We start from the raw sequence: 115,343 nt of genomic DNA, 5'->3' as shown, positions 1-115,343 counted from the left end.
GGCGGCACCCGAAGATCATCGCGACCGGTGTGTACGCGGTGCCCGATCCGCGCTCGGGCGACCAGGTGATGGCCGCGATCGAGGTCGCCGAGGACTCCGACTTCGATCCGGACGAGTTCGCGGAGTTCCTGGCCGGTCAGGACGATCTCGGTACCAAGTCGGCGCCCCGGTTCGTGCGGGTGTCGTCGAGATTGCCGGTGACCGGATCGAACAAGGTGCTCAAGCGGGAATTGCAGGCGCAGTTGTGGCGTGGAGACGAACCGGTGTTCCACCGGGTGGGTCGTGGGACGCCGAAGTACGTACCGCTGACCGAAACGGACGAGCAGGCGCTCGAGCGTGAATTCCACACCCACGGCCGCGCGAGATTCCTGCCGGAGCCGGGAGTCGCCCGTCCATGATGCGGTTCCCGGGAAGTCCGGGGCGCGGCGCGCGCGCCGGTGTAGGCGAAGGAGGCAGGGTATGAAGCTCGGTGTGGTGATCCCGGTCGAACTGGGGTCGAGTGGCGAACCGGAGCAGATTCTGCGCTTCGCCCGGGCGGCGGAGTCACTCGGGTTCGACGAGATCTCCGCCGTGGAACATTCGGTGGTCGTCGCGAATACCGCCAGTGTGTACCCCTACTCGCCGACCGGCCGATCACCTCTGCCCGACGACTGCGATATCCCGGACCCCGTGGAACTGCTGTCGTTCGTCGCCGGTGCGACCACGACGCTGGGTGTGTCCACCGGTGTCCTGGTACTGCCCAACCACAATCCGGTGGTGCTGGCCAAACGGCTGGCGACGCTGGACCGGCTCTCCGGCGGGCGGCTGCGTGTCTGCCTCGGTCTCGGGTGGATGCGTGAGGAGGTCGAGGCCTGCGGTGGACGGTTCGATCGTCGCGGCGAGATCGCCGACGAGGCCATTGCGGTGATGCGCGCGCTGTGGGCCGGAGGTGACAGTGTGGACTTCGCCGGCGAGTATTTCTCGTTCACCGGTGCGTACAGCCGGCCCACACCACTCCGGGAATCCGGTGTCCCGCTGTACATCGGGGGCCACAGTGCCGCGGCTGCCCGGCGGGCCGGCCGGCTGGGCGACGGGTTCCAGCCGTTGGGTCTGGCCGGCGAGGAACTGGATACGGCGATCGGCGTGATGCGTGCCGCGGCTGCTCGGGCCGAGCGGGACCCCGCGGAGATCTCCCTCGTGCTCGGAGCCACGTTGCGGCGCGTGGACGAGGCGGAGCTCGACCGGGCCCGCGGACTGGGCGCCGATCGGATGATGCTGTCGGCGTCGCGTCGCGCCACCTCCATGGATCTCGTGATCGAGGAGATGGCGGAGTGTTCGAAGCGGTTGGGTCGCTGAATATTTCGAGGTCGCGGCCGCAGCAGCGGTAGCGGGTGCGCCGGCCGCGGCGGGTGCGGCCCGGTGGCACCGTCCGTGTGGTGCGGATAGCTTCGTTTCATGATGGACCACCTCGACGACCTCCGCTTCGCCCATGTGCTCGTGGACACCGCCGACGCGGCGAGTATGGACCACTTCAAGGCCCTGGACCTCGATATCGAGACCAGGCCGGATATGGCCCGATGGAGCGATACTCAGGCCGCGGTGGAAAAGCTGGTCCGTGGACAGCTGCAGCGCGCCCGCCCCCGGGACGCGGTTCTCGGTGCGGGGCAGGGCCTGGACGGCACCGGCCCCCGCTGCTGGGTGGTCGACGCCATCGACGGCCTCGAGAACTATGCGCGCGGCGTTCCGGTGTGGGCGACGCAGATCTCCCTGCTGGAGGTGTCGGGCGGCGATTACCGGCCCGTCGTCGGCGTCGTCTCGGCGCCGGCGCTGGGCCGCCGCTGGTGGGCCGTGCAGGGTCACGGTGCCTTCACCGGCCGTAGTCTTTCCTCGGCATCCCGCCTGTGTGTGTCCCGGGTGTCGAAACTGCCGGACGCGTCCTTCGCGTACTCCACCCTCACGGGCTGGGAGGAGCACGGCCGGCTGAACGGTTTGCTGCAGCTGTCCCGCGCGGTCTGGCGCACGCGCGCCTACGGCGACTTCTGGCCCTACATGATGGTCGCGGAGGGGGTGGTCGACGTCTGCGCCGACCCGGCGCTCTCCCCGGGCGATATGGCCGCCGGCGCCGTCATAGTCACCGAGGCGGGTGGGAGCTTCACCGGTCTCGACGGCCATCCGAGCCCCCTCGGTGGCAGCGCGGCCGCGTCGAACGGCTTACTCCACGGGGAGCTGCTGGAGTATCTGAACGTGCGCTGAAGCCTGCACCCGGATCGCGGTCACCGTTGCCGGTCCGAACGGTGACCGTCTCAGTAGGTGGTGGTGCCCTCCAACCGGCACAGCGACCACGGAAGCGCGTCGATCGGCACGCCGGTACCGGTCCAGCCGACACGGCCGGTCCTGGACCCAGGGGGGAGGCCCGGATCGGTGGCGAGGAGGACGCGGCCCTCGTCGTTGACGAGTACGAGAGCGGGGCCCGAGGCCCGGAACCGGGGAAGCAGGATCTCCTGCATCGCGCCGACCGGCACATCGGCCCCGGCTATTCCGAGGAACTGTCCCGGCGCGGTGGTGACCGGCACCGCGAACGTGCACACGTACTGGTCGGTGCACGCGAAATCGATATAGGGTCCGTGCACCCAGCGGCGCCGCTCGTCACGCGGGATCACATACCAGTCCATCTGGGTGTAGTCGTAGAAGTATTCGCTGAGCGGGTTCAGCTCGGGGTTCAGCCGCTGGGGTCCGTGGGCCGAATGCACCTGCCACCACTCCAGGAACCGCGGCCGGTCGGCGAGTGCACCGTCGGCGATGACCACGCCCGCCCCGTCGAACAGGTCGCCCACCTGCTCGAGCTCATGGGCGATGGGTTCGCGCAGCCGCGCCAGATCGGTCGAACGGGGAGTGGATCGGCGATTCGCGGTGGCTTCGTCCCATACACGCGTCAGCGCGGTTCCTATCGTGGTCAGCGACAGAAAGATCTGCTCGGCCAGCTCCGCCACGACGGAGGCGAGCGACTCGATGGTCGGAGGTCTTGGATTGTCCGTCATCGATCACTGAGCTCCATACGTAGGGCGACGAGTCGACGGATGCGGGATTCACTATGCGATTCTGCCAGTTTCCGGGCCTCGACATCATCCTCCCGTTCGATGGCGCGTACCAGGTCGCTGTGGACGGACGCCTCGGCGGCCGGATCGAGCGCCAGTCGCGGCAGCCAGATCAGTGCGGAGAGTTCGGCCTGGAGGTCGACCTGGGCGCGGGTCAGCCTGGTGGACTGCGCGCACACGGCCATCTCGATATGGAAACGGCTGTCGGCCCGCCGGGCCGCGATCGGCTCGGTGCTGGTCCGTAACCGGTCGGTCAGGGCGTGGAGCCGGGCGATATCGGCCCGCCCGCCGCGGCGGGCGGCGAATACCGCGGCCGCGCCGGCGATGGCGAACTGCGCATCCCCGAGGTCACGTAATTCCGCGAGACTCATCTGCTGCAACCGTGCCGACGCGGTGTGCTCCAGGGCCTCCGCGGAGGAACAGATGAAGCTGCCGCCCCCGCGTCCTCGTTTGGTGCGGACGATGCCCTGCTCCCGGAGGACGGCCAGTGCTTCCCGCAGCGTCATCGTCGATACACCCAACTGGTCGGCGAGGGTCAACTCGCTCGGCAACTGCTGGCCGTCGACCATCACCCCGAGGCTGATCGCCGCGGACAACCGCTGGACCACGGCCTCCGTCTTCGGACCACTGCCCTCCAGTGGTGACAGAACAGCACTGAGCGCGGTCAGGCCCGCGCGTTCCTGCTGGGGCAACGCGACTCCTCTGGTGCGCGGTATATGCATCGATCCTAGGCCGTGCAACTTGAAATATGAACTATGGAGTCAATAGAGACGCGGCGCCGCCCCGGGGCGTCCGACGATGAATCGACGCTCCAATTCGACTAAGCCATTGAACTATGACTTCAGAGGTATTAGATTAACTCAATGGCGTCACCCCGGGCGTCACGGGTCAGGAAAGGGACCGACATGCACGAACATCCGTATCGCGGCGTCGAGGGCCCTCACCGGGGAGCTCGTCACGGCGCAGAATCACCCACCGGCCTGGCACTCACCCCCCAGCCGTCCGGAAGCTTCGACGGCCCGGCGCCAAAAATGTGCCGGACGGAGGTCGACGGGCTTCGCGCCACCTGGCGGATGCTGCGGGATCACGCTATCGCCATCGTCGTGGTCGAGAAGCTCGCCGACGCCTCCCCGGTGGTCTGCTTTCCCTCCGGCAGTTATCCGGATCTCGCGCGAGCGCGCGAACTCTATCCGGAACTGGCCGGACTCTGGGATGCGATCCGGCACGAATTCTGGGGGCGGCTCATGTCGCCGCTGTCGCCGAGCCCGGGGGCTCACGCCTGGGCATGAGGCCCCCGCGCCCGTAGCGGCTCCGTATCGGCGGGACCGGCCGACGGCACCGGTGCTTCCCGCCGGTCAGCGCCGGAACTCCTGCGCCTTGGTCTTGGCGCCCTGCACCATCAGATGCCAGGCGTCCGGGTCGCCGCGCAGTACCGAGGCGGCCATCTCCTTCAGCTGCTCATAGCTGGCGTGCGGTGGAATCGGCGGCACCTCCGGGTCGCATCGGACGTCGAGCAGTACCGGACCGTCCGCGGCGAGCGCGTAATCCCAGGCGGCGCCGATCGCGTCCGGCTTCTCGACCGCGACCGCCTCGATGCCCATCGCCCGCGCGATCTCGGCATAGGAGACATCGGGAAGGCTCTGCGATTCCTCGAACTTCGGTGCGCCGCCCATGGCGCGCAACTCCCAGGTGACCTGGTTGAGATCGTTGTTGTGGAAGACGCAGACGATCAGCCGGCGATCCTGCCACAGATGTTGATAGCGCGCGACGGTCATGAGCTCGGCCAGCCCGTTCATCTGCATGGCGCCGTCGCCGACCAGGGCGATCGCGGGGCGGTCGGGATGGGCGAACTTCGCGCCGATGGCATAGGGGACCCCGGGGCCCATCGTGGCGAGGGTGCCCGACAGTGACCCGCGCATTTGATCGCGGAAGCGCAGGCAGCGGGCATACCAGTTGGTGGAGGATCCGGAATCCGCGGTCACGATGGCGTTGCCGGGGATCCGTTCGGACAGTTCCCACACCACCCGCATCGGATTGATCGGGTGGGCGTCGAGCATGCTCTGCCGCTTGATGGTGGTCCACCAGCGGTCCACATTCTGCTCGATCTCCTCGCGCCAGGAGCGATCCTCCTTGCGGTTCAGCAGCGGGATCAGGTGGCGCAGGGTGGTCCGCGCGTCGCCGACCAGGTTGGCCTCGGTGGGGTAGCGCATGCCGATCATCGCGCCGTCGAGGTCGATCTGTACCGCCCGCGCCTGATCGAGATCGGGCAGGAACTGGGTGTAGGGGAAATTCGAACCCACGATCAGCAGGGTGTCGCAGTCACGCATCAACTCGTAGCTGGGCCGGGTGCCCAGCAATCCGATCGATCCGGTGACGAACGGGAGGTCATCGGGGAGGACGTCCTTGCCCAGGAGGGCCTTGGCGATCCCCGCGCCGGTGCGGTCGGCGACCTCGAGTACTTCCGCCGCAGCCGCCCGGGCGCCCTGGCCGATCAGGATGGCGACCTTCGACCCGGCATTGAGCACGTCGGCGGCGTGCCGGATCTCGTCGTCGGCCGGATCGGAACTCGTCACCAGGGCCGCGGGCGGGCTGGACGGCACCTGCTTGAACTCGTGCTGCGGCGGCTCGTAGGGCTCTTCCTGGAGATCCGCCGGGATGATGACCGCGGTGGGGGAGCGGCGGGTGATCGCGGTGCGGAAGGCCCGGTCGAGGGCATTCGGCAGCTGGCTGGAGACGTTCACCTCGACCAGATAGTCGGCGGCGACGTCCTTGTACAGCGACTGCAGGTCGACCTCCTGCTGGTAGCTGCCGCCCATCGCGCTACGCGCGGTCTGGCCCACCACCGCCACGACCGGGACGTGATCGAGCTTGGCGTCGTAGAGCCCGTTGAGCAGGTGGATCGCGCCGGGGCCCGAGGTCGCGGTGCAGACGCCCACCTTGCCGCTGAACTTGGCATATCCGGTCGCCTGGAACGCCGCCATCTCCTCGTGCCGGGCCTGGACGAACCGCGGTGAATTGTCGGCGCGGCCGAACGCGGCCACCAGCCCGTTGATGCCGTCGCCGGGGTAACCGAATACCTGCTCGACCCCCCATTCGCGGAGGCGGCGCAGGACATAGTCGGAGACTTGCTGGGCCATGGTTTCTCCTCGCTGAGTCGCGGAGCGGATGTCGGCCGTCGTGCTACCCGCTGTGGTCGAAGCCAATCCTCGATACGCCGGATCGACGATTCCGGCGACCCGGTGCGGCAGTCGCCCGGGTGAGTTCTCCGTCCGAGTGCCGGATGGCCGGCGCGAGCGGCCGAGCAGCCCGCCGATCTGTGGTGAGGTGGGGGAGTGTGCGCCCGTCACGCTCGGACCCGGCGCCGAATCCCTACGGCACGGTCCTCGCCTGCCCGGCCCCGGCGTCGTAGTGGTCGATGTCGACCGCCGGTAGGTACAGGGGTCCCTTGCTGCGGAAACGGCGGTGGCGTCCGGCCCGTGGGCGGTCGCGGACTCCTGGCTGCGGGCGCCGAGGGTGTGCGGTGCGGGCCGATGCGGCCCCGGGATTCATTGCGCGAGGGTGGATCCCGTTCCTGCTCCGGCGTGGAGCCCGTACGCTGGTCCGGCAAACATGGGTCAGTGTGGGAGGAATGCGTTGGGTCGCAGAGAGTCGCGGGAAGAACGAGATGTTTCGCCGGAGAACCGCGAAGCCGTCCGCAACAACATCAAGGAGGAACTCGGCATCCCGCGCACCTTCGAGGGCGTCACACCGGACGAAGTCGCGGCGTGGCTGTCCCGGGTCGAGAACATGATGGAGACCGTCCCCCGGCAGGATCGGCAACCGTTCGAGATCACCGACAGCAACGGCGTGACCGATGTGGTCGGCGAGGGATACATGCTGCGCCGGCTCGCCGATATCCGCAAAGAACTCCAGGCGGGGCTGCGGAATACCACGGCGCGACGTGAGCTCGACCAGATCCGGCATGTCGCCGAATCCGCGATCCACGACCCGGTGGCGAGGCAGATGGTCGCGGCCCAGATCCAGCGGGCCCAGGACGTGGTGGCGAAATCCTCGGTGACCGAGGACGCGCGGGACGCTGCATTGGAGACCGAATTGCAGAATGTGGTCCGAGACCTGAACGAGCGCCGCTCACGGATGCGGTGGTCGCTGTTCCAGCGTGAGCCCATCGCCGTGCTCATCGGCGCAGTCCTGCTGGTCGGGTTCAGTCTCGTGTTGGTGGTCGCGATGTTCACCGATACGCAGGTCCCGGAGATCGTGATGAACATGATCCTGCTGATCCTCGGCTTCTTCTTCGGGCAGTCGGCCGCGAGCGGGCGGAGCGGTCGCGGGGAGAGCTGATCCGGGCCCGGACGGGCAGTACCTGTTCGTCGCATGAGCGACCACTTGCCGAGTGGCGCCTACCGGACGCCGGTCTTCCGGACGGAACGCCGCCAGGCCTCCACCCGGCGGCGTTCCGGCGTTGCTGTCGGCGCGGCATCACCTTCCGCGTGGACCATGCGTGAGGTCGATGCCCGGCTATCCCGTGCCCGGCGCCGGAAACAGCCCGCCGACGGCGGTTCAGGAGTTGTAGTCGGGGATGGGATCGCCGGTGCCGGTGGTGATCAGCCGCGGCAGGCTTTCGGTGATGTAGAAGGTCCAGCCGCGCGAGCACGCCTCGAAGCATTCGGATCCGGCGGCGGTCAGGCCCTCGTGCGTGAAGTGCAGGGTCGTGCCTTCCGTGGTCGCGGTGAGGTCGAAGACGACCGTGGTACCGGTCCACTCGGCCCGGTCGTCGACGAAGGTGAGGTCGGAATCCACGACCTGCCAGACCACCCGCGCGCCCGGCGTCACCTCGGTGAGCCGGAACCGGGCGAAGCGGATGCCCGGCTTCCCCGCGGCCGTTTCGCCCGCGTATCTGCTGTCGTCGGTGAAGACGAATTCGTCGTGCACGGTGGTGGTGGCGCCGATGATGTTCTCGCTCCACCATCCGCGGACATCGGTGACGGCCGCGAAGACCTCGTCGGGGGTCCGGTCCACGGACATGGTGGCGGTCAGGTACTCGGTGTTCGACATTGTTCTACCTCTCATTCATCGGGTGGTTCGTCCCACCGACGAAGCAGGTACCGCGAAATCGACAACCGGCGCGAAAAAATTACCCGAATTTCTTCGAGGAGCGTGAGCGCCGGTCAGAGGGCGCGGAGGCGCCCGGACAGGTAGCGGCGCTCGGCATCCGTCGGCGCCAGTTCCAGCGCCGCCGCGTAGGCCTCGGCGGCCTCGGCGGCTCGGCCGTCCCGGCGCAGCAGATCGGCTCGGGTGGCGGGCAGCAGATAGTAGCCCGCCAGGCGGCCGGACCCGGCGAGCTCATCGACGAGCGCGAGACCGGCCGGGATGCCGTCGGCCAGCGCGACCGCCACCGCGTAGTTGAGATCGACCACGGGCGAGGGAGCCAGCCGCGCGAGCTCCCGGTAGAGCGCCGCGATCTGGGGCCAGTCCGTGGCCGCCGAGTCGGGCGCGGTGGCGTGGCAGGCCGCGATCGCGGCCTGCACCTGATACGGCCCGGGACGCCGCGCGGCCAGCGCCTCGTCCAGTGTCCGGACCCCCTCGGTGATCAGCGCGCGGTCCCACCGGGAGCGGTCCTGGTCCTCCAAGGAGACCAGCACACCGTCCTCGGTGCGGTGCTCGCGGCGGGCCTCGAGCAGCAGCATCAGTGCCAGCAGTCCCCGCGCCTCGGGCTCGGCGGGCAGCAACCGGACCAGCACCCGAGCGAGGTGGATACCCTCGGCCGTCAGCCCGCGCCGCCCGTCCGCGTCGCCGTACCCCTCGTTGAAGATCAGGTAGAGCACCGCCGCGACCGCGGACAACCGGTCCGCCAGCAGCTCCGCCGGAGGGACCCGATACGGGATGCCGGCCTCGACGATCTTGCGTTTGGCGCGCACCAGGCGTTGCGCCATCGTGGACTCGGCGGTCAGGAATGCCTTGGCGATCTCGGCGGTGCTCAGACCCGCCAGGGTACGTAAGGTGAGCGCGACCCGGGCGGGGAACGGCAGTGCCGGATGGCAGCACGTGAAGATCAGCCGCAACCGCTCATCGGGAATCCCCTCCGGCGCAGGCTCGACAGGGTTTCGGTCCAGGAGCGCGAGCTGCCGCATCTTCGCGCCGGCGGCCGTCTCGCGGCGCAGCCGGTCGGTCGCGCGATTGCGCGCCGTAGTGGTGAGCCAGGCCCCCGGCCGGTCGGGCACACCATCGCGGGCCCAGGTGGACAGCGCCGCGGCGAACGCCTCCTGCGCGCAGTCCTCGGCCAGATCCCAATCCCCGGTGTCCCCGATCAAGGTCGCGACCAGCTGACCCCATTCGTTGCGATAGGCCCGGTCCACCGCGGCCCGCACCGCAAATGGCGCGGTCATTCCCACACGGGGCGGACCTCGATCGATCCGTGCAGGGCGTAGGGATGACGCGCCGCGAGTTCGATCGCCTCGTCCAGGTCCGCGCATTCGATGATATCGATGCCGCCGATGAAATCCTTGGTCTCCGCGTACGGGCCGTCGGACACCAGCGTTTCCCCGCCCCGCACCCGCACCGTCGTCGCGTCCGCCACCGGACGCAACCGCGCCCCGCCGCGCCGGGCACCCCGGCGATCCAATTCCGCCGCATACGCCCGATGTGCCGGATCCGCGGCTATTTCCGCCGGGCTCGGCGACGCCGTCTCGTCGTCACAGATCAGCAAGACGTACTTCATGCCCTCAATATGCACGACCACCTGGGCCTGTGCCACCGGGAAGCGGCACCCGTACGCGGACGCAGGTGGCTCACACGGTCGCCCTTGGCGATCGCATCTCCCGGGTGCGGCCGATCGGGAGATGGGTAGTCCCGACCACCACGTCGGCGAAGCCCGGGTGGGCGGCACCCTCCACACCGGGTGGCCCGGGATCCGGTGTCGGCGGTCGGGTCAGTCGGAGGCAGCGCCACCGGTGGTGGGGGCGGGGGGTTGGGACAGTTCCGCGCCGGCGCCGTGACTGCTGCGGCCGATATGGGATTCTTTGCGGATGCGTTCGGACATGTGCGGGTAGTGCAGTTCGAAGGCGGGGCGTTCGCTGCGGATTTTGGGCAGTTCGTAGAAGTTGTGCCGCGGCGGCGGGCAGCTGGTGGCCCATTCCAGGGAGTTGCCGTACCCCCACGGATCGTCCACGGTGACCACCTCGCCGTAACGGTAGCTCTTGAAGACATTCCACACGAACGTGATCATCGAGATGCCGAGCACGAACGAGCCGATGGTGGACACGGTGTGCAGAGCGGTGAAGCCGTCGTCGGCCTGGTAGTCGGCGTAACGCCGGGGCATGCCCTCGGCGCCGAGCCAGTGCTGGACCAGGAAGGTGGTGTGGAAGCCGAGGAAGGTGGTCCAGAAGTGGAGGCGGCCGAGACGTTCGTCCATGAGCCGGCCGGTCATCTTGGGGAACCAGAAGTAGATACCGGCGAAGGTCGCGAACACGATGGTGCCGAAGAGTACGTAGTGGAAATGCGCCACCACGAAATAGCTGTCGTGCACGTGCCAGTCCAGGGGCGGACTGGCCAGGATGACACCGGAGAGCCCACCGAACAGGAACGTGACGAGGAATCCCACCGAGAACAGCATCGGTGTTTCGAATGTGAGCTGTCCCTTCCACATGGTGCCGATCCAGTTGAAGAATTTCACGCCGGTCGGCACGGCGATGAGGAACGTCATGAACGAGAAGAAGGGGAGCAGTACCGCGCCGGTGGCGTACATGTGGTGGGCCCACACCGCCATCGACAGGCCACCGATGCCGATGGTCGCGAAGACCAGCGCGGTGTAGCCGAAAATGGGTTTGCGGCTGAAGACCGGAAAGATCTCGGAGACGATGCCGAAGAACGGCAACGCGATGATGTAGACCTCCGGATGGCCGAAGAACCAGAACAGGTGCTGCCACAGCAGGACGCCGCCGACACCGGGATCATAGATATGACCGCCCAGGCGCCGGTCGTAGGCCAGCGCCATGAGCGCCGCCGTGAGGATCGGAAACGCCAGCAGCACCAGGATGCTGGTCACCACGATATTCCAGGTGAAGATCGGCATCCGGAACATCGTCATGCCCGGCGCGCGCAGGCACACCACCGTGGTGAGCATGTTGACGGCACCGAGAATGGTGCCCAGGCCGGAGACGGCCAGACCCATGATCCACAGATCGCTGCCGACACCCGGTGAGTGCAGGAAATCGGTGAGCGGCGAATATGCCGTCCAGCCGAAATCGGCCGCGCCGCCCGGAGTGACGAATCCGGCGGTCGCCATGGTGGCGCCGAACAGATACAGCCAATAGCTCAGGGAATTGAGGCGGGGAAACGCCACATCCGGCGCCCCGATCTGGAGCGGCAGGACCGCATTGGCGAAACCGAACACCACCGGCGTGGCATAGAACAGCAGCATGATCGTGCCGTGCATGGTGAACAGCTGGTTGTACTGTTCCGGCGACAGGAATTGCAGCCCGGGGCGGGCCAGTTCCCCGCGCAGCAGCAGCGCCATCAACCCGCCGATCAGGAAGAACGCCGTTGCCGAGGCCAGGTACATGATGCCCAGCAATTTCGGGTCGGTCGTGGTCACCAGTTTCCGGATGGCCGAACCCTTCGGACCCACCCGCGCCGGAAACGGGCGGGTGGGGGTGAGCTCTGCGGGTCGAGACGGTGTCACTGCCATGCGCTCTCCTTCATCCGAGCCACCGGTGCCCGCGCCGGTACCCACGCCGCGTCCGGCTAAACCTTGCCCGAACGGCCTGAAGAAATCGGGCAGCGACACCCGGTAAAGAAGTGAGGCGGGTGTGCGCGAGTAAGCGCTGAGCGCATTTTTCCGCATACCGAACCGGGCAGCGGGGGTTTTCTCCGGCCGGGGATATAGTGGAGCGGGCAAGAGGTGAGCCTATGGTTTCTTTCGCTTCGCACAACGCTCCCCGGGCCGAATTCACCGATGAGCGGTGATGACCCACTCCGCACGCAGCGCGAGACGATTTCGTTTCGCGCCGAGTTGGCTGCGGCCGGTTACCTGGATGCTGTAGAAATCGGGCGGGGTGGATTCGGGGTGGTGTACCGCTGCCGGCAGCCGGAACTGGACCGGATCGTGGCGGTGAAGGTTTTCACCGCGGGGTTCGACGAGGACAATCGGGCCCGATTTCTGCGGGAGCAGCGGGCGATGGGCCGCTCGACCGGGCATCCGAATATCGTGACCGTGCTGGAAGTGGGCGCACTCTCCGGCGGCTGCCCCTATCTGGTGATGCCCTTTCACCCCTCGGGGTCTCTCGATATGTGGATTCGCCGGTATGGCCCGCTTTCGTCGGAGAATGCGCTGCGGATCGGATCGAAGATCGCCGGCGCGCTCGAGGCAGCTCACCGGCTCGGGATTGTGCATCGGGATGTGAAACCGGGCAATATTCTGCTCACCGATTTCGGCGAGCCGGCATTGACCGATTTCGGCATCGCGCATATCGGTGGCGGGTTCGAGACGGCCGCCGGCACAGTGACCGGCTCCCCCGCGTTCACCGCACCTGAGGTGCTCGAGGGACAGCCGTCGACGCCGGAAGCCGATGTCTACGGGCTCGGCGCGACCCTGTTCTGCGCGTTGACCGGGCATGCCGCCTTCGAGCGGCGTCGGGGCGAGAACATGGTGACGCAGTTCCTGCGGATCACCACCCATGACCTGCCGGACCTGCGGCAGCGCGGTATCGACGACGAGGTGTCGACGCTGGTGGAAAGGGCGATGAGGCGGGATCGCCGCGAACGCCCCTCCGCCGCGGAGTTCGGCGAAGCCGTCCGGCGAATACAGCGGCGCCGTGGGAGTTCGACGGGCGAATTGGCACTGCTGACCCATCCCGGTCCCGAACGCTCGCTGTCCAGCAGCGCGGCACAAGGTGGCCGGCAGGCGGAGCCGGTCGGCGAGAATTCCGGCGGAAATCTGCCGCTGGAGCTGACCGGTCTCGTCGATCGGCGTGCCGAGTTGGCCGAGGTCAAGAACCATCTGTCGAGGTCGCGTTCGGTCACGCTCGTCGGTACCGGCGGCGTGGGCAAATCGCGGTTGGCGCTGAAGGCCGCGTCCCAGGTACAGCGCGATTTCGCCGACGGAGTGTGGCTGGTCGATCTGGCTCTCGTGTCCGATCCCGGGCTCCTGGTCGACACCGTGGCGGCAACGCTCGGTGTCCGGGACGACTCGACGAGGCCGTTGCTCGAGACTCTGATACACCACCTGTGGTCCCGCGAAACGCTGATCGTCCTGGACAACTGTGAGCAGGTCGTGGAGGCGGTCGCCGAGCTGACCGAGGCGCTGCTGGCCTCGTGCCCGGGGGTGCGGACCATCATCACCAGCCGCGAGCCGTTGAAGATCGCCGGCGAAATCACCCAGCGGGTGATGCCGTTGACAGTCCCGGATCCGGATCATCGACCGTCGCTGAAGGGGCTGCCCCGCTTCGACGGGGTGACGCTGTTCGTCGAGCGTGCCGCGGCGGTGGTACCGGGATTCGAGCTGACCGAGGACAATATGGTCGCGGTGACCAGGATCTGTGCCAGATTGGACGGCGTGCCGCTGGCGATCGAGCTCGCCGCCGCGCGCATCCGCACGTTGTCGCCGGACCAGATCCTGGCCCGGCTGACGGACCGATACGAGCTGCTCACCGGTTCCTTCCGCACCGCGCCGACCCGGCAGCAGTCGATGAAGCTGTGCCTGGATTGGAGCTACGACCTGTGTTCGCAGGCCGAACAGCGGGCGTGGGCCCGCTTATCGGTGTTCGCCGGTAGCTGCGGCCTGGATGCGGTCGAGCAGGTGTGCACTGTCGACTCGGCACCGGCCGAGATCGTCGATGTGCTTTCCGGCCTGGTGGACAAGTCGATACTGATACGGGAAGAGTCGGGTTCCGTCGTGCGGTTCCGGATGCTGGAGACACTGCGGGACTACGGTCGATCCAAGTTGCGGGAATCCGGCGAGTACCAGGAGCTGCGCCGACGGCATCGGGCCTGGTACCGGCGGCTGGCGCTGGACGCGGAGGCCGGATGGATCGGCCGGGCGCAGCCCGGCTGGATCGCTCGGCTCGAGCGCGAGCACCCCAATCTGCGCGAGGCGCTCGAATCCGCATTGGCCGAGGACACCGAGGAAGCAGCGGAAGCAGGCCTGCAAACAGCGTCCGCGCTGTGGGAGTTCTGGGTGTTCCGCGGCTTCCACGGGGAAGGACGGTCCTGGATCGAACGGGTTCTCGCCCACCCCGGCGCTACCTCGATCCCCGACCGGGTGGGCGCACTGCGCGTCGCCATCGATCTGGCGGCGGCGCAGGGCGATTTCCGATCCGCGGCGACACTCCTCCAGGAGGGCCGGGTGCTGGCGGAACGCGACCCGACGCCGATGCTGCAGGCGCAGATGAACCACGCGGCAGCAGACTTGGCCCTGCTCAGTGGCGATCCCGCGCGTGCCGCACCGCTGCTGGAGGCCGCCATCGAGGTCTACCGTTCGGACCTCACCGGCCATCTCCATATTCACGCATTGTCCTTGCGGGGAATGACATACGAACTGCAGGGTGATACGGAGAAAGCGATCGAGCACCAGCAGCGGGTGATCGCTATCACCGAAGGGTGCGGAGGGATACTGTATCGCGCGCTGGCCATGCGGGGCCTGGCCGTCGCCGAATGGCGCCGCGGCAACGTCGACCGCGCGCAGGAGCTGCTCGAGGAAGCTCTGCGCGTCGACCGCCCGCTCAACAGCCACATGGTGGTGACCTTCTGCCTCGAAGCGTTGTCGTGGGTCGCCTGCCACCGCCGGGAGGCGGAGCGGGCCGCGGTGCTCATGGGAGCCGCTCGTCACCTCTGGCCGGCCGGAGGCAGCCGCGGCCGCGTCTTCGATACGCTGTCGCACTTCCACGAGGAGTGCGAGCAGTCGGCGCGAGAAACTCTCGGCGATACCGAGTTCGATGCGGCATTCGAGCGAGGTCGCACGATGAGCGTGTCCGCGGCGCAGGCCTACGCACTGCGCGAACAATCCACCGGCCGGACCGCCGGCCCCGACCGGCCCGCCCGGTTGACCAAACGTGAGCGGCAGGTCGCCGCACTGGTCGCCCGAGGCCTCAGCAACAGGCAGATCGCCACCGAACTCGTTGTCTCACCACGCACTGCCCAAGGGCACGTGGAGAACATCCTCACCAAGCTGGGGTTCACCTCCCGTGCCCAGATCGCCGCGTGGATCGTGGACGAAACCAACCAGGGCTGATCGCCCCCCCTACCCTTTCCGAACCATATCGGTCCGGACCCGGCAGCCGATTTTCCTCGGTGGTGCGAGGTTTCAGTCCGCCTGGATACCGCGCAGCTTCTCCGGATTGACCTGGAAGCGGATGTTCTCGATGCGGCTGTCGCGGATGTCGTAGGTGAGGGCGCCGATGCGGTAGTCGCCGATCGTGCCGATGATGCTCAGCTCGCCGTTGACGACCACGGGTTCGAGGCGGATACCGGCGGAGTCCGGTTTGGCCAGGACACCCAGTAGCCAGCGCGCGACATGATCGGGTCCGTGGAGCGGTCGGCGGGCCGCGGTGACGATACCGCCGCCGTCGTTCCACAGCGTCACTTCCGGTGCGAGCAGTTCCATGAGCGCGGTGAGGTCGCCGCCGTCGCAGGCCGCCAGGAACTTCTCGGTGATCTGTGCGCGTGCCGTATCGTCCGCGTCGAAGCGGGGACGGCGGGCATGCACATGCGAGCGGGCGCGATGCAGGATCTGGCGGACGGTGGCCTCGGGACGGTCGAGGAAGCCGCCGATCTCGGCATAGGAGTAGCCGAAGACCTCACGCAGGACGAATACGGCGCGCTCCACGGGATTGAGGGTTTCGAGGACGACCAGCATCGCCGTCGACACGGTATCGGCCATTTCGCTCTCCTCGGCGGCGGTCGGTGCGGTGATCACCGGTTCGGGGATCCAGGGACCGATATAGGTTTCGCGGGCGGCCCGGGCGGAGGTGAGATGGTTGAGCGCGAGGTTGGTCACCGTGCGCACCAGGTAGGCCTTCGGATGAGCCACCGACGCCTGGTCCACCGCACGCCATTTCAGCCAGGTGTCCTGCAGGATGTCCTCCGCGTCGGCGACACTGCCCAGAAGGTGGTAGGCGGTACCGAAGAGCAGCCGACGGTGTTCGACGAACGGGTCGATCGGCTCGCCGGGCAGCCCGGGCTCCGGGAGCGACTGGTGGGTGTTGCGCTCTGACACGGTGCTGTCCTATCGGTCGGAGGTTCGTATTCCGCGGGGGCCGAGGAGCTGTGCCTTTCCCCGGCCCCACGGACCCCGGCTGGTCATACGGTCTTCCGGGTGGCGCGGCCGCCCTTCGACAGCTGTACCGGGATCTTCACATAGCGGCTCGCCCTGGCGGCCACTGTCGGGCTGCTGCTGACCTGTTCCTTGTAGATCGCCGCGGCCCTGCCCCGGAGATACCACCTGTTCGGGGTGTCGTCCGCGTGGGTGAACTGGACGACCGCGTCCTTCCGGCCCAGGCTCACCGGCTGGTGGAAGTAGCCGAAGCGCAGCGGCTTCACTATTTTTCCGCGCAGGATTCGCGCTATGGCGGCGGCGGTGTAGTCCGCGGTGACCACACCGCTTTGGCAGGTGCCGTGTAGCTGCCCCCATGCCTGCCGCACGCGGGCGGCGTCTCCGACGGCGTGGATCTCCGGGTGCGATACCGAGCGCAGAGTGGCGTCGGTGATGATGAGTCCTTTCGCATCGGTCGCGATTCCGGCCGTGGCGGCGAGCGGCGACACTCGTACGCCGGTGGTCCACAGGGTCAGATCCGAGGCGACGACCTCGCCGGTGTCCAGCCGCACGGCGTCGGGAAGCACCTTGGTGACCTTCACCCCGACCGTGCGGACCACGCCCAGCCGGTCCAGCGCCCGGTTCAGGTAGGCGCGGGCCTTCTCACCCATCATGGTGCCGGGTTCGGCCGCGCTGATCAGGGCGACCGTCAGCCCGGGATGTGCCTCGGCGATCTCGGCGGCCGCCTCGATGCCGGTGAGTCCGCCCCCGCAGACGGTGACGGTGCCGCCCACTGCGTCGATTTCGGGTAGCCGCTGTGCGAAATGATGGGCCAGGGCGGGGTTGTCGAGGGTCCAGGCGTGGTCCGCCGCACCCGGGACAGCGCGCGTATCGGTGGTGCTGCCGAGGGCGTAGACCAGCCGGTCGTAGTGCAGGACCGCGCCGTCGTCGAGGCTGACGGTGCGGCCGGCGGTGTCGATGGCGGTCGCCGCGGCCCGGTGGAATTCCACGCCGGTCCCCGCCAGTAGATCCGGGATCCGGAAGTCGGCCAGTTCTTGGCCCGCGGCGACCTGATGCATGCGCAGCCGCTCGGTGAAGCGGGGAGAAGGGTTCACCACAGTGATGCGGGTGTTCAGTCTGCGGGTGTAGCGGGCCAGGCGGGCGGCGGCGATCAGACCGGTGTAGCCGGCGCCGAGGACAACGATCTCGTGGGCGGTGTGGGTGTTCATCGTTCTCTCCCTGAAGGGGCTCGTCCGTTGGGGTCGGCTATTGGACAGAGCGGGCCAAGGGAACGTGACAGCTAATTTAGTGATCTACATCACACGATGACCCTTGTATTGCACGTGCGCGAACATACCGGCCCGTCGGCGCGGTGGAGCCGGATGTCGCGGCGCCACCGCGCGGCGGCGAGTATGTAGCGCCGACGGCTGCGCAGGGTCGTCGCGTGGTCGACCTCGACGAGTCCGGACAGTTCGTGCCGGCATCCGCTCGGATACGAGTCGGCCGGGTATTCTCCGCTCCCACCGTGGAACGGAGCTCAGTCCCCGGCGGGGACCGGGCTCTTCGGCGCCAATTGGACACCGGCCAGGCCGGACCAGCACAAACCGGCGGTCGTGGCGACGGCTTCGTTCTTGGGCAATCGCTTGCCGGTCACCACCCAGTCGCGCGCGCACGATTGCGCGATCCCGACCATCTCCGCCGCGATCAGCCATCCCCGCTCGGCCCGCGGCGAGGCGGACGGCGCCAGCGCCTGCAACAGGGCATCAGTGCAGATCATGGTGGCTTGCCGTGCCATACGCTGCGCCGACGGCTCCTCGGCGTCGGCCGCACCGGCCAGCAGAGCAGCGCTGCGCGCATGGTTGTCGGCGAAGTCGAACACCGCGGTCACCGTCGCCACCACGACCGATTGCATATCCCGGGCGGAGGCCAATGCCGCGGTGAGCGTGGCGCGCAATACCTGTACTGCCTCGTGCAGAACCGCCAGATAGAGTTCGAGCTTGCTCGAAAACGATTTGTACAGGACCGGTTTGCTGATCCCCGCCCGGCAGGCGATCTCGTCCATACTCGCCGCCCGATAACCGCAGGCGGCGAACAACCCGGATGCCGCGGCCACGATCACGCGCCGTCGTTCCTGCCTCGCCCGGATTATTTCCGTGTTCACCGCACCGAACACCTCCTCGAACACTGACGTTACCGATGGACGAGGCCACCGGCTGCACTGCCCGGACGGTCTCCTTCCGGGCCGTGGGTGAGTTGTCGTCACCTCTCTGCGCAGCAGAGGTGGCACAGGTGTCGAATTCCCGCACCGGCCGCGGGATATGCCCGCAGATCCGTGCCCCGGCTCCGCCGATGAGCCCGGATGCGCGCCGCCGGTCCGGTCGGCAGCCCATAATGGGAGTTTGCCTGCTGCTGGAGGCTATGGGGCACAGCGGCTTTCGATACACAAGGGGTGCTCGTGGGGTCGTTGGTATTGCTCGTGGTGGACGTGCAGAACTCGTATCTGGTGCAGGATGTGCGGGACGCCTACGGGTGGCCACCGCTGTGGCGGCGGGACGAGGTGGTGGCCGAATGCCGGTCGTTGATCCACGAGGCGAGGTCGCAGGGGATACCGGTGATCTATTCGCGCCAGGTGTCCTCTTCGGCGATGACACCGCGGTCGGCCCGGCACCGCGCGAGTCGCGCTGATCGGCTGCCGGTGCTGTCCGAGCAGGAGAAGCTGTGGCGTTCGCAGATCATGGATGCCGTCGCACCGGAACCGGGGGAGCCGGTGCTCGACAAAACCCGGCACAGCTTCTTCGCCGACACCGAACTCGAACCCGTCCTGCGCACGCTCGGCGCCGACCGTCTGATCGTATGCGGATTGCAGACCAACGTCTGCGTGGAGGCGACTGTCCGCGCCGCTCTGGAGCGAAATTTCGACGTCGCCGTCGCCGAGGACGCGGTCACCACCGACGGACCCGATCTGCACACCGGATCGTTGAACTCGATGCGGGTCATGTATGTCGAGGTCGCGCCGTGGCGCGAGCTCATCGCCGCCGGCGCGACATGGGACCGCGCGTATTCGACGCCGCACTACGGTCGCAGCCCACAATATTGGGCCGACCCACTGCATCTGTCGGGCTGAGTTTTCGCCTCTGTCATTGCGTCGGCTGTGATCGCCCGACCGGGGAGTGTAGTCCGCACCCCGGTATTCGGTCGGGCCGGGCCTCGACCGCCAACGATCACCCGGCCTGCTTCCGCAACAACCGGAGTGCTGCTCGTTCGATGATTTCGGTGCGGTCCCGGTCGTCGTCCAGTCGGTTCGCGCGCCGCAGCGCGGCGATCGTCGAGCCGTCCTCGAATGCCTCGACGACACGGGGATCCACATACGATTCCCGCGCCACCGCGGGCGTATTGCCGAGCGCTTCGGCGACCTGCGCGAAGACCTCTTGCCGTGCGAGTTTCCGGCCACGTGTCGAGGCGGGCCGCTCGGTCGCGCCGAAACCGGCGGCGGCGAGCACCGTGGCCTGCCAGGTACGCAGATCCTTGGCGGTGTAATCGGGCGCGGTGACCCCTTTGAACCGGGCGTTGACGTCCTCGGCGCGCAGCTCGCGGTTCCCCGCCCCCTCTCGATAGAGCAGCAGTCGCTCGCTGTCGGCTCGGCAGCGCCGCAGTGCGCGGCAGGCCCGGGTGAGCGGGCGATCGCTGACCTGCACACGGCGCTGTTTGCCACCTTTTGCCACATAGTCGAACTGCATAGTGTCGCCGCTGATGCGTACCTGCTTACGGAGCAGGGTGGCGATGCCGCAGGTGCCGTTCTCCTCCGCGTATTCCTCGCCGCCGCTCCGGGACACCCCGCGATCGACGAAGGCGATCGCCAGCGCTTCGACACGGTGCTTGCCGAGCCCGGAAGTGTCCAGGTCCGCGTGCAGCCGCCGACGCAACTCGGGGAGTCGGGCGGCGAGCTCGAGCACCCGGTCGAACTTCTCCTCGTCCCGGTCCCGGCGCCAGCGTTCGTGGTAGAGGTACTGTCGTCGCCCGGCAGCATCCACGCCGACCACCTGGATATGGCCGTGGGCCGCGGGACAGATCCAGACTTCACCGCCGCGATCCGTACCGGTCTGGACACGCTGGATAAAATTGAGAGGCTATGTTCGGCCTGCGCTTGTACGCAGGTCCAGTGGATGGGCCAGCTCGAAAGCACCTGATGAACCGCTCACCCTCTCCGTGAGAGGACCGTTCGATGGGTTTCGCAGAGATGCTCCGGTTCCGGCGCGATCCGTTGGATTTTCTCGAGAATCTCCGCCGAACCAGCTCGGGGGAGGTGTTCCGGCTGCCATGGGGCGGCTGGTGTGTCGGCGATACGGGTCTGGCGCTGACGGTGTTGCATGACCGTGCGTTCAACGCCGGGATGTCCGAGTTCTTCGGGTCCATGCTGCCTTCACGGTCTGTCCAGGTCGAATTCGGCCGCGCCGCGCGCGGGATCCTGCGGGCGCATACGCCCAGGTACCGGGAGTCACTGGCGGCCGCGGCGATAGAAATGCCCCCCGTCACCCGCTGGCCGGCGGCCGGGGTCGAGCTGATATATCGGTGCACCGCGGACGTGCTGCTGCACCCCGATGGTGCTCCCGAGTTGCGGCGGTTACTGGAAAGAAACGCACGCGTGGGCTCGCTTCGCCCGGCCCGGATGTGGCAGCGGGCGCGGGCGCAGCTGCTGCGCACGAAACTGTCGACCGTGCTGACCGAGCAGGTCCGAGCCCGGCGCAGCGTTACCGGCCACGCTGCGGAGTCCGGACCACGGGATCTGCTCGACGCGGTGATCGGTGCCTGCCCCGACGAGGTCGCCGATACCACGGTGGCGGAGCTGTACGTGCTGATGTTCCGGTCCATTGTGGGACCGCTGGGCTACTCGATCGCCTGGTCGGTGTTGCTGGGCAGCCTCGACTCTCCCGGCTCACCATGGCCGTGGCCCGCCGACCGGGTCGTCCGTGAGGCAGCACGGCACCGGCCGGTCTCCTGGATGGTCAGCCGTCCCGTCCCCCGGCCCACCGAGTTCGGCGGAATCGCCTTCCAGGCCGGTGACCAGCTGTCCGTCAGCCCCTACCTGCTCCATCACGACGAACAACACTGGTCCAGACCGGGCGCGTTCCAGCCCGACCGCTGGGCCCGCCCGAGCGCGAACGGCCCCTACGTACCCTTCAGTTCCGGCCCCTTCACCTGCGCCGGCGCCGCGGTAGCCCACGATCTGGTCACCGAAGCAGTCGCCACCCTCACCGAGAACACCTCGCTGTCCGTCATCGGTGGCGGTGACACCCGCCCGATAGTGACCAATGCGGCGATCCCCAGGCCGTTCACCCTGCGCCGCACCCCATAGACCCTGTTCGCGGACGCCAGAGCCCCAGGAAGGAGGTGACATCATGATCAAGGCATTGCGGTTCATCTTCACCAACAAGCCGACCCGCACCTGGAACCCCGCAGAGTACGGATGATCCGGCGACCGGCTGGATGGCTCGAACACCGCGCACGAAAGGTAAACGAGCCACCCAGCCACCGCCTACCGGCAGCTACCGGCACAGTCATTCTGACAATGTGACCGAATGAATAAGGGGTCGGCTGCGGGTCTGCACCGCTCCTCCCGCCCGGACCGAAGCGACGGCCCACACCCGGAAGTCCTGTGGATGCCTGCGTGGCTATCGACGGATACTGCCCCAGGCATCGAGTCAGGTTGGCGGTGGCGGCCGGTGGGCGCGTCCGGGCGCGAGCATGCCACCGGGCTGCGGCATGCCTGACGCAACGAACAGATTCTCGGCCCGAGTACATCGGCCACCGGGGATCCGGCGACGGCCGCCCCGGCCGGCGGGTGGGCCGGATTATTGCGGCGAGCCGGACTCGCCGAAGGCTACTTTGTGTACCGGCCCAGCAGCTCGGACCGCCGTCCGCTCCAGGTAACCACCACTTGATCACGGGCCCGGCTCGTCGCGACATACAAGAGCGATCGTTCCCGCAAGTCCGCTTCGGAGCGCTCTTCCTCGGGCACACCATTGAAACCGGCCCGTGAGGGAACATGGGCTTCGGCGATACCGGCAAGGATTACCCGGGAGAACTCCATCCCCTTCGATCGGTGCATCGTCATGACCTGGACGTACCCGGAGACGGGCGGGTTTTCATCCAGCGCGCGGGCGTCCACCCCGCGTTCGGCGAGTCCACGCACCATCTGGTTGCGGTCGTTGAGGCTGCGGGTGAGCACAGCGATGGTGTCGCGGTCCGCATCGTTGTCCGCCTGCAGCCACTCCTTGATCTGTTCCGCCACGGCCTGGAGTTCATCGGCGACCGAATCATATTGGTGCAAAGCGGGCTTCGGCCCGTTGCGCGCCGAGCGGTAGTCGGCGGTGGACTCCTCGCCTTCCTCCAGGTCGTGGTAGTCGGCGCCGTCGAGGATGCTCATGGCCAAGTGCAGGTTTTGCGCCGTCGTCCGGTAGTTGAGGGTCAACCGCCGGGATCGACCCACGATCTTGATACCCAGCCGCCCCAGCACAACGGGCTGTCCGTAGATGCGCTGGTGCGAATCCTCGGCGATGAAAAGATCGTTGGTGCCTTCTGCTACCAAAGAGCGCAGCATTCGCCAATGGGTAGCGTGCAGATCCTGCGCCTCGTCCACGATGACATGGTCGGCGAGATGTTCGACTCCCGAGAGCGCGCGCAGGTGTAGGTGTTCCGCGGCGACGGCCAGCACTTCGGGGAAGCTGAAGGTGTCGTCCATCCTGCTCCGGCGCCGGTAGGCCTCGACGAGTTTCCATACCGCGATCCGCTGGGGCCGCGTCAGCCGGACACCCCGGCCGGGCCGGGCGATGCGTGCGTACTGCTCCAGGGTGGTGATTTTGTTGGCGAGGATCACCGAGGTGTACTCGGTTTCGAGAAACCATGGTGTGGAAAGTCGTGGGTCGAGCCCGCCGGCGACGGAGTCCACCACCTCCCGCCACACCCGGTCCTGCTTGGTGCGGGCTGTGGACACCTCGGTGCGGGTGCCGAGTACCGCTTCCACCGCCGGGCCGATATCGTCGGCCGGTTTGACGATATCGCTGGCGAGCTTGTCGATACCCTCGACATAGATGCCGCGCCGGCCGGGCCGGTCGGCGATCTCGATACCGGGATCCAGCGCGCGCAGGTCACTTTCGAGGTTCTTGGCGAGCGTCTTGTTGAAGGTGGTCAAGACGATGCGCGCGTTCGGATTGCGGCGCAGCAGGTTCCGCGCCCGATGGATGGCTACCACGGTCTTGCCGGTGCCTGCGCCGCCGGAGAGGCGGAACGGCCCGTGGTAATCCTTCTCGGCGTAGGTGCGCTGTTCGGGGTGCAGGAAAACCCGCCAGGCCGCGAAATCGCCGCCCTCGATGACCCGGCGCAGCTCCTCGTTGCCGTCGATATAGGTGAACTGGATCTTCGAAGCCGGGCGGTCCAGTGCCTCCATGATCCGGTCGTCTTCGTCCACCGAGGTGTCGACCGGTACATCGGTAAAGCTGTACTTCTCCCGGATTTCGTCGACCGCGTTACCGCAGGCCAGATCCATCAGCGCGTCGGCCTGCCAGCCACCGATATCCGCGGCGATATCGTTGATCACGTAGTCGTCGGAGGCGGCGAGTGCGCGTTCGGCGATCGCCGGATCGAGTCCCAATCGCTCGGTGAGTGCGTCGTAGGTGAAACCCGCGTGGGCGAGGAACCCGCGGTCGGCCGCGGCATTTTCTTCGACCGGCGCGGCGTGGGGGGCGGGCGTAGTTTCCGCTCCGGGTTCGGTGAGAATGCCCTCGAGAATTCCGTTGACCGGGTTGACCCGCAGGGTGGCACGTTCGGCGATCGAATTCGCCTCATCGTGGGGCCAGGTGCCCATATAGACGTAGGTCGTGCCCCCCTCTTTGGGGTCCACGCGGAACAGCACGGCGCGGTGGTTGAGGTCTACCCGGCCGGTCCGCACCCGCCGGTCCGCGGCACCTTTCATCGGCTCGATGTGCAGGCCGGGCGTCGTATCATCGGATTGCAGTTTCTCCAGGAAGCCGAACACTCGCTGGGCGATCGACCCGTCGATGCCGCGAAGCGATTTGTTCTGGTTCGCCATGACAATATTCGCCATCACATCACTCCGTTCGCAGTCAGGGCCGCCACGATCGGCGCGATTTCCGGTCCACAGATGGTCCACCCTTGGTCGGCAATCGTATCGGCGGCTGCCGCCACATCATCGAACAGCACACCGACACGTGGCCCCGGCCAGGCGATATCGACGACTTCACCGTCGTCTGTCTCGAAACCCTGCGAGGGGAGAGGCGTACCGGCCGATGCCAGTTCACGGATGAGAGATCGCTCCTGATCGGAGATGCTGTCCGTGTACAGGGTCTGCCACTGTGGGCTCAGGTCGGAGGTATCGGCCTCGGTGGTTGTCGTCGGCGTGGGCGTCTCATCGGTCAGCAGATTACGGCTGGTGATGAGGTGGGCGTCGTACAACCCGAACCAGTTCGACAGCCGTAGCCATTCCTGCCAGGCGGATCGCCGGTCGACCGCGCGCCCGTCGTCGCGGTCGTCGAGCAGTAGGACGGCGGTACTCGTGCCGTTGTCCGTGCGCAGGGCGGCGGTGACGGTCAACGGTCCGTCGGTATAGGACCAGCAGGCGTACTGGCCTGCCGGGATCTGCGCGTTCGCGTCGTCGAGCAGGTTCAGGGCCCAGTTGGCCAGTTCATCGCTGTCACCCTTGTGGCGGCTGTCGCGCATGAACATCAGCGGCAACCAGCGGCCGACGGCCGCCCATGCTTCGAGTTCGGGGTCGTCCACGAAGCGGAACAACTGGGTGATCGGGTCGGACTTGACGAGGTCGAACACCGCGGGCCGGAGATTGCCCTGCTTCATGGTGAGTTCGGCCAGCTTCTTCATATGCCACGTGGGCGCTACCTGTTTTTTCTGCCCGGTGAATCGTTGCAGGTCCTCGTACCCGAACGACCAGACCAGTACCCCACCCGATCGCAGGATCGCTCGTTTACGGGCATCGTCAGCGATCCGGTTGTTCTCCGCCGTGGCGTGGTAGGCGTGTCCGTCGGCGAATAATGCGATCACCGGGATCTCCGGGTCGGTGGTCTTCAGCTCGAAATCGGGGACACTGTTGCCCATCTGGACCTGCGGGGTGAGCGTCCAGGTGCGGATCTTTTTACCAGGCACGGTGATCGTGGCCTTGTTGGCGTAGGTGCCGGGCGTTTCCTTGATGGTGGCCCCGAGAGTGCGCAATCGGTCCAGGAAAGCGATGTAGAACTCCCGCTCGAGCGGAGACTCCAGGCCGGCTGCCGGTTTCGCCGGTGTCTCTTCGACGATAGATTCCCGCCATGTCTCCCATACCGGGTCCGCCTCCTGCGCTCCCAAGATGAAGTCGAGGATCTTGGCCGCGGTTCTGCGGGAGACCTTGTCGAGCTCGTGCGGTGTGGTGAACGGCAGCAGGCAGTTGTGGCAGGCAAGCCGGGCTTCGTCGGCGCAGGAACAATTGCGCAGGACTTCCCGGGCAGCGCGCAGCGCCGACCACACCTTTTCCGGATCGGCGAATTCGGCGAGGTAACCGGTTCCGCCGGGCACGGTGTCGTGGATGAGCAGGGCCTGCTGGTTGCGGTCGTACAGGGCATCGGTGATGGTGACGACATCCAGATGCTCGGGTGATCCGCCGATCACCTGGCGCAGCCCGAGCAGGATTGCCGCGCTCAGGCTGGGGTAGGCGAACGAGTCGTAACGCAGGAAAGCCGGCACGTGCAGAAGCACGGCCTGGGTTCGTAGCGTGCGCGCCAGGGCGATCTCGCGGACGTGCTCCTCGTTGGCGGCCTTGCGGTACCTACACCAGCTGCGATGTTCGTGCGGATCGTTGCGGCCGGCGACGCGATCGAGCTGGCCGCAGCCCGAGCAGACGCGGAAGAGGCCCGTGGTGATCTCGGATCCGGCGATGGTGCGCCGCCCGCCCTGCGAGGTGCGCCTACCCAGGTTGAGCCAGCGGATATCGATCCGGCGCAGATATTCCGCACCGAAGTCGTATTCGGTGGCGAACCAGCGGCGAGCGATATTGTCCGGGTCGATATCGGCCGCGGTGACCACCGCATACGTTTCGCGTTGGCGCTCGTCGCGAGAATCGGTGATCGCGGCCTCATCTCTACGTACTTCCGCTGACACCTTCGCCATCTCCACGACCTGCAACTGCTGGCTCACATCGGCGATGGCCGCGGTGCCGCAGCGGGGGCACCGGCCCGGCGGCAGCGCGCTTTCCGCAGCCACCTCGGTGCCTGCCCAGCCGCATTGCGGGCACATACGCCAGAGATGGATATTGGCCTCTCCAGCGCCCAGATCCACGGCGTCGATCTTCACTGCCAGGCCCTGCGCGTAGAACGTGGATCCGGGAGCCAATTCGGTCAGCGCAACCCGGGCGCCGCGGCGGTAACTCTCCGTATCACCCTGGTACTCCTTACTCTCCGGATCGAACCAGGTGATGCCCACATCCAAGGTGACCGAATCGTCGAGGAGCGTGTAATTGGGCAGTACCCCGTAGCGTTCGAGGACGCCGACCCAGTGTTCGCGGGTGAGGTCGTGGAGGTGTTTGCCCAGCAGGCGCAGAGTCGCCCGCGCCGAGCGCAGGTCGCGTTTGTCGTCGTCGGTGGCTGCTGGGGAGTTGGCGCGCTGTTCGAACTCGGGTAGGGCGGCGTCGACCGCGGTCCGGCGTTCGGTGAGTTCGGTGACGTCGAGGTTCCACCGGTGCACGGCTTCGCGTAGTTGGCGAACCATCGCGCTGGGCTCGCCCGGCTCTGTCGGTGTCGCCCAGATGCGTAACGCCTCGCGAGGCGCTGCCGGGAGAAGGCTGCCGAACTGGTCCAGGAAGCCCTCGACGAGTTCGTCGGCTTTCAGATCGGCCAGTCCGATCAGTCCGGCCATCCACGTGCCTTCGTCGAAACTGCCGAGGACCGCGCGGGCTTCGATCGGATCCTGGGCTCCGGGCCGCCGCGCCAGCTGGTCGACGATATGCGCGATGTACTGGCGTTGCAGGATTTCCTCGGCGGTGAGAAAGGTCGCGGGTGGGCGGACGTCGCCCGAGATGACCGAGGTCGGATCGTACAGTTTCGGCAGATGCTCGCCGCGCCCGCGGACGAAGGCGAGGATGAGCGAATTGCCGGTGAGACGCCCGGCCCGGCCGACCCGCTGCAGATACGAGGCGACGGTACGTGGCAGCGAGCCGAGCATGACCGTCGACAGATCACCGATATCGATACCCATTTCGAGGGTGGGTGTGGCGACCAGGACGTTCGGTGCGGTGGGGTCGATACTGCGCTGCTTGAATTTGGTCTCATAGTCTTGGCGCACCTTGGGCGGCAGAAGAGAGGTGTGCTCGCGCGCCACCACCCGCTTCATCTCCGAGCGGTCGTAGAGGCCGCGGTAGAAGTTGTCGGATTTCGGGGCGCGGTGCAGGGTGCCGGGGCAGCGGCTGAGCATGCACGGCGCCCCATCGAGTTGATCGACCACCGCGGCAGTACCCGGATTCTGTGTCTGGCAGACACCGCAGACAAGGAGGTGCAGGCCTGCCTCGAGATCGTCGAGGCTCGGCGCGCCGACCCGGATGCCGTCCTCGCTCAGTTGGTACGCGGTGAGCGCCTTCTCGGTGGTCACGGTGGTGAGGATGCGCTCGTCGGCGAGGACGGCGAACAACGAGCGGGCCAGGAATCCGCCGTCGAACGGTGCGACCCCTAGGCACCGCGACGCCCACAGCGCGTACCACGATGAAGGTGCCGTAATCGCGTCGAAGCCCTCGGGGACGGCTCGTGCACCGACCGCCGGGAAGGCCGGGGCGGGGCGGCCCTTGGGGAACGCGGGCATACCTTCACCCAGCGGGCGCCCACCCCAGACCCAGCGGCGGTTGGCGTCGCGCTGGACGTATTTGTCGAGCCAGACATGCCGGATCGCGCCTTGGATCCGCATCCGTTCAACCGTGCCCCGGATCCACCGGGTGATCGCCGCGGCGTCGATATCCCTCAGCGTCAGCTGGTATTCGGTGTTGTCGAGCGCCTGGACACCCAGCCGGGCCACTCGGCCCGGTGAGCCGAGATCGACCTCGGCGACCACACTCCCGGTGAGCTCGAGGGTGCGGCCGAGTCGCGATTGCCGTCCGAATTCCAGGTCGATATCGAACTGAACCCGGCGCCGGACCTTCTTCGTCGCCTCCCGGCGTTTGGCCGCGTTCGCCTCGGCCTGCCAGAACGCCCCGAACTCGTCGCGCTCGACGATATCGGGCGCGAGCAGGTGATATCGCCGGGTCGGGTCGTCGCCCGCACGGTCGATCACCGCGTCGCACAGTTCGGTGAGTGTGAGCATTTCGGCCCCGGTGATTCTCTCGCCCAGTGCGTTCCGCAGTGTGGACCGGAGGCTCAACGTGTGCGAGCGGGCCTGGACGAATCCCGCGCGATGCGCGGCGTCCTGCACGCTGTCGGTGAACATGAGCGCCTTCTTCTCGTCGGCGTTCAGTTCGGCGTCCCCGTACATGGTCGACAGCGCCACCGAGAGCTGAGTGGCGACCGCGCTACCGAGGAACCGGATCCCGTCGGCCGTATTACACGCCGGACACACATCCTTCGTGGAATCGTCGTCGGCCGCGGGCCCGTGCAATGCGAGGACGGGCAACACTCGTCCCTCCAGTACCTCCGTGCTCTCCGGATCCGGCACCTCGTCGCCGACCTCGCGGTCCTCGATGCGCAGCCACCGCAGATCCTGCACCGCCGGGGCCTGTTCTGCTTCGACCGGAGCGGAGATCAAGGCACGAATCCTGGCGTTGCCCGAAAGGTGCTGGGCGCGGACGGATGACTGGTCGGGGTCCAGCGCGTACCCGGTGGGTGCCAGCCGCACACCCCAGCCGGAGCGTCCGCAATGCCGGCAGAACAGCGCCGGCGCATACTCGGCACCACTGCTCTCGGTGTCGCCGTCGTCGGCCCAGCGGAACTGGGTGGTGGACGAAAGCTCCCGGTCGATCCGGGACAGCTCCCGGACCCATAGATGCACATCGACATTCAACGCCGAACGCCCGATCTCGGCTCGCAGATGGGAGAGCGCCGCGAATACATAGTCCAGGTATCGCTGCCGGATCGCCCGGCCGCGCTGGTTATCGCGTTCGGCGGATGACACGGACAAGGTCCTCGCCGCCAACTCGGCCAAGGAGATGGCCTCGGTCGAGCGGTCGAGTAGCCGGGCGAACCAGTGATGCTTCTTCAGCAGATCCAGCTGTTCGGTCTCGTCCAGGCGGCGCAGTTCGGCGGCCAGCTCCGGGAAAGTCGGATGCTCGTCGCCGGTGCGCTCGAACAGAGTCGCGAGGACCGCGGCCGCGAGGTACGCGTTGTTGGGGGAGCGGCTGCTGAAGGCGTCGAGATCGTTGACCGCCTGCTCCGCGGACGGGGCGATCGGGACATAGCGGCGATCGAGGCCGGCATCGCGATCTGCCAGCCAGTCCTGGAGCTCGACCCGGGTTTCCTCGACAAGCGATTCCTTTCCGAACACCTCACCGAAAACGGTGTGCGCGAACTCGAGCATGGCAGTCGGTTCGCCCCCACCGCCGAGGGTCGCGGAGGTGGCCACCGGTGTGATAAGGCCCAGCGGCCGTGCCCGGTCCTCGTCGGCGACCTGTGACGACTCGTTCCAATACGATTTCACCACCAACCCGAGACGGCGTAGCAGCATCGCGACATCGGTGCCCTGAGCGCCGTCGTAGGTGTGGAACTCGTCGAGCACCACATACTGCAGCGATTCCGCAGACTGCCGCCACATCGCGGCACGGTCGGGTCGCAGCAGCAGATGATCGAGCATCTTGTAGTTGGTGAGCAAGATGTCCGGCGGCGAATCGTGCATCAGCCGCCGATCGGTGATCAAGCCCTCCGCCGAGACCAGGGTTCGCCCGCCCGAGCTCTGCTCGCCGGTGTACAGGCCGGCCGTGACACCCGAGAGCTCCGGATGCGCGCTGATCAGCCTCGCCAGCCGCTGCTCCTGATCGTTGGCCAGCGCATTCATCGGATAGATGATCAGCGCCTTCATCCCCGCCACGCCCTGCTTCTTGGCGCGCACGACATGATCGAGGATCGGGATGAGGAACGACTCCGTCTTACCGGAACCGGTCCCCGTGGTCACCAATGTCGGCTGGGGGCGTGTCCGGAACTTGGTCGACAACCGCTCGAACGCCTTGGCCTGATGCCCGTAGGGCACGAAGTCGTCCGGCAGCCAGTCCAGGTGCATACCCCAGTTGCCGCGGGCCGGGGCGAAGGGCAGACGTAACCGGACATAGGGGCCCTTGAACATACCGTCCCTGGCATCGCCGACGAAATCGCTGAGCGCGGCCTGGGTATCCGGGTCGGTGAGCGCGAAGGTGGTCGCCAGGTAATCGGTCAAACCTTCACGCAGCCGGTTGGCCTGCAAGGTCGGTAGGAGAGCCCCCACAAATGCTCCTCGATCGTCGGCCGACTCAGCTGGTCGGGTGCGTACTGAGCCCGCTGACCTGTTGTTCTACAGACGGGCGCTTTCGGATGTTAGCCCGGAAGCCTGCCGGGTGACCGGGGATCAACGCCGAGGCGACCGAGCGGACGAACCGGCCGAACATTCACCGTTCTCGCGTCGATATGGGCCGCACATACGCCACGAAGAGGCAACCTGATGGTCGTTCCCGCGCGAAGAATAGTTACAGGCCTCTGATCACTACGACGAGTTCTCTGCCCCCGGCGGGTGCCTGCCGGTGCGAGTGGTCTTGCCCGGCTCGGTCCTCACAGTCGGCGTCGGCTGCGCTGTCATCGGGCCGAGCGGTAGAGCATCCACGCCGGGATCCGCACTGCGCTCATGGGCTGTTCGGGGTCCGCTCGGATGTCCCTATGGCGGAGCATCAGTCGGAGATGTCGTGCCGGATCCACACCTTCGTGTACGCCGCGATCCAGGATGACAGCTGTCTCGACTCCGCCCGAGTCCTCCACGACCGCATCGGTGAGATGCCCGCGGACTTCGCGCTGCAAGGTGACCCGGCCGCCTGCACCGGCAAGGAAGGCGAAGAGCCGGTCCTGTAATTCGTCGGGTGCCGAGCCGGCTCCGGAATCTTCCTGCACGCCGACGGCCGCGTTCAGAAGTGCAGCACCGATCCGCCGTTCCGACCACAACCCGCGGTTACCCACCACGATCAGGTGGGATCGAGCACGTGTGATCGCCACATTCCACAGATTGAGTTGGCGTTCGACCCATTTGATCGAACCTCGCGGCATATTCGGAGCGGCGACCAGCGAGTAGAGGACGAAGTCACATTCGCCGCCCTGGAACGTGTGTACGGTCCCGATCCGTACATGCTCGAAGCCCTGACCGAGTTGGGAGCGGATCATATCCACCTGTGCCTTGAACGGGGTCACGACACCGACGCTGGGCTGATCGGCTGTCGCCCCACCGGGAGGTAGCAAGAACTTGATGGCCTCGACGACTTTTGCGGCTTCGGCACGATTGAACCAGGATTTGCCCGATCGCGGTTGCTCGGCGTTGCCTTCGATGTGGGTCCAGTGGATGGCGTCACGGTTGGCGATCGTGGGGCGGCCGCGCGTATCGGTCAGCACGGCCAGCTGTCCGTCATAGAAGAGACCGTTGACGAGTCCTGCGATTTTCGGATGACATCGGAAGTGCTCGTCCAGCAGGAGGTGGCCGCCCGCGGCCCGCTCGCAGGCTCGAAAGGCGGAATGCCTCCGGTAGGACATTCGACCGGCCTCCAACCATCCCAACCCGAAACCGGCCTCCTGTGCGGCGTGGATTTCCTGTTCGGGTCCGATCTCGGCGATATGGGGCAACTGCATCGGATCGCCGATGATCACGGCACGGCGAGCACGGAATAGAAGGGGCAGTATTGCCGGGATGGCACACTGGCTGGCCTCGTCGATGACCACAAGGTCGAAAAGCGCCGGCGCGGGTGGAAAGTAGCGCGCCGACAGTGTGCTGACGGCCCAGCCGCGGACATTCGGGAGCGCGGCCCGTACGGCCCGCCACGCGCGCCCGTCCTCGGTGGCCTCGATGAGATCGGTGATCCGGCTCCTGCCTTGTAGGGCGGCCGTGCGCGTACTGGTCCCCAGCGCAACCGCGGACGTGTGCCGAAGCTCGGATTCCGCAGTAAGTAGGCGCCTGGAGAGTTCGTTGTCGTCGGGTAGCGCCTCGAGCCGGGCGCGCGCTGTACGCCAATCCTTCTCGGCCGCCAGGAATTGGGCAAGGGTGGCGCAGCGGCCGGCGAGCACATCGTCGTCCTCGACGGGGATCTCCCAGCGTCGTAGCAGCCGGGCTCGGCGATACCGGGCGAAGAACCGGGCGCGCACCGCACCCTCCGCCGCGCGTAGGGCAATCTCGAGCGGCTTCTGCTCGAGGCGTGACAGCAGGTCGACGATGGAAACTCCGAGCTTCTCGGCCGAATCGTCGCGGGTGCGTCCCGCGATCAGCAGGCGCTGCTCGAGTTCTCCGGTGGTGGCCAGCAGGTCCCGCTGTGCACTGTGCGTGTGCTCGGCCTGCCGCAACGCCGCCATCGCGGTGGCCGGATTTCCGTCGGTGGGCCGTAAGGCCAGCAACCCCCGAAGTGCTTCAGAGGTGCCGCTCCGGTACTCGAGGCTGCCGGTGCGCACAAGACTTCCCGGGGCGACACTCTCGCACCGCTTCCACACCTCGTCCACGGCCCGATTGTTGGTGGAGGCGACGAGCACCGTCGAGTTGTTGGCTACAGCGGTAGCGACCAGATTGGTGACGAGCTGGCTCTTGCCGGTTCCGGGCGGTCCGGTGGCGACGGTCAGTCGGTTCCGCATAGCCGACCGGATGACGGTTTCCTGCGCCTCGTTGCATTGCAGAGGAGTCACCAGCTGGAACGGCGTGGCCTGCGCTGCGGAGTGGTGAGGCGTTTCCGGGTCCAGAGCCGAGAGCGCGGTGTCGCGTATCCGGTGGACCTGTTCGACGAGACTGTCGAGGTCTTCGAGCAGTTTCGACACCGGGCTCGGGCCATTGGGAACCCGGCAGAGCACCGCCGCGTTGCGGGCTCCCGCGTTCGGAGTGTCGACATCGATGCACTCGGCGAGTTGGCCCGGGCGCAGTGGCTCGACGCAGGCGAGGCCGAGGTCGAATTCGAGCAGCTTTCCGATGTCGTTGGCCATGGCGGCAGGTTGGCGAGCATGCCAGGTGGGACGGTAGGCGGCATTGAAATCGGCGGCCGTGTCCTTGCCCAGGAAAATTTCGATCAGCTCGGGATGAGCGATGATCCGCCCGGTCGGTTCCAACCGGGTCCCGCCCGCGGTGTGTACCACTTCGACCTTCCGGAGGAGCAGTGGTGCGAACCGGTGCCGGGCGCCGTTCCTGGAGTTCTGGCTCGATTGCAGGACGACGGCCGGATAACCCGCCCACAGCTCATCGTCGGCGGCAATCACATCCTCGACGAACTCCCGCGCTTCGTCCGGTACCGGGACCCGGTGGTCCTCTTCGACGGTTCCCGACAGGAAGGATTCGCTGCCGCGCACGCAGACGTACGATTCGCCGTGCTCGGCAACCGACAGCACGGAGAACTCGCTTCGACCGGTGGTCAGACAACGCCGGTAATAGTCGAGCAGCCGAGGCCACGACGGCCGGGAGTCCTTGGCCGGGACCACCTCGGGGACAGTGCCGGTGTCTGCGTCTCGCGGAACGGGGGTCAGCGTGGCCGGACCCTGGGGCCGGGAGGCGATCACGATCCGGTCGTCCACCTGCACAGCGGATTTGACCGGCACCTGCTTGGCATCGACTCGCAGCCGCTGGTTCACGTACTCGAACAGATCGTCGACGGTGACCTCGCCGGTCTCCGGTCGGGCCGCGTCGCCGCTGCGCAGCGTCTCCACGACGGCGCCGGTGAAAAGTGAGGGGGTGATAACGGTCGACTCCGGCGATCCGGCGAACGACGCCTCGGTAGCACGAGACGACGACAGAACGAACACCCCGTTGCTGCGCAGGACCGGGGAGGGGGCGGGCGTTGTGACGCCCTTTGCGGTCGCACTGTCGTCCCGGTCCGCCGCTCGAAGTCCGACCGCGAACCCGCCACTCTGGCAGCAGTCGATCATCAGGACCTTCTGCGGTGCCGGGCACGATTCGAGCGCATCGTTCACGAACTGCGCACCCACTGCGGTGGCCGCGACATTGTCGAAGTCGGTATCGGTGGTGACGAAGTGGAACTCGCTGTTCACCTGCACCAAACGGGTGCCGTGGCCCGAGATGTACACGAGTGCCAGCTCGTCCTCGTCGCAGGTGCCGAGAAATTCGACGATCTCGGTGCACATCCGCTCGGCGGTGCAGTTCATGACCGGACGTACTTCGGTGAATGCGCCGATATATCGGTGGAGCAGCACCTGTCCCAGTAGGGAAAGGTCAGCGCGGATCGAAGGGAGAGGTGCGAATCGGGTGTCGGCGTAGTTCTCGACACCGAGCAGCAGTGCGCGTCGCCGTACCGGCCGGTTCACGGTAGTTCGCGATCGGATTCGGTCGCGGGATCGTGCCGCTCTCCTGCGAGCAGACGGACGATTCGCTCGGTCCGTTCGTCGATCCCGCCGGTGATGACGATACTCCCGCCTTCGTCTCTGGCGATCTCCACTTTCCGGTTGCGCTCCCGTGCGCACCATTCGCGGATGGCGGTGACGAGTACTCGGGTGACGGCGGTGGCGACCGGTACCGCGACGGATGCCGACAGCGCGAGATCGGCGACTCCGGCTCCTTTTTCCCCGTCTGCCTGACCGGCACGATCGGTTCCGGCGAAGTCGACCTCCAGGTCTTCGACCGTCGACAACGTGCGGTGGAGGTCCCGGGTCAGCCGTTCGGATCTGAAGGTGTCGCCCGCGATCACCCGGATGCGGATGTCCTCATGGTCATCGGTCATGGTGCCCCCTGCTGTGCTGATCCTGTGAAGATTGCCCCGCCCGCCTTCCGGCTTAACCAGAATACGTAGCCAAAAACGTTATATCAGGCCAACTTTGAAGTTGCGGCGGTCGGGCGCCGACAAAATGGTGCAATGTCCACTGCCCGGTGGCGCTGTCGGCGGCAGCGATCGTACGCGATTCCAGCGGTGTGCAGGGGCCGCGCGTCCACGGCAACCCGCGACTACCATCGGTAGCCCAAAGGCGGCCGCGTCGACGGAGTGGAGTGGGGTAGTGGGTGGGGAGGACGAGCGGTGCGGTGCGATCGTCGAGTTCTGGCAGGCCGTGGAGATGTTCAGTCCGCAGCGGGTGGACCGGGTCGATCGGCAGCAGCGGATCATCCCGGTGGTAGCGGATGAACCGCTGCCATGGGATCCGGCACATGAGCTGTCACAACTCTCCCTGCACCCGAATCAGGCGTGGCGTCATATCGTGTATGCCGGAATCTACCGTCTCGACGAAGTCTTCGAGGTGCTGTTCCGCCATTTCGACCCAGACGTGGACAGCTACGATGACCGGCCGAGTGGTGAAAGTGCAGTTGCCGCCTTCCTTGTCGACGAAAACGGTTGTGTGTTACTGGATTCCGATACTCTATCCAGTTGTGCCTGGGCGACCGGCAGGGTCGGTAATGAGACACCTGGTCCGGAGTGGATCGCGGATTTCCAGGACGCCTGTCTGGATTTCACCGAGCTCTGGCAGAAGGTCGTCGTCGCCGAGCGGGCCGGCGCACCCGTCGGGAATTCATCACAGCCGACCCTGCGTGTGCTGGACCATGCGGCTCTCGGCGACTGTCTGACCGCCGCGATTCAGGGGGCCGGGATCAGCGGTGTGCTCTCCGCGGCGGGTATCCGGATCAAGAGCGAGATCGTGTCGCGGCGGACCGCGAACGAGGTGACGGGCCTCGATTTCCTGAACAGTTTCATCATGGACGATCTGGTCCGAGTGGCCGGTCAGGTGGCCCGAGGGAACCTCGGCGCAGCCCTACGTGAGTATCTGCGCCCAGAGGACCGTATTTCGACGGCCCAGCGAATCGATGTGCGGGAAGAGATCGATACCGTACTGGACCTGACTGCTCCGGGGACAGTGCCGGCGGGCCGGTGGCCGAGCGATCCCGAGCACGCCCTCGCCTTATCTCAGCAACTGGCCGTGAATACGGCGCTGGGGATGACCGATTCCGGCATCGTCGGCGTCAATGGACCGCCCGGAACCGGTAAAACCACCATGTTGCGTGACGTGATTGCCTCGCTCGTGGTGGAACGTGCCGCCCGTCTGGCAGCATTGCCCGACCCGGCCGCGGCGTTCACCGACAACAGGATGCGCTGGAAGACCGGCGACCGCACCAGGGTCGTCAATCCGTTACGGCCGGAACTCACCGGGTTCGAAATCGTGGTGGCCTCTTCGAACAACGGCGCCGTCCAGAACGTGACCGACGAGATCCCCGCGGCGGACGCGATCAGCGATGGGTGGCGGGACGCCGCCGCGGCGGTGGACTACTTCTCCGAAATAGCCACCGCGCTCTTGGCACCCGACGCTGCGGTGCAGCGCGAACCGGAGACGAGCACGGGTGAGCAGGTTGCCGGCTGGGCCCTGCTGGCGGCGCGACTCGGGAACAAAACCAATCGTCGGCGATTCGTGGACACGTTCTGGTATCACAAGCCCGAAGCCGAGGGGCAGGATTGGCAGGGGCTGTTGTCGATTCTCCAGAGCTACGAGGCAGAAAATCCGGAGCAGGCCTGGGAAGAAGCGGTGGCCGCCTTCCGAGCTGCCGAAACGCAGGTCGAATCCATACGCCGGTCAAGGCGCGACGTCCATGCGCAGGTGGTCCGACGTCGGCAGGTGAAGCGGCGGGTCGAGGAGATCGCGCAGGTGCTTGCGGCCGCCGCCGGGAGAGCGGAGACCGCTCGCGGAGAACGTGAGACTGCATGGCGGACCGCACAGGAATGTGTTCGAGAAGCAGAACGACTCGCCCGCGCACAACAGACCGCTGTCGAGCAATCCGCCCGGCAGCGCAGGCAAGTCGCGGAACGGGCGGTTCGTGATCGCCGCGGCGAGGTCGAGCAGATCGCCGGTGGTCGTCGGGTCCGGGCCGAGGAGTCCCTGCGGCGCTGGACCGCAGAGCTCGATCGGCGCGACGAGCACCTGGAAAGCCACCGTGCGCTGCGGCCGGGCTGGTGGCGGCAGCTGTGGTCCCTTGGCGGGGCCGGCCGGGAGTGGTCCCAGCGGCAGTCGTGGCTGGTCGGGCAGGTGCAGCAGGCATCGCAGGCCAGGGCAACGGCGCAGACCGAATTGGATTCGGTGCAGGATGACCTTGGCCTCGCTCGAGAATCACTCGCCACCTCCCAGCGCGAATACGATGCGGCATCCCGCGCCTCGACTGCCGGAATGTCTCAACCGTCCATCACGTACGAGCCGCTGATCAGCGCGAACCGTATTCTGGAGCGCGCCGAGCAGGAAGTTGCCGCGGCAGCGCGAGCACTGTCCGATGCCGAGCGTAGCTTCCGCCAGGCGCGAGACGAACTCGCGGCCTTGAACGTCGATCTCGCCGCCGGCGCCGGATTGGGTGCGTACTTTCCTGACGAGACGTGGTGGGAGGACCGGATACGCCGGGAATCGGCGGCCCTTTGGACCGATCCCGAATGGAACACCGCACGCAGCGAACTACTGCTGGCGGCCCTCGCGCTGCATCGGTCGTTCCTCCGGCAGGCGCCGACCGAAATGCGCCGCAATCTGCAGGCCGCCGTGGATATCGTCAGTGGTGCAGCTCCCCGCGATCTCTCGGCCGAAGCGGCGCAAGCAGCCTGGCAAAGCCTGTTCCTGGTGGTTCCGGTCGTTTCCACCACCTTCGCCTCCTACGGTCGGCTGTTCGGTCATCTGGAGCGGGAATCACTCGGCTGGCTGCTCATCGACGAGGCCGGGCAGGCCACCCCGCAGAACGCGGTCGGTGCGCTGTGGCGGACGCGGCGGGCCGTTGTCGTCGGCGATCCCCTGCAGTTGGAACCTGTGACCACGCTCCCGTTCCGCACCGAGGACGCCATCCGCACTTCCTTCGAGGTGGATCAGCAGTGGAGCACCTGCCGCACCTCGGTGCAGCGTATCGCCGACCGCCTCACTCCGTTGGGGACTTCACTGCCGGACGACGAGGGCTGGACTTGGGTGGGTGTCCCGCTGACCGTGCACCGACGCTGCGATGCTCCCATGTTCGAAATCGTCAACTCGATCGCCTACGACGGGCTGATGATCAACGGCACCGGTACCGCTGCTCGGAAACGTTTCGATACCAGCTATCCGAGCCTTCCCGAATCCAAGTGGATCGATCTGGTCGGTACCACCGCGCACGGACACTGGATTCCGGACGAGGGCCGGCAACTGGATCGGATTCTGCGCTCCCTTGCCGGTCTCGGCATCGATTTGTCGGAAGTCATGGTCATCAGCCCGTTCCGGGATGTGGCCCGCGAGATCAGCCGACGCGGCCGGGCTTATCCCGATCTGACCGCGGGAACAATCCACACCGCGCAGGGAAAACAAGCCGATGTGGTGATACTTGTCCTCGGCGGCGACCCGGCCCGGCCCGGCGCCCGGCGGTGGGCGGCGAGCAAACCCAATCTGCTCAATGTCGCAGTGAGCCGGGCGAAACGGCGGCTCTACGTGATCGGAGATTTCCGGTCATGGTCGCGCGAGCGTTACTTCGGCACCATGGCCCGGCATCTGCCGCGGGCCGACCCGGTGGGCCCGTGAATCCAGTTGGCGCGTCCACCCATGAATGGTGACTACGGGCTCGGTCCCGGCTACGCTGTGCGCCACTCGTCGATCGACGACCATATCGTGTTATGTGGCGCATCGTACTGTTCCAGATCACCCTTCTCCGAGATTCGTTCGATCAGTTGCTCGATGCGAGAAACGAGTCCGGCGGGATCGGATTCTCGTGCATGACAACCCAAGAGTGCCGTCAGAAGGTCACCTGGGTAGAAGTCACCTTCGGCGAGGGGATTGGAGCCGAGGATGTCGAGCGCCACTGGAGTCAGTACGTCGACGCCCTCTCTTTGCGACAGGAGGACGCGAATGTCTTCGACGGTGAGATCTGGCAGAGGGACCTCTCTCAACGCGTGCACGGTCTTCATGAGTCGGGTCGCATTCCCATCCGGGGCGGGCCAGGCCCTGCCTTCGATCTGAGATAGTGACCGTGGGTCGCGATATGTCACTGTGCTCCTCTCCTCATCTGCGCCTCAACCAGTTCATCCACGTGGAACGAACTCTTCGCTGTAGTCGAGTAGTCGGCTCGCCTCGGATAGCTCCCGTTCCAACTCCGCGCGATCGGCGGGGTTGGTTCGCGAGTCTCCGAGCTGGCGTTTTATTTGGTCGATACGTTTGACGAGGCCGTTCTGTGCGTCTCGTACTTCTCGGACATGATCCCACGGGGTCCCGTCGGGCTTTCTCGCCACTACTTCGCCGTTCAGTTCCCGACGCGCAGCGTCGAGGTCACGATCCGTGAGGTGTTCTTTTATCTTGTCTGTCTTGGTCGGCCGGTCGCTGGTGCTTGTGCCATCGGTGCCGACAGGGCCATCGGCCTCGGTGTCGAGGTAGGCCCGAGCGGCGATAATGGCAGCGAGGCTGGTGGTGACCTGCGTGAGGTCAGGAACTTTATCGAAGGCGACGATGGCTGCGGCGGCGGTGGCGAGGCCGAGAAGGGCCCAGAGCCTACTGGCCCGGTAGATGCGGCTGATCGCCAGCGCGGTGTCACCGGCGAGTGCGACGACACCACCGGCGCCGGCTGCCAGACTGCCGCCGACGGTGAGCCAGGAAACCGCGACCGCGGCCGCAATGATGATCCCCGACTCGACCAGGAACGTTGTGGTCTCGCTGCTGATCTGCCGACTGGTTTCCTCGGTGTTCGTGCGGTACTCACCGATAGGTGCGGCCATCACCTGTGCTGCGCCCGCGAGGCTTTCGGCGGCCGTCTTCATGGTCGCGAAGTCGTTGGCAATGCCTTGTCTGGTCTCCGGTTCGTCTATATCGGTGAGGAGGTCGGCGATTCCGGAGATCCGATCGGCAGCGCCGGTGACGACTTCATTGCTCCCGAAGGTCTTCCAGACCGATTCGGCGGCCGTCAGCCTGCCGAGATCGCCATTGGGTAGTTTCCCGAACTCGGCGGTTACCTTGCCGAGAAGACTGTCGAAGAATTCCGGGGCTCCGCCCTCGTGGCCCAGTCCGTTGCCGTTGTCGGCGACCGAACTGGGGATCTGCACGGAGTGCACGGTGACGTCGGCGACCTGAGGTCGGTCGGGGTTGCTCTTGTTGGCGACGCCGTGGTTGTAGCCGGTGGCGTAGAGGAGGTAGCCGAAGTTGGTGAGTGCGTCGGCGAGGTTGGTGCAGGTTTGCAGGACGGTGCGGGCGCGTTCGTCGTAGGTTTCGCCCCATTGTTTGCAGCCAGGGGCATCGCCTGCCATGCCGACGCATTGTCCTTTGATCGCGTCGTGGACAGGTTTGTCGGCGGTGCGGAGTTCAGCGGCGAGGTCGTGGCATTTCTTGGCGGCGTCATAGTAGGTCTGCCAGTTGACGTACACGGTGGTGGGAGTCATCTGTTTCCGAACATGGTGCGGTTCAGCTCGATCGCGCGGGTGTACCGGTCGTGCGCGGCGCGAGCCGCAGCGCTGATGTCGGCAAGGCCGGTGCCGAATTCGCGGGCGCCGGCGGCCCAGAGTTGGTGGGCGTCACGGTAGGCGTTCGCAGCCAGTGTTTCCCAGGCTCCGTCGAGGGTGGCGACCTTGTCGTCGATGAGGTCGAGTTGTTCGATCAGGTGGCCGGCCAGGTTCGACAGGCGGGCGACCAGCTGGTCGAGGCGTTCCAGGTCGACGGTGAATTCGGGATTGTTCACAGGTTCAGGCTCGGGAACTGCTGGGAGGTGTTGTCATCGGTGGTTTCGTAGGTGCCGGCCTGCACTCCGAGTTCGGCGGCCATACCTTCGAGAGCCTGGAGGATCTTGACGCCGCCGTCGCGCAGCTCGGTCCAGCCGCCGCTGAATTCGTCGGAGGCGTCGCCGCGCCAACCATCACTGAGCAGTGCATGGACTTCACCACCGGCCGAATCGAGGCCCGAACGCAGGTTCCGGGCGATATCGGCGATGAACTGTCCCACCGCCCGGACTTCGTCCGGTACCACCGTGATATCGGCGGGCTGGTTCGGATTTCCCCCGGAATCGACCATGTCCGGAAGATTACCAGCGCCGTCCGCCGTACCCCACCAGTTCACGGCTGAGCCACCTGGCGGCTCGAAAGCACGGCCATGCTCAGGCCTTATGTGCGCTTACGGCTTTCGCGCACCACCACGGTCCCCAGCGTGTCGTACTCCACGCGCTCGAACGTGGCGAAGCCCAGCTCGTTCAGTGCCTTCAACGCGGCGTGTGAGTTGTAATTAGTGGTCTCGCCGGACCTTCCCGCGACCCCGGTGGCCAATCCGATGAGTTGGGTCGGCGGCCAGAGAGCGTTGTTGACGAACACGGCATAGGTCTGCGGCGTTCCCGGGGTCTGGTCGCGGGTGGCGAGGAAGATCTGTTCATCACTGATCTGAACCGGATTGCCGTTCATCGTGATCGTCGTGGTCGAGCGAGCCATGTGCCCAGATCCTGCCATAGGATCGGCAGGACCGTATCCGGCATCAGCGATCGGACCGCAGCAAGTCGACCGGGTGGTGCATCGACGGACGGGGATCGACGCCGGACGCGAATCCGCGGCTGTCCGTAAATGACAGGCTGGGAGGCCGGGGTGAGTGGGACGGAATGGGAGATGTTCTGCTCGGAGGTGTTTGCCATTGCCGAGCGTTACGTCATCCAGACGTTTTCGAATCCCGGTACCCTGCTGCTCTCCGGCGGATCCGCGTCAACAGAAACCGAAGTGCGCGGGGCCGATCCACACATCATACTGGTGGATATGGGCGACGCCTCGGTGCGCATCGAAACGGGCTGGTGCTTCCGCGCCATCGCCGACTACGAAATCCAATTCGAGGACAGGCCGTCTCAGGCGGCCGCGGCGGTCGAAGCAATCATCCTCGGGGGCGCCGAAGAGTATGTGATCACCGATGACGACGACCGGTGGGTGGCGTTCGGGTGGTGTATTCGGGGCAAGGGTTCGCTGATGTCGCAACCCCCGCACATCACTTCGGGACGAAGGGCGGTTCGTCGGCTCCTGCCGTGGCGGTCGGCGTGACCGTGCGGCCAGGAGCTCGACCAAGCCGATCCAGCTGCCGTCGGTACAGCCTGCCCGGCCGTGGAGTCAGCCGGGCACGGTGGCTGAGGTTTCACCGCATTGTTGGAGGAACTGATGTTCCCCCGGTCCTCACCGGCACCAGGTGTGGGGGATATGTCCGCGGGGTTTGTCACCGGTGCGTTGTGCGCGGGTATGCCCGGCACGGCGCCACCAGGTATCGGCCTCGGTAGCCTGTCCGCGGTAGCGGAGCCGGATCGCGAGATTGTGCATGGCGTCGCGGTGGTCGGCTTCGGCGGCGTGCCGGTACCACGTGATGGCGTCATCGAAATGGAATGCTCTGTCGAGCATGACGGCCAGGTTGTACATGGCGTCGGTATTCCCGGCCTCGGCGGCGCGCCGATACCAGAGTTCGGCCTCTTCGACGAATTGCGTCTCATTGAGAAGGTTCGCCAGGTTGCCTGTGGCCTCGGCGTTGCCCAGCTCAGCCGCTTTGCGGTACCAGTCCTGTGCGTCACGCAGCTGTTTGCGAGTGACCAGCAGATTGGCGAGGTTGTTCATGGCGCCGGGATGGCCCTGGGCGGCAGCCCGCCGCCACGCGCTCTCCGCCTGCGCGGCATCGCCCTGATCGCTGCAGTGCAGACCGTGTTCGAACAGCGCCCGGCTGTCGGCTGCAGTGCCGGGTTCGGACGCGATGGTTTCGGGTGCCGGTCGGCGGACGGGTGTGCTGAACAGCCGCAATTCGCCGGCAATGTTGACGCTTCGTCGCTGCGGGCGGGGCCGGCCGCTCCGGTGCAGGATGTCGTCGGCGCGCCAGAAGAGCTCGTCCAGGGTGAGTCCGGTATCGGCCGCGGCCCTGAGCAGCGCGCCGGTAAAGGCCGTGTGCCGGTGGCCTTCGGGTGCCTCGGAAGTTTCGTTTCTGGAGGACGAGGTGATGGTATATGTGCCCTGGATATCGATCTGACCGTCGATCACGGCTGCGGAGCTACTCATGGCTTCGAACGCGCGACCCGAATAGCAGCAGTCCAGAATGAGAACTCGCGTGCGAGTGCGACTGTGCGCCAGAGTATCCCGCAGCGTCGCGAACGGAACGGAACTCCATTCGGGGTGGTTGTCATCGGTGTCCGGAAGCGCCAGATACAGGCGTCCGCCTCGGGCGACCACGCCGTGGCCCGTGTAGTAGACCAGCAGCACATCACGGGCATCCCGGGCGGCGGTGGTAAGGGTTCTGCCGATCAGGGTGGGCTGTCGGGGGTCGGTCAGAACCTGGCAGTGTTCCTCGGCAAAAGCACTGCCCGGCGCGGTCAGGGCTCGCGCCAGGTCTTCGACGTTGGTGCGGGCGGCCGGAATATCGTGCAGACGGGAATCGGTGTAACGGCTCACCCCGATGAGCACGGCCTGCCAGCCGGCCCGGTCCTGCTCTGCCATCACTGTTCCTTGTCGAGCGCTTCCATCAGGGTCTTCAACGATGCGGTGACCTCCGGCAGCATGACCCGCTTGGCATCGAGGGTTATCTCGGATCCCGCGCCGCTCTTCACGGTGACCGAGATCTCGGATCGCCGGACGGTGAACCACGAGGTCAACGAGCTGATCAGTGCGGTCGCGACGCCACCGCCACCCAGCGCGACCACCAGCACCTCGGACAGCCCACCCATTTCGCCAGGGCGAATCTGCTGCCTGGGCAACTTCACCAGGCCTCGCAGCTCATCGTGGTCGTTGAGCCATTCGAGAAGTTCGAACAGATCGTCGGCGCTGCCCTCGGTGCTGATGGTCAACTGGCCCTGGTGTTCCGGCATGGTCATATCCTCGGGTCTGGTGGATTCGGTCGGATGGCTGCGAAAGACCGGGCTACCCGGTTGTTCGCGGTTCCGCCGCGCTGTCGGTATTGCGGCTCTGGTGGTATTGGACCGCTTCGGGGTGTTCGGTGAACTCGTAGTAGGTGTCGGTGAGTTCCCGGAGCTGTTCGTTGACCTCGGCGGGTGTGGCGCGGAAGAATTCGCGGCGGCGGTTGACCTTGTTCACCCGTCTGTGCTCGAACCGGCGATGCAGCTCGGCTTCGATTCCGGCCGCATCCGGGTCGAAGAACATCATATGGCGGTCGTATCGGAACGGAACCGATGAGTTGCTGAGATCTTGGATCCGTGACTCCGGATCGAACCGGCGGGTTACGCCGATCTGGACCACGCCCTCTCCGAACGCGCCGATATTGGAGAGGACATAGAGATAGCCGCCACGGGTGTCGTTCGCCCGGTTCCGGATGATGGTGAGGGCCTGTTCCCGTTCCGCCAGACTTGCACGCAGTTGATCCGCAGATTCGGTATCGCCCTTGCCGTCGGCTTCGAGCCCGGACAGCGTGGCGTGTTCCTTCTCCTGTTGCCGTTCGAGTCTCGCCTGCTCCCGCGCATATTCCTGACGGGCACGCTCCGCTTCGCGGCGACGTTCGCGCTCATCACGTTCATAGTCCTTCTGTCGCGCCAGCATCTCGAGATGGTCGGCGGTCAGCTCCAGCTCGCGGCGCCGGAGTTCGTGGTACCCGGGAGATACGCGTAACTGCATGGTTGCGCCGAACCTGTTGAGGGTCTCGGCGAGCCGATCGAGCCGGTCGAGCTCCTTCTGCAGCTTGTACGGCTTGAGACCTCGGACGATGTTCTCGGTTTCGGCGTTGTAGGCACGCAACATCAGCTTCGAGTACTCCCTGACCATCTTGCGGCCATCGGTGACCGACCCCTCCACCACCCACGCCTTCAACGCCTCTATCGCGCCGGCGTCACGGCGCGCCTGCGCTTTGATCTCGCCCTGTAAGCGTTTCAGTGCGTCGCGGTAGGCAATCGAATCCGACAGCGGATGCCGGAATTCGTATATGCCGATCTCTTGCAGGATGTGCTCTTCGCGAAGGTCCACCACCTGCGCCAGCAGTTCGTCGCGTACTGCTTGCTGCTCGGCGACCTCCGCCTCGAGGCGATCGCGCAGCTGCTGCATATCGTCGATCCCGCTCCCGCCGAATTGCTCCACTTGCGCGCGCAGTCTCCGGTTCTCGGCGAGCGCGGCGGCCAGCTCCTCGGTTTGCCGCTTGGCGTAACCCCGGGCACCGAACAACGGGACCTTCGATGCCTCTCCTGGCCGATCTTCCGAAACCGGTGCGACCCGCCGGTCCGGAGTCCAGGATCGGCCGTTCCAGTACCGCAGGAATCCCTCGTTCTCCGGATCCGGATACCAATCCGGTGGCACCGTACGCATGATTCCCCCTATCGCAGTTGATCTTTCGAGCATGCCATATCGAATTCGACTCGGCAGTTGCGACCGCCGTGCTGCGCCCGGAACGATCGATTGGTCTGTCTGTCGTGAGGTCATCACCGTCGAACACACCTCCATCGACGGCAGCCGCACGATCACCGTGTTCAACGCGGCATCGCCCGCCTGGTCGCCTATGAAGGCGACCACCTGCACGGCATGCTTTACACCGGCCGGGGCGCACCCCCAGACCGAACCCATTCCCATCGAGCGATACCGGGCAGCGGCACCGCCGGGAAGAACTGATTCGACACAAGCTGTCGAGCACTTGGCACTTGGCGTCAACGAGGTGGTCGGTGTCGGTCCCGCGGGATGCTTTGGCCGAGCTGGTCCTGGAGAAGCCTGCTCGACTGATGTTCGCCGACCACATCCAGGCCTGATAGAGGTCGGAACCCACAGCCTGTACACCTCGAAGCTCGCACTCATTCAGCGCTGCTGCTCGGAGTTGCAGTCCGGACAGATCCGCACCCTTTCGGGCTAAGTTCGATGGACCTGGACGTTGGTGGCTCCGTTGGAGTGGAACCATTCCTGCAGTTCGGGCCCGTCCAGCACTACCGGCGAGCCCTCGCCTATATCGACGGGGCCTATGATCAGACCTTCGGCTTCCTCGACGTGAGCGCCCTGGATCCGTGCGCGGGAGAGCCTGGTGCGCTCGAAGGTGCAACCACTGAAATTCACTCTGCGGAGATCTGCCCCGGAAAAGGTGACCCGCTGTAGCCGGGCTCCGTGGAAATCCGCCCCCGTCAATTCGGCTTCCGAAAGGTCGGCGCGCTGCAGGTCCGCACCTCGGAAAACTGCATGTTGGGCGTGGCAACCGCGTCCCTGCACTTTGCGGAAATCTGCGCCGGTCAGATCCGCCCGGCTGATGTCGGCGGCTGTCAGCCATGCCGTGTACAGGTCGGTGCCGACCAGCCTCACATCGGTCAGGATCGCTTCGCTCAATTCCGCACCGAGCAGATCCAGGCCGGAAAGATCCGCTCCGGTGAAATCGAGACCATGCCCGCTGAGCAGCATCGATGGGCTGCTTTCGGTCGTGGGGTCGGCAGGCAGGGCCGCAAGATAGTCGGCCAGGGCTTGGTGAGCCCTTGGGTTCACCGGCCAGTTACGAACCTCTGCAACGGTGCGGCCGTAGGTGGTCGCCATTTCTACCAGAGCACCTTTCCTTGCCATTCGGGATGGCTCTCCACAAGTTGTCTCAGATGAGCTATCCGAGCCTCTGTCATGCCGCTTTGGTCGATCATCACACCCTCTCCGTCGGCAAGCGAGTCCTCGATCATTTCCACGAACTGATCGTCGGTTTGTGGATTGGGTATGGGCTTACCCGCGACATCGGCCGGCCGATAATCCGGGATCACATCCGGCGAGCTCTTGACATCCCAGTGAATGCCCGACTCTGTATCGACGAATTCGCCGGTGTCCTCGCCGTTGGGACCTGGTTGTGCTCGCTCGAGCGGTCCGACTCTACCCGCGTTCTCATTGGTCAAGCCGACCTCTGCCTCCCGCCTCGACTGTGGGCTGACCTTCCCGTTCTTGGCTGGATCCTGCGCAAGTTCCTCTACACGCTTCGCGTATTCGGGTGTACCGGGGGTGTTGCCCGGATTCGAGGGACCGGTCGCATCGTCATCGGTGGCTATGTGGACAGCCATGGCGGCGATGGCGGCGAGGGCGTTGTTGATGCCGTTGGTGGTGAGATCGGGGATGGCGGTGAAAGCGCCGGAGGCGGTGCCGCCGGCGAGGACGGTACCGAAGATGGCGAGTAGGCGGCTGATCGACACGGCATTCTTGATGATGCCGGCGGTGGTGGTGACGATTTCGACGGTGACCGCGGCACCACCGCCGGCTGCGGCGGGGGCGGCGAGTCCGGCGCTGAGGGCGGCGGCGACCGCGACGATGCCGACGGTGATTACTACCGCGGCGGCGAGCTCTTTGGTGGCAGTGGCGACTGCGGCCTCGATGTCGTCGCGCATCTCCTGGAGTGCGTCACGATGGTCGCCGACGGGGGTGACCAGTGCTCTGGAAGCCTGGGCCAGCATTTCGGCGGTCTGGGTCAGGGTGGTGAGTTTGGCTTCGATCTCGGCGATGTTGGGGTCGGTGCTGCCGGTGAACGCGGCGTTGATGCCTTTGATCCGGTCGGCGGCTCCAGTGATGGTGGTGTGTTCGGCGAATGCTTTCCAGGCATCTGCGGCTTTGCCGAGTCTGGTGACATCGCCGTTGGGAATTCGGCCGACCTCTTTCAAAAGTCCGGCGACCGCGCCTTCGTCCAGGCCGGGGCCGTTGTCGCCTTTGGCGTTGGCCGGTAGTTCCATGCCGGAGTCGTAAAGGGGCTCGGAGGCGGTGGGGCGTTCGGGTTCGGGGCCGCTGGCTGTGGCGCGGTTGGCGTGCCACCAGTTGTAGCCGTTGGCGGCCAGGACATCACCGAAGCGTTGCAGGGCGTTGGCCAGGGTCGCGGCGAGGGTGACGATATCGGTGGCGTGTTTGTTGTAGGCGGTGCTCCAGGCTTCGGAGTCCTTGTGGTCGCCGGCCATCCCTTCGCATTCGTGCAGCAGTGTGCTGTGCAAGGGGCCCAATGCCAGACAGATGTCTCCGGCCAGTAGTCGGCATTTGTTCGCGGCGGCGTAGTACATGCCGGAGTCGATGACCCAGGTCATGGGTTATGCACCGTCCAGCATCTTCCTGTTGACCTCGGCTGCGGTGGTGTATCGGGTGTGCGCGGTGCGGGCGGCATCGCTGATATCGGCCAGGCCGGTGGCGAATTCGCGGGCGCCGGTGGACCACAGCCGGTGGGCGTCGCGGTAGGCGTTGGCGGCGACGGTCTCCCAGGCGCCATCGAGGGTGGCGACTTTGTCGTCGATGAGGTCGAGTTGTTCGGTGAGGTAACCGGCCAGGCCGGCCAGGCGGGCGACGAGGTTGTCGAGTCGTTCGACATCGACGGTGAATTCGGTGCTCATAGATTCAGGCTCGGGAACTGCTGGGAGTTGGCTTCGTCGGTGGCCTGGTAGCTGCCGGCCTGGACACCGAGCTCGGCGGCCATGCCGTCGAGTGCCTGCAGGATCTTGATGCCGCCGTCACGCAATTCGGCCCAGCCGCCGGCGAATTCGCCGGCGGCGTCGCCGCGCCAACCGTCGGTGAGGAGGGCGTCGACATCCGTGCTCGCCGAATCGAGACCGGAGCTTAGGTTCCGGGCGATGTCCGCGACGAATTGTCCAACAGCCCGAACCTCCTCCGGTACAACAGTAATGCTGCCCGTAGGGTTGGGATTCCCCCCTGAATCGACCATGGTTGCGAGGCTATCAGCGGCAAGTCCGGCCCGGCTACCGCTCACGCCCCGACGGATCGGGCACGTTGGAGACCAGGGTGGTGGCGTGATCCTGCGACCGAGCCGAGTCGCAACCCGGCGCTGGTGGTGGAGGGAACGGATAAGCCTCGTAGGACGCAGTTGCGGACCCACACGATCCGGGACGGCCTCCTCGAGGAGTGGGCGGGCAAGTGGCAGGATCTGGTGGTGCCGCTCCGCCTCGAACTCGATTTCAAGATCGGGGCGCCTGGCTCGATCGCGAACGCAACCAGTTCATCTGGCTGATGCACTACGTGGGCGATGATGGCCGAGGCCAGTGCCGGTTTCAGCGGCCCGAGCGAAGGGCGGCTACGGCTTCTACGATCCCTGCTCGTTCGAGTGCGTCGAGCACATCCTCGGCCGTTTCGGGAGGGTTGCGCCGGGAATCCGCGATCTGCTGGACACACGCCCATACTCGCCGGTCGTCGATGCTGATCTGTTCGAGGAGGAAATCATCGGGGCTCTTGGCTTCGAGCTGCCAAGGTTCGAGGCTTTCCGCCGGAAAGTCGGCCAGATTCCACGTGACGATCATCGTGGCGTGGCATTTGATTGCGGCGGCCAGAACGTGCCGATCATCCGGATCCGGTAGTTTCAACCCTTCGATCAGCGGCTCGTATCCCGTGACGAGGCTGTCCGGCACCGCGGCATTCATCAATGTCCGTAGGCGGTCGAGCTTCGCTCGTTCGATATCCGGGCGGCGCGCAGCCAGGTTCTCGAGTGCTTCGTCCAGGATTCGATCGGACCACTTCGCCTGCACCAATCGGGATCGGGCCACTCGGATCAGCATGTCCCGCAAAGTGTTGCCGTACAGCACATTCGCGTCGTATACGACCACACAGGCCATCTCAGATACCCAATTCCTGTCCCAGTTCGGAGAGCTCGTCGGCGGCGGCGCGACCGGACTCCTCGAGCCGGCGTTGATAGGCGCGGAGATCGTCGAATCTGACGCGTCGGTGCGTTCCCACCAGGCGGAAGGGGATCTCCCCGGCTTCCAGGAGGCCCACCAGATACGGTCGCGACACGTTGAGCATGTCAGCGGCCTGTTGCGTGGTCAGTTCCGCGTCCGAGGGCACTATGGTCACTCCGCGGCCGCTTGCTGCTTCCGCCAGTACGAACGCCAGCAGATCGACGACGGCTCGTGGCACGATCAGGGCGTCATCGCTGCCGACTTCCCGGCCGACGGAGATCTCTTCCTCGTCGGGGTGCTGGGCGAGGTAGTCCCGGATGCGGCGCATCGCTCGCGCCGCGAGTTGGGCATCGACCGCGCCGGGTTCGATCCGTTTGGCCGTGTGGACTCCTGTCATGGGTCACCTCCGGTCCTAGTATACCGATAACCGAAATAAACGAAACGATTCAGCGCTGCGCTGGCCGGCAGAACAGTTTCGTCCCTGCGCTGACCAGGGTGGATAAGACTGTGTAGCGGTGGGCGGATAGTCGATCGGGGTCCTGCGCGCGTGCTGGATGGACGCCGGCCTCACGGTTCGGGCTCGAGCCGGTCGGAGATCTGGCGGAGGCGATCGCGCACGAACATTTCGGCGGCGAGCGTGGTTCATTCAGTCAGGGCCCGCGCGTCGAGTCCGCCGTAGATATGGGCCTCTCGCCGGTGCGGCGCGGCCAGTCCGACAGCTTCGCCGCGGTAGATGGCGATGAGTGAGTCTTTGCCCCGCCACCATGTGTCGGTGAGCCCCTGTGTTTCGGGTACCGGTTCGAATCCGTCGAGGTCCACCTGTTCGACGGCGTCGCCCTTGATCTTCGTGATGGTTTGGGCCCAATAGGCGGCGTGGTAGGCCAGTGCAAGCGCTTCCACCCATCCCTGTGTGCCGGCGTGCAGCAGGGTCCAACGGTCGGCGTCTATTCCGAATTCACCGCCGGGCCCGATCGTGAATCCGTAGGCCATGGATACGCGACCTTCTCCGGCCCCGAAGCACCACCCGTCGGCGTCCCGACTTGCGGGGACGTCGGCTTCCAGAAAGAGCGGGCAGCCCTCGTACGCGGGAGCCGGGGGCAGGGCGAGGCCGCCCCAGGACTCTTGGAAGGCCACGGCCCGGTCGATCTCCGCAGCCGGTATCCCGTGCTCCAGCCATACTTCGCGGTACGGGCGGATGTCGTGGTACGGGACACGGATCCCGTGGGTTTCGACGAAGTTCCGCGCCCGGCGGCTCAGGTCAACCGGAGTGTAAGGGATCAACCGCCTGTCCTCACGAGCAGAAGGTGCAGGCGGAACCGCGCGAACAGGGGACCTCGAGATCACCGACCACGACGCCGAGCGTAGAGCGCGGCTCCTTCGGGCGCCTACGGATTCTCTTGCAGCGTGAGGCCGTAGTAGTCGACGTCGTAATCGCCGACGCGCTGGGCGTGGTCAGTCAGGCTGAGGTCTTTCGGCGAGCCGACGCCCAGGTCACGCAGGGTGTCGACCATCATTTTCGCCAGTGCACGGCCGTCCACTTCACCCACGCCGAAATCCCCGGAGTGGTAGGGCGACTCGAGCCAGTGGTCCAGCGCCGCGGGGCGGGTGGTGTGCGGGATCCAACCGAACGAGCGCGGATCGGTGATGGACTCGCCGAGTTCTTCGGTGTCGTAGACGATCTCCAGTCGTTCCTCGCAGACCAGGTGGAACACGATCGGACCGCGGGTGCCGGGTACCAGAGCATGGAATCCCAGGTCCAGGTTGATATCCAGGGCGTGGGTTTCGGCCGGGAGGGTATGGAGGAAGTCGCCGAGGCTGCGGGTGAAGAGATCCCAGTCGTCGGTGCGCCAGCGGCCCGGAAAACTCAGGCCTGCGTTGGCGGGGTCGCGACGGCTGCCGAAGAAGCCGCCGAGGGCATTGAGCTCGCCGTGCCCCTGCCGCCAGAACCAGTTCTCGACCGGGCCCGTCGGCTGGAGCAGCAATTCGGGGCCGTGCTCGCCGGCGTGCAGTTCCAGCGTGTTCTCCCGCTCCCGCCAGCGCAGGAACGGACTGCCCCACACAGGCGCGGAATCGTAGAACGGTCCGGGGTCGCCGTACACGCCCATGATAGGGGCGGGGCCGAACTCCTCGGTCAGGGATTCAGCGGCTGCCCGGAAGGCCTGTGCTATCCCCATAGCGTCGCTCGCGGGCGCGGCAACCGGCACGTACAGCCCCACGTATTCCTCGCCATGATGCGCATAGTCCTTCTCGAAGCGGCGCGTAGGGCGCAGCCGGGGCGCTCCGCCGGCCGCCTCCGGCTCGGGTCCTCGGAGCAGCAGCGGTCCGGCATCGGTATCCTGCCACTGCCAGCCCAGGGCGTCGATCACCGTCCGCAGCGCCGGTTCGCGCCAACCGCCCGTATCCGCCGCCTTCAGCGCTCGCGCCAGCTCGACCAGATAAGCCCCCGTCATCGCGAACTCCTTCGTTCCGTGCCCCATTCGTGCCACCGCACAATGCCATACGGCAGCGACAGGAACTATTCGTCGCAGTGGGCGCAAGAACTGGAGGCGAGGTCGGGTGGTGCGTATCGGTGGTCGCGCCGAACGCGGTCACCACCCGACGACGCCCTTCGCGTGGGCACGGGCCTTTGCGCACAGGCTCGGTTCGACGTGTTTCTTGCCGGGCTGCTTCCAGGGGTGTCCGCCGGAGGCATGAGCCTCGTCCAGCGGCCGGCTCGACCACTCCTGCCCTGGTCACGGCGTAGAATCGGGTGCGTCAAAGGGTTGACTCCATGCAACAGCGATGGTGGGTGTGGATTGCCGCGTTCCTGACGACACTGGGAATGTGCGCTGTGTTCGCGTGCAGTAGCGGCACCCGGCCCGAGCGTGCCCCTCCCGGCCCGGACACATCCTCCGGGGTAGGGGCGCCCGTGCTGGTCGCGAAGATAGACAACAGTCCGCAGGCACGACCCCCGGTAGGGCTCGGAGCCGCCGATCTGGTCTACGTCGAGCCGGTCGAGGGTGGTCTGAGCCGGTTGGCCGCTGTGTTCTCGACCGACATACCCCCGGTGATCGGGCCTGTCCGAAGCGCGCGGGAAACGGATCTGACGCTGTTGGACCAGTTCGGCAATCCGGCGTTGGCGTCCTCTGGTGCCGCACCTGAGCTGGTTGCCGCCGTGGATCGCTCGTCGCTGCAGAACGCCTCGGCCGATCGGCTACCTGGGGCGTACTACCGTGACTACAGTCGCGACGCTCCGCACAATATGTTCGTTCGCTCGGATCAATTGCCCGCAGGCGGTGGCTGGCCGGCGGCGTCGCAACCGCACTTCGGCCCTGTGCCTGCCGGTGGCCGGCCCACGCAGCATCAGGAAGTGCGGTATCCGGACACGGTGATCGGTTTCGACTGGTCACCCGACCAGCATCGGTGGTTGGTGTCCATGGACGGTGCCGCCTACACTGCTGCCGATGCCGGACAGCTCATGGCGAGTACGGTCGTGCTGCAGAGTGTGCAGGTGCGCGACTCGGCCATCAGCGATGTGGCGGGCAGCGTCTCACCCCTGGCCCAGACAACCGGTAGCGGCCGGGCACTGGTACTCCGCGACGGTCGAGCATTCCCGGCCGAGTGGTCCCGGCCCTCCCCGCAGGCAGGCACCACCTATACAACCCCCACCGGTACGGCCATCCCCTTCGCGCCGGGGCAGGTCTGGACAGTTCTGGTTCCAGCGCAGCTCTGGTCACCGGGGGCATGAGCACCGCGAGCGCCACCTGTCTGCCGCCAGGGCACCGACCTCGGTGCTCGACGCTGCCACGGAACCGCTGCCGGCCACAGCCTCGCCCGAAAAACCGCTCACGTATGGAGCCGTAGTCCTCCTGAGTTCGATTTCTCGACCTCACCAGTTCCGATGAGGTGATCGAGATCGCCCTGCAGACGCTGCGCGATTTCGGGTCCGAGGCGGGACCAGCCGAAGAACGTTCCCGTAGCCTTCCGGGTCTCATCCCAGGTGATTCCCGGATTGTCCGCGATTGTCCGACAGATGACGAGCCGACGTTCGACCGGCGGGACATCCTTCACGCCGCGGTTGACCTGGGGAGTCGGTTGTCGTGGTTCCAGCAGTTCATGACCGGACCAGGAGTAGGTCGCTTCACTCTTGATAACTTTGCGTCTGCGCACGAGATCCGCCAGGGCGGCGTTGATAGTGGCCTGAATCCTGGATTTGGTTCGTTCGAACCCGAGGCCGGCGCGAATCCGGGAAACAAGACGAGTCTCCTCGATCGGGCTCTCTCTTTCGATGATGTGCGCGCCGATGACAACAGCTGCCTTGACGGCCTCCGGACTCGAAATATCGAGGCCGTCCCAGCCAGTATCACGGAGCACCGTCGCGCGCAGACTGTCGAGTTCGCGGCCTGATACCTCGACATAGGGTTGTCCAAAAGGAGCCGCCTCCTGCACGGGTACCACAGTCACCTCGGTGGGCACTCGTTTACGTGCCGGCGGCGCGGTCGCGGCCGGTGTCTGCGGCACCGGTACGGGATCGTTCTCGCATGCCTGCTGCACCGCTTCTCGCAGGCGGGCGATCGCGTCCTTCCGGTTGCGATACCAGTCGGTGCCCCAGATTCGATGCAGAGTCCAACCGAGATTCTCGAGAACTTCCTGACGCAGCCGATCCCGATCCCGTGCCACTCGAGAGGAGTGATACATGGCGCCGTCGCATTCGATTCCGATCGCGTACATCCCGGGCAAGTTCGGATGTCGGACGGCCATGTCGATGCGGTAGCCCGCGACACCGACCTGGGGTTGGACCCGGTAGCCCCAACCGCGAAGCACATTCAGGACGTCTTCCTCGAAGGGACTCTCGGGCAGCGCCTCCGGGTCGGCATCCTCGATCGTCAGAGTTCGGGGACCGAACTCGGCATAGTGCAGGAAACGTTTGAGCGCTTGAACACTGCGGTTCGCGCTATCGGGGAGTTGCCCACCGCGGAACGATGCGACTACTTCCATTCGCCGGCGAGCACGGGTGATGGCGACGTTCAGACGTCGCCAGCCGCCCTCCTTGTTGACGGGTCCGAATTGTGAACGCAGTTTGCCTGTGTCGTCGGGGCCGTATCCGATCGACAGGATGATCACGTCGCGCTCGTCACCCTGGACGGATTCGAGGTTCTTGACGAAGAAACCGTCGAGCCGGTCGTCGTCGTTGACGAGGTCACGCAACTCCGGCCGGTCTGCGATAGCGCGCTCGACTGCAGTGGAGATCGCATCCGCCTGATTCTTGGACAACGCCACCACGCCGAGCGATTGGAGCGGGCGAGTCTCGAAGTGGTGAACGACCCGTGCCGCGATATGTTTCGCTTCGATCGGGTTGTCCCGCCGCCCGCCTCGATCGTAGACACCGTCGACCGGGAAGAACTCGACGCCCACATCGTTGCCGTGTTCCAGTGCGCCGGGGAATGTGACCATTCCGGAGTCATAGAATTCGTGGTTACTGAAGGCGATGAGGTTCTCGTGCCGACTGCGGTAATGCCACCGCAGGGGTAGGTCCCGGAAGCCTCCGCTGGCCTTGCACTCGTCGAGGATCGACTCGAAGACGTCGGTGCCTTCCTCGGTCCACTCGTCGTCGGAGCCCTCCGCGATCGAGAAGAACGAGGTGGGCGGCAGCTGCTTCTGATCACCGGCGACGATGAGGGCATCCCCGCGGTAAATGGAGTTCACCGCGTCCTGTGGTAGCACCTGTGACGCCTCATCGAAGATGACCACATCGAATCGGAAGTCGGTCGGCAGGAACTGGCTGACGGTCAACGGGCTCATCATGAAGCACGGCTTGATCCGCTGCACGACCTCAGCGGCTTCGTCGAGAAGCCTGCGCACGGGCATATGCCGTGTCTTCTTCTCTGCCTCGTTTCTGATGATCGCTGCCTGCCCGCCCGCGGTACCTCGCGGCCGGCGACTGTTGCACGACTCGATGACCATCGACTGGGCAACAGTTGCCAGTTGGACGTCCGCGTCTTGGAATCGCTGGACCAAGCGGTCCCGGTCCAGCGCGAAGTGCGGTTCGAGCCTTTGGTCAGTGGAGAAATGGTGCTCGATCCATGCGGAAAGCAGCGCACGTTCGATGGATTCGCGGAACAGGCCGGCCGGTGCACCTTCTCGGCCGAGCCTCGCCGGAAGCTCCGCGAGGTCGTGCTTTGCCAGCAGGCGCAGGGTGTCTCGGTGTCCGTTCCACAGATGCGGCCCATTCTGGTCGGCGTCGAGGCGGGCCAATTCGCCGCCCGCAGCCTGGAAGGACTTGTCGAAAGCCGTTGCCAGTTGTTGTGCCCGCTCCCCGTCGAAGCATGACTGCAGTTCGCCGGCAGCGGTGTGCCAACGACGGAACCGCTCGGCCACTTCGGGGTCCGCCGGAATCGTGAGCAGTTCGAGGGCGGCCTCTTCGGTCAGCGGACGGCGGTTGGTTCGGCGAGCCTTTCGTGCCCAGTCCATCGCGGACACGACCTTGTCGCGGTCGGTCTCACCCCCAGCATAGAGATCGCCGAGGAGGACGCGATCTTCTGTTTCGTTCTTCTCGAACCGTTGACGTGCGGCCCGTGCGCCGACAACGGATTCCACAGCAGCACGCGCTTCTCGGAGGGTTGGCTCCGCTTCGCGTCCATCGACGCGGACAACGTCCTGGATATAGTCAGCGGCGTCGCGTAAGCAAGGTACGTGAGTGCGATGCCACCGAGCAGCTTCCTCGAATGTGCACTCGCGCAATTCCGCGGATACCGAGCGCAATTCAGGCTGTCCGAGATGATGGTTCCACGTTTTGAGCACACTCTGGATCCGTCCCGCGCGCCGTAGCAGGTCCGCTGGTGATCGCTGACCATCGGCGAGTGCGGCAACGAGCAGTTCACGGCTCTCCGGGGCAGTGAGAGCTTCGTCGGCCAGCCGCTCGATTCGGCGGGTGGCATGAAGGGCCTGCGTGAGTGCTGCGGTATCGAGTTCCGTTCCGTAGCGACCCAGGAGACGCAGGTCGGCGGATTCGTCGCGTGCCCGCGCTCTTGCCGACGCCACAGCCTTACGTAGCAGTTTCGCGCAGTCGGCATCCGCGGTGTGGTCGGCGGGTCCTTGACCTACGGTGCCGATATCTGTCTCGAGACCGTCGTACCACGCGCGCAGAACGCGTCGATCTGCCTCGGTCGCGGCCTCGAATTCGCTGCTCAGCTGCTGTGCCTGCAGTGCGTGTGCCAATGCGTTACGTGTGTCCTCCAGTACGGGAGGAGTGCGGGGGTCGTGCTTGGCACCGCCGATCCGCGTGACGGTCTCCATCACGTGCGCGGCTCGGCGGAGCGGCTGCTCGTGCGCACGAAGCCACTCGGCAGCTGTGACGAGAGATTGCTGGGCCAGTGACGCGGCGAATGGGCTGAGAACGTGCCATACGAGGTCGTGCCGCCAGCCACGCAGTGCGGTGTCCAGCGCTGCGGTGTGCTCGAGCGCCTTCTCTGTCGGTGAGTTCCCGTCGCAAAGCTGGCCGGCGATCAGGGATTGCTGATTCGGGTCCGCCAAGGCGGTCGCCGCGACCTGGTGAATCTCCTCGGCATGCCGGATCGCTTCCGCCAGTGCTTGCAGATCTGGTTGTTCACCTGCGACATACCTGCCGAGTAGTGCCGAGTGGGACTCGAGCGAATCGCGGAAGGCAGCGTGCGCCCGGTGCCAGGCGAGTGCCGCGGGCAACTTGTCCTTGAGGTCCTTCTGCCAGGACCCACCGTTGCTGAGCGTTCCGGCCAGCTTGCGGTCTTCGCGGGCTTGTTTGGACAGTGCGGCGAAGAACCCCGTCGATGACTCGATGCGGCCGACAAGGTCGGGAAAATCGGCGGCATGGACGACCTCGGGCACGAACCATTCCCGAGCAGCGCGTTCTGCTTCGCGCAGTTTCTGCTCCGCTGCGACGATCGCTTGCTCGGCAGCACGAACCTGTTCGAGCGTTCCCGGAACGAGCCAGCCCGCCAATGCGCGATTGGTCGATGTACTCGATTGCACCAGCCGAACGATGGCCTCGGCTGCCGCAGTGCTGTCCGGAACGCTGATCTGGAGTAGTTTGGCCAGGCTACGACCGTGGCGGTGCGCGGCGTCGAGCCGATGCGCGGCAACCTCGAAGCGGTCGGCGATCGTCACAATCTCCTCGTGCTCGAGGTTCTCGAGCGACAGGCCCGCAGGGCTCAGTTCTCCGAGGTCCTGCTCGTTGACCGGTCGGTCGGCGAGCAGCGACGCAGGCAGGTTCGACCAGCCGGGCCCGGCGGTGCGGGCAGCGAGCTCGCGGGCTTTCACTACGTGATCACGGCGGGCCGTGAAATCGACGATCGCCTCGGCGAGAGCGTGAACCGCGGCACCTTCGGCCGATCGGCTGCCCTCGGGCACCAGCCACTCGGCGAGCGGACGGTTCGGCGAGGCGGCGAAGCCGGCCAGCTCGCAGAGGCTCGAAGCGTGATCGAATCGGGCAATGGCCGGCATTCCCAGGGTCTCGGCAACCACTGTCAAGTCGGTGTATGCCGAATCGAGTTCGTCCGCGATACGCTCGAACGCCGAGGCAAGTTTGTTCGCGTGCCGGGCTGTCAGTGGTTGCAGGTCGACGGCCACCGGCTGCAGTTTCGCGAGTTCTCGTTCTGCGGAGCTCGGATGGGGTTGCAGTCGTTCGGGCATTTCCTGCCAGCGTTCGCCGACGGTGTCGACTGCTGCGTCGACCTTCTGCTGGAGTCCGCGCAGGCGGTGGAGGAACCCGTCGACCGGTGTCGTGACCTCCGAACCGAACTGCTTCTCCGGCATTGTCAACCACGACGGGGGAATGGCGTGGCGGGCAGGCACCAGCGCGAGCAGGGCGATCAGACGTTCCATGCTGCTCGGTTCGAAGGGCCCGTTTCCGCAGTTCAGGCGGCTGTAGCGCGCGGCGTCCGACTGCGTTTCGCGAAGTGCTGCCACTGCCTTACGCAGTGCGTTCAGCCCATCGATAGGCTGCGCCTGCAGCTCACTCCAGGCGAAATCGGCCGCGGTGACAGTGTCCCAGTGCGCGGCAACGGTGGACATCAAGTCCAAGATGTCCTCGAGGGTGTCGGCGGCCAGGGTGTGGATGTTGAACGTGGCCGGAAGCAAGTGGCGGCCGTCGTGAGCGTGACCGAGAAGGCCGGTCCGACCGATCGCGTCGTGCAGTGAGAGGCCGAGGGGTTTACGAATATCGTTCATCGCCGAGGCATAGGCACCGAGTTGTTCTCGTGCCTGCTGTGCGTTTCGGATGTCCGACTCCGACAGCGGTGGCGCGACCGGTTCCTCGGTCAGCACCCGTCCCAGTTCGTGTACGACGGCCTTTCGGGTCGTGTTGTGACTGTGGAGGGCGAGCACGAACGATCCCAGACCCACAGAATTCAGCCTGTTCAGCACCACATCCAGTGCCGCGGCCTTTTCACTGACGAACAGCACGGTGTTACCCGAATACAGCAAGGCCGCGATGATATTGGTGATCGTCTGGCTCTTACCGGTCCCCGGCGGTCCATCCAGGACGAACGAGCGACCCTCCATCGCCGCGATCACGGCCTGTCGTTGGGACCCGTCGGCGTCGAGAACCAGCGGCGCCTCTTCCGGTGGTTGCGCCACATCGATCAGTTCCTGCGGAACCATCTCGAAGTCGAAACGGTCGGAGACCAGCGCGGACCCCGGTGTGGAGCCGATTGTCCGGATCAGCTCGCTCGCCGCGACATTGTCGACGTTATCGCGCAGATCCTGATACATGGCCTCCTTGTGGGAGGTGAACAACCCGAGCACGACCTGCTCCGAGTCGATCTTCCAGCCAGGTTTCTGCGCCACCGCCCGGCGCGCCGCCTCGAAGATCGATTCCACAGTCTCCGGCGCCGGCTCGATCGAACGAACCGCACTCCAATTCAGTTCCAGCTGCTCCAGCTTCACATGAAGAGCCGGATTGTGCTTGGCCTCTTCGTCGTCACGGAACTCGAGCCGCCGACGTCCATCCTCGGTTTTGACGATCCGCACCGGGAACAGGAGTAGGGGAGCGCGGGAGTCGACAGTCGCGCCTTCGTCACGCCATACGACCATCCCGACGCCGAGTTGGAGCACCCACAGGCCGTAGTCGTTGAATATCTGCGTCGTCTTGGTCTGCAAGCTGCGCAGCGCGCGGTCGAGCTGCTGCTGGGTGTTCTTCTGGGTGAGGATGCCGTGCCCGGCATCCGCCGGACGAGGTCGAGGTTCGGACTCGTCATCGTCCGGGTCGTCGGCCAGAGACGCGAACGGCCACCCGCGGCCGAGCCCGGCGAGCAAGGTTTGGGTCGGCGGCTCCTGGATCCGCAGGGTCGTCGTGGTCTCCCGGAAGTGCAGGAGCCGGTTTCGCCCGCCCAGGTCGATCAGCGATCGGCTCCATGCCTCTATCTTGTTCCGCAGCGGGTCCGAATCCCGCGCCCCCACACCGGTCGAAGCTGTCACCTGCGCCTGCCACTTCATTTTTAGAATGATCTGAAGGTCTTATCGTGCCGGTGCCCAGCACTGACCACCGATCTTTTCGCAACAGGTCCAGATTGCGTTACACGTCACGTTTCCCATGCGTATCTCACTCAGGACAGTTCATCAGCGGATCGCCTCCTCGATGTCGGGGGTTTCGGTATGGTCCCGGCTCATGCACGTGAAGTTCGGGCTGTGGCGGCTGGACGGTGGAGATGTTCGCCCGGTTGCATCGAGTGCAATCGCGTCGGAAGACCGGCTGGAGGAAATTCTGGAGAACCGCTCGGAGATCCTGGGCTCCGGCACCCTCCTGATCATCGGCCGCCAGGTTGTCACCGACTACGGCAAGCGGGTCGATCTGCTCGCGATGGACGCGCTGGGCGATCTACATGTCATCGAGTTGAAGAAGGACAAGACGCCGCGAGACGTGGTCGCGCAGGCGCTCGAGTACGGGTTCTGGGTGCAAGGTCTGTCGTACGACGCTATCCGTGACCTCTATGGAAAGCACCATCAGGGGCAGGACTTCGACTCCGCGTTCACGGATCACTTCGAAACCGATGTGCCGGAGACGTTGAACTCTGCCCACTACCTGGTCATCGTGGCGACCGGCATGGATACAAGCACGGCTCAGATCGTGGAGTATGTCCGTGGCTACGGTGTGCCGATCAATGTGCTGTTCTTCCAGTACCTGCGCGACGACAACCGGGAATACCTGGCACGGTCGTGGCTCAGCAACCCAGATATCGAGTCCGCTTCCAGTGGAACCGGAGCAAAGAAGCAGCCTCCGTGGAACGGGCTCGACTACTATGTCGCCGTCGGCGAGAGCAGGCACCGCAACTGGGACGACATGCGTGCATACGGATTCGTGTCGGCGGGACACGGCGACAAGTACCGCAAAGCGATGATGAACCTGTCTCCGGGCGCCCGGGTGTGGGCCGCGATTCCGTCGACCGGATATGTCGGTGTCGGCGAGGTCGAGGCGACCGCGGTGCCCGTCACGGAATTCGAGGTCCAGGTCGACGGCCGGACGATACCGATACTCCAGGCGCCACTGCGAGCCGCTGAAATGGACGAGGATGCGGATGACCCCGCGCTCAGTGAGTACCTCGTTCGTATCCGATGGATCGACGCTCGTAAACGCACACAGGCGGTATGGGTGAAGGGAATGTATGCCAACCAGAACGTGGTCACCAAGTTGAGACACCCATTCACGCTGCAGCGTCTCGCCGAGGCTTTCGAGGTCGGCGAGTGAACGGATGGGCGCGGAAGCACGGGGATCTCGGTGCCGCCGCAGGGCGTATCCGTGCGGCTGCGGTGTCACAGGCAGCTGCAGGTCGGCGATTTATCGGGAGCGTGCTGGGTCAGCTCCGGCCGTGGCATTCCCTGCGCGAGCACCAGTGGGATGATCACGTAGCCGACCTGAATCGGTTCGTCGATTCATTGCGTTCAAAGCAAAACGGTTTCGTTCCGTATGTGTCGCCCGAGTTCGGAGGGCGCGAGGCACGGGTACTACTGCTGAATCTGTCTCCAGGTAAGGGAACCGACCCGGCGCAGGGTGGATCCGGATTCCTGTCGCTCCGCAACCCCGACGGCGCTGCTGAACGTCTCGGTGAAGGGATCGTGGCAGCAGGACTTCCAGCAGACAACTGCGTGGCTTGGAAGATCTATCCGTGGTATATGCGTGGTCTGTCCGACAAGCCCGCTACCGAGCGGCGTAATCACATGGCAGTGGGATTCCCGCTTCTACGGGACTTGTTCGACCTTCTGCCGGAGTTGCGGGTGGTCGTCGCGTTCGGTGAAGACGCCAAAGAGGGTTGGGACGGATTCCGCCGAATGTATCCGACGACGGCGAAACGAGTCCGAATGCTCGGCAACCGCAGTACGGCCGACAGGGCCTATATCACGCGATCCCAGGCTCAGATCGAGCAGTGGCGGTCGGAGCTGATCGACACGCTGGAGCTGGCTAAAAAGCATGCGGCAGGACCGAAGCGAGGGTAGGCGTAACGCCGCAAGCATTACTGCCGGTAGCGAGCTCGTAGCCGGAGCCGAAGTAGTTCGGCAGCGGTGTAGACGCCGACGGCGGCCTGTTTGGCGTGCGTCAGAACCGATTCGGCGAATCGGCCGGCTCGGGTGGGAAGCGGCGCGGCGGGTACGACCTGAATCCGGGGAGTGAGGTCATCAGCGACAGTGGTCGCGGTGATCAGCAGGGCCGCGGCACGAAGCACCAGCGCCGCGTCGGTGGGAGTGACCACATCGAGGTGGCCGTGGGCGTAGTCGTTGCGCAAATTGCGTCCCACCGGGCCGAGTAACAGCCAGCGCAGGAAGTAGGCCCAGTCCTCGTCGAGCGCGACCTTCTCGAGGGCTTGTAGCAGCGGGTGCAGCTGGATGTGGCCGCCGGGTTTCACTTCTGAGATCTGCACCTTGAAGGTGGGTTCGTCGAGTTCACGCAGTAACGTGCGAGCAGCGGTCTCGATCTTGGGGATCACTACCGCCACGGCGGCTTCGTAGTCACCGGCCCAGAAGTAGCCGAGGCCCTTGGCCAGGCTGCGGGCGAGGCGCGGATCGAGTGCGCCGAGATCGAGCAGTACTGTGGTGAGTTCTTCGTGCTCGGGGATGCCGTAGCGTTGCGCGATACGGCACAGTGCTTCGGCCATCAACGCTCCCTGCTGGTTGGCACAGATCTGGGCGGTCCTTGCCAGGTCGTGCAGGTCCTGCAGCTCGTCGCTGCTCAGGGTTGTCCGCGGGAGTCCTTTGTCCAGCAGCACGGTGGGTAGCAGACGCGACAGAGTCTTGTCGAGCCCTGCGGTTATGGCTCGGTTCTGGGCCACGCTCCCGGTCGGCGCGCAGGGATCGGTGCAAAACAGTGCCACGCCGGTGTGCCAGGTCGATGCCTGGGTGTAAGGGTCGAGCGCGGACTCCGGTATCCAGGCCGGGATGGGAATCGACGTGGAGACGACTTGCATACCGAGATCAGCGGGGTCGATGTCCTGCATCAGGGCGGTGATGCGGTCGGCCTCGGCTAACTGGCCGCGCTTGGTCGCCGCCTTGGCAGCACGTTCGAGGAAGTGCAGTCGGACCGCGGGGTGCGGGGCGTCATCGGCGCGGCGGCAGTATCCGCGAATCTCGTCGAGATCGACCGCGGCGCGTTCCTCGGTGCTGGCGTTGGAGTCTAGGAGGCGGCGCCGCAGTCGAGCCGTTTCCTCAATGAGATGGTCGTGTGTTTCGCTGACTGCCAGTGTGCTCAGCACTGCGCTGGCGTGGACACTTTGCTTGCGCGCGCGGGAGGTGTCGCGCGGGGTGCGGCACAGCACCTGCAGCAGGGGATAGACCGCGCCAGGCTTTTGCCGATACTCGCCCTGCATGAGGGTATCGATGCGACGAGTCATCATTTCCAGCGCGGTGTTCTCGAGGGCCTGGTCCTTGAGCTGGCGCGCCAGAGACCATCCCCGCAGCAGGTGGACAGTGGCGTGATAGTCGAAATCGCCTGCGGCCACTGCGTCGAAGTAGGCCTGCGCCGCGCGACGGGCGTAGTCACCCGGACGGGGTGCTCGCCGGGCGAACAGCAGTTCACCGAGCCGCGCTATGGCGGCGGGCACGGACACCTTGTCGATCAACGCGGTCCAAAACGCAAGTTCGTCGGCGCTGGCCGCGCTGGCGGCGCCGAAGCCGAACCCGGCGGCAGTGTGCAGTTCGGCCCCGGGTGTGTTTTTCGGTTCCATCCGCAGCGGCCGGGCGGCGATCTGCCCGAGAACACGCTGGCACGAATCAGGAAGTGTGACGTCGAGTTCTTTCACGGTCTTCTCTACCGCACCCCACGCCTCCCACCCGCTGCGCAGCGTGGCGAAGACTTCATCGAGCACACGCGCTGAGGGTTCGACGTGGGAAGGATCGAACACGTAGGGCTGCGGCGGTGCGGGCTGATCGTCAGGATCGATGTCCACCGGCGTCCCCGGTTCGGCGGTGTTCGAAGCAGCGTCATCGAGCGCTTCCGCGTCACCGGAGATCTCGTCGGTCATGAATTCCATTGTCGCGCCGTAGTCCAGCGATTATCTGCTCCGGCGAACGAAGTCGAGGCGGCAGAGGTGGTCGGCCGGCCGCCGTGCCGCTGCCAGTCCGGTTCGCCGGGCGGCCCCGGCCATCGACAGGGCGACCCGGCGAGCCAATACCTTCGGAAAATCGCGTTCCCTACTGAGCAGGAACAGTTGAGTCCACCGCTGATCGGCGCGGAACATCGGAAGATGGTCGGACGCGGGATCGGCATGGCCGATACCAACGCGAGTCCGGTTGTCTGCAGCCGCACCGAGCAGGATGACGGTTGCACACTTGTTTAACTCCTCGAAGCCCCCCGGCCGCCACGTCGGCTCGCGGTCTGGCGAGAACGTACCCATCCCATCCGGCGCGACTGAGAATCCTGATGCCGTGGGGATCCCCGTGCGGGAGATGGACCTGCACAGTGCAACCACGGGAACTGCTCCGCATGAGTCCGACCCTAATGCGCATCGCAGCAGAAGTAATGCGGATGCTGAACGTGCAGACCTTGGGTGGCTCATGGCTTGTCGCGGCGTTCGGGCAGCGCCACCGCCAGGATCAGCACGGCGAGTGGCAGGCCGATCGCGATGACGAATCCGAGCGTGATCACTGTTCGGCCCTCGTTTGTGCGGTGGGCGCCGACCCGAGGGCATATTGCTGTGTCGCGGTGATCAGGTCGGCGGCTTGGGTGACCACCCACCACGGGGCGCGGGGCTCGAGGGCGCCGAGGTGGGGGATCACGACCGCGTCCGCGGCGTGCTCCAGGGCGTACTGGATGGCGATCAGTGCGGCCAGGACGGCGGCGGCATCTGTGTGGACGGTGTAGACGATGTTCAGCCGGTGTCGCCGCGTCAGTGCTTCATAGGTGGCGGGGTCGTGGGTGCTGTGCAGGAGGGCAACCGCCCGTGTCGGAGGGTCCGGTTCCGTCACAGTGCTTGCCCCTCCACGATTCGACATGGATGTACTGGGATCGGGTCGCACGCCCTCGGTCCGGCGGTCACTGTTGGGCCTCGATGTACTGTGCCGCGAGCCGGAACCGGGGGCAGTCGTGTTTGGCGTGGTCGGCCATCAGGTGGATGGCGTGTGCTCGCCCGCGGATGGGGTCGGTATTTTTGCAGGCTGCCGGGTGGTCGAGATGGCGGAGGCCGGTGGCGACGCGCTCGAGAAGGTCGCGGTTGCGGGTGTGCCAAAGTCGTAAGGTGGCCGCCATCGACTGGTTGTGCGCGCGTCTGGTGGGTAGCTGCGGTCGTTCCTGACGGTTCTGCTGGGCGAACGATTCGTTTGCGGCCGGGTCTTGCTCGCTGTGCAGCAAAGCAACGGTCAGCCTCGGTCGGTGGAGGTCCATTCGTACTCCTTTGCGCTCGGATGGCTCTCACCTTCTCCGCCGCGCCGCAGCCGCCATATGCCCGAATGGTTATGGGGATTGCGGATCGGGTTATATCCCCAGTTCAGATCGCCAGGCTTGTCTAGACTCAGCGGACCGGCAGCGCTCATACATACATTCATCGGGATTCAGGGGGAAAAATGGGAACGACCGCAGGCCGTCGCCGACAGTGCTGCCGTTCGTGTCGTCGGCCGCTGGCCGCCGACAATTCCACTGAATTGTGCGGCCCCTGTACAACTGCAGCCCGCAGCCGTCTCTCGGAACCGCCGACGCTCTCACTGGGGTTCTGGGACCATCCACCGCTCAAACGGGCACTGACCGACAGACATATGGGCAAGATCATCGCGGCTTACCGCCGCCACCCCGACCATGGGCCCGTCGTACGTCAAGCCGATGTTGCGCGCTGGGCTGGGATCAGCCAGGTGCGCGTCAGTCGTATCGAGAATGGTCCGCCGATCCGGCAGATGGACAGCCTTGTCTTCTGGGCTAAGCTTCTCGGCGTTCCGCATCAACTGCTGTGGTTCCAGATGCCCGGCCACACCCACTTGATGTTCGTGCCATCGCTTGCTGCGGCAAATTCTCCGACTGCTGGACCGTTTCGGTTGTTGCGCTTGGATGCGGGCCTTCCGCCAGCAGATCGTGATATGGCGGTCGTCGAGTCCTTGCGTTCAGCGGATCGCACGATGGGCGGGGGCCACCTCTACCGCGAACTGACCCGCTACCTCACAACCGACCTCGGGCCACGCTTATTCTTCGGCGATGCCGATCCCGCGTTGTTCGTCGTTGCCGCTGGACTGATCGAGATGTCCGGGTGGATGGCGCACGACGCAGGTCACGACGAATTGGCTCATCGTCAATTCACGCGAGCCCGTGAATTCGCCAAGCTCGGTCCCGATCGGCAGTTGCCGGTGCACATCCACACCAGTCTCAGCCATCTCGGTCTACACCGTGGTCAACCCAAGCGCGCGATCCAACACGCATACGAGGCGGAATCTGCCCTATCGAAAGCGCCGGCCAACCCCGAACTCAAAGCCCGGTTGTTCGCGATGCAGGCCCGCGGGTTCGCGGCCATCGGCGAAGCTCGCCGATCCCGTGCCATGCTCCAACGTGCGGCGGACTCGCTCGATGCTGCTACCGCGTATCCGCTCTCGCCGTGGGTCAGCCGATTCGATCACGGCAGTCTCGCAACCGAAGCTGCCCGATGCGCTCGGAATCTGGGCGAACGGGCTCGCGCCGCCGAATGCGCACAGCGCGCTACCGACCTCCGGTCACCCGAGCGGGCACGCGCTCGCGCTCTCTCTCAGCTGACGCTGGCGGTAATACTTGCCGACCAGGGGCATCCGGAACATGCTTGCACGATTGCGACTGGGGTCATCGCCGCAACCACCGACTTGGCTTCTCATGTCGTAGTCCGCCATCTCAAGGATCTACGTGACCGCCTCCAGCCTTACCGCACTTGTCCGGCGGTCATAGCCTTTCTCGACCATCTGGGTGAAACCATCCGCTCCCGGACCTGGATTCCTGCCATGGTGATCAACCCACCGGACGGGCTTACCGCGGGGGATGCGACGCCGGCCATATTTCGATCGGATGACTGAGCGGAAGCGAGCGAAAAAGTGGTGTCATGGGTGCTGTGGAGAAACCTCTGTACGAACGTGACCCTGATGCCTACGCGGCGCACATCGCCGAAGGCAATGCCAAGCTTCCCCGGAAGCTGGTCAGTGCCGACGTACTCCTGTTCGACCAGCAGGGACGGGTCCTGCTCGTCGATCCGAACTACAAGCCAGGGTGGGACCTGCCCGGCGGCAATGTCGAGGCCAACGAACCGCCGGCTACCGGAGCTCTACGCGAAGTACGCGAGGAACTCGGACTCGAATTGTCGGCGGACGAATTGGAACTACTGTGCGTGGACTGGGTGTCGCCACACAGTAGGTGGGACGACTGGTTGAAATTCATCTTCGGCGGACCTCAGCTGACAGAGAGCCAGATCGCGCGCCTCCAGATCGGTGACGACGAAGTCGCCGCTTTCGAATTCTGCTCTCCGAGCCTGGCCGAGCAGCGCATAGGCAACGCGCTCTGGGCTCGGGTCGACGCCGCTCTTCGCGCCCGTCAAATGGGTAGGGCCGCGTACCTCCACGACGGCAATTCTGCACTGAGTGGGCCGACTGCCTAAAAAGTCCTATCGTGCCTCTCGATTCGGATCCTGGGGCTTTCGGATACTCTCTGGCCGGCGAGGAATTCGACTTGGTAGCGGAGCCCGCCAATGAGAAGCCACAGTCGGGCGCCGAGGTGTGTGAGCAGGCCGAGGGTCAGTGATAGAAGTGCTATCCGTGCTGAACCGGTTGTAACTATTAGCTGAACGACGAGTAAGCCAGTCACTGCGACTGATACATAGGTGGCTGAAAAGACGCTTCGCGCGAAAGTATACAATGGTTTTATTGGGTCTACGCCAATCCACGGTTGCTCATCGATTCCAGAGAGGTCCTTGATCCTGTTGAGGCAGAGCGTGCAGAGTCCAAAAAGCGCACCCGATATGATCGATGCGCCTGACAAGAGTTGGTGGGTCTGGAAATTTGGTGGTCTGGCGGCTGTGTATCCAGTAATCAGCAAGGGGATTATCACACTTGCCGCAAACCTGGTAAACGTGAATTTTCCGTCCGGAATACGACGCATTCCATAGATGGATGAATCATACGTAAGCCGGATCCTCCTGCCGAGGTTCGCTACTTTGTCTCGGAGTATCACTGATCTCGACCTCCATCGATATCGCCGTCTCCGGGTGGCTCCAGTCTCCCGAGTGCCAACCCGGCGGTAGAGCAACCCCACCCGAACGTGCCAAGTCTCCCACGGCGGTACGACAATCACGGATGAACCGATCCTGGCTAGGTCTAGTAAGTGATGTGTCATCCATGACGTAAGACTGCTGAGGATCTAACCCCTCGAACACGATCGTGCGGCTGGCACCGTCCGCGGTCAGCACTGTTGCCTTGATCTCCGCAATTTCATCGCGTAAGCGGATTTCGTACCGCGGGTCGGAAAGGTCGTCGACTTCAAGTGGCGCGTCAATCTGCCGGACGCCTTCGGGTGTTTGAATGCCGGTATACCGGCGACGAAACTGGCGAAGTATTCGGCCGGAGCGTGGGCCACCCGTCGTAGCCCAGGTTTCCCTAGTCTGTTTGGTCATGCCCCGCTCGAAGCCTGCCGCCTGGGTAGTTGCCGACGGAATGCTGGCACTTCGGAATGCAACCTCAAACCCGACGAGTCGGTCATCGTCAAGGGCGTTTTCAATCTGGCTCCAAAGGGATGCCTCTCGGACAGTTGAGAGTCGGAGCCTATAGCCGTGATAAGCTGACGCGAACTGCTGAGAAAGCTCCTTTCTCCATTCTGAAGGCAACGTGTATCGTCCGTTCTTCTCAATCAACAACCATGCTTGGTTGGAATTGCTAGGCACCACCGCGTAAACCCAATATGGCTCCCATTCGACACCCGAGCGCTCACGGAATTGCTTCTCGCTATCCTTAGTTAGCTTGATAGAGCTTGCTCTGCCGGATTCACCGCCCTCCATCTGCCAGCAAATCGTGCGGCCCTGACGGCGAACGGTCGATGGAAGTCCGAAGTGCCGTTCATCTCTTTCGATGAGCTTATCTTGCGGCAGGGCTTCGATGAATGAACTTATTACATGAAGTAGGTCGGCGCCGTTTCCGTTGAAATTTCCGACGTAGGGTTCACGATCGATACTGTTAGGTTTGAATACCCTACGGTCGAATTCGACCCGCATTCCGTACGGAAGGATTCTTCGGTCGGATCCCCATTTGCTCACGCTGCCTCCTTGTGAGTGGTTTGTTTGAGTGGCTTCAATGCGATAACTGGAAATAGGTTTAGTTCGTTTTAGTGTTCTTGAGGTGGCGTCCGATGTAGCCGATGTAGATTTTTCGGTCCTGGGACCATCGATCTAGGTAATGCATACGCGGGCTGATCGTGCCGTTTGTGCCGATCTTGAAGTGGGCTTCCATTTCAATTTTTCCTGTGGGCGATACTTTCCGTGGTACAGAAAATCGCCGTTGATCACCCCATTGCTGCATAGTGGCTCCAGTTTCCCTGCGGCCATGTTTCTTTGCCGAGATGGCTCGGTAGCCATCAGGAGGTTGCATGAGGTAGTCGTGAACACCTTTGGACCAGGCATCGTCATTGCGGGCACGCATATATCCCCGCAGTGCCAGCACCGCTTCCCAGCAGGTGCGGGCAGACGTGCAGAGTGGATCGTGGTCTGCCAAAGAACGGCATTCCTCCGGGTCGCCGGTGAAAATAATTCCCTCGTCTTTAAGGTCGCTCAGGAATTTCAGGAGTTCGTGATAGTCATTCGGGTATTCGGTGATTTCCGATTCGGGTGTGAGCGAATTGGCTACCTCGAAGGCCTTGACTTCCCGGAGCTTGCCTCGCAACCAGCGGGTCTCGTCGGAGAGGCGTTGCCGATCCTCCTGCGCCTCGCCTGCTTCGAGCTGCCACGCTTGAACTTCCTCATGCAGGACGGCGAGCTCATCTCTGAGCTCGTCGATCTCTTCCTGCTTCTGGTTCACCAACTGCACGGCGACCCCGCGCAGGGCGTCCGGATCTGTGTGTTGCTCAGCCCTCTGCTTGATCAACTCGAGCTGTGCGCGGTCAATACTCGTTACGCCTAGTACTTCCATCACGAGGCTCAGGGCTTGTTGCGTGGCGCGATCAGCTACTTGCGCCGGAGTGATGGTGTTGGCCGGTGTCTGTTCTGGATGGCGTGGAGAAAGAGCGGTCGTTTCGGTTTCGGTAGTCCTGGAAGCAACGTCGAGTGGCGTTGAGGTGTCCGGAACCTCCAGGCGTTGCGGAGCCGTAGCTTCCGGTGAATCAAGGCCTTCGATTGGCCCAGCCCGCTTCTCCGCCTCTGGCTTCGGAAGCAGACTTGTCAGTGCTTCATTGTTCTCGACTCGGTTGAGCGTCCGGACATGCTTCAAAATGTCCGGCGGCAGTCTGCGTTGCATCGCATGCCGGCGAGCGGTCCGGCCGATTATTCGTTGTAGCGCATGCGTCGATAGATCGGCGAGCGGTCCGGTTCCGAGGTACCGGTGCTGGCGGTGGTTTCCTGGTTCTGCTGGGTCGGCGCCCGGCATAAAGGTCCGGATGGTCCAGGGGGAAACGGCATGCTCATCGCCGAGAACATTGCGGAGTTCAGCGGTAGCGAGCGGGTCGAGGACAGCGACCTCGGCCTGTCCGACCACCTGCTGTGTCCACAACGCCACCTTCTCGTAGAACCGATCGAAATTCAGCCTCTCATCGGTACCCGCGACCACCATCAACCCGTGACGGTCGGGGTCGGTGATGCGCGCCGCGAGGTCCTCCACGCTGTGCGTACCAATTCGCGCAGGCTGCGGTGTCAACTGCAGCGATTCATCCGGTCGCACAGGCAGTAGATCGACAAGGCTCGTGACCACCCGGGGTGCCTGGACCCAATTTTTGCGGCTGTTACCGACCTCGAGAAGGAACCACCCGGTGCCGCCGAGAGACGGGGCGTAGGCGGAGAATTCGGTGGTCCAAGTACCGGTACCCGTCTTGTTCTCGGTGAGCCGGAATCGCAGGAGATCCGCGTTCCCGACCGAATGGCGGACAGTCGTCAATGTACGGTTGCCTTCGGCGTACGACCCGGTGGAGCCCAGATCGACTACCCATCTCTTCTGCCGCTCCAGCCAGTCCTCGAACTCCCTGGTGATGATCGACAGTGCCGATCCGTCCGCGTCGAAGTGGGCGAACGACCGGTAGGGTTGATTGTCGTCGTTGGGTCCTGAAGTGCGGGGCTTTCTGGCGAGAGCCAGTGGAGTCGGGGTCACTGAAATCACCTGTCGCGTAATTGGTTTGGCTGGCAAACAACTGTTACTCAAGATTCGAGACGGTGCAGAAAGAACGGTGAGATAGAGGCTAACCTTCGGAGGTTGCGGCGAGGTCGGAGAAGTGGGCGTGGGCTAGTTGCATGTCGTGTTCGCGGTCTACACCTTTGATGGGTTCCTCGTAGGTGATGCCGTCGACGGTTAGGTCGGAGGTGGGGAGGCCGCCCTTCTTGCGGTATTCGGAGGCGAGTTTGGTGGAGAGCTGGCGGCCGTTGGCGTCATAGAGGGCTTCGCGTTCGTACTTCTGTAGGACGGGGAATTGGGTTCTGTAGATGGTCAGGAGTTCGTCGGCGGTGATGCCGAGCATGACGGCGACGATTGCATCTATCTCGACGAGGGCCTTACGACGGTCGGCGTCGGTGCGTAGAGGCGTTTGCCAATTCCACTCGTGGGACACGTCGCCAAGCTCAGTCCTGACGGGCTGGTCTGGCCCGATCTGGGGTACCCATCCGTCTTCCCGCCACCTTGTATCGAAGAGTTCCTGCCAAAGGGGGGCGTGGTCACGGATTAGGCAGTTGAGTCGAAGTGTGCGGATGGTTAGGTGAGATTCCAATTTATGATTACGAATATGTGGGAGACGGCGAATGAAACTCTGATTCAATTCAGAGACACCCGCGGTTTTGACGAGAAAGTCCAATGGGATAGAGGACCACATTCCGCTTGCGACTGCAAGGTCGGCAATATCGGTAAATCCGGCGCTCAATACGGTATGTACATGGCACGGTCCTGGCGGAATTATTGCCGAGTGTAGCGTCCTAACGGTTCCAGAATCTGCCATTCTACGCCAGGCTAGCCGGAAGAAATTGGAACTCGCGCGCCCATTCCACTGCGGGTACTGTTCGATGTAATCAGAAAACGGCCGAGCCACCTGGTAATTAGTTCTGGGAATGAAGTCTTCTGGAACGTCGGAGAAACTTACAGAAGAGTAATCCTTTGGGCTGCGCATCGTTGGATTTGCTTGCTGGTAGATTGGGCAGCACAAAGTTATGTGAGGACCCTGTATTATCGCTTGGCCCCAGCTTTCGGGTACGGCTGACCGTATTTCGAAATTGCCTGATTTTCGGTCGGATGTTTCATTCCACCCATTCGTCCAGATAAATTCAATACCGCCTAGTCGAGGCATGTTGGACAGCTTCTTAAGCACAGTTGAACTTGCACGATTCAATGGGTAGAGCATGCGGGCCTCGAGCTGAGGTGTCCCTGGCTCGTCGACCAGTGCACCCCACCTCGAAAGTTCATTCTCACTAACAACAAGGATCCGTTGGGCATGCGGGCGTAGATCCCAATTGCCTTCCGGGTCCTTGGCGCCAGGTGCCGGTCCGCTTCCATCATGAAGTATTGAGCGCGCAACAATGTCAGGGTGATAGAGCGTCGATGCCTGCAAGAAGTTGACTTCTGAGATGTCGCCGTAGACATGCACTCCGTATTGGGTGCCATTGTCGATTTCCCTAAAAAGCTTTAGTTGATTTCTGAACTGCCAGTGCCGTCGTAACCTGCGGTAGGATTCCCGCCGCAGGGTATTCGCTCGGGCTTCGGTGAAGTGGCTCTCTGGATGGATCAGTGAGACGACGCCGCGAGACACCATAGAACGCCAGGTGCGCTCCATGAAGCATCGGTACATATCCGGACGAAGTCCTGTAAGAACCGGACGGTCGATGTTCGAGCCAAAGTGCTCGCTGTGCCCGGCTTGCTTCGCGCGTTCCTTCAAGAAGGCGTTCCGTGTGTTCGGCTGATTGAGTGCTTCCGCCATCTTTTCACGTTTAATTGCGTCGGCTGGCTTATGGGACAGCTGCCACCATGGATCAAAGTCAGCAAGTACCGCGGCCTCGTCCCAGTCCGGACGAACCCATGGTGGGTTACCGACTTGTAGGTCGAAGCCACCGCGCGCGAACACCACAGCGAAGTCTAGTTCCCAATGGTGAAACCCTTGTGCTTGAGCGATATCAGCTGCCACGCCCAGCCACGGAAAGTCACGGACGGCTGCGTCGATAGGTTTCGCTTGTGCGAACGTCTGGTCGGTGTCCTCCGCGGAATCCAGTTCGTACCAACTCAAATCTCCTGCGATGCTGGTCTGCCCATACTTCTCGAATTTTCCGGCTTTCGGCGCGATGCCGAGCACTGCTTCGAGCCCGCCGACCCACTGGTTCCAGTCCGGTGCGGCTACATCAGTGGTCACCGGCCAGGACCAGAGCGCGCACCAGGCGTCCATTACCCGGCGCAGTCGGCGATAGGCTCCATTCTCGTCGTTCAGGATCGCTTCGATCTGTTCTCGTTTGACCCCGGGGCCGGGTTCGACGGGTTCTCCGCCCCACAGGTGCAGGTCGCGGCGGATGGATTCCTCGGCGATGGTGAGCCGCCGCAGTGTCAGCTCCCACAGTGTTTCCACCCGCTGCGCAAGAGCCATCAGCCGACGAGCGATCTCCTTCGACGGCGTCTTGCGAATATCATTGCGCCACAGCCGGAGTTCTTCCCGTTTCTCCGGAGCGTAGGTTTTGGCTTCGGCGGTGTCCACCACCGCGCCCCAGCCGTCGGCGGGAAGGAGGAAGTGGTGGATGCCGGCGCCGACCTCCTGTCCCAGCGGGATGTCCGCGGGGACCGTTTTCAGCCATGCTTTTTTCGCGAGATGGGTCGGCTGGTAGACCGCCCGCCGGGCGCCGATGAGGGAGTTGCCGCGGCGCAGGTGCAAGCCGAACCAGGGAGCTTGGAGGCCGGCGACCATGGTGTCGAGCCAGAGGGAGATTTCGGCGAGTTCGACGGCGGTGGCGTTCAGGTCCACCCCGTACACCTGGTGTAGGGCGATATGTGCCTTCACCTTTTGCAGTTCCACCGGGTAGCGGTCGGGTTCGATTCGTTTGTCGAGGTCGTGCTGCTTGCGGGTCAAGTATTCGGCGGCGAGCTGTCGGACGGCTTCGATGGCGAATGCGCCTGAGCCGAGGGCGGGCTCGCAGATAGTGAGTTGGAGGATTTCTTCGGGAGTGGTGCGGGTGCCGTTCTGGTCGAGTAGTTCTTCTAGTGCTTGCGAGACGACGAACTTGGTGAGCACCTCGGGGGTGTAGTACGACGCCGACTGCTGGCGTTCGCGGCCGGCGAGGCGGAAGACGAAGGTGCCTTTGCGGTGGACGACCGGTTTCAGTTCGTGGGTGGTGGGGTCTTCGGCGCGGACGAAATCGGATTCGGAGAGGTGGTCGGCGCGGTCCACCGGCACCACCCAGGAACCCTTTTCCGGGTCGCCGTTCTTGGCGACCTCGTACAGGTCTTCTTCGGCGAAGAACCCGGTGTAGGACATCAGGCCCTCGTAGACCGCGCCGAGCTGGTTGATGCCGAGTTCGGCGTAGCTGATGAACCCCCGGTCTGCGCCCTTGCGGGACTTGCTCTCCTTGGTGAGCAGGAGGTGAGCGAGCACCTGCTGGGTCGCCTCGTTGCCGAGCCCTACCTCGTCGATGAGTGCGGTGGCCTTCGGCGAGAACAGGTCCGCCCGGAGGGGGTTGAACTGGAGGCCGGGTGCGGGGTCGTCGGTGATGTTCTCGCGGACCGCAGGCGTACGTCCCTGGTCGACCAGGTCGAAGAGTTTCTTCAGCGATTCGTACAGGTGCGTCCCGGTGCGGGCCCGGTGGGAAACCAGTTCGGTGAGGGTGAGTTCGCGGAGCCGGTCGAGACCATAACCCTCCTCGTACTCGGCAGCGCCCGTGGGCAGCACCTGCATTTCCGGGGACGCTTCCGCATACAGCAGGAACAGGATCCGATACAGGAACCGCAGCGAGTGTTTGGCGAGTTCGTTCGCGTCGACACCGTCCATCGACTCGCCCTTTTCGCGGCGCCGCCGGACCACCTCGTTGGCGATGATTTCGATGGAGAGCCGGATACCTTCGCGGAGGTCCTTGGACACCCCGACCGTGTGCTTGACCGAGTCTTCCAGCACCCCGGTCCACCAGATATTCCCGTCGGCGTCCGGTTTCAGTGATTGCACGCCGAAGATCGCGGCCGTCCGGTCGACCTCCCCGCCGCGGGCTTCGTGTTTGCGTTCGGCGACCACGAGGAGGTCGACGGCGAGGTAACGCCCCTCGGCCCAGCGTTCCATTTCGGCGAGCAGGTGCCATTGGCCGGCTTGGACGACGATGAAGGCGGGTGGGGTGTCGGAGCGGAAGGCGGCGGAGACGGCTTTCGACAGGGATTCGATGGGTTTGCCGTCTCCGGTGGCGGGGGTGATGAGGTGGCCGGTGTCGGGGGCGAGGAGGTCTTCGAGGGTGGCGGCCGGGTTGGCTTGGAGGAACAGGATGTCGGGGGTGCCGGCGAGTTGGGCGGCGGGGATGAGGAGGTCGGAGCCGGCGCGTTCGGTGGTGAAATCGGTGAGTTCGCCGGGGTAGCCGAAGACGGTGCGCAGGTGGGCGTGGGCTTTGGGGGCGGCGTCGGGGTTTTCGGTGAGGGCGGCGAGGGCGGTTTGCAGGTCGCGGGCGGCGGTGAGGAAGCGGCTGCGGACGGTGTCGCGGCCCTCCTTGGCTTCGGCGTCCCAGCCTTTGCGAAGTTCCATGACCTTGCCGTGGAACGACTCCTTCACCGAATCGGTGGTGAAGTAGTGTTCGCTGATCCAGTCCTCGCCGACGACGATGGAATCGAAGGAAGCCACGGTTACTGCTCCTGTTCGGGGACGATCACCAGCAGGGGGCGCACCAGTTGCTGGGTGGGGGCGAGGGATTCGGCGAGGCGCTGCTCCTCGGCGATCCGGCGGGACAGTTTGTCGACCTTGCTTTTCTGGCTGCCGAACAGTTCGAGTTGTTCGGCGGCGGAATACCAGCGGTCGGCGCGGCGGCGCCAGGCGGCGAGGCGTTCGGTGGCGGTGGCTTCCTGCTGGTCGAGGACGAGTTTCATCGACTCGCCGGCCTTCTCGACGGCGATCGGGATCAGCTCGCGTAACCGCTGGGGGTCTCCGAGGGCGCCGGGGTTGGCGGTGCCGGGGCGCAGGCCGGTGTCGGTGAGCAGGAAGTCGAGATCGAAGTGGGTGTTGACCAGGGCGAAGGATGGGCTGGTCGGATTCGGGAAGACGACGGTGGAGAAGACGCGGGAGACGAGCTGGCCGCGGCGGTTCATGAGGGTGCCCATGAGCAGGACGGTGGGGGCGTCGAGGGTGCCGCGGATGGCGAAGATCTGGTTGCGGCCTAGGGCGCTGAGGGCGCGGTCGCCGGCCCAGTCGAGGACGGGGTGCAGGGGGCCGAGGAAGTGGGCTTCGGGCCAGGTGGTGTTGTCGATGCCCTTGCCCTGTTTGGCGGTGCGGAGTTGGGCGTCGCCGACCTGGGTGGAGGTGGCGAGCTTGAGGCGTTCGAGGACGCGGCCGTGCTGGAGGTAGTTCTGCGGGAGCTGGATCAGGCGCTGGCGCAGGTCTTTCGGGGGGACGAGTTCGGCGATGCCGTGGTCGCGGTGGACGGTCCAGCCGACGCCGCCTTTATCGGGTGCGGCGTGGGGGACGTCGTTGAAGGCGGCGCGCAGGGCTTCGTCGAGGAAGGAGATGTCGTCGGGATACAGGCTCTGGCGGGGCTGCTCGGGTAGTTCGGGTGCCTCGTCGGCTTCGAGGTCCATCTGGGCGAAGAAGGCGTCGATATCGTCGCCGTCGAGTACGTCGTCGATGCTGCGGACCTGATCGTCGAGGGTGGTTTTGCGGGCCAGGACGTCGCGGATCGCGGACTCCTCCTCGCCGACACTGTGTTTGCCCATCAGGGAGGCGACATCGCCGAGGGTGGTGTGGGCCTGGTTCTCCTTCTCCAGCAGGCGGGACAGGACGCGGAGGTCGCCGGAGAATTCGGGATCGGACGGTTCCAGGATCAGCGAGGAGATCACGGGTGGGCGGCGCTGGCCGTAGCGGTCGATACGGCCGTTGCGCTGCTCGATGCGGATCAGGGACCAGGGGATGTCGTAGTGGATGAGGTGGTGGCATTGGGCGTGCAGGTTCACGCCCTCGGAGGCGACATCGCCGGTGACGAGGACGCGGAGGGGGGAGGTTTCGAGTTTGAAGCTGTCGACGATCTGCTGCTGTTCGATATCGGAGAGGCCGCCGTGCAGCATGGCGATGTTCTCCGGTTTCAGGCCTAGGGCGTCGGGGAGGGATTCGGTGAGCCACTTCAGGGTGGCGATGCGCTCGGCGAAGACCACGGCGCGCATATCGGACTTCGGGCCGACGCCGATCGCCCGCAGGCGTTGCACGAGTGCGGCCTGTTTACCGGCCGATTCGGTGAAAGCCTTGTCGTTGAGGTCGGCGAGGGTGTCGAGGGCGGTGAGTTCGGTGCGCTGCTCGGGGGTGTGCGGGCCGCCTTTTTCCTGCAGTTTGCGGCGGCGTTGGTCGATGGATTCGCGGAGCGCGGCGGGGGAGGAGAGGAACGCCTTCGCCAAGGTCCAGGGGAACAGGGATTTGGCTTCGCCGGAGTACGGGGAGGTGCCGGTACTCGGGTGCAGCCAGACCCGGGTGAGTTCGCGGGCGACCGCGTCCTCGGCGGGTGAGGGCTGGACCAGGCTGTGCACGGGGTCGGCGCGTTCGGCCCAATCGCTGCCCACCTCGGCGGCGACTTCGTCGTGATGGCGGTGGCGGCGGATCAGCAGGGTGGAGACGTCGTCCTTGCTGAACGAGCCGTCGGCGGCGACGGCGGTCGGGTCCAGGAGGCGGAGGAGTTCGGCGAAGGAATCCTCGCGGCCGTTGTGCGGGGTCGCCGAGGCGAGGATCAGGGCCTCGGTGTTCGGGGCCAGGACGCGGGCGAGTTCGTTGTTCTGGGTGCCGACGTTAGTGAGGTTGTGGGATTCGTCGATGACGACCGCGTCCCAGTGCTGGCGTTCCAGATGCGCTTTGTAGCGGGGGCTTTTGAGGGTGTCGATCGAGATGATCGCGCGCTTGTAGTAGGTGAAGGGGTTGCGGGTGGCGGGGAGCTTCTGGCGCACCTTCTGGATGCCGGCGGAATCGAGTCGCACGAACGGCAGGGCGAAACGACACCACAATTCGTGCTGCATCTGCTCGAGGACATGGCGGGGCGTGACGATGAGGATGCGTTCGCCGCGACCGCGCTGCACGAGCTCGGACAGGATCATGCCGATTTCGAGGGTCTTGCCCAGACCTACCGCGTCGGCCAGAAGGATCCGCGGGCGGATGAGGCGGGGGTCGAGGGCCTTGGCGACCGCGGCGCGCTGGTAGCCGAGGGAATCGGCGAGCATGCGGGTGGAGACGGTGAGCGTTTGGTCGCCGTAGGGGAAAGGGGTTTTGCGGAGCAGCGCTTCGAGCCAGAGTCGGGAGTCGCGGTAGCCGGAGGAACCGTCGGGGACGACCTCGGCATCGGCCGGGTTCAGGACTTCGATCTTGTCGAGGGCGGCGTAGAAGGTCGCGGTGGTATCCGCGACCAGTTCCGACAGGCCGCGCACTCGCAGCAGCCAGCCATCGGAGCCTTGCTCGGCGGAGGTCACCAGCCATTCCTCGTCGCGGACCACGACGATCGAGCCGGGGGCAACGCTGAGATCGTCACGCGGGTGCACGAGGGTCATCGAAGGTGCTCCTGGTTTGTGGACGGCCGAACGAATCAACTTAGTACCGCTTGCGGGACCTTATTTGTTTCTACGTGATTCCCTCGAATCCGGGGACCGGTTCGCCGCCAGGCCATTCGGTCGGTAGCTGCTGTCCGGGCGGCGCGATTCCCACTGAGGCCAGTGCGCGCTCGATACCGTCGACGCGGTGCCGGGTCATGCGGTGACACGCGATGTGCGTCGGGCGGGACAGCCGCTTCACCAGCGAACCGACCGACAGCGTGTGCCGGAGATCGCTGCCCGGCAGTTCGACCTCGAGCCGATCGTTGCTCAGGCACAGGATCGGCCGCACCGCCACGTGCTTGCCGACCGCGGCCAAAAGCCGGGTGAGTGCCGTGCTTTTGTGCAAGGCCGGCTGCAGCGGGGCGGCCGTGTGCGATCTGTTCGTTCGATTCGTTGGTCTGCACCCAACCGGACTCGGTCGCTGTGAGACGGCCGCGCCAGGATTTCAATTCCACCAGGTGCAGTCCGCCCGGGGCCGTGATGAGCAGGTCGACCTCGAACAGCCGGCCCGTCGCCGTCGCGAAGGAGAAGTTGGTCCATGCCCGCCACGGGTCGGTGTCCGGGATGGCGGCACGGATGCGTTCCAGCGCGTCGCGCTCGTGCCGGTAGGCGGATTTGTTCACGGCCGTCCACCGTCGTGTGCAGACAGAAGTCCGAATGGCGGGCTTGTTTCCCATGACTTCCGGTCGCTCAGGAGTCGTGGTGCGGGCAATAGGCGGTGATGGCCGCGTGCACGAAGATGTACGGGTAGTCGACGGTGTCCTCGTGACTTTCCGCCAGGGCGATCCGGTTGCGCGCGGACCCGCCGTTCACATCGAGCCAGTGGCAATCGGCCAGTGCGAGCTGAATGGCGGCGTCCTGTACTTCACAGGTCTCTTCGTCGAAGTAGGACTCCTGCAGGAAGAGATGGTCGGCGCCCGAGCGCGGTCCGCAGCCGGGGGCGGATGAGCCGCCGGCGGAACCGGTGGCGGGGGCGGCCGACGCGGTGGGGGCGGCGACGGACAGGGCCGCCGCGGTGCCGAGGGCGAGGACGGCAGCGCGGGCACGGGTGGCGTTGAGCATGTATTTCTCCGAATGGTGTGGAGGGAGCCGCCGCCGAAGCGGAGCGTTGAGTGAAGCAACCATACGAATAGCGTGAAAACAATGTCAACACGTTTTCGATTGTTGATTTTTGCTCACGGATTGGGCAAGGTGAGTGCAGGGGAACGGAGAGGAGTGGTATGCCCGAACCCGCGTCCACGGTCAGTGCCGCAGAGCTCTCCAGGCTCGCCGGTGTTACGCGCGCTACGGTCAGCAACTGGCGGCGCCGACACAACGACTTTCCGAAGGCTGTGGGCGGGAGCGAGGCTCGGCCGCTGTTCGACCTCGGTGCGGTGCGGGCCTGGCTGGCCGACCACGACATCGCACCGCCCGAGTCGCCGATGGCGGAGCTGCGCACGCTGCTTCGAGCCGAGGCCACACCCGCGAGTGTCACGCAACTGATGCGCGGGCTACACCGGAGCGAGAACGGTTGGGCGGCAGACGAATCGGTACCCGCCGAGCTCTCGCAGCGCGCGGTGGGCCTGTTGGAGAAAGTGCACAAGACGGACGGGGCGCGAGCGGCGGTCGATGCGCTCGCCGAACGGGCGATGGAAGACCAGCCCACGACAGGTGTCTACCCGACGCCCGGCCGGGTGGCAGCTCTCATGTCGCACCTGGTCTGTGGTCCGCGTGTGCGCAGTGTTCTCGATCCTGCCTGCGGTAGCGGGACGCTGCTGTCGGCGGCGGCAGCGCTCGGTGCTGACGAACTCTACGGTCAGGACATCGCTCCGGTGCAGGCGGAGCGGGCCCGATTGACGGTGGAAGCGGAAACCGGAACGGCGCCCGATATCCGTACCGGAGACAGTCTGCCAGCCGACGCTTTTCCCGATCTCCTCGTCGATGGTGTGCTCCTGAATCCGCCCTACGGTGACCGGGATTGGGGTGCCTCGGCCCTCGCGTTCGACACGCGCTGGGAGTTCGGGCTGCCACCCCGCCTGGAGTCGGAGCTGGCGTGGGTGCAACACGCCGTGGCCCACCTGCGTCCGGGCGGAACCGCTGCCGTGCTGCTGCCGCCGGCGGTGGCCGGGCGTCCGTCGGGACGCAAGATCCGGGCCAATCTGGTGCGGGCGGGTGTGCTCCGGGCAGTTGTCGGGCTGGCACCGGGCGCGGCGCCGCCCAGGCATGTCGGGTTACAGATCTGGGTCCTGCGCCGGCCCGAGCCCGGTGCCCGCACACCCGACACCGTGCTGTTCGTCGATACGACGCGGGGGGCTCCGAGGGCCGGCGAGGATCGCATCGCGTGGGACTCCGTGACCGAGACGGTGCTCGGTGCGTGGGAGGCATTCGAGAACGGGCAGGATCCCGCGACGGTCTCGAATGCCGCTGCGGCCGTGAGCTCGATCGATATTCTCGACGACACCGTCGATCTGGCACCCGGGCTGTACGTGCATGAAACGATCGACACCGAAGGCGTGGCGGGCCGGGTCGACGCCGCGGTCCGGCGACTCGGTGAAGCAGGGGAAGAGTTCGGCGCGGCGCGGGCCGCGCTGGCGGGCTGGACAGAGTCCGACGGGCGGTCGTGGCGCCGGGTCACGGTCGCCGAGCTGGCGAAACACGGACAGTTGCAATGGATTCGTGCGCAACCGCCTGCCGAAGAAGGGGCCGCAGGCGGTGACCGGCGTAGGGTGCTGACCGCCGGTGATGTGGTTACCGGGAAGGCGGCGTCGGGTGCGATGAGTTCAGCGAGACCAGCCGAAGAAGTCGGTATCGAGGTGGGGGATGTGCTGGTGCCGGCGATGCGGGGCGATCACGGTAGCGGGCGGGCTGTTCGCGTCGCCGGGCCCGAGGACGCCGGCGCGATCCGGGGCCCCCACCTGCACACGCTGCGGGTCGATCAGGAATGCCTCGACCCTTGGTTCCTCGCCGGATTCCTGTCCGGTTCCGACGGTATCTCCGCCGCCCGGACATCGACCGTGCGTTTCGACCCGAGTCGGCTCCGCATACCCGTGGTCTCCGCGACCGAACAGCAGCACTACGGACTGCTGTTCCGGCGGTTCTTCCAGTTACGTCTCGCGGCGTCACGCGCGGCCGCGGCCGCAGAAGAACTCACCGACCAGGTATTCGCGGGTCTCACCACCGGGGCGCTGGTACCAGTGGAGGACGATTGATCGGGGACTGGTCGCAGCAGGCACACCCAGGACGGCTGTTGGTTGTCGACGCGATGCGGCCGACGGACAGGAAGGTTCGACGTGTGGTATGAGTCCGCGGCGCAGGCATTCGATGCGACCGTCTACGACCCCGGATACTTCGGCGACGACGGTGACCGGCGGTGGGAGTCCACCGAGGGCGCGGCTGCCTGGGCCCGCCAATGTCTCACTCAGGCATCGGATTCCGGGACGGTGTGCGTACTCATGCCGGCCGCCGCGGCGTCGAGCAGCAGGGCGCGCCCGCTGCGGAGGACACTGCTGCGCACCGGGGTTCTCCGGGCCGTCGTCACCGGGCTCGCCGCGGACCGCGACCTCTGGCTCCTACACGAGGCGGACGGTGAACGGCCGCAGTCCGTGCTGTTGATGCACACGGCAGGCGACCTGTCCGCCGCGGCCGCGGTGTGGCAGGCGTTCCGTTTCGACCCCGCACATCCCGAGGCCGAGCGGTTCACGGTCCGCATCATCGACCGGCTCGACGACTACGTCGACCTGACTCCGGAGCGGCCGGCGGCCGCCGCCGACAGGTACTCGGCGCTTCGGACCACGTACCTGGAGAGGCCGGCGGAAACGCCGCCGATGCTGGAGCCGAACCCGGCAACCTACGGTGTGGTGACGGTGGGTGAGCTCGCCGAGGCCGGCATGGTCGAAATCCATCGGTCGCCACCGACTGTCGTGAGCGCCGACGGTGTGACGTCGATGCTGACGGCAAAGGACATCCGGTTGGGACGACCGGCATCGCGGTGCGGAGACGCCGGTGTGGCGGGCGCGGTGATCATCCGTGCCGGAGATGTAGCTCTGGCTCCACAGGAGCCGGCGGTGCGCGTGTGCACGGAGTCCGACATGCTCCTCGGCCCTGGAATTGATCTCTTGCGTGCCGATCCCGCCATACTGGATCCCGGTTTCCTCGCCGGCGTTCTGCGTGCCGCGATCGACGACGAGCACAGTGGTGATATCGACCTGCACACCGTCGGGATACCGCGGCTACCGCCGACCGAACAACGCCGCTGCGCGGAGGAGTTCGCGCGACTCCGTAGGCTCGAAGCAAGCTGGCAGGAACGCCGCGCAGATATCGAGCACTTGGTACACCTCGGGTACCGGGGGCTGGCCACCGGCCGTCTGCGGCCGGGAACGGGCAAGTAGTTTCGACGCATCACGGAGGTGGCCGGTGCAGCTCGTCGGAGGGCGATACGAACTCATCCGCCAGGTCGGTGCCGGGGGAATGGGGCAGGTGTACGAGGGATTCGACCGAAACCTGAAACGCCGGATCGCGGTGAAGGTGACACAGCCGAACCTCGCCAGCGACCCCGACTGGACCAAACGCTTCCTGCGCGAAGCGGAACTGATGGCGACGGTGAGTCATCCGGGTACGCCGGCGATCTACGATGCCGGCACCACAGAGGAGCCGACACCGCGCCCGTTCCTCGTCATGGAGTTCGTCGACGGTGTCACCTTCGACGATCTGCTCGCCCGCAGAGGTCCACTGCCGGTCGGTGCCGTGGCGGCGCTCGGCGCGCAGGTCGCCGCGGTACTTGCGGCAACACACCGGCACCGCATCTACCATCGCGACCTCAAACCGTCCAACCTCATGCTCTGCGACAACGGCACCGTGAAAGTACTCGACTTCGGTCTCGCCGTCGCACTCGATTCCGGGCTCAGCCGCTATACGACCACCGGACAGACCCTCGGCACACCCGCATACATGGCACCCGAACAGGTCGAATCCCGAGAGGTGACCCCGCAGACCGACCTGTACGCACTAGGACTCATCGTGCACGAAATGCTCACCGGGGACCGTGTATTCGCCGGCGACAGTGCTTACACGGTGTGGAAGCAGCAAGTGTCTGCCGCTGCACCGAACATTCGGGACGAGCGGCCCGAAATACCGGCCGATATGGCGGGACTCGTCATGTGCATGCTGGAGAAGAAGGCCGAGAGCCGCCCGGCCGGAGCCAATATCGTCCACACGGTACTGATGCGCCATGCCGCTGAGCTCGGCGGATTGGTCGACGACGTGGACAGTCCCACCCGCATGTACGCCGCCGCAGTGAGTGCGTCCGCTCCCGGACCCGGCCTTTTCGCTGCGTGCACACCACCTGAGACGGTCCAGGCCGCACAGCGGTCCTCGGCTACCCACGTCCCCACCGATGATCTGAGCCGCGGCGATCTGCACCGAGCGGTCGAACGTGCCCGTCGGCTGGCCGACGAGTCGCGCTATCACCCGGCCATCCGGCACCTCAAGACCGTTGTCGACGCGGCGGTACCCGTACTGGGCGCACGGGACGCAGATGTGGTGGACGCTCGGGTCGAGCTGGCGGGTCTGCGTTTCGAATCCGAGAGCTACGCCGAGGCCGCCGACCTGTATGGGGTCCTCATCGATGACTTGACCTCCGAGCGCGGCCCCTACGACGACCAGGTCATGGTCTGCCAGCGCAGGCTCGCCGAATGCGTTCTCCACCTCGGTAGGAAAGCGGAGGCGCTCGACCGCCTGGAGCGGTTGCGCGGTCATATGGAGGCGCGATACGGCGATTCGGATCGACGGGTGGTCGAGCTGGTGGAGACCATCGCGGCCATCCGGTCGTGATTCTTGTTGCGGCCACCGTCGAATGCCCTCCTCTCACGCCTCGGCCGGTCGATGGACATCCGCAGCGCCGTGGAAAGTTGCTACCTCGGTAGTGGTCGATTCTCCCTCCAGGCACTTTGCCGACATTGCGAGCTGCGATCATGTCATATCGCTATGGGTCATCCTTGTAATTTGTGCAGGTCAGGCCAGTGTGTAGGTGTTCATTCCTGGCAGGACACTAATCCAACGCAATACCCATCGGGGCTTTCGGCGACGGATGTATTGCTGAGGGCCCTAGCTGATCGGCAGACGGTCGGCCTCGAATTCGCCCACCATTTTCCCGCGCGGCGGCAGGGGTGATGCCGCGCGCAGCCGACCCGCCTGCCTTTGCCGCTGAACGCACCACGGTGCCGATTCTGGTGTGTTCGGGCGGATCGGTGCCCGGCGTGGGCACCGGCTTGTGGCGAGAGGTGGCAATTCCGCATGCCTCTCTGTCAACACAGCGCATCGACGGCCGACTGCTGCTGTGTAGTTGCCACACCCGCGGCTTCAGTGGCGCGATCTTCTCGGCGGACCATTCGGACCGAACGCTCATTGTCGAAATAGTCACTGGTCTCGAGCGCCCCCGGACGGGTGTATCGGCTGGTCCGTAGATCCCTCGGGTATATCGAACATCGAAGTGGACCGTGGCGTGGAAGTTGTCGCATTGCGGCGGGGTGTCCAAGTGATAGCTGGTGACCTGTACTTTCGATGAAACGGAAACATTTCTGATCTCTTCTGGGCTAGATTCACCGGTACGCCGGACAGTCGGCGATGAGAAAGTCGGAGGAACACCGTGGAATATCTGGGCTCTGTCGCCGGAATCTTGCAGATGGTCATCGGCACCATCCTTGCCAACACCGGATCGGGTGGTTCGGGCTCCGGCTGGTGAGCCTCACGGATTCGGCTCGTTATCAGCGAGCCGAATCCGCTTCCGATTGCCTGTTCGGCTCGAATGAGGGAAGTGGCGACGCGGTGGCCATCCACTTCGCTGGGATGCGCCGTCGGTCACCAACTGCGGGATGCGGACGCCGAACAGATCATCACCACAGGAAGCGAGAAGTACGCGGGTGCCCGACGACGACCAGCATTTCCACATCGGCGGTTCACCCGCCGGCCCGGAAAGGGCCGGCGCCGGTCGGCCGTTGTATTCCCAATTCATGCACGAGCCCCGCGCGGGCGGTGATCCTCGATAGGTCCGAGAACGCTCCGGGCCGTGTCCGCGGTCGGACGAGGTCCGTCCGCAGCCCGCGCACGGCCGGAGTGAATGCGGAGGATTGCTACTCGGTGGCGCGTGGCTCGGGCCGCGTCGAGCCGGTTGGGAAAGGCTGGGCCGGGGCTGCCGGGCGGGCGGCGCGCCACTGACCAGGGCTTTCGCCGAAGCGGGTGCGGAACCATCGGGAGAAGTTGCCGGGCGAGGAGAAGGCGAGCAGTTCGGAGATCTCGGTCAGGCTGTGGCGGTTGCCGGCTACCATGTGCCGGGCGAGTTCGGCTCGGCTGGAATCGACCAGGGCGGTATAGGTTTCGCCCTCGGCGGCGAGGCGGCGGTGGATGGTGCGGCGGTCGACGCCGAGGCTTTGCGCGATCTGGTCGGCCGAGCATCGTCCGGTCGGCAGGAGTAGTTCGATCAGTTCCCGGACGCGGTCCACAGTCGTCGCGGTCGAGGTTGCCCACGGCGCATTGAAAATCTGCTGCGCGTAGGTGCGCAGCTGGGGGTCCGACATGGCATTGGGTGCGTCGAGGTCGGTGGTGTAGATGAGGATTCCGTTGAAGTCCTGGTCGAAACCGACACGGGTACCGAGGACGCGGTGGTGGGTGGAGAGGTCTGCGGGTGCCGGGTGGGTGAAGCGGACTTCCAGCGGTTGCCAGGTGGTTCCGAGGAATCCACGCATGAGTCCGTGCAGGATGCCGACCGCCAGTTCGATGGGCTGCCGCGTTTCACCCGGTCCGCCGAGATCGAGGCTCAGGCGGATGGTGGCGATGGAGTTGCGTTCGGTGAGTCGGGTGTGCAGCGCCTCGTTGTACATGTGCTCGTAGCGGGACATGGTCCGCAGTGCGCTGCGGACGTCGGGTTCCTCGCGGATGACCATGCTGAGCGGGCCGAGATTGGCCAGGCGGCGACGTTCTGCCAGGCGTAGGCCGATGTCTTCCCGCCCGGAGCTGATCGCGCAGCGTTCGAGTAGGTCCGCGATAGCGGCGGCGGGAACCCAGCGGTCCTGCACGCTCAGACCGGCGGGGTCCAGTCCGCTCGCGCGGAGCAGGGCCACCGGGTCCAGCCCCAGCGAGCGGCCGAGTTCCACGAATCCGTGTATTGCCGCATAGCGGGCGAGTGGTTTCACCAGGTACTCCATTGTCCCGAATTGAACAGTAACCAGTCCCCTGAGGATAAGCGCAGAGGGGTGGTCCGGATTACAGTGGGTCCCATCACAGCGATGGTGATCAGTGGTCGGGGAAGTCGCGATCGGTGAGCGCACCCGGCGCGGCCCGCCACTGGCAGCACGCGATCGCTGGTCCGCACTGTGACGCCGCGGCACGCGGTGACTGTCCGGACACCCATTCGTCGGACACAACTGTCGATCGCACCGGTGGTGCGGTCGACCGAAGAGGAGATCTGTGGTGGCACACGCTGTTCGCTTCTACGAGACCGGTGGTCCTGAGGTGCTGCGCTGGGAGGATGCCGAGGTGGGCGAGCCGGGGCCCGGTGAAGTGCGGGTGCGGCACGAAGCGGTAGGACTGAATTTCGCCGATACCTACTTCCGCTCCGGCCTGTACCCGGCCGCGCTACCCGCAGGTATGGGCGTCGAGGCGGCCGGTGTGATCGAGGCGGTAGGCCCGGGTGTCGAGGGGTTCGAGGCGGGGGACCGGGTGACCTATACCGGTAGCCCGCTGGGGGCGTACAGCACCGAACGAGTGATGCCTGCCGAGCATCTGCTCGCATTGCCGGACGGAATCGGATTCGACACCGCCGCATCGATGACGATGCGTGGATTGACGACCGCCTACCTGTTGCGCCGCATCCATCCGCTGCGCGAAGGGGATACGGTCCTGCTCCACGCCGCGGCCGGTGGGGTCGGGTCGATCTTCGTGCAATGGGCAAAGTTGCTGGGTATCACTGTGATCGGCACCGTCTCCAGCGAGGAGAAGGCCGAGATCGCCCGGGCCAACGGTTGCGATCACGTGGTGATCTACACCCGCGAGGACGTCGCCGCCCGAGTGCGTGAGATCACCGGTGGCGCCGGTGTGCCGGTGGTCTACGACAGCATCGGAAAGACCACCTTCGACACGTCGTTGGATTCGCTGTCGCGGCGCGGGCTGCTGGTGTGCTTCGGCACCGCCTCCGGGCCGACTCCACCCATCAATGCCATGCAACTGGCGGTCAAGGGCTCGCTGTTCGTCACCCGCCCCGCGCTCGCCGACTACATCGCTGATCCCGCGGAGCGAGCCGAACTGGCCGGCGAACTCTTCTCGCATGTCGCGGCCGGTCGTATCCGGATCGAGATCAACCAGCGCTACAAGCTTTCCGATGCGATACAGGCCCACCGCGACATGGAATCGGGTCGCAGCGTCGGTTCCTCGGTCTTCACCGTCTGACACCGGCTCCACACCTGGAAGGACAACGATGACACCCTTTGCTCCATCCCACGATTCGGTGACGCGCGGCGCGATCACCGCCACGCCACTCACCTGTTCGATCGGTGCGGAGCTGGTCGATGTCGACCTCGCGCAGATTGCCCATGACGACGCGCTTTTCGCCGAACTACGCGCTCTGCTGCTCGAGTACAAGGTGCTGTTCGTGCGCGACCAGGACATCAGTCGCGCTGATCACGTCGCTCTGGCACAGCGATTCGGACCGCTGGAAGACCACCCGGTCCTGGGCAGCGACCCGGACAACCCCGGACTCGTGCGCATCTACAAAGACCTCGACAGCCCCCCTGAGCACTACGAGAACGCCTTCCACTGTGACGCCACCTGGCGGGCGAACCCGCCGATGGGTTCGATTCTGCGCTGTGTGGAAGCTCCGCCGGTCGGCGGCGACACCATCTGGGTGAACATGGTCGAGGCGTATCGGCGCCTGCCCGAGCGGGTCAAGGAGCGGATCGAGGGCCTGCGCGCTCGCCACAGCATCGAGGCCAGTTTCGGCGCGGCGATGCCGGACGACAAGCGCCACGATCTCGCGCGGCGTTATCCCGACGCCGAGCATCCGGTGGTGCGCACCCATCCCGAAACGGGCGAGCGCATTCTGTTCGTCAATTCCTTCACCACCCACCTGGTCAATTACCACACGCCGGAGAACGTGCGATTCGGCGCGGACTACGCGCCCGGGGCCGCCGAGTTGCTGCACTACCTGATGCGGCAGGCCACGATTCCGGAATACCAGGTGCGCTGGCGGTGGACGGAGAACAGCTTCGTGATCTGGGACAACCGGTCCACCCAGCATTACGCGGTCCAGGACTACTGGCCCGGGGTGCGAAAGATGGAGCGTGCCGGGATCGTCGGCGACGCGACCTTCTGACAGCAGTTCGACCCCATTCTTTCCTCGGATTCAGAACGGAGCATTTCATGCATTTCCACGACGACGCGCTTTTCCCGGAGAACCAGGAGAAACTGGTCATCACCGCCGCCCCCTACGGCCCGGAATGGGAATTGGACGATTTCCGTGAGGACCTGCCCCTGACCATGGACGAGCATGTCCAGGCCGCGGTGGACTGCTACGAGGCAGGAGCCTCCGTGCTGCACATTCACGTTCGCGAGCTCGACGGCAGGGGCTCCAAGCGGCTGTCGAAGTTCAACGAGTTGCTCGTCGGGTTGCGCGAGGCAGTGCCGGACATGATCTTGCAGGTCGGTGGGTCGATCTCGTTCGCCCCCGAAGGCGAAGGCGCCGAAGCGAAGTGGCTGTCCGGCGACACCCGGCACATGCTCGCCGAACTGGACCCGAAGCCGGACCAGGTGACCATCGCGATCAACACCAGCCAGATGAACATCGTCGAGCTGATGACCGAAGACGATATCGCCGGAACGTCGATCCAGCGCCCCGACCTCTACGAGACCTACCGCGAAATGACCGTGCCCGCCGGCCCGGCGTGGGTCGAGGAGCACCTGCGGCGCCTGACCGCCAACGGCATCCAGCCGCACTTCCAGCTCTCCGGCATCCCGCAGCTCGAGACGGTCGAGCGGCTGATCCGCCGCGGAAAGTACTCGGGCCCGCTCAACCTGACCTGGGTGGGTATCGGCGGCGGGTTCGACGGCCCCAATCCCTACAACATCATGAACTTCATCCAGCGGGTACCCGACGGTGCGTGCCTGACCTTGGAGACGTTGATGCGCAGCGTGCTTCCGGTGAACGCGATGGCGATCGCGTTCGGTCTGCACACCCGCTGCGGCAACGAAGACACCCTCTGGGGCCGCAAGGGCGAGAAGACGAAGTCGGCGGACCAGGTGAAGCAGCTGGTGCGGATCGCCGAGGAACTGGGCCGCGGTGTCGCGGACGGCAAGGAGGCACGCGATATCTACCGGATCGGCGAGCAGTACTCGAGCGTCGATGAGACCCTCGCCAAGCTCGGCTACGCACCCAACCGCAAGCCCGGCCAGGTCGGCTTCACCCAGCACGCCTGAGACGGGCGCCAATGGGCGGGGGAGGACCTTCCCCCGCCCACGTCCTGACGTAGCCGAGCGGGCAACGTCTCCGAACTCATCGGCTTCGGCGCGTCGCACACCGTCTGGGCGCATCGGATTTGTAGGAGCACCAATGGAGTTGCACACTACCGTCGCCGGGGCGGACGACCATGTGGTCGCCGCCCCGGTCGCGGCGGACCGAAACCCCCGCCGCCCGCGTTACCCGTGGGTCGTTTTCCTGCTGGCGTTCGGTCTGCTGCTGGCCGACTACATGTCGCGGCAGGTGCTGAGCGCGGTCTTCCCTTTTCTGAAAACCGAATGGACGCTGTCCGATTCGCAGTTGGCGTCGCTCACCAGCGTGGTCGCGCTGATGGTCGGCATTCTCACCCTGCCGCTGTCCGTACTGGCCGACAGGTGGGGCAGAGTGCGCAGCCTGGTGCTGATGGCAGTGCTGTGGAGTGCCGCGACGCTGCTGTGCGCCCTGGCGGCGAATTACGAGCAGATGCTGGCCGCCCGCTTTTTCGTCGGGGTCGGCGAGGCGGCCTACGGCAGCGTCGGGATCGCCGTGGTGATCAGCGTTTTCGCCCCCCGGATGCATGCCGCGCTCAGTGGCGCGTTCATGGCCGGCGGTTCGTTCGGCTCCGTACTCGGCGTCGGCCTGGGTGGTGTCATCGCCGTCCACCTCGGATGGCGCTGGTCGTTCGCCGCCATGGCCATCTTCGGCCTGCTCCTGGCGGCTCTGTTCAGCGTGGTCGTGACCGAGGCGAAGCTTGCCAGGAACGCTGCCGACCAGCACACGGAACCGGTGCCACACATCGAGGGTTTCCGCGCGCCGGTGTCGACGCTGTTCACCAACCCCGCGGTGGTGTGCGCCTACGTGGGCAGTGGCTTGCAGATCTTCACCGCCGCGGTACTGCTGTCCTGGATGCCGAGCTTCTTCAACCGCAACTACGACCTGGCCCCGGACCGGGCGGGCGCGGTCGCCTCGGTGTTCGTGCTGCTGGTCGGTACGGGGATGGTGAGCTGCGGCATGATCACCGACCGCGTCGGCCGCGCCGACATGTCGCGGAAATGGACCGCGGCGATCACTTTCTGCTGCCTCTCACTTGTGTGCCTGGGGTCCGGCTTCAGTCTCGGAACCGGCCCGGTGCAGCTACTGCTGATCGGCATCGGTGCCTTCTTCTCCGGCGGCTCGTCCGGTCCTACCGCGGCCATGGTCGCCAACCTGACCCATGCGTCGGTACGCGCCTCCGCGTTCGGCACCTTGACACTGGCCAACAGCCTGCTCGGGCTCGCCCTCGGTCCTTTCGTCGTCGGCGTCCTCGCCGATCGCATCGGATTGGGATCCGCACTGCAGCTGGCACCGCTGACCTATCTGGCCGCTATCGCGGCACTGGTGCTCGGCAAACGCGTCTACCCCGCCGGACTGCGCAAACTCGCCGCCGTCGCCCCGGACCCCGCGCAAGTGAACTCGAAAGGAAAAACCATTGCCTGACACCGTCGACCCCACCATCGTGATAGTGCCGGGGCTGCGCGACCACGTAGCCGAGCACTGGCAGACGCTGCTCGCCGAACGCCTGGACAAGGTCCGCACGGTCCCGCCGCTCGAGCACGACAAGCTCGGCCTCGCCGCCCGCATCGCCGCACTCGATGCCGTGGTCGCGGACGTCGACGGTCCGGTTGTCCTGGTCGCGCACAGCGCCGGCGTCATGATCACCGTGCACTGGGCGCAGCACCACCAGCGACCGGTGCGTGCGGCGTTGCTGGCGACCCCGGCGGATGTGGGCACACCGATGCCGAGCGGGTATCCGACGCCGGAAGAACTGGCGGCCGGTGGCTGGCTGCCGATTCCACGCAGGCGACTACCGTTCCCCAGCATCGTGGCCGCCTCCACCACCGACCCGCTCGCGGCGTATCGGCGCGTGGCGGGCATGGCCGAAACCTGGGGCAGCCGCCTGGTGGATCTCGGCGATGTCGGTCACCTCAATCCGGCCTCCGGCTATGGCGAATGGCCCCGGGCGCAGGAGCTGCTGGACGAACTACTCGCCGCCACCGCGACCGGCGTGCAGGCGGCTCGGTGAGCAAGGTCGTCTCCTCGGCCGCGGCCGCCGTCGCCGATGTGGCCTCCGGGTCGAGCCTGGCTGTGGGTGGATTCGGAGTCTGCGGTATACCCGACGCGCTCATCGAGGCGTTGGCCGAACGCGATGTCACCGACCTCGAGGTCATTTCCAACAACTGCGGTACCGATCGGATCGGCCTGGGCATCCTGCTGAGAGACAAGCGAATCCGTCGAATCGTCGCCTCGTATGTGGGGGAGAACGCGGAGTTCGCCCGCCAGTACCTGGCCGGCGAGATCGAAGTCGAGCTGACACCGCAGGGGACTCTCGCCGAGAAACTGCGTGCGGGCGGAGCGGGGGTTCCGGCGTTCTTCACCCCGGCCGGCGTCGGCACTCCCGTCGCCGAAGGCGGCTTGCCCTGGCGGTACGCGGCCGACGGTTCGGTCGCGGTGGCCTCGCCGCCCAAAGAGGTGCGCACCTTCGGCGGCCGGTGGGGGGACCGGCGCTACGTGCTCGAGGAGGCGATCACCGCTGATTACGCCCTGGTGCACGCCCTCGTCGGCGACACCGACGGCAATCTGGTGTTCGACAAGTCGGCCCGCAATTTCAACCCGCCGGCCGCCACGGCCGGACGCATCTGCATCGCGCAGGTGGAAGAACTCGTCCCCGCGGGGGAGATCGACCCGGGCGCAGTGCACTTGCCGGGCATCTTCGTCGACCGCGTGGTGCACACCGGTCGGCAGAACAAGCACATCGAGAAACGCACCGTCGCAGGAGAGCTGATATGACCACTGCCACGATGGTTCTCGGTTGGTCCAGGTCCGCAATGGCTGCCCGCGCCGCAGGTGAACTACGGTCCGGCGAGTACGTGAACCTCGGCATCGGCTTGCCGACCCTCATCCCGAACCACCTGCCCGACGGCGTGCATGTCACCCTGCACTCGGAAAACGGCATCCTCGGCACGGGTCCCTACCCGGTGGCACCCGAGGTCGACGCCGACCTGATCAATGCCGGCAAAGAAACCGTCACCGTGCTGGCCGGGGCCTCCTTCTTCGACTCCGCGAGCAGCTTCGGCATGATCCGCGGCGGCCACATCGACACCGCTGTCCTCGGCGGAATGCAGGTATCGGCCACCGGCGATCTGGCCAACTGGATGGTTCCGGGACACCTGGTCAAAGGCATGGGCGGAGCGATGGACCTGGTACACGGTGCCCGGCGGGTGATCGTTCTCATGGAGCACACCGACAAGTCCGGCGCGCCGAAGATCGTCTCCCGCTGCACACTCCCGCTGACCGGTGAGCGGGTTGTACAGCGCATCATCACCAACCTGGCCGTCATCGACGTCACCCCCGCCGGGTTGGCATTGCGTGAATGCGCGCCCGGAGTCACCGAGGCCGAGATCCAGGCGGCCACCGCCGCGCCGCTGATCACCGCGGACTGATCCGTCCCCGGCATTCCCTCGACGCCGATGCGGTATCGGCCCGGACAATCCCGAAAGGTCATTTCGTGCTCAATCTCGCTGTTCTACTGGAGGATTCGGCGCGCCGCCACCCGGACAACGATGCGATCGTGCTCGGCGCCGAGCGACTGACTTTCGCCGAAGTCGACGCCAGGGCCAACCAGGTAGCGCGTCTACTGGTCACGCGCGGAGTCCGACCCGGCGACAAGGTCGCGCTGTCGTGCCCGAATCTGCCGGAGTTCGTCATCGTGTACTATGGCATCCTCAAGGCCGGCGCGGTCGTCGTCCCGCTCAACATCCTGTTGCGCCCACCCGAAATCGCCTACCACCTCACCGATTCCGGAGCGAGCGTCTACGTCTGCTACGAGGGCGGCGCCGAGCTTCCGATGGGCGAGTACGGGCAGGAGGGGTTCCGGCAGGCGCCGGGCTGCCGGAACATGCTGCTGATCACCGCCGATCCCCGAGCAGGCGCGTCGTACGAGGGGGTCGAGACCCTGTCGCAGGCCATGGCGGAGGCACCGGCCACCTTCCACACCATCACCCGCGGTGCCGATGACACCGCGGTCATCCTCTATACCAGCGGTACCACCGGTCGCCCGAAGGGCGCCGAGCTCACCCACGCCAACATGGTGATGAACGCCCTGACCGCGAACCGGCTGTTCGACAACCGGCCCGAACGCCGCGACACCCACCTGGTGACCCTGCCGCTGTTCCATTCGTTCGGCCAGACCATCGACATGAACGCCGGTCTGTCGGTCGGCGCCACGCTGGTGCTTTTGCCACGCTTCGATGCCGTCACCGCCTTGCGAATACTTGCGGAGGAGGGCATCACGTTCTTCGCCGGGGTGCCGACCATGTACTGGGGACTGCTCAACGCGCTCGACGACAGCGTCGACGTCGAGCGGATCGCCGGAACACTCCGCAGGGCCGTATCCGGTGGCGCCGCGCTTCCGGTCGAGATGCTGTCCCGGTTCGCGCAGCGATTCGGGGTTCAGATCCTCGAAGGGTACGGGTTGTCGGAAACCTCTCCGCTGGCGCTGTTCGCCGACCCCGGCCGCGATCCCCGGCCCGGCTCCATCGGAATTCCCGTGTGGGGCATCGAAGCCCGGCTGATCGACCCGGTGTGGAACACCATCACCGGGGCCGGGGAGATCGGGGAGATCGCGCTGCGCGGGCACAACGTCATGAAGGGCTATCACAACCGCCCCGACGCCACCGCAGAGGTTACGCGCGACGGCTGGTTCCGCACCGGCGATCTCGCGCGCCGTGATGCCGACGGCTTCTACTACATCGTCGACCGAGCCAAGGACATGATCGTGCGTGGCGGATTCAACGTCTACCCCCGTGAAATCGAGGAAGTACTGCTCACCCATCCGGCGGTATCCCTGGCCGCGGTCATCGGCATACCCGACTCGCAGTACGGCGAGGAGATCAAAGCCTACGTCGTGCCGGAGCGCGAAACGACGGTCACCGCAGATATTCTCATCGCCTGGTGCCGGGAGCAGCTGGCTTCCTACAAGTACCCGCGCGTCGTCGAATTCACCGCCGACCTGCCGATGACCGCCAGCGGCAAGATCCTGAAACGCGAGCTCGCCGCGCGCGCCGAGCCCCCGTCGGCCGGGGCCGGGGTCACAATCTCCGGTCGCTGATCGGGCGGGCCGATCACGTTGTTCTCCGCGATTCAGTACTTCTCCACCATCCTGGCTCCGCGCCCGCCGGAGCGGGCGTACTGCACGGACCCGGCCCGCGTCCCAGCTCCGGCCGAATAGTCCCGCATCGTCGGCCGGCCTATCGGAGTGAGGCGACTCCGATACGCCGGCGCACGAACCGTCATATCTGTCGACCGTCGGCCACTGTCGGACGGTTGCCGAGACCGAAAGCACCGGACACCTCGATCATGCCCCAGATCAATACATCCGACCCGATGAGCGAACCGCTCTCGCCGACGGCACCGATGCGCCGATCGCGCATGAGCCGAGCGCGACGAGGGAGTAGCGAGTACGCGCCCGGCCTGATACTCGTGGCTGTCGTGGTGGTCGGCATCATGCTGCTCACCCGTCGGACTACCTTTCTCAGTCCGCTACTGGCAGCCATCCTGGTCGGTGCGATCGCCGCGAATATCGTTGATATTCCACAGCGTATTCGGCCTGGACTCCAGTTCTGTTCCAAGCGGCTGCTGCGGATCGGCGTCGCGTTACTGGGCTTGCAGGTGACGTTCACCGACATCCTCGGACTCGGGTCCGCGATTCTGTTCCTCGTGTTCGTCATCGTGGTCGCGGGAATCGCCGGCACCATGCTGCTCGGGCGGATGCTCGGGATCGGCTGGACCCAGCGACTGCTGATCGCCTGCGGGTTCTCGATCTGCGGCGCCGCCGCGGTCGCCGCCGCGGACGGGGTCGTCGATGCCGACGAAGAAGAGGTCCTGACCTCGGTTGCTCTGGTCGTGATGTTCGGGACGATGCTGATCGCTGTCATTCCGCCCGCTGCGCGTGCCCTCGGACTCGATGAGGCGGCCGGCGGTGTGTGGGCCGGCGCCGCGGTCCACGAAGTCGCGCAGGTGGTAGCCGTCGGCGGAGCGATCGGCGGTACCGCGCTCACCATCGCGGTGGTGGTCAAACTCGCCCGAGTCGTATTGCTCGCGCCGGTCCTGGCCGCGATCGGCTGGCATATCCGGCGCACGCGGACCGACGCGTCCTACGACTCAGGACGTAAGCCTCCGCTGGTGCCGGTGTTCGTACTGGCATTCCTGGCCTGCGCGGCGGTCAGGTCGACCGGCGTGATTCCCTTCGCGGCACTCGACGTGGCACATGAGGTGCAGACGGTGCTGCTCACTGCCGCCATGTTCGCGTTGGGTACCGGCGTGCGGCTGCGGTTGCTGGCCAGCGTCGGTGCCCGCCCGCTCGTGCTGGCCGCTGGGTCGACCCTCTGGGTGACCATGCTGGCCCTGGCCGGTGCACTGATCGCCACCTGAACGGCCGGACAGGATGGCGGCGGGCGCTCGAGTGGGCTGTGCGGTTCCGCTGCGACCGCGCGGAGAAGGATCGGAACAAGCCTGTGGGCAGTGCCGTCGAAGTCGAAGCGGCAGAGGTACGGCCACCGGCGCACAACTGTGCGCTACTACGGCTCCGGTGCGCCGCACCCGGTCGAGCGCATGGACCGCGGCCCCGAAGACCCGAGCAACCGCCTCGCCGAAGCGATGCGCGACTATCGGGAGCAGCTCGGGCACGGCCGGATCACCCGCAACACTCTGCCTCCGGCGCGCAACGGCTCGCTACGAACCCGAGAACTCCGGCCGCACCTGGCGCGCCGCTCGCGGCGAGAACTTCGCCTGGGTCGCGCCGCGCACCTTCCACAAGGGCGCGGCGACCGTCGTCGACCACGCCTACGGCGACCCCGAGCTCGCCGCCCGTCGGCTCGGCAATACTCGCGCAGTGGCCAATGCCCATGTTCACTTTTGCGCGACTATTGGTGTTTCAGATGTAACATATCCGATGGGATTCCTTCGTGGCGCAGCAATTGCTCGCGTCGCGCCAATGTCAAATCGATTGCTTCATCCCCCAGCAGATCCTGGAGTGCGCTGCCGATCCTGGCGCTTCCGAACGATTCGACCGATTGCAGGATGTCGTCGTCCATTCGTTGCCCCGACCACTCTTTCGTGAATGATGAAATGATGCGGAATTTCCGTGTCTGATCGATAAGGTCTTCGGACCTGGTCGGAAAGCTGAAGCCGTTGTCGAACAGGGCCATATCCGCCCCGCTCTCATTGCTTGGTCTGGGTGTAATGCGGGGTCGCGCGTTCTTGTAATGCCCGTCGTAGCTGCCGATCACGAAATGGCCGGCGGCGGCGGCTTGCTGCTGTTTTTTTCGGTACTTTTCGACGGGGACGTCAGGTTTGAGGTCAACAAATTGTTGCACGAATGCCGGCCCGTGCCGGTCGATTACCGTCAGCGCGCTGGGCGGTACGAGTTCCAAATGAGGAAACATGCCGTTTATGACTCGATAACCTCCGAGCTCGCGGACCGCTAGCTCGCCTGGCCGCTCCGTGAACCAGTCCCGCTCGAAGTTCTCACCGGCTATCGGCTTGACGATGTGCAGGCGTTCTCGGTCGTCGGCCATCACGAGCACATCATTGGAGGATCGTGGTAGCTGATCGGTCAGTTCGTGGTCACGCACCAAGCGGCGGCCGGCCACCTCCAGTTCACCTGCATCCGGAACGTACTGCGGGAATTTCTCACTGTGGGGCCGGTAGATCGGAGGGCGGCTCGCGAACGATCGCGTTCCGCTTACGATGAAGCTTTGATCGATGGCGGTTTGGCTGTTGATCAGATACCTGAGTGTGTCGGCGTTGTCTCGCAGCCAGGTTCCGTGTCGACGTGCCGCGCGCAGCGCGGTCTGGCCGAGCCGCAGCGCAACCTCTTCTCCGGCCTCGCTCAATGGGCTATGGGACATAGCTCTCCACACGAGCTGTCGTGGCGATCAAAATCCCGGGATCCGGCTCATAGCGGTGTGCGGAATGCGTTGCTTGTGCCGGGACTCTCGTCGATAACGCGGCTGTAGCTCGCGCGGAACGGTTGCAGGAGGGCGCGCATGAATCGGGTCGGGGTTGCTGTCGTTACGACCTCGGCCGTGCCGAGGACGGGAATCCCTTCTGTGTACCAGTGCCGGGCCTCGGTGCACTCGTGGTCTGTGGCCATTGTCAAGGTCACGGTCCGGTGATCGTGGAGCCGAAATTCGGCAGCGCGTTGCCAACTGCGTCCTACCAGCTCGTAGACTGCTACGTGAGTTGGGCTGTCGCCCTTCATCGGCTACTCCCACAGGGCGGGCGCTGGGCGGTCTGGGGAATCGTCCGGCAATCGCATTCTCCATAGCCACCGATTGCGTCCCCTAGGATATGGGATCCGCGACAATGAGACGCTCGTAATCTTCCCAATGTTGGAAGCTCGGAGACCCGATGCTATCGACACCGCGTTCCGAGTACGCCGTCGTCGACGCCATCGGCCACTGGCCTGTTCTCACCTGCGCTGAATTAGCATTCCAGCCGGGCTTTGTGATTTTCGGTGGCGCGATGGTTCTGAGGGCAGTGATCGGGGGTCTCGGTCCAGAGGTACATCTCTCCGAGTCCCCCGAAAATGGACACTTGATCCCGGCCGATCGTCGCTGACCTCCGATGATCGCAATGGCCAAGAAGGCGTCGATTGATGAATGGAGTCCCCGGTCCGAGCAGCGGCAAGGGGCGGACTTTTCGCGGTGCGAGAGGTGCGCCTCCACGGGTGGCAAGGCGGCGGCGTGGCTACGGTCGAAGCTGTGGCTGCTGCTGACCCGAAGATATTGGTATCGGCAAATCGGCTACTTACCTAAGGCTTGTCCTGTAGTTCGGTGTGGCGGTTGGCGTCAGCTATGACGTGTAGTTGGTCGCGCTGGTCCGTCCTGGCGGTACAGGGGCGAGGTGCCGGAGGTCCGATGCCTTCCGGCATGTCCGTCGTGTCGGGCGAGGGTTTCAGAGCGCTGTCTCAGGGGCCGGGCGACAGTAGGAGGTGACTGTATCCATGATCGGTGGAGAAATGGCGTTGCGGCCGGTGCGGTCGCACATCGAAGGACGCCACCCCCGCGTGGCGGCTCGAACCCGCCCGCCTCCGGTTGGGGCACCAGGGCTCGGCCTCAACTTGCTGCCGCCAGCACCCTCCACACCTTTCTGGTACGCGAGCGGGCCTGCGGAGCCGCGTAGTCGATTCGCCGGCGCGCCTCGTGGGCACTGATCCGGAGCAGATCGGTCAATAGCTCCACGGTGTCCCTGTAGCCGGTGTCCGCGGCGAGGCCACGGCGTTCGGCTTCGGCGACGGCCGCGTGCATGGCAGCATCCAGTCGCTTCCGGCGGCGTTCGGTTTCGACGAGTGCGCGCAGCAAGTCGACATCGGCCAGGTCCGGCCATCCTGGTGTTCGGGCGGCCGGCGCCAGCGTGGTCGAATTCATGGTCACCGCGGCAGCATACCTCAATTTAGAACATATGTTCGATAACCCGGCCGTGGGAACGCACGAGCCGACGTCACTGTCGGTCCGCTGTTTCGGAACAAGCTGCACGGTGGGTGGTGCCGGTGCCGGAGCTCACCCGAAGTCCTATGCCCGATCTCCGATCGTGTCGTAGACGAGTCCGTTTCCGGTCGCTCGTGTGGCGGCGAGGAGCTTGGCTCCCGAGTCCTGCACGAGGTCGGTCGCTTCAGCTGGTCCGTGCGCGATGAACGGTGCTCCTGGGTGACCGTGGCGAGCAATCCGGTGCGGTCGAGCAGCGGGTCGAGATCGTCGCGGAGTTGCTGGGCGAACGGTAGCCCGGCTCCGGCACTCGAGGCCTTATTCTGCCCGGGTGGCAGGGGACCCGGAGCTCTCGACGCGATCATTACGGCGGCGGATCACGCTGCTGGCCGTCGGTGTGGTGCTGGCGGCGGGTGGGGCCGCCACCCGACCGTTCGGTTGGTCGGCAACCCTGCTGGTGGCGGTACCGGTGGTCGTGGCGTCGGTGCCGGCGTTCCGCGCGAGGCCCGAGCAGATTCCGTGCACCGCCCGGCTGCGGCGCGGAGTGGCAGTCTGGTCGACGCTGCTGGTCGCTGCATCGGTGTGGGAAGTGTACGCCTTTGCGCGGCAACCTGATTGGACGAGGCCGAGCGACGTACACCCGACATTGTCGACGCTGTTGGATCCGGCACTCGAGCAGTGGCCGCTGCGGTTCGCCGGATGGCTGGTGTGGCTGGGTATCGGCTGGTGGCTGGTGTCGAGATGAGCGATCGGGTGATCATCATCCTCGGGTTCGTGCTGGTACTGGTGGTGACGCTCGGCATGGTCGCGGTCACGTATGTGCGCCGGGATCTGGTCGCGCCTCTGGGCGAAACAATCGCGTACCTCACGCGCACTCGGGTTGCGAGGATTGCCGCTGTGCTCGTGTGGGCATGGGTCGGCTGGCACTTTCTCGCGCGGTAGTGCCGCGAGGGAATCGGACGCAACGAGCCGGACAGCCGGCTCGAGGAACTTGGCAGCAGGATACGAAGGCGGTGCGGGGGTGGGCGCGCCGCAATGGGCATGATGTGCCCGAGCGTGGCCGTATTCCTTCCATGGCGCTGTAGGCATACCAGCGGGCAGCGAGCTGACTTCAGGGCGGAATCCGACAGGTCGAGCGCACCTACATGGACCGCCCCTACACCCCCGAACGCAACCCGATCGAACAGCTCTACTCGGCCGCGGAGGAATACTTCGAGTTCTATCTGGCACATCCGGAGTACTTCCGCCTGCTCGCATTCCCGGCCGCTCCCGGTCGCTATGCCGCCGGGAGGATATGGCACCACGGCTGGCCGAATCGGTTCAGTCTCGGCTGGCGCCCTGACGACCTGCAACGCTCCGCCCCCGAACTGCGCGAACTGCTGCGCACCGCCACCGACGTCATCGCGCTGGGTTTGCTCACCGACCAGGGCAGAAGTTCGGGGCCGGCCGCCGGAGTCCGGTAGATGCCCTGACCGCCCGGCATCGGGTTCGACAGGCCGTCGAGCAGGCTGTGAGCCGATATGAGACCGGGCTCGCCGGCCCGGTGCAGCTCGGGGCCGGCAGGTGGCGATCTATGTGTGACTGTCGCCTGCTACGCGGCTCACCTGCCTTGCTCGCCACTGGCTGGTGTCGACAACCGGTTGCCGGTGCGACACGATTGGAATCGATGACGACGGTCGCTGCGGTGGCGAGCACACATGCGCAGGATATGGGCCAGATCGGGCAACTCCTGCTGGCATTCGCGCTGTCCTCGGTCATCGGATTGGAGCGGCAGTTCCGCGGCAAGAGCGGTGGTTTGCGTACGCAGGCCATTGTCGGCACCGCCTCGGCGCTGTTCATGCTCGTCAGCAAGTACGGATTCGGTGATGTGCTCTCGGCCGGGACAGTTGTTCTCGACCCGTCGCGTGTCGCGGCCCAGGTCGTCTCCGGTATCGGATTTCTCGGCGCGGGCTTGATCATCACCCGGCGGGGCGCCATTCACGGGCTCACCACCGCGGCTTCGGTGTGGGAGACCGCCGCGATCGGCATGACAGCCGGTGCCGGTCTGGTGTGGCTGGCTCTGCTGGTCACCGGATTGCACTTCGTGATCGTGCTCGGCTACACCCCGCTGGGGCGCTGGATATCGCGGCGCGGCAACGCCGAACGCGGGTACGTCATCACCTACGAGGACGGCCGGGGCGTGCTCCGCGAACTTCTCACTGCCTGTACCGCACGTGGATGGACGATCGATTCGCTGGCGGTTCTCGCTCAGCGCGCGGACTTCGACGGCCACCTGCCGCCGGATCGGTTGGTCACGGTCGCGCTGCGGCTCAGCGGCCCCGGCGTTGTGGAAGCGAGCGCGGTTCTCGGCGTGATCGACGGGGTGGTCCGCGTCGACGCAGGAGAGGACGAGAACGACTGATCGTCGAACCCGGCCTTTTCGCGCCTGTTGGCGATGAAGCGCTCGCCCCGGTGGTCCTCGCCGGCTGATCCTGATCGCGATGGCTCGAGTGATCCGCGCGGCGGCCGTTGTCGCCACCGTCGTGGTGCGATCGTGCGTATTCCCGCGCCGGCCGTGGTGATCAGGGCTCTTCCTACTCGGGGTGGGGTGGGTGAGCCCCGCTGATGAGCAGCAGGTGTAGCCGGGCCACCACGGTACATATGCTTGCGTGTATATACGCAGAGGCGTATGTTCAAACCATGGTCGACACGGTGCAGCGGCGATTGACGGCGATCTCGGAGCCGAGCCGGTTCCGGATCGTCGAGTTGCTCAGGGATGGACCGCGGTCGGTAGGCGGCATTGCCGACGACCTCGACCTGGGTCAGCCGCAGGTCTCCCGGCATCTGCGGCTGCTCGCCGAGGCGGGCGTGGTCGAGGCAACGAAGCAGGCCCAACAACGCATCTACCGGCTACGTCCGGAACCAATGCGCGAATTGAGCGACTGGACGCAGCGATTCGCCGACCTGTGGTCGGAACGGATGGACCGTCTCGGCTCCTTCCTCGACGAGACGGAAAAGTGAGGAGGCAGAACATGTATGGGCACGGCGTCGTGGTCGACAGGTCACGCAACACCCTCCGCATCAGCCGCACCTACGCCGCCACCGTGGACCGCGCGTGGTGGGCATGGACCGAGGCCGAGGCGATCACGAAGTGGTGGGGCCCTGTGGGCTGGGCCGCGACCGTGTACGAAATGGACGTTCGCCCAGGTGGTCGCTGGCGGTTCCAGATCGCACCGGAGGACGGATCGGCCGAACCGGTGCGCGGCGTCGCCACCTACCGCCACGTCGTCCCGCATGCCGAACTGGCCTACGAGGACGCCTTCGCCGATGAGGCGTGGCAACCCGACGGAACCGGCACCTTCCCGACCTCGGTCACATTCGCCTCGGCCGGCACCGGTTGCCGCATCGAGGTCGAGGCGAGGCCCTGCGGCGAGCAGTCGAGCTGCAGATGGCCGACGGCTATGCCGAGGCCCTCGACCGGCTCGACGACCTGCTCGGGACACTTCAGGGAGATACGATCATGCAGACCGTCACCTCCGCCGACGGCACCACCATCGCCTACGAGAAGACCGGCTCCGGCCCGGCGATTATCGTGATCAGCAACGTCGCCGAGGACCACACCGGGGTCGCCGGCCTGGCCAAGGCCTTGTCCGAACATTTCACGGTGATCGCCTTCGATCGCCGTGGCCGTGGCGCCAGCGGTGACCCGCAGCCATACGACCCCGCCCGCGAACTCGACGACATCGCCGCGCTGATAGACGTCGCAGGCGGCTCCGCGGCCCTTACCAGCGGTTCCGGCGGCTGCGCGATAGCACTCGACGCAGCGAGCGCGCTGGGTGACAGAGTGACAGGACTCTACCTCTACGAACCACCGTTCATCGTCGATCACTCCCGGTCGCCGGCGCCCGCCGACTACGTCGAATACGTGGAAGGGCTGGTCGCGGCGGGCAAGCGCAGCGAGGCCGTCGAATACGTCATGACCGAGATGATCGGGGTTCCCGCCGACTACCTCGAGCCGATGAAGCAGGACCCGTCCTGGGCAGACATGGCCCGGTACGCGCACACCTTCGCCTACGAAGGCCGGATCCTTCGCGGGCTCCAGGACGGTAAACCTCTGCCCGCCGACCGCTGGTCGGTCGACGCGCCGATCGCGGTCGCTATCGGCGGCGACAGCGAGGCCTACTTCCGCGTGGGCGCCGATGCGCTGGCCGCGCTCCTGCCGAAAGTCACGGTGCTGACCTTGCCCGGTCAGGGTCACGGCGCATTCTGGGCGGCGCCGGAGCCGGTCGCCGAGCAGATCCGGGAGTTTCTGCTCAACGAAACAGGCGCGGCACCAGTTCGTTGATCGACGTGTCTTGGGGCGAGTTTCGCGCGACGACGTGCGTGACGGCGTGGCATCACGTGTCCGAGTTCCCGATCGAAGACGGCGGCCGTTGGGTCCAAGCAGCTGACCGGGAAGGTCGACCTCCTCCCGACGTCGAGGTGCTGGCCGGTCCGTGAAGCGGGTGCCCGCCCTCACGTTGGTGCCGCCCAGACGTCCCCCGCGTGCATGCTTTCGTGGCGACTCGATGGTCGTGCCCGCGAAACCTGCCGCTCCACCGCCGGCATGTTTCCCCTTGGCGCCCTGCTGATATCAATCGCGACGTTTGGAAGCCCGGTAGAGCCAGGCGCACTCTGCGACAGTCCTGGTCGACAAATCCCGAGGCAGTGAGGCGGTCGCTCGAAGGATTACCGAGTCCGGTCACGATCGGCGCTGATGTATCACTGGCGGGTGCTGCCTGACACGGGGCTGCTGCCGACCGCGCTCGCCGAGACTGATCGCGTGGTCGCCTCTTGGGACGACCGACGCCAGATACGCCACCGGATCGAGGCCGTGCGGGACTCGTCGGCGAGTATCGCGCTGTTTTTGGAGTACATCCCGCAGACCCTGCACCAGTGGCTGAACGTCCAGATGGAAGCGGGCACCCAGGCCTTCTCCGCGGAGAAGGTCGCGTTCTTCGCCCAGAACCAGAGCTACGACCGCAGCTTCACCTCCATTTACCTGGTGAACTGGTTGCTCACCGCTCTCTACGGGTCCAGTGGGAGGACCGGGAAAAACGGGCGGCGATGGTGTCCGCCATCGCCGAGGGCAAGCTGCCGGAGGGTCTCCCGGAGGAGGTCGCCGCAGTCCTGACCCGGCACGCGCCGCTCGCCGTGCCGATGTCCGCGTTCATGCATGCGTTCCAGCAGGAAAGCCGCAGCACCCCGTATTCGGGCCAGGAGATCCGCCGCCTGCTCGACGGCCGGGCCTGTGCGGAGCCCTGACGTCCCTGTCAACCACCGCGTCCTCGGTCCTACTTGATGCCGCGAGAACATGTCCGGACGCCGACACCGGTGTTCAACGGCGGCTGTAGGTGGGCTATTCCGGTCCGATGCTGTGACGTGGACGATCCGGGCCGGTTGTCCGCGCCGAAGACCGTAGGACCGATGGATAGCAATCTTCGATCGCTCTTCGGAAGGGGTTCCGTTGTTCCGTCATTCTCGTTGGGGTGGCCTCGCTGTGGCCACGGTCGGTAGTGCTGTGGTGGCGTTCTCCGGTGTCGTGCCGGTCGCCGAAGCGGCCCCGGTGCCGGTGCGTACTCAGGAGCAGAACAAGTCTCGGACGCCGGTCGTGGCCGGTGCATTGGAGCTCGGCCTCGCGCGGTGCTGGATCCGGAAAGTGAAGGTGTCACTCTCACCGTCGCGGGCGGGGCGGTCGACTCCGGTGACGCGGTCGAGTTCCGGGCGTCGCGTGGCAGTGCGCTGTACTACGGCGACGGCCGGGAAGGTGTGCGTGGTGTCGTCGGGTTCGACGGCGGGATCCAGTTGGCCAAGGGGCAGAAGAAGGTCGCGATCACGGCGGTGTCCTATGACATCGCGACCGGGTCGATCACCGGCGCGGTGGGCGACACCGCGGTCGAGATCGCCAAGGTTTCCGAGCCCGGGCAGGCGCAGGTGGACAAGAATCAGGGATCGCCACGGGCGACGGTGATATTCGGTGAGGACGGGCTCGTCGTCTCTTCCGGTCTGCTTACCGCGATCGATGCCGCTCTCGGTAGCGGCTTCGCCGGCATCGTCGACGGAACGGAGTTCCCCGGGCAGGTGAGCATCGATGTGGATCTGCGCCGCGGTGACACCGTCGATACCGCGCTGGCGACGGCACTCGGTCTGGCCGACGGCCTCGACGATGTCGACCTTTCGACGTTGCTCGACCTGGACCTGGACGTGGGGCTCGACCTCAACTTCTGACTGCTACCTGGTCACTGATCACGGTCCGGCCCGGGCTGTACGCCCGGCCGGGCCCCTGGGGACGGTGTCCCATCGAACTCACCGGGTCGCGCCAAACAGCCCATATGGGCACCAGGCGGGCTATAGCGCCTGGCGTTCGCTTCCGCCACCAGCGGGACTATTGCGGCCGGCCTCCGGGCCGCGGGTTCTGCGTCCCCTGCCGTCACGACACAATTCTGCCAACCGCGCACGGCCGCAACCGATATCGTCTCGATCGCCGATGTGGCGACCCGCGTAGCACCGGTGCATGTCACGGCCGCCGTGCGGTTCGCCCTGGACCGCCTGGATGAAATCCTTTCCTGGACAGCGGATTTTGCCGTTGTCGAAGTGTTATCCGTTTGCTGGGTATGACGATGTTTGCGTGGCTGCTCGCCCAATGGGACGCCACTTCCGTGGGGTTGGCGCTGGTGGCTACTGGGTTCGGTGGGGTGTGGTTGAGCGTCGTCGGTTGCGTATACCGGTATCAGCGGCTGGTCGAGATTCGCACGATCCTGCGGCTGACCCCGCCCGGCGGCAGTGCCGCGGCTCTGTCTCGGCGGGGCCCGTCGACGGCGGATGACGAAGTGCTGGCACATATCTTTTCGGCGCACAGTGAGAACGTGAACTTCATCGGCGCTATCGAGCGCGGCCGCCGCAGACTGGCGCGGTGCGGTTATTCCGGATGTGCGCTATTGCCCGCAGGCACGGAGTCGACATCGACCCGCAGGGGCGGAAGGGGGCGCCAGGACACCGGCACCTGGCGCATGAGTAAGGCGCAGTCGAGTACTGCGGTGCCGGGCGGGAACCGGTCCCGGTCGTCGAAGACCGTGGACCGAACCGATTGGACCTCGACCGGCTCGACGTGCCACGAGTTCGTCTGGAGTTCGAGCCCATCGAGGCATCGACCGCCACGCGTGGCCGAGAATCCGGCCGAGCCATGCCGAAAGAAGTCCGATGCCTGCGCCAGCTCGGCGAACAGTTCGCTTCCCTGGAACCGCTCGGCGGTCCGGACATCCACGCTCACGGAGAGGGTCTCGTCATGACTGGCGAAGGCCACATGCAGGTCCTGCGTCGTCTCCCGCACGTCGAACCGCGCCCTACTGTGCTCACCCGGAAACAGTCGGCCACCGGCAAGGACATTGATCACCGAGCCGCTGTCACGACGTGAGATGTACACACCGGTCGAGCGTCCCTGCGGACCATCCCACTCAACCGCGATGCGATGTGCCGCGTTCTCGCTGCGCAGTCCGACCCAGCCGGGTAGCCGACTGGGTCGGAACTGCCCGAGGCGGATCAGGCAGATGCCGGCAACCGCCCAACCGCCAACCAATTGAGGTCGCATCGGCGGCGGCACCAAGCTCGCGGCAGCCTCAGGGGCGACGCGGTAGTTCACGAGAAGGCGTCGCTCGACGACGCTGGACATCCGCGGAGGTCTCATCAGGTTCCCTTGTTCTTGGTGGTTCGCGGTCTGCGCTGTCTGACGATGACCTGCTCCGGGCAGATCGCGCTCAGGAACCTGCCGACACACAGCGCCAGTCGTTCCTCGACAAGGGAGTAGAAGATTCGATTGCCGGCTCGTCGCTCTCGGACGAGCCCGGCTGCCTTGAGTACGCCCAGATGCCGGGAGATCGACGGACCACTGATCGGAAACTTGGCGGCGATATCCCCGGCGGTCAACTCGCCGGAGCGCAGATCCTCCAGGATCTGCCGGCGCGTGGGGTCGGCCAGCGCGCGGAACACTCCGGCTTCCTCTTCAGGCCCGATCTCGGTCATGCCTGTATTTTAGCTTTATAGCTAAATAGCGAATTGCGCTTGACCGCGGCCATCGTCGGCACCGCGACCCGCGCCCGGTGACCACCGGGCAGGCATTGCTGTCAGGCCGCGCACGGGTACGGGCGGCTCAGCCGGCGTTTCCGCGGCAGGAAACGATGGCGGAGGGTCCGGTGGCGGTGTGTGCGGTCAGGATCTTGCCGTCTTCGCCGACCGTGCGGGTGATGGTGGTGGCCGCCCGGTCTGCCTGGGCGGTCAGGGAGAAGAGGTGGTCGAGGCCGGTCATGGTGACCTGTGTGTTCCAGGGCAAGCGCTGCAGGTCGGCCTGCTCGATGGTGGCGCCGTCGCCGCTGGTGTAGGAGATGTTGGCGGCCAGCGGGCCGTCGCTGCTCACCTCGTAGGTGAGGGTGACCGGCTCTCTGATCTGTTGCTCCTGGTCGCCGCCGCCGGTGAAAGCGATACAGGCGCCGAGGAACACCAGCAACGCCACTACGATCGCGCCGAGGATCCATGGCCATTTCGTCTTCTTCTTCGATGGCCGGAGATAGCCGGCCCGGGGGTCGCCCCCGTAGGGCGCAGACAGGTGATATTCGGGCGGGTAGGGGCCGGGGCCCGGGAGGTGTCGTCGGGGTGGGTCGTCACCCGGGTACGGCGGCTGGCTGGTCATGGTCTTGTTCCTTCCGCATCAGACCGTGAAGCCGCAGAGCCACTTTCTCGAGCACGCGCAGTGACGTCACTTTCGCCGTCACGAGCTCGCCCGACAGGCTCCGCGCGACACCAGACTTCGTTCATAGACGATGTCGGAATTCGGATCTGGCGCACTTTTCGTGATGGGTGTGGCTCGAGCGGGGGTAGGGGTGCACCCGCCGAAAGTCCGGCGGTAGGCAGCTGGTCGCGGGCTGGATGGCGAAACACCAGCCGTGCGAAGCTGGGCGGCGTGACTTCCGAGATTCTGCCGGTCGGCGATCGCCTTGACCGTATCCGTGCTTTGCTGTCCGGCTCGAGCGGACCGCTCGGGAATGGGGAGATGCATGCGTGGGCGAATCTCGGCGATGCAGCGCGGATGCCACGTGAGGTGTTCGAGCTGATCGAAGGTCTCGGTGTTCTCGAGCGTTGGTACCCCAAGGTGCCGGTAGACGTTCCGGGCTCGTCTGCGGAACTAGCTGACCGTCTCGCCGAGATCGATGTGGACGGTGCTGTGCGCCGACTGATCGGTATTGCCTCGACTACGCTCGCCTACGGCTCGCGCGGACGCTATAACCGGGTCGAGGCAAGTGAGGTGTTCGGTTCGCTGGTTCGCCTTCTTGGCTATGGAAGCCGCTGGTGGAGTAACACTGACGGTGCCGGCGGCTGGAACCCGGTGACACGGCATGTGTTCGACGCGGTGGTGACCGGTGTCGGCAGCGGGATCATCGTCACGGTCCTCGTTTTCGACGAAGACTGACCGGGGATCGTGCCGAGATAGATTTTCACCGCGTCCGCACCGATCCCATCCCGAACACCCCTCGAGCTCTATAGCAGACAGCTTCCCGAGTCGGAACCGTCATCACGCCAGGACGGACTCGCAATTTACGGCAGATAGTGGGTCACCATGTGCCGTAAATTGCTACCGCGGATTTCTGGCGGATGAGCCGCTACCCCCTGAGCCCGGAGGTCGCACGGGTCTTGTGATCATGTCTGACTGTGTGTTGATCGTGGTGTGCGTTTGCTGCTGCCGCACCTGGCCGGGGTGGCCGTCGAGGAAGTCGAAGAGGTCAGCGGCGTGGTGTGTATCCGGCCATCCGCGCTGGCGGGGGCGGTGGCCTGCAGGTGCTGCGGGTGCGATGCGACCAGGGTGCACAGCCGGTACGAGCGCAACCTGGTCGACGCGCCGGTGGGCGGACGGAGGTTGCTGATCCGTCTGCGGCCTCTGGGCGGAGGACGGCACTCACCGATAGATCACGACGATCAGGGATATGCCGAACTCCGTTGGATTCTCGGCGATCACTACCGGAACCCCGTGTCGTAGCCACCTGGAAGTGAGGTAGGCGCGCTGTTCAGAATCGATAGTGGAGTATGCGTGTGCCCTGGCGGGACATCGCGGTGCTGCGGGCCATGAGGCGGGTGAGTGCACGCACCGGTTGCGGGAACGCGGCCACTTCCGGGGCGCGGGTGAGTAGTTGCTCTGCTACGAGGGTGAGGCCGGCGTCCCAGTGCTCCGGCTCGTGCGGGTCGTCGAAGCCTTGGGCGGCGTCGATGCCGAGGGCCTTGATGGAGGGGTGGTATTTCATCGCCCAGGCGGCGAAGCGGGTGTAGCCGTTGAGCGCGAGTTCGCCGGCCGAGAGCCGGGTGACCAGTTGACGGATCATGGTCTGGAACGAGTCGCCGGGCAGGAAGGGCAGCAGGCCTTCGGCCACGATCATGGCGGGTCGGTCGTCCGGCAGGGCCTGTGACCAGTTGGGCTCGGTGACATCCGCGGCGACCAGGTGTGACCGGTCCGGGAGGTATCGCTGGCGCAGGTCTGTGACCTCGGGTAAGTCGACGTCGTACCAGTCGACGCCGGAGGGTGGGGTGCAGCGGGCCAACCGGGTGTCGAGGCCGCAGCCCAGGTCGACGACGATCGCGTCGGGGTGCGTGGTAACGAACTGGTGGATGACGTCGTCGAGCTTTTTGGCGCGGAGCGCGGTGCTGGCGACGAGGCTCGGTGTGAGTTTGAGCTTGGCGAAGTCGTAACCGGTATCCTCGGCGATCCGGTCCGCGACCGCTGCGGCGAGAGTGTCGCCGAGGATCGGGTTCGGTTCCGTGCTGTCCATTGCTCGTGCGCACAGGGTGAGAAACAGCGTCTCCTGGGCCGGGCTGAGGCCGAGTTGTTGCGATGGCATGGGTTTCCTAGTGCTTCGGGGGGGTGCGGGCGGCGATGTCCCGCAGCCAGGTCAGGGATTCCTGGGCCGCCTTGATGCGTTCGGTATGTACGCCTTCGGTGAGGGCGAAGCCCTCCTCGGCGATGTCGCCGAACGCGCTGAGGCTATCGAGTTTGCGTTGGACGACCTTGTGCCAGGCGTCGTCCTCGATGCGGTAATAGGCGGTGCGGTCGCCGGGGCGGCGGACCTTGCGCACCAGCCCGATGGCGGTGAGCAGGCGCATGTTGGAGGTCAGGGACGCGCGGCTGGCCTGGATGGTGTCGGCGATTCCGCCGGCGGACTGCTCAGGTGGGTCGCAGATCATCAGCCAGCCGAGGACGCGCCCGGTGATCGGCGGCAGCCCCCACTCCTCGACGCAGAAGGTGGCTACCCGTTCCACCCACCGCATGAGCTGGTCCTGCCGTTCGTCGCCCATAGCGCCTCACTCCCTATGTCCGGTGGTCACCATTCATAGCGGCGACGGACTCGTGGGTGGGCGTCGGGGTGGTGGTGGCCAGTCGGGTCCGGCGCAGGTACCGGTCGAACCAATCGACGGCCAGGCCCATCGCCTCCTCCAGTCCGGGGCCGGTGTAGAGGCCGAGGACGTCGTAGGGCAGAACCTCCAGTCGCTTGGGCTCGCCTGCCTTGGCGAAGGCGGTCTGCGCTTCCTCGAGCATGTGGTACGGATCGTGGCCTCCGTTGGCGATCATCAGCAGCGGCGTCGGCGTGAGCCGGTCGATGAGGTTCTCCGGCGCGAAGGTGAGCATTTGCTCGGTGGAGTCGAGGGTCTTCTCGTTGCGGTAGGTGGGATACAGCTCGCTCGACAGGTCTTGGGCGCCCTTGGCGGTCTCGTGGTCCAGGTTCAGGTGCGGCACGCGGGCGCTCTCGCCGGTCTCGTAGCGGCGTTGCCAGTCCTCGTCCAGCCGCTCGCGCAGTGCGTGCAGCCCATTCCGGCCGAGCAGCCGCTCCAGGTACCGCCACCCGTTCCACACACTCGGGCTCTGCACGACGACACACTTGGCGCGCCGGTCGAGCACAGCGGCCTGGACGGCGACGGAGCCGCCGATGCTGACGCCCCACAGGCCGATGCGCTCTGGTTGGACCTCCGGTCGCGTCTGGAGGTAGGAGATCGCGCTGCGGAAGTCCTCCACCTGCCGTTCCGGGTAGTCCAGCCCGCGCGGCTCGCCCTCGCTCGACCCGACGGTGCGGTAGTCGATGGCCAGCACGACGAAGCCCGCTCGCACGAAGTAGGGGGCGAAGTAGACCAGTGCCTCCTTCACCATCACGCCACTGTGTCCGAGTACCAGCGCGGGCGCGGGTGAGTCCGCGGACACCTCGTCCGGCAGGTAGAGGTCGCCTGCGCAGCGGGTGCCCAGGCTGGTGAATGTCACGGGTTCTCGCTGCACGGTCATGAACACTCCGAGAGGCGTTCGTTGCTATAGAATTCAGTCACGACTGAAATCTATAGCAACACCCTGCTCCATGTCCAGGTGGGGGTCCGGTAGTGATCGCCGAGAAACCAACGGAGTTCGGATATCCCTGATCGTCGTGATCTATCGGTGAGTGCCGTCCTGCACTTGGAGGCCACCATCGCTAGCGCCTTCAGCTGCGGGTACTCGGCTATCCGCCCGATTTTCGGCGGGTACTACGGTGACGCGCTAGTGTGGTGCCATGCTGGGACGGATTCGCGAGTATCAGAAGCTGTAAGCGTGGGCCGTTTGAGCTCTCGGGAGCGGTACATCCGCCAAAACGGGCCGAGTTGAGGTCTAATGCAAGATCTGCCCGCGGGTGTCAAGTCATCGGGAGCAGTGAGCGGCTCGCGGCTCGCAGTGCTCCTCCGTTCGGGCAGTACAGCTTATGAGCAGCTGAGCGAGACGCGGTTCACCCGCTATGGGTGAACATTCCTGATGCTGATACCGAGCGTCGGCGTCCGTAAAACGATGCGTTCTTGAACACGGATAGGCGATATCATCGCTGGTCATAGATATATTCGACCGAATTTCGCCCAGAACTACCCCTTTTTTGGACAGCGGGAAGGGCAGTATCTCGGGCGCTCCATCCTCGGTCCGCTGCGAAACCGGTTCCCGGAGTCAGCCCTCGATGGAGAAGGTGAGGCCATCGGGTGCGGTGAGATCGGCAATCATGCCCCGGTCGCTTCCGGGATCCACCCGCCCGGTTCCGCCATGCGACTCGCCCGCTCGCCGTTGAACCTCGGTGACGGAGTCGACGGCGACGATCAGGCGCCAGCCCGGCACCGTGTTCGGCTTTGCGAGCCCGGTGAAGTCGGTGTCGGGATCGGCCATTCCGAGGAGGCGCTGGTAGAACTCGGCGGCGGCTGGTGGATCCGCGCTCAGGTGCTGCAGTCGCCGCGGCGCCGCCCCGGTCGCCCGCGGATGCGTCCAACCCCTCCGCGGTGCCCGCCGCCACAGCGACACTGCCGCGCCGAACGGATCGATCAGTGTCGCGATCCGGCCGTCGTCCCCGGCATCGAAGGGCGCCACCACTAGTCGGGCGCCGGCCTCGACCGCGGCCGCGACCCGCGCGTCCACCTCGTCGACCGCCAGGTAGCAGGCGATGTGCGGGGGTGTCCCGGGCGGATAAACAGCTGCCGTCACGTCACTGAGTCCGCCGATGCGGTGCTCGCCCACCCGGATGACAGTAGCCCGCCGCCACGAGTCCTGGTCGGTCTCGACAGTCCAGCCCAGCGCGCGTTCGAAGAAGGCTGCCGCCGCGTTCGGATCCCGCGTCTTCAGGTCCACCCAGCAGAATGTCCCATCGGGTCGGGGGACCAGACCTCCAGAAGGCTGCGCACTCATGGCCCGTAAGCATCGCAGAAACCATTGCCAACCGGATGTCGCGACAGGAAACCTGTTCAAACAAATGATGTATTGATGAACACCTGTGGGCGGGATCGTCGCTGTTCAACGATGCTTACAGCGCTGACCCTGCCCGTAATCCTCCCATTTATGAACAGCGGCGATGTGCCTTGTAGGGCGCCTCGCAGCGCCTCCTAGGATCGGTGGGTGCTCACTTCCCTTGTCTCGTTCACCCTCGCCGCGGTGCTGCTCGTCATCCTGCCGGGCCCTGACACCTTGGTGGTGTTGCGCGGGCTGGTGCGCGGCGGCCGCCGGGAGGGAGTGCTCACCTCGATCGGAGTGTTGTGCGGCCTGATGGTGTGGATGCTGGCCGCTGTCGCGGGATTGTCGGCGTTGCTGCAGGCCAGTGAACTCGGCTACGACGCACTAAAGATCATCGGAGCCTGCTACCTGGTCTGGATGGGCGTGCAGTCGTTGCGGTCGGTCCTGCGCGCGGCCCCCGCCGTCGCGGCCGCCGATCCCGCGCCGACGCGGCCGGTTTCGCCGATGAGCCGCGCCGGGGGTTTCGGCTCCGGCCTGCTCACCGACCTACTCAACCCGAAGATCGGCATCGTGTTCATCAGCTTCCTGCCCGGCTTCGTCCCGCACGGGTATTCGGTCGGCTGGACCACGCTGACACTGGGCGCCCTCTACATCGTGCTGACCGCGATCTACTGCGCGATCCTGGTCGCCGCAGCCGGGAAGATCGCCACCTGGATGCAGACCCCGCGAGTGCGCCGTCGCCTGGACGCGATCGCGGGCATGACATTGATCGGATTTGGCGGCCGCCTCGCCACCGAGAGCTGAACTACCTGCGGCACCTTTCCGCCGGGCCTGTTCATTACATGATGCATTTTTGAACACTGGTCGTCGGAATCATCGCTGCTCAACGATGTTCACCCGCGGATTTCGTCCGAGAATCTTCCATTGGTGAACACCTTGCCTGCGCTCGCTCCTGATGACCGTTTCGGTGCGGTCGGCGATGCTGGACTGGCTGGAGTCGGCGCTCGAGAAGGACAACGCCGTGCGCGTACTTGTCGGTTGCGTCCGTCGGTCGATGTGGGCCTGGCTCCGGTTCAGGACTTATCAGCGGCTTGCCTCGACGAGGTGGCGTGGTCCGGCTGCGGGGTTCATGGGCAGCCGGGTGCTGCTGTTCGGTTCTCGCCGCGGGAGTGAGATAGGTGGGTGCCGAAGAAGGTGGCAAGTGTGTGGTGTTGAACAGCGAGGCTGTGGGCGGGATCGACGGCGCCGACGAATGCTGCTGCGGCGCCGCCCAGCTGGGGGAGCA

90 protein-coding genes and 3 pseudogenes (1 of these 93 running past the window's edge) are annotated in these 115,343 nt (G+C 65.5%); 41 read left to right on the top strand and 52 right to left on the bottom strand.

The genetic code is table 11. The features are described 5' to 3' along the window. The 3 genes from casI to IG75_RS0131525 all read left to right on the top strand — a co-directional run. Positions 1-398, top strand: the end of a protein-coding gene (gene casI, locus IG75_RS0131535; protein WP_030524994.1) for a steroid-22-oyl-CoA synthetase. 1,312 nt of this gene lie to the left of the window's left edge; only the last 398 of its 1,710 coding nucleotides appear in the window; its start codon lies beyond the left edge, outside the window; the stop codon is at positions 396-398. 61 nt (positions 399-459) lie between these two features. Continuing rightward, entirely contained in the window at positions 460-1,335 is an 876-nt protein-coding gene (locus IG75_RS0131530; RefSeq protein WP_030524993.1) for an LLM class F420-dependent oxidoreductase, read from the top strand. A gap of 99 nt (positions 1,336-1,434) precedes the next feature. Then, entirely contained in the window at positions 1,435-2,232 is a 798-nt protein-coding gene (locus tag IG75_RS0131525; protein WP_030524992.1) for an inositol monophosphatase family protein, read from the top strand. A gap of 50 nt (positions 2,233-2,282) precedes the next feature. Here the strand turns inward: IG75_RS0131525 and IG75_RS0131520 are convergent, their stop codons facing one another. Together IG75_RS0131520 and IG75_RS0131515 are read right to left on the bottom strand one after the other, a co-directional pair. Then, complete coding sequence (locus tag IG75_RS0131520) at positions 2,283-3,017, bottom strand: cache domain-containing protein (protein WP_156059300.1); 735 nt, start codon at positions 3,015-3,017, stop codon at positions 2,283-2,285. Beyond that, the gene (locus IG75_RS0131515; protein ID WP_210436862.1) at positions 3,014-3,766 is read right to left on the bottom strand and encodes a FadR/GntR family transcriptional regulator; all 753 of its coding nucleotides are present in this window, start codon (positions 3,764-3,766) and stop codon (positions 3,014-3,016) included. The genes IG75_RS0131520 and IG75_RS0131515 overlap by 4 nt, the downstream gene beginning before the upstream one ends. Positions 3,767-4,105: 339 nt before the next feature. On the opposite strand from IG75_RS0131515, the gene IG75_RS0131510 reads away from it, so the two are divergent. After that, positions 4,106-4,363: a hypothetical protein gene (locus tag IG75_RS0131510; protein ID WP_030524989.1), complete on the top strand. Its 258-nt coding sequence runs from the start codon at positions 4,106-4,108 to the stop codon at positions 4,361-4,363. 66 nt (positions 4,364-4,429) lie between these two features. Here the strand turns inward: IG75_RS0131510 and IG75_RS0131505 are convergent, their stop codons facing one another. Continuing rightward, the gene (locus IG75_RS0131505) at positions 4,430-6,211 is read right to left on the bottom strand and encodes a thiamine pyrophosphate-requiring protein (protein WP_030524988.1); all 1,782 of its coding nucleotides are present in this window, start codon (positions 6,209-6,211) and stop codon (positions 4,430-4,432) included. 496 nt (positions 6,212-6,707) lie between these two features. Between IG75_RS0131505 and IG75_RS0131500 the strand changes: the two genes are divergently transcribed. After that, positions 6,708-7,412 (top strand): YrzE family protein, encoded by a 705-nt coding sequence (locus IG75_RS0131500; protein ID WP_030524987.1) that lies wholly within the window; start codon positions 6,708-6,710, stop codon positions 7,410-7,412. A 219-nt stretch (positions 7,413-7,631) separates the two neighbouring features. On the opposite strand, the gene IG75_RS0131495 is transcribed toward IG75_RS0131500, so the two are convergent. The 4 genes from IG75_RS0131495 to ctaD all read right to left on the bottom strand — a co-directional run bounded on the left by IG75_RS0131495 (position 7,632) and on the right by ctaD (position 11,757). Continuing rightward, the gene (locus IG75_RS0131495) at positions 7,632-8,126 is read right to left on the bottom strand and encodes an SRPBCC family protein (protein WP_030524986.1); all 495 of its coding nucleotides are present in this window, start codon (positions 8,124-8,126) and stop codon (positions 7,632-7,634) included. A 113-nt stretch (positions 8,127-8,239) separates the two neighbouring features. Then, positions 8,240-9,457, bottom strand: coding sequence for an RNA polymerase sigma factor (locus IG75_RS0131490; protein WP_030524985.1), 1,218 nt, complete (start codon positions 9,455-9,457; stop codon positions 8,240-8,242). Continuing rightward, entirely contained in the window at positions 9,454-9,789 is a 336-nt protein-coding gene (locus IG75_RS0131485) for a YciI family protein (protein ID WP_030524984.1), read from the bottom strand. The genes IG75_RS0131490 and IG75_RS0131485 overlap by 4 nt, the downstream gene beginning before the upstream one ends. Positions 9,790-9,999: 210 nt before the next feature. Further along, the gene (ctaD, locus tag IG75_RS0131480) at positions 10,000-11,757 is read right to left on the bottom strand and encodes an aa3-type cytochrome oxidase subunit I (RefSeq protein ID WP_051715282.1); all 1,758 of its coding nucleotides are present in this window, start codon (positions 11,755-11,757) and stop codon (positions 10,000-10,002) included. A 267-nt stretch (positions 11,758-12,024) separates the two neighbouring features. On the opposite strand from ctaD, the gene IG75_RS0131475 reads away from it, so the two are divergent. Next, positions 12,025-15,297: a protein kinase domain-containing protein gene (locus tag IG75_RS0131475; RefSeq protein ID WP_030524982.1), complete on the top strand. Its 3,273-nt coding sequence runs from the start codon at positions 12,025-12,027 to the stop codon at positions 15,295-15,297. Between the two features lie 72 nt (positions 15,298-15,369). Here the strand turns inward: IG75_RS0131475 and IG75_RS0131470 are convergent, their stop codons facing one another. The 3 genes from IG75_RS0131470 to IG75_RS0131460 form a co-directional block, all read right to left on the bottom strand. Continuing rightward, entirely contained in the window at positions 15,370-16,281 is a 912-nt protein-coding gene (locus IG75_RS0131470; protein ID WP_245713378.1) for an RNA polymerase sigma-70 factor, read from the bottom strand. A gap of 83 nt (positions 16,282-16,364) precedes the next feature. Then, positions 16,365-17,546, bottom strand: a complete 1,182-nt coding sequence (locus IG75_RS0131465) for an NAD(P)/FAD-dependent oxidoreductase (protein WP_030524980.1) — start codon at positions 17,544-17,546, stop codon at positions 16,365-16,367. Between the two features lie 308 nt (positions 17,547-17,854). After that, positions 17,855-18,478, bottom strand: coding sequence for a TetR/AcrR family transcriptional regulator (locus tag IG75_RS0131460; RefSeq protein WP_030524979.1), 624 nt, complete (start codon positions 18,476-18,478; stop codon positions 17,855-17,857). A gap of 294 nt (positions 18,479-18,772) precedes the next feature. Here IG75_RS0131460 and IG75_RS0131455 point away from each other — a divergent pair, with 294 nt between their 5' ends. Then, on the top strand, positions 18,773-19,441 hold the full coding sequence (locus tag IG75_RS0131455; RefSeq protein ID WP_030524978.1) for a cysteine hydrolase family protein: 669 nt from the start codon (positions 18,773-18,775) through the stop codon (positions 19,439-19,441). A 97-nt stretch (positions 19,442-19,538) separates the two neighbouring features. Here the strand turns inward: IG75_RS0131455 and IG75_RS0131450 are convergent, their stop codons facing one another. Continuing rightward, complete coding sequence (locus IG75_RS0131450) at positions 19,539-20,348, bottom strand: site-specific integrase (RefSeq protein WP_245713377.1); 810 nt, start codon at positions 20,346-20,348, stop codon at positions 19,539-19,541. 191 nt (positions 20,349-20,539) lie between these two features. On the opposite strand from IG75_RS0131450, the gene IG75_RS0131445 reads away from it, so the two are divergent. Next, positions 20,540-21,670: a cytochrome P450 gene (locus IG75_RS0131445; protein ID WP_030524976.1), complete on the top strand. Its 1,131-nt coding sequence runs from the start codon at positions 20,540-20,542 to the stop codon at positions 21,668-21,670. A 525-nt stretch (positions 21,671-22,195) separates the two neighbouring features. On the opposite strand, the gene IG75_RS0131440 is transcribed toward IG75_RS0131445, so the two are convergent. From IG75_RS0131440 to IG75_RS0131425, 4 genes are all read right to left on the bottom strand, one after another. Continuing rightward, the gene (locus tag IG75_RS0131440; RefSeq protein ID WP_030524975.1) at positions 22,196-24,418 is read right to left on the bottom strand and encodes a 3'-5' exonuclease; all 2,223 of its coding nucleotides are present in this window, start codon (positions 24,416-24,418) and stop codon (positions 22,196-22,198) included. After that, positions 24,418-30,765: a DEAD/DEAH box helicase gene (locus tag IG75_RS0131435; RefSeq protein WP_030524974.1), complete on the bottom strand. Its 6,348-nt coding sequence runs from the start codon at positions 30,763-30,765 to the stop codon at positions 24,418-24,420. Before IG75_RS0131435 ends, IG75_RS0131440 begins: the two co-directional genes overlap by 1 nt. Positions 30,766-31,109: 344 nt before the next feature. After that, positions 31,110-34,802: a caspase, EACC1-associated type gene (locus IG75_RS0131430; RefSeq protein ID WP_030524973.1), complete on the bottom strand. Its 3,693-nt coding sequence runs from the start codon at positions 34,800-34,802 to the stop codon at positions 31,110-31,112. Then, entirely contained in the window at positions 34,799-35,215 is a 417-nt protein-coding gene (locus IG75_RS0131425) for an effector-associated constant component EACC1 (RefSeq protein WP_051715276.1), read from the bottom strand. Before IG75_RS0131425 ends, IG75_RS0131430 begins: the two co-directional genes overlap by 4 nt. A 271-nt stretch (positions 35,216-35,486) precedes the next feature. Here IG75_RS0131425 and IG75_RS0131420 point away from each other — a divergent pair, with 271 nt between their 5' ends. Beyond that, positions 35,487-38,987 (top strand): DEAD/DEAH box helicase, encoded by a 3,501-nt coding sequence (locus tag IG75_RS0131420; protein WP_210436861.1) that lies wholly within the window; start codon positions 35,487-35,489, stop codon positions 38,985-38,987. A gap of 50 nt (positions 38,988-39,037) precedes the next feature. Here the strand turns inward: IG75_RS0131420 and IG75_RS38630 are convergent, their stop codons facing one another. From IG75_RS38630 to IG75_RS0131395, 5 genes are all read right to left on the bottom strand, one after another. After that, positions 39,038-39,451 (bottom strand): contact-dependent growth inhibition system immunity protein, encoded by a 414-nt coding sequence (locus IG75_RS38630; protein ID WP_081877270.1) that lies wholly within the window; start codon positions 39,449-39,451, stop codon positions 39,038-39,040. A 33-nt stretch (positions 39,452-39,484) separates the two neighbouring features. Continuing rightward, positions 39,485-40,828: a polymorphic toxin type 28 domain-containing protein gene (locus IG75_RS39420; protein WP_036515681.1), complete on the bottom strand. Its 1,344-nt coding sequence runs from the start codon at positions 40,826-40,828 to the stop codon at positions 39,485-39,487. After that, positions 40,825-41,124, bottom strand: coding sequence for a WXG100 family type VII secretion target (locus tag IG75_RS0131405; protein ID WP_030524968.1), 300 nt, complete (start codon positions 41,122-41,124; stop codon positions 40,825-40,827). Before IG75_RS0131405 ends, IG75_RS39420 begins: the two co-directional genes overlap by 4 nt. Continuing rightward, entirely contained in the window at positions 41,121-41,453 is a 333-nt protein-coding gene (locus IG75_RS0131400; RefSeq protein ID WP_051715274.1) for a WXG100 family type VII secretion target, read from the bottom strand. The genes IG75_RS0131405 and IG75_RS0131400 overlap by 4 nt, the downstream gene beginning before the upstream one ends. An 89-nt stretch (positions 41,454-41,542) precedes the next feature. Beyond that, positions 41,543-41,860 (bottom strand): hypothetical protein, encoded by a 318-nt coding sequence (locus tag IG75_RS0131395; protein ID WP_030524966.1) that lies wholly within the window; start codon positions 41,858-41,860, stop codon positions 41,543-41,545. 150 nt (positions 41,861-42,010) lie between these two features. Between IG75_RS0131395 and IG75_RS0131390 the strand changes: the two genes are divergently transcribed. Then, a complete protein-coding gene (locus IG75_RS0131390) occupies positions 42,011-42,451 on the top strand; it encodes a hypothetical protein (RefSeq protein ID WP_156059296.1) in 441 nt (146 codons plus the stop codon). A gap of 129 nt (positions 42,452-42,580) precedes the next feature. Here the strand turns inward: IG75_RS0131390 and IG75_RS37630 are convergent, their stop codons facing one another. From IG75_RS37630 to IG75_RS0131325, 11 genes are all read right to left on the bottom strand, one after another. Continuing rightward, positions 42,581-43,876, bottom strand: coding sequence for a caspase, EACC1-associated type (locus tag IG75_RS37630; RefSeq protein WP_063045393.1), 1,296 nt, complete (start codon positions 43,874-43,876; stop codon positions 42,581-42,583). Further along, complete coding sequence (locus tag IG75_RS0131380; RefSeq protein WP_156059294.1) at positions 43,876-44,244, bottom strand: effector-associated constant component EACC1; 369 nt, start codon at positions 44,242-44,244, stop codon at positions 43,876-43,878. The genes IG75_RS37630 and IG75_RS0131380 overlap by 1 nt, the downstream gene beginning before the upstream one ends. A 52-nt stretch (positions 44,245-44,296) precedes the next feature. Continuing rightward, positions 44,297-45,685, bottom strand: a complete 1,389-nt coding sequence (locus IG75_RS0131375) for an SNIPE associated domain-containing protein (RefSeq protein WP_051715267.1) — start codon at positions 45,683-45,685, stop codon at positions 44,297-44,299. A 531-nt stretch (positions 45,686-46,216) separates the two neighbouring features. Next, complete coding sequence (locus IG75_RS36750) at positions 46,217-46,882, bottom strand: pentapeptide repeat-containing protein (protein ID WP_162183821.1); 666 nt, start codon at positions 46,880-46,882, stop codon at positions 46,217-46,219. 2 nt (positions 46,883-46,884) lie between these two features. Continuing rightward, the gene (locus IG75_RS0131360; RefSeq protein WP_156059292.1) at positions 46,885-48,264 is read right to left on the bottom strand and encodes a hypothetical protein; all 1,380 of its coding nucleotides are present in this window, start codon (positions 48,262-48,264) and stop codon (positions 46,885-46,887) included. Positions 48,265-48,390: 126 nt separating this feature from the next. Continuing rightward, on the bottom strand, positions 48,391-48,687 hold the full coding sequence (locus IG75_RS0131355) for a WXG100 family type VII secretion target (RefSeq protein WP_030524959.1): 297 nt from the start codon (positions 48,685-48,687) through the stop codon (positions 48,391-48,393). Further along, positions 48,684-49,016, bottom strand: a complete 333-nt coding sequence (locus IG75_RS0131350) for a WXG100 family type VII secretion target (RefSeq protein WP_051715262.1) — start codon at positions 49,014-49,016, stop codon at positions 48,684-48,686. The genes IG75_RS0131355 and IG75_RS0131350 overlap by 4 nt, the downstream gene beginning before the upstream one ends. Before the next feature lie 343 nt (positions 49,017-49,359). Next, entirely contained in the window at positions 49,360-49,917 is a 558-nt protein-coding gene (locus tag IG75_RS0131340) for a PIN domain-containing protein (protein ID WP_030524957.1), read from the bottom strand. A gap of 1 nt (position 49,918) precedes the next feature. Further along, entirely contained in the window at positions 49,919-50,377 is a 459-nt protein-coding gene (locus tag IG75_RS0131335; protein ID WP_030524956.1) for an excisionase family DNA-binding protein, read from the bottom strand. A 245-nt stretch (positions 50,378-50,622) separates the two neighbouring features. Then, positions 50,623-51,261 (bottom strand): hypothetical protein, encoded by a 639-nt coding sequence (locus IG75_RS0131330; protein WP_030524955.1) that lies wholly within the window; start codon positions 51,259-51,261, stop codon positions 50,623-50,625. Positions 51,262-51,365: 104 nt separating this feature from the next. Continuing rightward, complete coding sequence (locus IG75_RS0131325) at positions 51,366-52,430, bottom strand: hypothetical protein (RefSeq protein WP_030524954.1); 1,065 nt, start codon at positions 52,428-52,430, stop codon at positions 51,366-51,368. A gap of 320 nt (positions 52,431-52,750) precedes the next feature. Here IG75_RS0131325 and IG75_RS40970 point away from each other — a divergent pair. Both IG75_RS40970 and IG75_RS40480 read left to right on the top strand, forming a co-directional pair. Beyond that, positions 52,751-53,236 (top strand): annotated as a pseudogene (locus tag IG75_RS40970) (DUF3048 N-terminal domain-containing protein); the annotation flags it as partial. Positions 53,237-53,329: 93 nt separating this feature from the next. After that, positions 53,330-53,707, top strand: coding sequence for a DUF3048 C-terminal domain-containing protein (locus IG75_RS40480; protein ID WP_245713375.1), 378 nt, complete (start codon positions 53,330-53,332; stop codon positions 53,705-53,707). Positions 53,708-53,805: 98 nt separating this feature from the next. On the opposite strand, the gene IG75_RS0131315 is transcribed toward IG75_RS40480, so the two are convergent. Continuing rightward, positions 53,806-60,429: a DUF3320 domain-containing protein gene (locus IG75_RS0131315; RefSeq protein WP_051715253.1), complete on the bottom strand. Its 6,624-nt coding sequence runs from the start codon at positions 60,427-60,429 to the stop codon at positions 53,806-53,808. 172 nt (positions 60,430-60,601) lie between these two features. On the opposite strand from IG75_RS0131315, the gene IG75_RS0131310 reads away from it, so the two are divergent. Further along, complete coding sequence (locus IG75_RS0131310) at positions 60,602-61,678, top strand: PDDEXK family nuclease (protein ID WP_030524951.1); 1,077 nt, start codon at positions 60,602-60,604, stop codon at positions 61,676-61,678. Positions 61,679-61,779: 101 nt separating this feature from the next. Next, positions 61,780-62,424 carry a uracil-DNA glycosylase family protein gene (locus IG75_RS39415; protein ID WP_156059290.1) on the top strand — a complete coding sequence of 215 codons (645 nt, stop codon included), beginning with the start codon at positions 61,780-61,782 and terminating at the stop codon, positions 62,422-62,424. Between the two features lie 17 nt (positions 62,425-62,441). On the opposite strand, the gene IG75_RS0131300 is transcribed toward IG75_RS39415, so the two are convergent. The 3 genes from IG75_RS0131300 to IG75_RS0131280 all read right to left on the bottom strand — a co-directional run bounded on the left by IG75_RS0131300 (position 62,442) and on the right by IG75_RS0131280 (position 65,800). Further along, positions 62,442-64,442, bottom strand: coding sequence for a hypothetical protein (locus IG75_RS0131300; RefSeq protein ID WP_156059288.1), 2,001 nt, complete (start codon positions 64,440-64,442; stop codon positions 62,442-62,444). Between the two features lie 619 nt (positions 64,443-65,061). After that, positions 65,062-65,385, bottom strand: coding sequence for a hypothetical protein (locus IG75_RS0131285; RefSeq protein ID WP_030524947.1), 324 nt, complete (start codon positions 65,383-65,385; stop codon positions 65,062-65,064). A gap of 67 nt (positions 65,386-65,452) precedes the next feature. Beyond that, the gene (locus tag IG75_RS0131280) at positions 65,453-65,800 is read right to left on the bottom strand and encodes a hypothetical protein (protein WP_156059286.1); all 348 of its coding nucleotides are present in this window, start codon (positions 65,798-65,800) and stop codon (positions 65,453-65,455) included. Positions 65,801-66,168: 368 nt separating this feature from the next. On the opposite strand from IG75_RS0131280, the gene IG75_RS39410 reads away from it, so the two are divergent. Beyond that, a complete protein-coding gene (locus IG75_RS39410; RefSeq protein WP_156059284.1) occupies positions 66,169-67,437 on the top strand; it encodes a helix-turn-helix domain-containing protein in 1,269 nt (422 codons plus the stop codon). Positions 67,438-67,463: 26 nt separating this feature from the next. After that, the gene (locus tag IG75_RS0131265) at positions 67,464-68,012 is read left to right on the top strand and encodes an NUDIX domain-containing protein (protein WP_030524944.1); all 549 of its coding nucleotides are present in this window, start codon (positions 67,464-67,466) and stop codon (positions 68,010-68,012) included. A 516-nt stretch (positions 68,013-68,528) separates the two neighbouring features. Here the strand turns inward: IG75_RS0131265 and IG75_RS39405 are convergent. The 7 genes and pseudogenes from IG75_RS39405 to IG75_RS0131235 all read right to left on the bottom strand — a co-directional run bounded on the left by IG75_RS39405 (position 68,529) and on the right by IG75_RS0131235 (position 80,367). Continuing rightward, a complete protein-coding gene (locus IG75_RS39405; RefSeq protein WP_156059282.1) occupies positions 68,529-69,659 on the bottom strand; it encodes a hypothetical protein in 1,131 nt (376 codons plus the stop codon). A gap of 58 nt (positions 69,660-69,717) precedes the next feature. Next, positions 69,718-71,703, bottom strand: a complete 1,986-nt coding sequence (locus IG75_RS39400) for a hypothetical protein (RefSeq protein ID WP_156059280.1) — start codon at positions 71,701-71,703, stop codon at positions 69,718-69,720. A 79-nt stretch (positions 71,704-71,782) separates the two neighbouring features. Further along, a complete protein-coding gene (locus IG75_RS0131250; RefSeq protein WP_030524942.1) occupies positions 71,783-76,375 on the bottom strand; it encodes an Eco57I restriction-modification methylase domain-containing protein in 4,593 nt (1,530 codons plus the stop codon). A 2-nt stretch (positions 76,376-76,377) separates the two neighbouring features. After that, complete coding sequence (locus IG75_RS0131245) at positions 76,378-79,263, bottom strand: helicase-related protein (protein WP_030524941.1); 2,886 nt, start codon at positions 79,261-79,263, stop codon at positions 76,378-76,380. Between the two features lie 70 nt (positions 79,264-79,333). Beyond that, positions 79,334-79,651, bottom strand: a complete 318-nt coding sequence (locus IG75_RS40475; protein WP_030524940.1) for a hypothetical protein — start codon at positions 79,649-79,651, stop codon at positions 79,334-79,336. A gap of 49 nt (positions 79,652-79,700) precedes the next feature. Beyond that, positions 79,701-79,982, bottom strand: a pseudogene (locus IG75_RS40965) (NERD domain-containing protein); the annotation flags it as partial. 13 nt (positions 79,983-79,995) lie between these two features. Next, complete coding sequence (locus IG75_RS0131235; RefSeq protein WP_030524939.1) at positions 79,996-80,367, bottom strand: DUF732 domain-containing protein; 372 nt, start codon at positions 80,365-80,367, stop codon at positions 79,996-79,998. A 158-nt stretch (positions 80,368-80,525) separates the two neighbouring features. Between IG75_RS0131235 and IG75_RS0131230 the strand changes: the two genes are divergently transcribed. The 3 genes from IG75_RS0131230 to IG75_RS0131220 all read left to right on the top strand — a co-directional run bounded on the left by IG75_RS0131230 (position 80,526) and on the right by IG75_RS0131220 (position 85,113). After that, positions 80,526-82,493 (top strand): N-6 DNA methylase, encoded by a 1,968-nt coding sequence (locus tag IG75_RS0131230; RefSeq protein WP_030524938.1) that lies wholly within the window; start codon positions 80,526-80,528, stop codon positions 82,491-82,493. 81 nt (positions 82,494-82,574) lie between these two features. Beyond that, positions 82,575-83,672 (top strand): hypothetical protein, encoded by a 1,098-nt coding sequence (locus IG75_RS0131225; protein WP_051715247.1) that lies wholly within the window; start codon positions 82,575-82,577, stop codon positions 83,670-83,672. Between the two features lie 25 nt (positions 83,673-83,697). Next, on the top strand, positions 83,698-85,113 hold the full coding sequence (locus IG75_RS0131220) for a serine/threonine-protein kinase (protein WP_030524936.1): 1,416 nt from the start codon (positions 83,698-83,700) through the stop codon (positions 85,111-85,113). Between the two features lie 1,298 nt (positions 85,114-86,411). On the opposite strand, the gene IG75_RS0131210 is transcribed toward IG75_RS0131220, so the two are convergent. Next, a complete protein-coding gene (locus tag IG75_RS0131210) occupies positions 86,412-87,470 on the bottom strand; it encodes an AraC family transcriptional regulator (RefSeq protein ID WP_051715347.1) in 1,059 nt (352 codons plus the stop codon). 277 nt (positions 87,471-87,747) lie between these two features. Between IG75_RS0131210 and IG75_RS0131205 the strand changes: the two genes are divergently transcribed. The 9 genes from IG75_RS0131205 (at position 87,748) to IG75_RS0131165 (ending at position 97,231) form a co-directional block, all read left to right on the top strand. After that, a complete protein-coding gene (locus IG75_RS0131205; protein ID WP_030524934.1) occupies positions 87,748-88,722 on the top strand; it encodes a quinone oxidoreductase family protein in 975 nt (324 codons plus the stop codon). A 28-nt stretch (positions 88,723-88,750) separates the two neighbouring features. After that, positions 88,751-89,644 (top strand): TauD/TfdA dioxygenase family protein, encoded by an 894-nt coding sequence (locus IG75_RS0131200; RefSeq protein ID WP_051715243.1) that lies wholly within the window; start codon positions 88,751-88,753, stop codon positions 89,642-89,644. Between the two features lie 47 nt (positions 89,645-89,691). Beyond that, the gene (locus IG75_RS0131195) at positions 89,692-90,744 is read left to right on the top strand and encodes a beta-keto acid cleavage family enzyme (RefSeq protein ID WP_030524932.1); all 1,053 of its coding nucleotides are present in this window, start codon (positions 89,692-89,694) and stop codon (positions 90,742-90,744) included. 133 nt (positions 90,745-90,877) lie between these two features. After that, the gene (locus tag IG75_RS0131190) at positions 90,878-92,239 is read left to right on the top strand and encodes an MFS transporter (protein WP_030524931.1); all 1,362 of its coding nucleotides are present in this window, start codon (positions 90,878-90,880) and stop codon (positions 92,237-92,239) included. Continuing rightward, on the top strand, positions 92,232-92,825 hold the full coding sequence (locus IG75_RS0131185) for an RBBP9/YdeN family alpha/beta hydrolase (protein ID WP_030524930.1): 594 nt from the start codon (positions 92,232-92,234) through the stop codon (positions 92,823-92,825). The genes IG75_RS0131190 and IG75_RS0131185 overlap by 8 nt, the downstream gene beginning before the upstream one ends. Next, a complete protein-coding gene (locus IG75_RS0131180; protein WP_030524929.1) occupies positions 92,822-93,589 on the top strand; it encodes a CoA transferase subunit A in 768 nt (255 codons plus the stop codon). Before IG75_RS0131185 ends, IG75_RS0131180 begins: the two co-directional genes overlap by 4 nt. Beyond that, positions 93,586-94,242: a 3-oxoacid CoA-transferase subunit B gene (locus IG75_RS0131175; RefSeq protein ID WP_030524928.1), complete on the top strand. Its 657-nt coding sequence runs from the start codon at positions 93,586-93,588 to the stop codon at positions 94,240-94,242. The genes IG75_RS0131180 and IG75_RS0131175 overlap by 4 nt, the downstream gene beginning before the upstream one ends. A gap of 65 nt (positions 94,243-94,307) precedes the next feature. Beyond that, on the top strand, positions 94,308-95,909 hold the full coding sequence (locus tag IG75_RS0131170; RefSeq protein ID WP_051715240.1) for a long-chain-fatty-acid--CoA ligase: 1,602 nt from the start codon (positions 94,308-94,310) through the stop codon (positions 95,907-95,909). A 275-nt stretch (positions 95,910-96,184) separates the two neighbouring features. Then, positions 96,185-97,231, top strand: coding sequence for a YeiH family protein (locus IG75_RS0131165; RefSeq protein WP_030524926.1), 1,047 nt, complete (start codon positions 96,185-96,187; stop codon positions 97,229-97,231). Between the two features lie 491 nt (positions 97,232-97,722). On the opposite strand, the gene IG75_RS0131160 is transcribed toward IG75_RS0131165, so the two are convergent. Further along, positions 97,723-98,694: a hypothetical protein gene (locus tag IG75_RS0131160; protein ID WP_030524925.1), complete on the bottom strand. Its 972-nt coding sequence runs from the start codon at positions 98,692-98,694 to the stop codon at positions 97,723-97,725. Positions 98,695-99,918: 1,224 nt separating this feature from the next. Continuing rightward, a complete protein-coding gene (locus tag IG75_RS0131145; RefSeq protein WP_051715344.1) occupies positions 99,919-100,230 on the bottom strand; it encodes a DUF222 domain-containing protein in 312 nt (103 codons plus the stop codon). Positions 100,231-100,618: 388 nt separating this feature from the next. Here IG75_RS0131145 and IG75_RS37620 point away from each other — a divergent pair, with 388 nt between their 5' ends. From IG75_RS37620 to IG75_RS0131095, 10 genes and pseudogenes are all read left to right on the top strand, one after another. Then, complete coding sequence (locus IG75_RS37620; RefSeq protein WP_051715236.1) at positions 100,619-101,032, top strand: hypothetical protein; 414 nt, start codon at positions 100,619-100,621, stop codon at positions 101,030-101,032. After that, positions 101,029-101,229, top strand: coding sequence for a DUF6186 family protein (locus IG75_RS0131130; RefSeq protein ID WP_030524921.1), 201 nt, complete (start codon positions 101,029-101,031; stop codon positions 101,227-101,229). Before IG75_RS37620 ends, IG75_RS0131130 begins: the two co-directional genes overlap by 4 nt. Then, positions 101,199-101,372: an Lsr2 family DNA-binding protein gene (locus IG75_RS40960; RefSeq protein WP_081877264.1), complete on the top strand. Its 174-nt coding sequence runs from the start codon at positions 101,199-101,201 to the stop codon at positions 101,370-101,372. The genes IG75_RS0131130 and IG75_RS40960 overlap by 31 nt, the downstream gene beginning before the upstream one ends. A gap of 60 nt (positions 101,373-101,432) precedes the next feature. Continuing rightward, positions 101,433-101,750, top strand: coding sequence for a hypothetical protein (locus tag IG75_RS0131125; RefSeq protein ID WP_051715233.1), 318 nt, complete (start codon positions 101,433-101,435; stop codon positions 101,748-101,750). Positions 101,751-101,953: 203 nt separating this feature from the next. Then, complete coding sequence (locus tag IG75_RS0131120) at positions 101,954-102,688, top strand: MgtC/SapB family protein (RefSeq protein ID WP_030524919.1); 735 nt, start codon at positions 101,954-101,956, stop codon at positions 102,686-102,688. 278 nt (positions 102,689-102,966) lie between these two features. Further along, positions 102,967-103,287 carry an ArsR/SmtB family transcription factor gene (locus tag IG75_RS0131115; protein ID WP_030524918.1) on the top strand — a complete coding sequence of 107 codons (321 nt, stop codon included), beginning with the start codon at positions 102,967-102,969 and terminating at the stop codon, positions 103,285-103,287. A gap of 11 nt (positions 103,288-103,298) precedes the next feature. After that, positions 103,299-103,685 (top strand): annotated as a pseudogene (locus tag IG75_RS40955) (SRPBCC family protein); the annotation flags it as partial. A gap of 29 nt (positions 103,686-103,714) precedes the next feature. After that, positions 103,715-104,611 (top strand): alpha/beta fold hydrolase, encoded by an 897-nt coding sequence (locus IG75_RS0131110; RefSeq protein WP_245713374.1) that lies wholly within the window; start codon positions 103,715-103,717, stop codon positions 104,609-104,611. A gap of 761 nt (positions 104,612-105,372) precedes the next feature. Then, a complete protein-coding gene (locus IG75_RS39395) occupies positions 105,373-105,570 on the top strand; it encodes a hypothetical protein (protein WP_156059274.1) in 198 nt (65 codons plus the stop codon). 378 nt (positions 105,571-105,948) lie between these two features. Continuing rightward, a complete protein-coding gene (locus tag IG75_RS0131095; protein WP_030524915.1) occupies positions 105,949-106,533 on the top strand; it encodes a hypothetical protein in 585 nt (194 codons plus the stop codon). A gap of 691 nt (positions 106,534-107,224) precedes the next feature. Here the strand turns inward: IG75_RS0131095 and IG75_RS0131090 are convergent. The 3 genes from IG75_RS0131090 to IG75_RS0131080 form a co-directional block, all read right to left on the bottom strand. Then, positions 107,225-107,974, bottom strand: coding sequence for a DUF2071 domain-containing protein (locus IG75_RS0131090; RefSeq protein WP_245713373.1), 750 nt, complete (start codon positions 107,972-107,974; stop codon positions 107,225-107,227). A gap of 14 nt (positions 107,975-107,988) precedes the next feature. Further along, complete coding sequence (locus IG75_RS0131085; protein WP_030524913.1) at positions 107,989-108,324, bottom strand: metalloregulator ArsR/SmtB family transcription factor; 336 nt, start codon at positions 108,322-108,324, stop codon at positions 107,989-107,991. 127 nt (positions 108,325-108,451) lie between these two features. Further along, positions 108,452-108,988, bottom strand: coding sequence for an MmpS family transport accessory protein (locus IG75_RS0131080; protein ID WP_081877262.1), 537 nt, complete (start codon positions 108,986-108,988; stop codon positions 108,452-108,454). 270 nt (positions 108,989-109,258) lie between these two features. Between IG75_RS0131080 and IG75_RS0131075 the strand changes: the two genes are divergently transcribed. Together IG75_RS0131075 and IG75_RS0131070 are read left to right on the top strand one after the other, a co-directional pair. Then, on the top strand, positions 109,259-109,765 hold the full coding sequence (locus tag IG75_RS0131075) for a hypothetical protein (RefSeq protein WP_051715219.1): 507 nt from the start codon (positions 109,259-109,261) through the stop codon (positions 109,763-109,765). Between the two features lie 255 nt (positions 109,766-110,020). Beyond that, complete coding sequence (locus IG75_RS0131070; protein WP_051715216.1) at positions 110,021-110,329, top strand: transposase family protein; 309 nt, start codon at positions 110,021-110,023, stop codon at positions 110,327-110,329. Positions 110,330-110,357: 28 nt separating this feature from the next. Here the strand turns inward: IG75_RS0131070 and IG75_RS0131065 are convergent, their stop codons facing one another. The 4 genes from IG75_RS0131065 to IG75_RS0131050 form a co-directional block, all read right to left on the bottom strand. Then, the gene (locus IG75_RS0131065; RefSeq protein ID WP_030524909.1) at positions 110,358-111,182 is read right to left on the bottom strand and encodes a class I SAM-dependent methyltransferase; all 825 of its coding nucleotides are present in this window, start codon (positions 111,180-111,182) and stop codon (positions 110,358-110,360) included. A gap of 7 nt (positions 111,183-111,189) precedes the next feature. Then, positions 111,190-111,636 (bottom strand): GbsR/MarR family transcriptional regulator, encoded by a 447-nt coding sequence (locus IG75_RS0131060; protein ID WP_030524908.1) that lies wholly within the window; start codon positions 111,634-111,636, stop codon positions 111,190-111,192. A gap of 13 nt (positions 111,637-111,649) precedes the next feature. Further along, positions 111,650-112,612: an alpha/beta hydrolase gene (locus IG75_RS0131055; protein WP_036515688.1), complete on the bottom strand. Its 963-nt coding sequence runs from the start codon at positions 112,610-112,612 to the stop codon at positions 111,650-111,652. A gap of 678 nt (positions 112,613-113,290) precedes the next feature. Next, entirely contained in the window at positions 113,291-114,016 is a 726-nt protein-coding gene (locus IG75_RS0131050; RefSeq protein WP_030524906.1) for a VOC family protein, read from the bottom strand. Positions 114,017-114,223: 207 nt separating this feature from the next. Between IG75_RS0131050 and IG75_RS0131045 the strand changes: the two genes are divergently transcribed. Continuing rightward, entirely contained in the window at positions 114,224-114,862 is a 639-nt protein-coding gene (locus IG75_RS0131045) for a LysE family translocator (RefSeq protein WP_030524905.1), read from the top strand. Positions 114,863-115,343: the final 481 nt, after the last annotated feature.

This window comes from Nocardia rhamnosiphila NBRC 108938 (assembly GCF_000720425.1).
GTDB classification, from domain to species: domain Bacteria; phylum Actinomycetota; class Actinomycetes; order Mycobacteriales; family Mycobacteriaceae; genus Nocardia; species Nocardia rhamnosiphila.
The sequence above is the reverse complement of the archived record's forward strand: the minus strand, read 5'-3'. Positions and strand labels throughout refer to the sequence as shown.

Coding starts and splice junctions, on each gene's coding strand:
- IG75_RS0131325 (WP_030524954.1), bottom strand. CDS start 52,430: ATGACGGGGGCTTATCTGGTCGAGCTGGCGCGAGCGCTGAAGGCGGCG.
- IG75_RS0131360 (WP_156059292.1), bottom strand. CDS start 48,264: ATGGCCGGCGACCACAAGGACTCCGAAGCCTGGAGCACCGCCTACAAC.
- IG75_RS0131190 (WP_030524931.1), top strand. CDS start 90,878: ATGGAGTTGCACACTACCGTCGCCGGGGCGGACGACCATGTGGTCGCC.
- IG75_RS0131495 (WP_030524986.1), bottom strand. CDS start 8,126: ATGTCGAACACCGAGTACCTGACCGCCACCATGTCCGTGGACCGGACC.
- IG75_RS0131085 (WP_030524913.1), bottom strand. CDS start 108,324: ATGACCGAGATCGGGCCTGAAGAGGAAGCCGGAGTGTTCCGCGCGCTG.
- IG75_RS0131375 (WP_051715267.1), bottom strand. CDS start 45,685: ATGCGTACGGTGCCACCGGATTGGTATCCGGATCCGGAGAACGAGGGA.
- IG75_RS0131125 (WP_051715233.1), top strand. CDS start 101,433: ATGGACCGCCCCTACACCCCCGAACGCAACCCGATCGAACAGCTCTAC.
- IG75_RS0131465 (WP_030524980.1), bottom strand. CDS start 17,546: ATGAACACCCACACCGCCCACGAGATCGTTGTCCTCGGCGCCGGCTAC.
- IG75_RS0131350 (WP_051715262.1), bottom strand. CDS start 49,016: ATGGTCGATTCAGGGGGGAATCCCAACCCTACGGGCAGCATTACTGTT.
- IG75_RS0131475 (WP_030524982.1), top strand. CDS start 12,025: ATGAGCGGTGATGACCCACTCCGCACGCAGCGCGAGACGATTTCGTTT.
- IG75_RS0131335 (WP_030524956.1), bottom strand. CDS start 50,377: ATGACAGGAGTCCACACGGCCAAACGGATCGAACCCGGCGCGGTCGAT.
- IG75_RS0131340 (WP_030524957.1), bottom strand. CDS start 49,917: ATGGCCTGTGTGGTCGTATACGACGCGAATGTGCTGTACGGCAACACT.
- IG75_RS0131120 (WP_030524919.1), top strand. CDS start 101,954: ATGACGACGGTCGCTGCGGTGGCGAGCACACATGCGCAGGATATGGGC.
- IG75_RS0131200 (WP_051715243.1), top strand. CDS start 88,751: ATGACACCCTTTGCTCCATCCCACGATTCGGTGACGCGCGGCGCGATC.
- IG75_RS39410 (WP_156059284.1), top strand. CDS start 66,169: ATGGGCAAGATCATCGCGGCTTACCGCCGCCACCCCGACCATGGGCCC.
- IG75_RS0131145 (WP_051715344.1), bottom strand. CDS start 100,230: ATGAATTCGACCACGCTGGCGCCGGCCGCCCGAACACCAGGATGGCCG.
- IG75_RS0131050 (WP_030524906.1), bottom strand. CDS start 114,016: ATGAGTGCGCAGCCTTCTGGAGGTCTGGTCCCCCGACCCGATGGGACA.
- IG75_RS0131440 (WP_030524975.1), bottom strand. CDS start 24,418: ATGGCGAATATTGTCATGGCGAACCAGAACAAATCGCTTCGCGGCATC.
- IG75_RS0131245 (WP_030524941.1), bottom strand. CDS start 79,263: ATGACCCTCGTGCACCCGCGTGACGATCTCAGCGTTGCCCCCGGCTCG.
- IG75_RS0131065 (WP_030524909.1), bottom strand. CDS start 111,182: ATGCCATCGCAACAACTCGGCCTCAGCCCGGCCCAGGAGACGCTGTTT.
- IG75_RS0131265 (WP_030524944.1), top strand. CDS start 67,464: ATGGGTGCTGTGGAGAAACCTCTGTACGAACGTGACCCTGATGCCTAC.
- IG75_RS0131445 (WP_030524976.1), top strand. CDS start 20,540: ATGGGTTTCGCAGAGATGCTCCGGTTCCGGCGCGATCCGTTGGATTTT.
- IG75_RS0131525 (WP_030524992.1), top strand. CDS start 1,435: ATGATGGACCACCTCGACGACCTCCGCTTCGCCCATGTGCTCGTGGAC.
- ctaD (WP_051715282.1), bottom strand. CDS start 11,757: ATGGCAGTGACACCGTCTCGACCCGCAGAGCTCACCCCCACCCGCCCG.
- IG75_RS36750 (WP_162183821.1), bottom strand. CDS start 46,882: ATGGCGACCACCTACGGCCGCACCGTTGCAGAGGTTCGTAACTGGCCG.
- IG75_RS0131130 (WP_030524921.1), top strand. CDS start 101,029: ATGAGCGATCGGGTGATCATCATCCTCGGGTTCGTGCTGGTACTGGTG.
- IG75_RS39395 (WP_156059274.1), top strand. CDS start 105,373: ATGGTGTCCGCCATCGCCGAGGGCAAGCTGCCGGAGGGTCTCCCGGAG.
- IG75_RS0131175 (WP_030524928.1), top strand. CDS start 93,586: ATGACCACTGCCACGATGGTTCTCGGTTGGTCCAGGTCCGCAATGGCT.
- IG75_RS0131485 (WP_030524984.1), bottom strand. CDS start 9,789: ATGAAGTACGTCTTGCTGATCTGTGACGACGAGACGGCGTCGCCGAGC.
- IG75_RS0131060 (WP_030524908.1), bottom strand. CDS start 111,636: ATGGGCGACGAACGGCAGGACCAGCTCATGCGGTGGGTGGAACGGGTA.
- IG75_RS0131165 (WP_030524926.1), top strand. CDS start 96,185: ATGAGCGAACCGCTCTCGCCGACGGCACCGATGCGCCGATCGCGCATG.
- IG75_RS0131510 (WP_030524989.1), top strand. CDS start 4,106: ATGTGCCGGACGGAGGTCGACGGGCTTCGCGCCACCTGGCGGATGCTG.
- IG75_RS0131490 (WP_030524985.1), bottom strand. CDS start 9,457: ATGACCGCGCCATTTGCGGTGCGGGCCGCGGTGGACCGGGCCTATCGC.
- IG75_RS0131400 (WP_051715274.1), bottom strand. CDS start 41,453: ATGGTCGATTCCGGGGGAAATCCGAACCAGCCCGCCGATATCACGGTG.
- IG75_RS0131055 (WP_036515688.1), bottom strand. CDS start 112,612: ATGACCGTGCAGCGAGAACCCGTGACATTCACCAGCCTGGGCACCCGC.
- IG75_RS0131315 (WP_051715253.1), bottom strand. CDS start 60,429: ATGAAGTGGCAGGCGCAGGTGACAGCTTCGACCGGTGTGGGGGCGCGG.
- IG75_RS0131195 (WP_030524932.1), top strand. CDS start 89,692: ATGCATTTCCACGACGACGCGCTTTTCCCGGAGAACCAGGAGAAACTG.
- IG75_RS0131425 (WP_051715276.1), bottom strand. CDS start 35,215: ATGACCGATGACCATGAGGACATCCGCATCCGGGTGATCGCGGGCGAC.
- IG75_RS0131115 (WP_030524918.1), top strand. CDS start 102,967: ATGGTCGACACGGTGCAGCGGCGATTGACGGCGATCTCGGAGCCGAGC.
- IG75_RS0131310 (WP_030524951.1), top strand. CDS start 60,602: ATGCACGTGAAGTTCGGGCTGTGGCGGCTGGACGGTGGAGATGTTCGC.
- IG75_RS0131090 (WP_245713373.1), bottom strand. CDS start 107,974: ATGTCCAGCGTCGTCGAGCGACGCCTTCTCGTGAACTACCGCGTCGCC.
- IG75_RS0131530 (WP_030524993.1), top strand. CDS start 460: ATGAAGCTCGGTGTGGTGATCCCGGTCGAACTGGGGTCGAGTGGCGAA.
- IG75_RS0131395 (WP_030524966.1), bottom strand. CDS start 41,860: ATGGCTCGCTCGACCACGACGATCACGATGAACGGCAATCCGGTTCAG.
- IG75_RS39420 (WP_036515681.1), bottom strand. CDS start 40,828: ATGACTCCCACCACCGTGTACGTCAACTGGCAGACCTACTATGACGCC.
- IG75_RS0131505 (WP_030524988.1), bottom strand. CDS start 6,211: ATGGCCCAGCAAGTCTCCGACTATGTCCTGCGCCGCCTCCGCGAATGG.
- IG75_RS0131280 (WP_156059286.1), bottom strand. CDS start 65,800: ATGGACCTCCACCGACCGAGGCTGACCGTTGCTTTGCTGCACAGCGAG.
- IG75_RS0131110 (WP_245713374.1), top strand. CDS start 103,715: ATGGCCGACGGCTATGCCGAGGCCCTCGACCGGCTCGACGACCTGCTC.
- IG75_RS0131080 (WP_081877262.1), bottom strand. CDS start 108,988: ATGACCAGCCAGCCGCCGTACCCGGGTGACGACCCACCCCGACGACAC.
- IG75_RS40960 (WP_081877264.1), top strand. CDS start 101,199: ATGGGTCGGCTGGCACTTTCTCGCGCGGTAGTGCCGCGAGGGAATCGG.
- IG75_RS0131520 (WP_156059300.1), bottom strand. CDS start 3,017: ATGACGGACAATCCAAGACCTCCGACCATCGAGTCGCTCGCCTCCGTC.
- IG75_RS0131355 (WP_030524959.1), bottom strand. CDS start 48,687: ATGAGCACCGAATTCACCGTCGATGTCGAACGACTCGACAACCTCGTC.
- IG75_RS0131380 (WP_156059294.1), bottom strand. CDS start 44,244: ATGCCGGAACACCAGGGCCAGTTGACCATCAGCACCGAGGGCAGCGCC.
- IG75_RS37630 (WP_063045393.1), bottom strand. CDS start 43,876: ATGGCAGAGCAGGACCGGGCCGGCTGGCAGGCCGTGCTCATCGGGGTG.
- IG75_RS0131235 (WP_030524939.1), bottom strand. CDS start 80,367: ATGCTCAACGCCACCCGTGCCCGCGCTGCCGTCCTCGCCCTCGGCACC.
- IG75_RS0131230 (WP_030524938.1), top strand. CDS start 80,526: ATGCCCGAACCCGCGTCCACGGTCAGTGCCGCAGAGCTCTCCAGGCTC.
- IG75_RS0131300 (WP_156059288.1), bottom strand. CDS start 64,442: ATGACCGACGAGATCTCCGGTGACGCGGAAGCGCTCGATGACGCTGCT.